Origin of the sequence: Pseudomonas sp. NY15374 (assembly GCF_048068255.1) — a bacterium.
GTDB lineage: Bacteria > Pseudomonadota > Gammaproteobacteria > Pseudomonadales > Pseudomonadaceae > Aquipseudomonas > Aquipseudomonas machongensis.
The window spans coordinates 1-114833 of sequence record NZ_JBLUPZ010000002.1; the positions used below are offsets into that span (position 1 = coordinate 1).

The following is a 114833-nucleotide window of genomic DNA, read 5'->3' on the forward strand; positions in this document are numbered from 1 at the left end:
TCTCGCATGGCCACTTGTGATGCTGATAATCTTGGCGACTATCAGTCCGTACTCACAAGCACCCACACGAATTGCTTGATTCGATTTGTTAAAGAGCGTTTGGTTAAGAGCCTTTCGTCTCAACCGAGGCGCGCATTCTACGCTTTCCTCATTGGCTGTCAAGCGTTTATTTTGAAGTTTTTTCCGAGAAACTCGTTTAGCTTCAAACACTTGACTCGCTGCGATCTCTCGTAGCGGGAGGCGAATCATACAGCACTCGAAGATGCTGTCAACTGCCTTTTTCACCGCTGCCGATCAGGTGATCGAAGCACTTCACACCTCACCGAACTCGCTTAACTCGTTGATTAGCAAGAAGTTTTGCGTTCCGTTTGCTGCGGAAGTGGGGCGCATTATAAGGGGATCTGAGAGGGCGTCAACCTTTTATTTCATAAAATCTTAATCGAAATGAAGGGCTTAGCCCGCGCATTGCTCAAGAGCAGTTGCACCTGCCACTGGGATTTGCGCACTATATTGCGCAGCTCGCCCCTTCTACTTATTTAGGACTGCCCCACCCAAATGAACACCCAGCCCCGCAGCCTGGCCGCCACGCTGTTCCCTATCGGCCTGCTGTTGATTGCCATGGCTTCCATCCAGTCTGGAGCGTCACTGGCCAAGAGCATGTTTCCAGTTGTCGGCGCTCAGGGCACCACAACGCTGCGCCTGATCTTCGCCAGCATCATCATGCTTGCATTGCTACGCCCGTGGCGCGCCAGGTTCAATGCCAGCACCCTGCGCAGCGTCATCATCTATGGGCTGGCCCTGGGCGGCATGAATTTCCTTTTCTATATGTCGTTGCGCACCGTTCCGCTGGGCATCGCCGTGGCGCTGGAGTTTACCGGCCCGCTGGCGGTAGCGATCTTCGCTTCGCGCCGCGCCCTGGACTTTCTCTGGATCGCGCTCGCCATCGTCGGCCTGCTACTGCTCATCCCGACAGGGCAGACGGGGGCCTCCCTCGACCTGACCGGCGCGGCCTACGCCTTGGGTGCCGGCGTCTGCTGGGCGCTCTACATTTTATATGGCCAGCGAGCAGGCGCGGAAAACGGTATCCAGACCGCGGCATTGGGCGTATTGATCGCGGCGCTGTTCGTGGCTCCCATCGGTATCGCCCACGCCGGTAGTGCCTTGCTCACTCCAGCACTGATTCCGGTCGCACTTGCCGTGGCGATCCTGTCTACCGCCCTCCCCTACAGCCTGGAAATGGTCGCACTGACACGAATGCCCGCGCGAACCTTCGGCACACTGATGAGTATCGAACCCGCATTCGGTGCACTGTCGGGGCTTCTATTCCTTGGAGAGGTTCTCAGCTTGACCCAGTGGTTGGCGATCCTGGCAATCATTACCGCCTCGGTCGGGGCCACACTGTCGATGCGCAAGGAAAGCAGCCCTCCCGTAGCGGCTGACTGATTTGAGAAATAGTTTCATTTGAACAGCTTCAGCCTTGTACCCGCCTATAAGGCTGTTTAAGCTGTCACAGCATCATCACCTTCAGACGATCTACTGAGCCGGGCACGGAAGCAGGGGAGTTTCAGGCAGAACGCAGTCATCACTACAAGGGCGGACAATGCTCACCGCCCAGATAAGGACAGGAATGAAACGTATTTTTCTCATCCTGGCCATCTTGGCCATTGCTGGGTGTGCCGCTACAGCCAAGACCGAGGTGAAGCGAGGGAAGAAGGGCTTGCACATCAACTGCTCCGGGCTTTCATCATCTTGGGACAAGTGCTACGCCAATGCGCAAGCGTCATGCGGCAGCAAAGGCTACAAGGTAATCGCGCGCTCCAGCGACAGCGACGAAGAGCCGGGCGACTACGTGTTCGGAATCAACCCAGCCGGCTATACCAGCCGCAGCATGATCGTCATCTGCAAATAAACGAAAGGGCAGCCTCAGGCTGCCCTTTCTCGTTCCAGTCGATCAGACCGGCTGCGTACGCAGTCTCAACCAGGCCAGTGCGTCGCCTTGCAACAGGGGCGCTAATCGCTCATACACGGTCTGGTGATAACGGTTGAGCCATTGGCGCTCCGAAACATCGAGCAACTCGGGCAGCAAGCATCGGGTGTCGATCGGGCAAAGCGTCAGGGTTTCAAAGGCCAGGAAGTCGCCAAAAGCGCTGTTGCCCACCTCCCGATTAACCACCAGATTCTCGATACGCACGCCCCAGGCTCCAGGTCTGTAGGTGCCCGGCTCGATCGAACTGATCATCCCGGCCTGCATGGCTGTCTGCGGCGTAGTTGCCGCCTGATAGGCAATGACCTGCGGCCCCTCGTGCACATTCATGAAGTAGCCTACGCCATGCCCAGTGCCATGGCCGTAGTCGACTTGATCGGCCCAGATAGGCGCCCGGGCGATGGCATCGAGCAGCGGCGAAAGAATGCCCCGCGGGAAAGTCGCCCGCGACAACGCGATCACTCCCTTGAGCACCCGCGTGCAGTCCTTCTTCTGCTCCAGGCTGGGTGTACCAATCGGCACCATCCGGGTAATGTCGGTAGTTCCGCCCAGGTACTGGCCGCCCGAATCGATCAGCAGCAGGCCGTTACCCTCGATCACCGCATGCGACTGTTCGGTGGCGCGGTAATGGGGCATCGCGCCATTGGCATTGAAGGCCGCGATGGTCGAGAAGCTCAGCGAGACGAAGTCAGGGCGCCGCGCACGTGCCGCGCTCAGCTGTTCATCGACCGTCAGTTCGGTGATGGTCTCGCGCCCAAGATTGGCCTCGAACCAGGCGAAGAACTCGCACAAGGCTGCACCGTCCTGCTCCATCACCTGACGAATATGAACCAGGTCCGCCTCGCCCTTGCGCGACTTGCTCAGCGTAGTCGGATTGATGCCCTCGACCAACGCGACCCGCTCGTCGAGCTTGTCCAGCAGGCCCTGGGTGACACGCGCCGGATCGACCAGCAGGCGGGTGCCGCCAACGAGGCTCGCAAGTGCATGGCCAACTTCCGCGTAGTCACGCACCTGGATACCGTCGGCCGCCAGTACTTGACGCAGATGAGTATTGATCTTGTCCTGACCGACAAAGAGCGTGGCTTGATCACGACCGATCAAGGCGAAGGAAACGAACACCGGGTTGTACGAAACATCACTACCGCGCAGGTTGAACAGCCAGGCGATGTCGTCCAGAGTTGCGATGAAATGCCAGTCGGCGCCCTTGCTATCCAGGGCCTGACGCAACTCACCGAGTTTCTGCGCACGACTGACAGTCGCATGGGGGGGCAGGTGCTGATAGACGGGGTTGCCAGGCAAGGCCGGACGATCGCCCCAGACCTCACCCAGCAGGTCTCGGTCAGTCAGCAGTCTTACATTGCGAGCGCTCAGGCGCTCTCCCAATTGACGGGCAAAGGCCAGCGCCATGACCGCACCATCAACCGCCACGGCACCGCCGCTGGCAACCTGCTCACCCAGCCAATCCAATGCCCCCGGCTGACCTGGCAGTAGCTTCATCAGCTCGATGCCACTGCCCGCCAATTCCTTCTCTGCCTGCTCCCAATAGCGGCTGTCGACCCACAGCCCGGCGAATTCCGCGGCCACTACCAGCGTGCCGACCGAGCCCTGGAAGCCAGACAGCCATTGGCGCCCTTGCCAATGGCCGGGCAAGTACTCGGAAAGGTGCGGATCGGCAGAGGGCACCAACAGGGCATCGACACCCTCCCTGGCCATGACATCGCGCACACGCGCCAGGCGTGCCGGTATGGATTCCTTAAGGGGGTTCAGACTGCTCATGCGCTCTCCTGCGATCACATCTTGGACGGTTCCAGGTCGGGATAATGGAACAGGCTGCGAACGCCCGCAATCGGATCGCCCACAAAGAGCCTGCGATAGATTGGAGCGCCTCGGCCGCCAGTCCAACGGGCTGAACTTTCGAGCTGTCTGGAATTTCACAGTTCGTACAGCCCCAGCGGATGAGATCGCACATGGCCCACCCCCACGAGTCGAAAATCGCCGTCGTACTCCTCGACACCCGCGAACGCACCCCGGACCATGAATATGCCACTCACCAGAAGCTCGCCGAGATCCTGGCGCAATTGCTTGGCATACCCGTCTTCAACCCTGGACCACCGGCCGGCCAGGCCTACCACTATTATTACCTGCCCACGGAAACCTTGATCGGCCAGCAACAGGGCATCCGCTGCGAACAGGACCTGTTCGGCGGCCTGGTAAGCCATCCCTACATGGCGACCAAAGCCATTTCCCACCCACTACCCGCCAATGCAGTCTTTCCGCCGGGCTGGACTGACGCCTTCGCGCAACAGGCCAGCGGTGCCCTGTTGCGCGGCTACACGGTCTTTTCCAAGGACGACGCTCGACGAGCAGCCGACTTGCTATTGCGCAGCGGCCCCGTTCGGGTCAAACCCGTATTGGCCCGTGCCGGTCGCGGCCAGCAGGTAATCGATACCCTTGACGCACTTGCCCCCTTGCTCGCGACCTTGGACGACAAGGCACTTGGCCTTTGGGGACTGGTGCTGGAGGAAGACCTGCATGAAGTAGAAACCTTCAGTGTTGGCCAAGTGCGTGTCGCTGGCCTCACCTGCAGCTACTACGGTACCCAGCAACTCACCCAGGATCATCAGGGCCAACAGGTCTACGGTGGCTCAGATCTGATGGTAGTACGCGGCGACTACCAGGCGCTGCTGCAGCGCCCGCTGGAAGATTATCTGCGCCTGGCTATCAATCAGGCCATGACCTACGAGCAAGCGGCGGAGCGACACTTCCCAGGTTTCATCGCCTCACGCCGCAACTACGACATCGCCCGTGGCCTCGACGCACGTGGCCACCTGCGCAGCGGCGTCCTGGAGCAATCGTGGCGCCAGGGCGGCGCCAGCAGCGCAGAGCTCCTTGCCGTGCGCGCCTTCGCCGACGATCCGACGCTGCAGCAGGTACGCGCATCCACCCACGAGGTGTTCGGCACGCCTGAACTTCCGGCCGACGCCACACTTTTCTATGAGGGGGACGACAGTGAACTCGGACAATTCTGCAAATTTGCACGGATTCGCGAGCATGGCCATTCAGAGTGAACAGGTCGAGCTACAGGTCGAGGGCGAAAGTATCGCCGGTACTTTGGTCAGTCCTGGCAGCAAGATGCCCGGCATTCTCTTCGTCCACGGCTGGGGCGGCAGCCAGCAGCGAGACCTGGCCCGCGCCCGACAGATTACCGGGTTGGGTTGCGTGTGCATGACCTTCGACTTGCGCGGACACGAAAAGACCGAAAGCCAGCGATTGACGGTGACCCGTGAGCAGAACCTCACCGACCTGCTGGCCGCCTACGATCGGCTGGCCTCGCACCCTGCCGTCGATCCCGGCGCCATTGCGCTGATTGGCAGCAGCTATGGCGGTTATCTGGCCACCCTGCTGACCGCATATAGACCCGTGAAATGGCTGGCGATGCGGGTACCTGCATTGTACTGGGACGATGAATGGGACACTCCAAAGCAAGCACTCGACCGCCAGCGCCTGAATCACTATCGCCAACGCATTCTGGGGCCGGCCGACAATCGTGCCTTGGCCGCCTGCGCCGAGTTCGCTGGCGATGTCCTGCTGGTGGAGTCCGAGCACGATGACTATGTGCCGCACAACACCCTGATGAGCTATCGCTCCGCGTTCGTCGGCGCCCATTCACTGACCCACCGCATCGTCGACGGGGCCGACCATGCACTGTCCAGCGAGGAAAGCCAGAAAGCCTACAGTTCGATCCTGGGTACATGGATCGGAGAAATGGTCATCGGCGCACGCCTAGACCGCTACCCGCACTACGCTCCCTGGTACGCCTGAGGCTCACCGACCTCGCAATGCAAGCCGCCGTCGGTGCCTCGCACCAGGCTGCGCAAGGTCTGGTAGGCCGTGAAATTGACACCGCGCGCCTGGTGACGCTGCAACAGGTCGAGGAACGGCTCCTCGACGAAACAGGGCGCGGCAGCCGCCCACTCCTGGCGCGATTGCCACCGCAGGTATTGCAACACCCGACTGCCATCGACACTGGCCTGAATGCTGACGCCCAGCAGACCATCGCAACGGCTGGCGATCTCCTCCGCCCGCAGGACCAACGCCTCGGCCAGGGCCTGTTGCCGAATCGCCGGCACTTCGTACTCGATCATCTGGGTAAACCATAGGGAATGAGGGGTGGCCACCATGAACAGTCTCCTTGCTCGGGGTACTTGCAGCGTGATGGCGAGCAGGGTAAAACCTCGAGTTAAGTCAAGGTCAAGGAATATTTCGACATGCCCAGCAAGGACGTGACGGCGCCGGAACGCCTGCTCAGCGTAGGCCAGTTGGCAGCGCGCAGCGGCGTCGCGGTGACCGCGCTGCACTTCTATGAAAGCAAGGGACTGATCCACAGCACCCGCAACAACGGCAACCAGCGCCGCTTCGAGCGAGCCATGCTACGCCGGGTGGCAGTGATAAAGATGGCGCAGCGCCTGGGAGTACCGCTGGCGCAAGTCGCCGAAGCGCTCGATACCCTGCCCAAAGGGCACACGCCGACCGCTGAAGACTGGCAGCGTTTTTCCGCACGATGGCGAGAAGACCTGACCCAGCGCATCGAAGAATTGATGATGCTGCGCGACCAGTTGGATGGCTGCATTGGCTGCGGCTGCATGTCGTTGAAGGAATGTCCGCTGCGCAACCATCGCGATCGCCTCGCCGACGAAGGCCCTGGGCCTCACCCGCCAGGCCCAGACGCTCAGGCAACCACGGCGAAACGTCGCCGGTAGTCACTGGGTGTCAGGCCGGTGACGCGCTGGAACACCTTACGAAAGGCACTGGGGTCCTGATAGCCCACGCCCCAGGCAATCTGGTCGACGCTGCGCCGGGTGAACTCCAGCAGGCGGCAGGCACGTCCTACCCGGACCTGCTGGCAGTATTGGGTAGGACGCAATCCGGTCGCCGCGCGAAAACGCCGCAGAAACGTACGCTCTTCGAGCCCGGCACATCCAGCCATGTTTGCCAGATTGGCCTCTCGCGCACCACTCCCCTGCAGCCAGTGCTGCACCTTCAGCACGGCTTCATTGCCGTGATCCAGCCTCGGTGTGAACAACGCACCGGGCAGCGGGGTCGGCACCGGATCGACCGCCAGGTAGCGGGCGGTCTCGCGCGCCAGGGTGGTACCCAGGAAACGCTCAAGCAGACGCAGCCCGAGCTCGGTCCAGGCCATCAGCCCGGCCGACGTCATGATGTCGCCATCGTCCAGTACCGCTACGCTGGCATCGGCGCGTACTTGCGGGTAGCGCTCGGCCAAGGTCTGGGCGTAATTCCAGTGGGTACTCGCCGAACGCCCGTCCAGCAGGCCACTGGCAGCAATGAAGAACACGCCGATGCACACCGAAGCGAGCACAGTGCCGCGTGCATGCCACTGGCACAAGTGCGCGCGGTGTCGCTCAAGCAGCGCAGGTGCAGGTGCCGGGCCAAGGCTGGGCGGCACCACCAGCACCTTGAGGTCATGGCGCGCGCCCGGCAGGCTGTCGTACACCTCGCAGAGTTCACCGGCCTGATCGAGTTGCCAGTGGCTGATACGGATCGGCAGCAGCTTCCCATCACCGAGTTCACAGGCGACCTGATTGGCGACCGTGAACAGGTCGGTCAGCCCATGTACAGCGGCACGCTGCGCATCGGGATAGACCAGCACACCGATTTCCAAGCCTGCACCCATGTCAGTTTTTGCCCTCATTGTGTCGATCGCGCCAATCCCCATGTCGGTCGTTCAAGCCTATAACTATCGCTACACCACGACCACGCCCAAGGAGGCGCGCAACATGAGCAAGCAGGCCCTGATTCTCATCGATATCCAGAACGATTACTTCCCCGGTGGCAAATGGACCCTCGACGGCGCCGATGCGGCGGCCGACAACGCCGCCCGCCTGCTCGCCGCTGCCCGCGAGCGCGGCGACCTGGTCGTGCATGTGCGCCACGAGTTCGAATCAGCCGATGCGCCGTTTTTTGCCCCTGGCTCGCCAGGCGCCGAGATCCACGCCAAGGTACTGCCGATCAGCAGCGAGCCGGTGGTGCTCAAGCATCAAGTCAACGCGTTTCGCGACACCGAGCTCAAATCGCTCCTCGACAAGCATGAGGTAAAAAACCTGACCATCGTCGGCGCCATGAGCCACATGTGCATCGATTCGGCAACCCGCGCTGCCGCAGACTTCGGCTACCAGGTCTCGGTGGCGCACGACGCCTGCGCCACGCTGGCCCTGGAGTTCAATGGACAGACGGTGCCCGCATCGCACGTGCACGACTCGGCCATGGCGGCGCTAGCTTTCGCCTTTGCCGCCGTCGAGAGTACCGATACGTTGCTGGCCAAGTAGGCTGGGTGGATCAGATCACCACATTGCGCACGAATCGCGTGGGCTGGTGGCCGTCGTTGCGGTACGCGTAGCGGCAGTCGCTGGGGAAGATGTGGAACTCCCCAGCGCGCAGGCGCAGTTCACCGCTTTCGATCAGCAGCGTCAGACAGCCCTCGGTCACATAGATCTGCTCGCTCCAACCCTCGGCATCAGCCTCACTGGCATAGTGCTCGCCCGGTGCCAGGGTCCACTCCCAGAGCTCGACCTCGCGCCGCGCGGGGCTACTACCCAGCAGTACCGCGCGGCTGTCCGGCTGCTCACCGGCCCAGGCCAGCTCATTGATGCGTGCAGGATCGCGTTGCTCGGGCGCCTGGATCAGCGTACTGAACGCCACACCCAGCGCTTCGGCGATCAGGTCGAGGGTGGTGAGGCTGACGTTCTTCTCGCCTGCCTCGATGGCAACCAGCATGCGCCGACTGACACCAGAGCTTTCGGCCAAGGCGGTCTGGCTCAGCCCCCTGTCGTTACGCAGGCGGCGGATGTTCTGACTGACGTGCTGCAGCACCGAAGCGCGGTGCGAGGAATCTTTGTGCACTATATTGCTCACTGGTAGGGATTGCGCAGTATACTGCCCACTTTGCGGCGATTGTGCGCCGCCCCTTCCGAGTGCGCAAGACCATGACCCACACCAGCAGCAGCCCGCGGCCGTCCGTATCCTTTCGCCTGAGCAAAGCCGAATGGGTGCTGGTGTTCATCACCATGCTCTGGGGCGGCACCTTCCTGATCGTGCACAACGTCATGAGCGTGAGCGGACCGATGTTCTTCGTCGGCCTGCGATTCGCGGCAGCGGCACTGTTCGTCGGGCTGGTATCGGCGCGAGCGCTGTCGGGCCTGACGTTCACCGAACTCAAGGCCGGCGTACTGATCGGTGTATCGATCATGCTCGGCTACGGCTTGCAGACCATGGGCCTGCAAACCATCAGCAGCAGCCAGTCGGCCTTCATCACGGCCCTCTACGTACCCTTCGTGCCGCTGCTGCAATGGTTGGTGCTGGGACGCCGGCCCGGCCTGATGCCAAGCATCGGTATCTGCCTGGCCTTTGTCGGGCTGATGCTGTTGGCCGGCCCTGAGGGTGGTGCGCTGAATTTCAGCGAAGGCGAAATCGTGACCTTGGTCAGCGCCGTGGCCATCGCCGGCGAGATCATCCTGATCAGCCGTTATGCCGGAAAGGTCGATGTGCGCCGGGTCACCGTGGTGCAACTGGCAACTGCCTCGGCACTATCATTCCTGATGATCGTTCCGACCCAGGAGCGCATCCCGGATTTCTCCTGGCTGCTGTTGGCCAGCGCCCTTGGCCTGGGCGCCATGAGCGCGGTAATCCAGGTGGCGATGAACTGGGCGCAGAAATCTGTCTCGCCAACCCGTGCCACGCTGATCTATGCCGGCGAACCGGTCTGGGCCGGCATCGTTGGTCGTATCGCAGGGGACCGCTTGCCAGGCGTGGCGCTTATTGGTGGCCTGCTGATCGTGATCGCCGTGGTCGTCAGCGAACTGAAGATTCGCCGCGATCGCGATCCCCTTCCAGAGCCGCAAGGCCTGACGCCAAGCGAAAGCGAGACAGGGCGTTGAACTCCTGATCAGCGGCTATGCTCTGAAAAAAACTGTTATAAAAAAACAGCTTGTCACAGCGCTTTTGTAGGATTCTGCCACAGCTTGCGTGTTGGTGATCACCAGCGTGGCACGTATGATCCATGGCAAACCTCCGTAGATTAGAACGCTATGTCTTTGATAGTGCTATTGCTTCTGCCCTTCATCGGCAGTTGCCTGGCAGCCGTGCTGCCGCACAATGCGCGTAACGCCGAGTCCATTCTCGCCGGGCTCGTGGCCTTGGTCGGCACTGTCCAGGTAGCGCTGCTGTACCCGCAGATCGCCCATGGCGGCGTGATCCGCGAAGAATTCCTCTGGCTGCCCAGCCTCGGGCTCAACTTCGTGCTGCGCATGGATGGCTTCGCCTGGCTGTTCTCGTTGCTGGTGCTGGGCATCGGCACATTGGTGTCGCTGTATGCGCGCTACTACATGTCACCCCAAGACCCCGTGCCACGATTCTTTGCCTTCTTCCTGGCATTCATGGGCGCAATGCTCGGGCTGGTGATTTCCGGCAACCTGATTCAGCTGGTGTTCTTCTGGGAGCTGACCAGCCTGTTCTCCTTCCTCCTCATCGGCTACTGGCACCACCGCAGCGATGCCCGCCGCGGCGCTTACATGGCGCTGATGGTCACGGGTGCAGGTGGTTTGTGCCTGCTGGTCGGCGCCTTGCTGCTGGGCCATGTGGTCGGCAGCTATGACCTGGACAAGGTCCTGGCCGCTGGCGAAACCGTCCGCCAGCACGCGCTCTATCCTGTGTTGCTGCCGCTGATCCTGATTGGCGCCCTTAGCAAGAGCGCGCAGTTCCCCTTCCAGTTCTGGCTACCGCATGCCATGGCTGCCCCCACGCCGGTCTCGGCCTATCTGCATTCGGCGACCATGGTCAAGGCCGGGGTGTTCCTGCTGGCACGCCTATGGCCAACGCTGTCGGGCACCGAGGAGTGGTTCTGGATCGTCGGCGGGGCAGGCGCCTGTACCCTCCTGCTGGGGGCCTTCGCGGCGATGTTCCAGAATGACCTCAAGGGGCTGCTGGCCTATTCGACCATCAGCCACCTGGGCCTGATCACCCTGCTGCTGGGCCTGAACAGCCCGCTGGCCGCTGTCGCGGCAGTGTTCCACATCCTCAACCACGCCACCTTCAAGGCCTCGCTGTTCATGGCCGCCGGCATCATCGACCATGAAAGCGGCACCCGCGACATTCGCCGTCTCAGCGGCCTGATACGCCTGGTACCCTATACCGCCACCCTGGCCATGGTCGCCAGTGCGTCCATGGCCGGCGTACCTCTGATGAACGGCTTCCTCTCCAAGGAAATGTTCTTCGCCGAAACCGTATTCATCAGCTCCAGCGCCTGGGTCGAGGCCGCCTTGCCGGTGATCGCCACCCTTGCAGGCACGTTCAGCGTTGCCTACGCCCTGCGTTTCACGGTCGACGTGTTCTTTGGCCCGACCGCCCAGGACCTTCCGCATACCCCCCACGAACCCCCGCGCTGGATGCGCGCGCCGGTCGAACTGCTGGTCCTGACCTGCCTGGTAGTCGGCATCTTCCCTGCCCAGTCGGTGGGCCCGCTGCTCGCCGCCGCAGCGTTGCCGGTGGTGGGCGGCACCCTGCCGGAATACAGCCTGGCCATCTGGCATGGCTGGAACGCCCCCCTGATCATGAGCCTGATCGCCATGTGCGGCGGCGTGGTGCTCTACCTGTTGCTGCGCAAACAGTTGCGCCTGGGCCGCTTCCCCTACCCGCCACTGATCGAACGCTTCAATGGCAAGCGGCTGTTCGAGCACGGACTGGTACGTCTGATGCTGCTGGCCCGGCACCTCGAAGGACTGTTGACCAGCCGCCGTCTGCAGACCCAGCTGTTCATGCTGGTGGTCGCCGCCTTCCTCGCCGGCCTCACCCCCATGCTGTACAGCGGCATCAGCTGGGGGGACCGCCCCAAGATTCCGGGGTCCGGCGTATTCGTCGCCATGTGGCTGATTGCAATTGCCTGTGCCATCGGCGCAGCCTGGCAGGCCAAATACCACCGTCTGGCTGCGCTGATCATGGTCAGCGTCTGCGGCCTGATGACGTGCATCACCTTCGTCTGGTTCTCTGCCCCTGACCTTGCACTCACGCAACTGGTGGTCGAAGTCGTCACCACAGTGTTGATCCTGCTGGGCCTGCGCTGGCTGCCGCGCCGAATCGAAGGCGTCTCTCCCCTGCCAGGCAGCCAGGAGCGTGCACGCTTGCGACGCCTGCGCGACCTGCTGCTGGCAGTGCTGGTCGGCGGCGGTATGGCCCTGCTGTCGTACGCCATGTTGACCCGTCCTACACCCAACGACATCTCATCGTTCTACCTGAGCCGTGCACTCCCCGAGGGTGGCGGTACCAATGTGGTCAACGTGATGCTGGTGGACTTCCGCGGCTTCGATACATTGGGTGAAATCACTGTACTGGTCGCCGTGGCGCTGACGGTCTTCGCCCTGCTGCGCCGCTTCCGCCCACCGAAAGAGAGCATGCAGCTGCCGACGCAACAGCGCCAGCTGGCGCCAGACGTGATCACCGACCTGGTCAACCCACGGCATGTCACCGATACCGCGCTGGGCTTCATGATGGTGCCTGCGGTGCTGGTACGCCTGCTGCTGCCGATCGCCCTGCTGGTCTCGATGTACCTGTTCATGCGCGGCCACAACCAACCAGGCGGCGGCTTCGTCGCCGGGCTGGTGATGTCGGTGGCGTTCATCCTCCAGTACATGGTCGCAGGCACTCAGTGGGTCGAGGCCCAGATGAGCCTGCGGCCGCTGCGCTGGATGGGCACCGGCCTGCTGTGCGCCACGCTTACCGGCATAGGTGCCATGTTGCTGGGTTATCCGTTCCTCACCACCCACACTGCGCACCTGCATCTGCCGTTGCTCGGTGACATCCATGTCGCCAGCGCCTTGTTCTTCGATATCGGCGTGTACACCGTGGTTGTCGGCTCCACGCTCTTGATCCTGACCGCCCTGGCACACCAATCGGTGCGTGCCTATCGCCCGGGCCATCCGAAATCCAGCCAGACAGGAGCCGCCTGATGGAAGAAGTCATCGCAGTCGCCATCGGCGTACTGGCCGCCTCCGGAGTCTGGCTGGTACTGCGCCCACGGACCTACCAGGTCATCATGGGCCTGTGCCTGCTCTCCTACGGCGTCAATTTGTTCATCTTCAGCATGGGCAGCCTGTTCATCGGCAAGGAGCCGATCATCAAGGAGGGCGTCCCACAGGACCTGCTGAACTACACCGACCCACTACCCCAGGCGCTGGTGTTGACCGCCATCGTCATCAGCTTCGCCATGACCGCCCTGTTCCTGGTGGTCCTGCTGGCCTCGCGCGGCCTGACCGGCACCGACCATGTCGATGGCCGGGAGCGTGAGGAATGAGCTGGATGAATCAACTGATTGTCGCCCCGATCCTGCTACCGCTGGTAACCGCTGCGATCATGCTGCTGATCGGTGAAAAGCACCGCCAGTTCAAGGCCCGCCTGAACCTGCTGTCGAGCATGATCGGCTTGGGCGTCGCCGTGACGCTGTTGATGTGGGTACGCGGCCAGGGTCAGGCCGAGTCCATTGGTGTCTACCTGCCAGGCAACTGGCCGGCGCCGTTCGGTATCGTGCTGGTACTCGATCACCTTTCCGCACTGCTGCTTACCCTGACCGGTGTAATCGGCGTCAGCGCCCTGCTGTTCGCCCGCGCCCGCTGGGACGGCGCCGGCGCCAGCTTCCACGCGCTGTTCCAGATTCAGCTGATGGGCCTTTACGGCGCGTTCCTGACCGCCGATCTCTTCAACCTGTTCGTGTTCTTCGAAGTGCTGCTGGCGGCGTCCTATGGCCTGCTGCTGCACGGTTCGGGACGCGCGCGGGTCAGGGCCGGGCTGCACTACATCGCCATCAACCTGTTCGCCTCTTCGCTGTTCCTGGTTGGCGCCGCCATGCTCTATGGCGTGACGGGCACGCTGAACATGGCCGACCTGGCGCTGAAGATCCCGTTGGTCGCAGAAGCCGATCGAGGCTTGCTGCACGCCGGAGCGGCGATCCTGGCCATGGCGTTCCTGGTCAAGGCCGGGGTCTGGCCGCTGAACTTCTGGCTGGTGCCGGCCTACTCCTCGGCCAGCGCACCGGTCGCAGCCCTGTTCGCCATCATGACCAAGGTCGGTCTGTATGCAGTGCTGCGGCTGTGGACACTTTTGTTCTCGGGCCAGGCAGGCGCTTCGGCGAATTTCGGTGGGGAATGGCTGGTGTATGGCGGCCTCGTCACCCTCGCGGTGGCTGCCGTCTCGATTCTCGCCGCACAGCGCCTGGAGCGTCTCGCCGCGCTGAGCATTTTGGTCTCGGCTGGCACCTTGCTGGCCTCGGTCGGCTTCGGTCAGGCGGCCCTCACCGGCGCTGCACTGTTCTACCTCACCAGCTCCACCCTGGCCTTGTGCGCCTTGTTCCTGCTGGCAGAACTTATCGAGCGTTCGCGCTCGGCCAACGAAGTGCCCCTGGACGACGAAGAGGACGCCATCCCGCCGCCGCTCGAATCCCTGCATCCACCCAAGGGCATCAACCTCGACGACGAACAGAAGGCAGTGATCGGTCAGATCATCCCCTGGACCATGGCATTCCTCGGCTTGAGCTTCATCGCCTGCGCCCTGCTGATCATTGGCATGCCGCCGCTGTCCGGCTTCATCGGCAAGCTCAACCTGATCAGCGCCCTGTTCAACCCGCAAGGCCTGGGCATGGCGGCCGAGCAGCCTCTGTCAGCCGCCGGCTGGTGCCTGGTAGCCCTGTTGCTGCTATCGGGCATGGCATCGTTGATCGCCTTTGGCCGGGTGGGCATCCAGCGCTTCTGGAAGCCTGAGGAGAGGCCCTCGCCATTGCTGCGTCGCTATGAATGCATACCGATCGTGGTACTGCTGGGGCTGTGTATCGTCCTCAGCATCCAGGCCGAGCCGCTGCTGCGCTACACCCAGGACACCGCCGCCGGCCTGCAGGCACCCGACGCCTATATTCAGGCGGTCCTGTCAACCCGCCCCGTGCCTGGGCCGACCACCATGACGCAGGTGCAACCATGAACCGGCTGTTCCCCGCCCCGCTGCTGTCGCTGGCGCTGTTCGTGCTGTGGCTGGTGCTGAACCTTTCCGTCAGCCCAGGCAATCTGCTGCTTGGCGCCGCCCTCGGCATCCTCGCACCCGTGCTCATGGCACCATTGCGCCCGCAGCATGCCCATATCCGCCGCCCGCTGGTGATTGCTCGCTTGATCGGCCGTGTGGGCCTGGATGTGATCCTCTCGAACCTGCAAGTTGCCCGGGGCGTGCTGCGAGCCGGCGGCCATCCACCGCGCTCTGCCTTCGTGCACATCCCCCTGTCACTGCGCGACGCCCATGGCCTGGCCGCCCTGTCGATGATCACCACGGTGGTACCCGGCACGGTCTGGTCGGAGCTGGCCCTGGATCGCAGCATCCTGCTGCTGCATGTGTTCGACCTGGACGACGAAGCCACCTTCATCGAACACTTCAAGCACACCTACGAACGCCCGCTGATGGAGATCTTCGAATGACAGGCCTGCTCGCCAACGCCATTCTCGCCAGCCTGTTCATCTTCATCATCGCCATGGCCCTGGCGCTGGTCAGGGTGTTCCGCGGCCCTTCGGCGCAGGACCGGGTCCTGGCGCTGGACTACTTGTACATCCTGGCCATGCTGATGATGCTGGTGCTAGGCATCCGCTATGCCAGTGATACCTATTTCGAAGGCGCGATGCTGATCGCCCTGTTCGGCTTCGTCGGCTCCTTTGCCCTGGCCAAGTTCCTGCTGCGCGGGGAGGTGATCGAATGATGCAGACCGTCGAACTCCCGTTCTGGCTGGAGCTGGCCACGGCCGCGCTCCTGCTGATCGGCAGCCTGTTCGCCTTGATCGGCGCAATCGGGTTGGTGCGCCTGAAGGACTACTTCCAGCGCATGCATCCGCCTGCACTGGCCTCGACTATTGGCGCGTGGTGCGTCAGCCTCGCCTCGATCCTGTACTTCTCCGGTCTCAAGCAAGGGCCAGTGCTGCATGCCTGGCTGATACCGATCCTGCTGTCGATTACCGTACCGGTCACGACGCTTCTGCTCGCGCGGGCCGCCTTGTTCCGCAAACGCATGTCGGGAGAACAGGTGCCGGATGAGGTCAGCAGCGGTGGCGATCGGGGCAACTGAGCGCCCGCTGAAGCCGCCTGGCAAATGCTGTCAGTGCTGGGTAAGGCGCTGCAGCTCGCGCCGAACCATGGCCACATAAGGAGGCGGGCCGAGCCGATAGAGCTCCCCCGCCACCCAGGCCAGCCAACCATCCTTCAACTGTGCTCGATGGGCAATCAGGCGCTCGGCGTCCAGGATTGCTTGCGCCTTGTGGCGCTGGTGAAACTCGGCGCGCCCCGCAGGCAGCTCATCGTCGCCACTCATTCACTGGCCTTGAAGGTGGTCAGCTCGCCCTTGCGCCATTTGGCGACCTTGCCGGTCACCGCCTTGAGCAGTTTGCCCAGGCCTTCCGCCACCTGGGACTGGGCAGCGAACACGAGCATCACGCCCTGCCCGTCACGGAAGACAATGCCATCGCCCTCGGGTACCGAGACGAACGCATAGTCACCCACGCCATAGACGTTGAACTTGATGTCGCGAAAGCGCAGCTCGAGCTTGCCACCCTCGCGGCTCGGCAGGACCGCGGCCCGGAAGTGATCCCCGACCTTCAGTTCCAGACGTTGCTTGTCATCGACGACCATCGCGTTGTCGGTATCGATCTCGGCCATGTACAGGCCATCGGGGTTCTGCTCGGTGACGTAGATGAAACGGCCCTGAAAAAGCTTGACCAACTTGGCCCGCAAATCGCCCAGGGCGAACAGGGCGTGGGTATCCAGAGTACTGACTGCCAATGAAGTGATCCTCGAACCGGTTGTTTCCCGCCGCCACACGAAGTCGTGAAAGCGTGACGCGGCGGCCATTTCAAAGCGAAGTCTGAAAGGTTAGTGACATGATGCGTGAAACGTCTGCGGGGCTCGTCGATACGGCAGGCAGGATCTTTTACCCTCGCACGCCAGCCAAAACCCCAAGAGAACGCTCAGCATAGATCCCACAGGGGGAACAATATTGTCTGACAACAATGCCGCCAGAAAAGATGCAATAGATAGAGCCAGGCCCCTCGGCAGAATGGGTCCGGTATTCATCCATGCATTACAGGGGAAAGAATATGCACGAAAACACCGAAATCCGTCGAGAGGTCTCGAACATTTCTTACATCCGACCTGTGCGCAACATCGCGCGTTTCGTGGTCATTCCCGCCGGCGTCGCGTTCTTCCACATCACCGAGCGTGCCACTGGCCGAGTCATGGGCTTTCGCCGCAGCCACCTGGCAGCCTGCGAACTGGCGCTAAGCCTGGATATCTAAGCCGCCTATCCCTTCGCCAGTTGCTGCAGCCAGGCAGCCTGACACTCCAGCGCTTCAGCCCGGCTGGCGAAGGCAGTACCGCGACGCTCGCCATCGACCAACACTACCCAGCATGCCCGCTGTCCCTGTGCCTGCAGCATCGCAGGTACACCAGAGCCTATCATCACTGCCACATTGACCCGGGATTGCATGACCCTCTCCACTTAATTAGCAAGCTAACTACATGGATAGGATACGACCCGCCAAGGCCGGGAAAAAGCGCTTGCCGGTAGAGCTGTATTGCATCAATCGCAACAAATCGAAATGCTTTCTGCTCCTGCGGAAACGCGAAAGGCCCCACGGATTGCTCCGCAGGGCCTTGCGCCGAGTGTGTCCGGTCAGATCTGCCGCTGATGGCGGTCGAGCTGCTCGTGACGCTCCTGGGCTTCGATGCAGTATTTGGTGGTCGGGCTGATCAGCAAGCGTTGCAGACCGATCGGCTCGCCGCTGTCGTCGCACCAGCCAAAGCTCTCGTCAGCGATACGGCCCAGGGCCATCTCCAGCTGCGGCAGCAGGCGCTGGTCGCGCTCGATGGCGTTGACCAGCCAATGACGCTCTTCCTCGACCGAAGCCACATCGGCCGGGTCAGAGGGCGTATCCAGGCTTTCGATGGTGGCGCGGCTCAGCTCGATGCGCTCATGGGTCTCGACTTTCATCGCTTGCAGCAGCGCGGTGAAGAACCCGAGCTGATCGGCATTCATGTAGTCATCGGCCGACATGGCCAGCAACTGTTCCTTGGTCATCGATTTCTCTATGAAAAAATGTGCATTTGGGCGATTCGGGTGCCGCCGGGGATGGCTCGCAGGCAGCGGAATTCTTCAAGCGCCAATCGGCACTCTTTTACAGGGGGCGGCAGTCTAAGGTGCCCGGCCCCGTGGGGCAACAGAAATGACAGAGGAATCTGCCGAATCGGACGGATTGCCCCGGGATCGTAACCGGTGATGGACACCGGCACGGAGAGCGGCGCAGGCCCAATAACGTAGCTCGGTCTCGTTGAACGACGCAAAGCAGTACGTTCTCACGAACTGAAACAGCGGGGCAGCGCCCTGGCGCTGCCCCTCAACCTCAACGGTCCTTGAACTGCGCCTCGCGCTTGGCGATGAACGCTGCCATGCCTTCCTTCTGATCTTCCGTGGAAAACGCCGCGTGGAACACGCGACGTTCGAAACGCACACCCTCGCTCAGGCTCACCTCGAAAGCACGATTGACGCTTTCCTTGACCATCATGCTCACCGGAATCGACTTGCTGGCGATGGTCGCCGCCACCTTCAGCGCCTCTTCCAGCAGCTCGGCCTGGGGCACCACGCGCGCCACCAGCCCTGCCCGCTCGGCCTCCTCTGCGCCCATCAGGCGGCCAGTCAGGCACAGTTCCATGGCCTTGGCCTTGCCCACGGCACGGGTCAGGCGCTGGGTGCCGCCCATACCCGGCAGCACGCCGAGGTTGATTTCCGGCTGGCCGAACCTGGCGTTGTCAGCGGCGAGAATGAAGTCGCACATCATCGCCAGTTCGCAGCCGCCGCCCAGGGCGAACCCCGACACCGCGGCGATGATCGGTTTGCGCCGATTGGCGATGCGGTCGGCGTCGCTGAACAGGTCGTCAACGTAGATCTGCGGATACTTGAGCTCGGCCATCTCCTTGATGTCGGCACCTGCGGCGAAGGCCTTGGCAGAGCCAGTCAGGACCACGCAACCGATGTTCGGATCACGCTCGAGCTGGTCCAGGGCCTGATTGATCTCGGCCACGATCTGCGCGTTCAAGGCATTGAGCGCCTGGGGACGGTTGAGGGTGATCAGGCCGACCTTGCCGTGGGTGTCCAGCAGGATTGTTTCGAATGCCATGCAAGCTGCTCCTTCAAAGATTGCGCGCAATGACCATGCGCTGAATGTCACTGGTGCCTTCGTAGATCTGGCAAACCCGCACATCGCGATAGATGCGCTCCAGCGGGAAGTCCTTCAGATAGCCATATCCGCCGAGCGTCTGCAAGGCATCCGAACAGACCTTTTCGGCCATTTCCGAGGCGAAAAGCTTGGCCATCGACGCCTCCACCAGCGCCGGGCGCCCGGCATCGCGCAGGGCGGCGGCATGCAGCACCATCTGCCTGGCCACGGCGATGCGCGTGGCCATGTCGGCCAGACGGAAAGCCACGGCCTGGTGCTCGACCAGCGCCTTGCCGAAGCTCTGGCGCTCCTTGGCGTAGTCGCGCGCGACCTCGAACGCCGCACGGGCCATGCCGACGGCCTGCGAAGCGATGCCGATACGTCCGCCCTCGAGGTTGGCCAGAGCGATCTTGTAGCCCTGCCCCTCTTCGCCCAGGCGATTGTCCACCGGCACCCGCACGTCATCGAAAACGATCTGGCAGGTGTCGGAGGCGTGCTGCCCAAGCTTTTCTTCAACCCGCACCACCTGATAGCCCGGCGAGTCGGTGGGCACGATGAACGCACTGATCCCACGCTTGCCCGCTTCAGGATCGGTGACAGCGAAGACGATCACCACGCCGGCGCTCTGACCGGATGTGATGAACTGCTTGCTGCCATTAAGCACATAGTGATCGCCATCCAGACGCGCACGCGTTTTCAGGCTGCTGGCGTCGGAGCCCGCCTGAGGCTCGGTGAGGGCGAAGGCGCCGATCATCGCACCGCTGGCCAGCGGCACCAGGTAACGCTGTTTCTGCTGCTCGGTTCCGAACTTCAGGATCGGCACGCAGCCCACCGAGTTATGCACGCTCATGATGGTCGAACAGGCGCCGTCGCCGGCGGCGATTTCTTCCAGGGCCATGGCGTAGGCGACATAACCGGTATCGCTGCCACCATACTGCTCCGGCACCAGCATCCCGAACAGGCCAAGCCCGGCCATCTCGTCGATGGCTTCACGCGGGAAGCGATGCTCCTTGTCCCACTGCTCGGCGAACGGTTTGAGGCGCTCCTGAGCGAAGTCCTTTACCGCATCGGCGATCTGTTGTTGCTCGTCAGTTACCAGCATGGTTCACCTCAGTACAGGCATTCGACCGCGATCGCCGTGGCTTCGCCGCCGCCGATGCAGATGGCCGCGATACCGCGGCGCAGGTTGTTCTGGCGCAGCGCCGAAAGCAGCGTCACCAGGATGCGCGCACCGGAAGCGCCAATCGGGTGGCCCAGGGCACAGGCGCCGCCATGAATGTTGACCTTGTCATGGGGCAGGTCCAGGTGCTTCATGGCGGCCAGGGTGACGACGGCAAAGGCTTCGTTGATCTCGAACAGGTCCACCTGGGCAAGATCCCAGCCAGTACGTTTGATCAGCTTGTCGATGGCGCCGATCGGTGCGGTCGGGAACAGCGCAGGCGTATCGGCGAAGGCTGCGTGACCGTGGATCACCGCCAGCGGCTTGAGACCACGCTTGTCGGCTTCACTGCGGCGCATGAGTACCAGGGCCGCGGCGCCGTCGGAGATAGAGCTGGAGTTGGCGGCCGTCACCGTGCCGCCCTCGCGAAATGCCGGCTTGAGCTGGGGGATCTTGTCCAGCCGCGCCTTGGGCGGCTGTTCGTCGTCCATGACGAGCCGTTTCTCCTTGCCCTCGGTGACCTCCACCGGCACGATCTCGGCGCTGAAGCGGCCATTCTTGATCGCGTCCTGGGCACGGGTCAGCGACGCAATGGCGAAGTTATCCTGGGCCTCGCGACTGAAGGCCCCGGCCTGGGCGCAATCTTCAGCGAAGGTGCCCATCAGGCGACCTTTGTCGTAGGCATCCTCGAGGCCATCCATGAACATGTGGTCGATGATCCTGCCATGCCCCATGCGATAGCCGCCGCGGGCCTTGTCCAGCAAATACGGGGCATTGGTCATGCTCTCCATGCCACCCGCCACCACCACATCGGCACTGCCGGCCAGCAACAGGTCATGGGCCATGATCGCCGCCTGCATGCCAGAGCCGCACATCTTGTTCAGGGTGGTGCAAGTGGTGTGCTTGCCCAGGCCCGCCCCGAGGGCGGCCTGGCGCGCCGGCGCCTGGCCAAGCCCGGCGGGCAATACGCAACCGAACAACACCTGCTCGACGCTGGCGGCATCGATGCCGGCACGCTCGACTGCGGCGCGGATCGCTGCGCTGCCCAGCTGCGGTGCAGTGAGGCTTTTCAGGTCGCCCTGCAGGCCACCCATGGGCGTGCGCACGGCACTGACGATGACGATCGGATCATTGACGAGGCTCATGAGCTCTTCTCCTTACTTGGCAGCCATGCGCAGTGCACCGTCGAGGCGGATCACCTCGCCGTTGAGCATGCTGTTCTCGATGATGTGGCGGGCCAGCGCCGCATATTCCTGCGGGCGGCCGAGACGTGGTGGGAATGGCACCCCGGCGGCGAGCGAATCACGCACTTCCTGGGTCATCCCGGCCATCATCGGCGTCTCGAAAATGCCGGGAGCGATGGTCATCACGCGGATACCGAAGCGCGCCAGTTCACGGGCGGTCGGCAGTGTCAGGCTGGCAATCGCGCCCTTGGAGGCGGCATAGGCCGCCTGGCCGATCTGCCCGTCATAGGCAGCGATAGAGGCGGTATTGATGATCACACCCCGCTCACCGCCCTCGTCCGCAGGGCCTTCGGCCATGGCCGCTGCGGCCAGGCGCAGCATGTTGAAGCTGCCAATCAGGTTGACATTGATCACCTTGGCAAAGCTTGCCAGGCCATGCGGCCCCTGTTTGCCCAGGACCTTCTCGGCGCCGACGATCCCCGCGCAATTGACCAACCCGTGCAGGCCATCGAAGGCGCTGACGGCCGCCTCGACCGCTGCCTGGGCGGCCGGCTCGCTGCTGATGTCGGCCACTGCGAAGCGGGCGTTGTCACCCAGCTCCCGCGCCTTGGCTTCGACCGCCTCGGCGTTGAGGTCGACCAGCATCACACGGGCGCCGGCCTCGACCAGCATTTGCGCGGTAGCGGCGCCCAGCCCGGAGGCGGCGCCGGTGACAATGAAACTTTTGCGTTGAACGTTCATGGAGGTCTTCCTTCAGGCGCCAGCAGGGTTGGCCTGCGCAGCGCGTTGCTTGGCGATTTCCTGATTGCGCAGGATGAAGCGTTGCAGCTTGCCGCTCGGGGTCTTGGGCAGCTCGCCGACGAATTCGATTTCACGCGGGTAAGCGTGGGCGTACAGGCGCTGGCGCACATGTTGGCGCAGAGCCTCTTCCAGTTCAGGGCTGGCGCTATGGCCTGCAGCCAGCACCACGAAAGCCTTGATCAGCTCGGTACGCTGGGGGTCAGGCTTGCCCACCACCGCCGCCTCGATCACCGCCGGGTGTTCGATCAGCGCGCTCTCCACATCGAAAGGACCGACGCGGTAGCCGGAGGTAGTGATCACATCGTCGCTGCGGCCGACGAAGCTGATGCTGCCATCGGTGTTGAGCTCGACGGTGTCGCCGGAAAGGTAGTATTTGCCGATGAACGCCTTGGTGGGGACGCCGTGGTAGCCGCCGAACCAGCACAGCGGCGACTGCTCGCGGTCGACTGCCAGTATCCCCGGCTGACCGGCAGGCAGCTCGTTGCCAGCTTCGTCCAGCACCACGATGCGATGCCCGGGGATAGCGAAGCCCGCCGAGCCCAAGTGTACCGGGTGCGCCAGGCCATGGTGGTTGCACAGCACCATGCCCAGCTCGGTCTGGCCATAGTGGTCGTGGATGGTCACGTTCAAGGCGTCGGCGAACCAGCGGATCACTTCGGGATTGAGCGGCTCACCGGCGCTGCTGACCACCCGCAGACGCCCCTTGATCGGTGCCGAGAACGCCTCACCGGCTGCGATCAGCAAGCGATAGGCGGTGGGTGAGCCGGCCAGGTTGCTGATGCCCAGCTTGTCGATGATCCGTGCACAGCTCTCGACGCTGAACGGACCATCGTAGAACGTGGTGGCGTGCCCCAGCGCCAGGGGGCCGGTAACCGCGTAGTACAGGCCATAGGCCCAGCCCGGATCGGCCAGGTTCCAGAAGGTATCGTCAGGGCGCAGGTCGATGGCATCGCGCATGTAGCCCTGGAAGGCGACGATCGCACGCAGCGGGACCTCGAGTGGTTTTGCCGGCCCTGTGGTGCCGGACGTGAACATCAACAGGAAGGGGTCGTCGCCGCTGCGCATTACCGGCTCGCAGTGATCGCTTGCCGCCTCCAACGCCTGCTGGAAATCCAGCTCGTGCGCCGCAGCACCGACCGTGATGATCGCCGGGCAGCCGCTGACATCTTCCAGCTTGGCGCGGTTGTTGCGATCAGTGACCACCACCCGGGCCTGGGACTGCTCCAGACGGTGCTCGATGGCCTTGGGACCGAACGCGGTGAACAACGGCTGGTATACCGCCCCCAGTCGCCAGGTGGCGAGAATCGTCACCAGCAGTTCGACGGTACGTGGCATCAGGCCGGCGACCCGGTCCCCAGGCCCCACGCCCTGATCCTTCAGGACATTGCCCATGCGAGCCGACATGGCCTGCAGCTGCTCGAAACTGTAGCGCGCGCCGTTACCTTCCTGGTCTTCACAGATCAGCGCAGGCAGGTTGCGGCCGACATGCCGGTCGCAGCACTCGACACAGGCGTTAAGTGCTTGCAGGTTGCCATGCAAGGCGTTTGCGGCAACCCGGTCATATTCGAATGCTCGCGCGGCCTCTGCGTAATCACGCATCGTCGGACTCCTGATTTCTTGTTGTTGGAGTTGAACCCTAGGTCCGACGATAGTCGCGCCGCCAGCGCTTGTGGACAATGGCAAAAGCGCTCATCAGGCATGATCGGTTTGGCCACTGTAGCCTCAGCGCCCTGAGCGTTCAGCCAAGCCCCCGCTCCCGGCCAATCAGCATTTGCCGGGTCAGTTCACGTATCATCTCGAGCTCCTCGACGTCCCGCCGACTCTCCAGCGCCTCGATCTCCAGGGCCAGATTCTCGGCCGAAATCTGGTCGGCCCTGGCCTGCAGCGCTGCCAATCGTGTCTGATGGTCTGTTTCGACGCGCTCGAAGACCGCATCATGGCGCTCAAGCATATAGCGCCGCCAGAACGCCTGCCGGCTCAGGCTTTCACCCAGGGCTTCGATCGACTCCGCGGCCCTCACCGCCACCAGCGCTTCCTGGAGCTGGCTGTCAGTCACCTCGGCCGCCGAGGCATAGTCCATGAACCGCGAAGTGAACGGTAGGCTCAGGCGCTCCCTCAGGCTCACTCGGTAGTACAAGCGCACTGCAAGCTGGTCGACACTGTCGCCGGCTTCGATCCGGCGACGGATGTCGGCACGAGCGAACGCGTCCAACTGGTCCAGGCGGAAGAGCCCCTGACCGAGTGTGATCAGCTCACTGCCCCGCTCATGCAAGGTGTTGGCATCGGCACGCGCAATCGCGGCGCAGCGCTGCAAATCACTGAAACGGTCACTGACCGCGTTCAAGCAGGTCAGGTTGTCGTCGGCCAGCGCGTAAATCCGGTTGCGCAGGTCAGTGTCGGCGCTGATGGCATTGAGCACCGACCATACGCGCGTCGACAGCACCGCTGGCACCTGAGCATGGTCCTGCGTGAGCGTCAGCCACCCCAGCAACTGGAAGAACCCATCGCTGTCCGGCATCGCCTGCAGCGTGTCCCATTGGAACAGCCGCGCGTTGTACAAGGCCTCATCGCCTCTGTCCAACCACCAGGTGCGCACCACGTCGACATTCTGCCGGGCCAGTCGCTCGGGAAGGTGCAAGTGCTCCTGGATCACGTCGAGAGCATAGAGCCCTCGCAGCTCAACGCTCGACAAAAGATTGCCTTCGACCATGAAACCGCGGCGGAAGACATTCGGCATCTGGAGGATGGCCGCTGGCACGACACGAATCTGGTTGTCGCGCAGGTCGGCGCGCTCGAGAAATCCGCACTGCTCCAAACCGTCCGGCCAGGCACCCAATCGGCAATGGCGCACACTGATTTCGCGCAGTTGCGGAAGGTGATTGAAGCGCAAGATCAACGCTCCTAACGGATTGTGGCTCAGGTCCAGCTCGCTCAGATGTTGCAGGCCCGTCAGCACCTGGACACCTGCTTCATCCAGGCGAATGTCGTTACGCGCCAGTCGCAGACGACGCAGCTCGACCAGGTGAACGATACCTCGTGGCAAGGCCAGCAGATGATTGCCGCTCAGGTTCAGCTCCCTCAAAGCGCTGAAACAACGCAGGAAATCGGTCGGCACATGATTGAGCGAGGTGTCGCTGATCACCAGCGTGGTAACGTTGGCGAACGTCGTCGGGTGGGCGAACTCGGGCAAGGTCTGCAGTTGTACGCCACTGATCACCAGGGTCTGCTGCCCGTCCTGAAGGCGCCAGGCCTGGCGCATGCGCTCGGCAGCCTGGACGCGGGCAGCGTGGCTACGGCCGCCAAGCCCGGCGCTGAGCCAACCCGTGAGTGCCCCCTCCAGTCGCTCGTAATCGCGTTCAAGCTCGGCCAGCCGCCGGTACACGGACCCAGGCGCTTGCTGCATCTGACTCAGTCGCGCCTCGAGTTGCGCGGGTAAAAGATCAGGATAGATCGCGCGCAGACGGTCCAGTAGCGACTGCCAGGACGAGCCAGGCTGCCCGCGTCCACTGAGCGGATACCCAACACGCCCATCAGCCATGCGCCGTCCAGGGTTGAACCAGGATTGGCGCGGGGTCCAGCCCAGCAGACTTACACGCTCACTGCGTGTGCTCGGTAGTTGCGCACGCAACGCCGTACGCAGCAGCAGACCTGCATGCATACCTGCAAGCCCCAGTGAGGTCCGTACCTCGACCGGTAGTGCGTCGACCAGCGCCTGTGCCATAGACAACGCGGGCTCACCCTGCTTCCGACCGCCATGGTCGTAGCGTTGGAACTGGCAATCCTTATGCACCAGTGTGACTTGCGAGCCAGTGTCGGCAACAGGCCCGACGGCCTTGACCACCCGTCCATCAAGGGCTCCTTCACGCAACACCAGGCGCAACGTCTGCGGCCACCCGGGTAGCCGTGCTGCCAGCGCCAGAACCAGTTCGGCACCTTCGTCGCTGTATACATTGTCCAGGTAAAGCGACTCGCAGGCGCGGTTCAAGCGAGCCAGTTGCAGCAGTGACCGGGCGTCGTTCGCCACCGCCAGCGGTACGCGTGATTCAACCTCGGCGATCGTGCGCAGACGGCTCGACACCTGGGCGGCTGCCTGCACGGCATACCGTGCAGGCAACCCGGGAAAGTCACGCTGCAACAGCGCACACAGCGGGTCTGCAGGCGGGTTTTCGGTCACCAGATACTGGAAAAGATCGCGGCGCAGCACCGGCTCCTGCGCCAGCAAGGCAACACGCAGCGCGGCACTGTCCGCCTTGTGCGAGCCTAGCAACGCCAGGCACCACGCCTCGATACGTGCATCGTCCACAGGTAGCTGGTCCTCGGCCAACGCCTTGAAGAACGCCGATACCTGTCGGTCCGCATCGAAGCGCCGCAACGTCTCGCGCAGGTTGGCCGGAACCTCACGGCTGTCCACCAGCAAGCCACGCAACTCTTCGACATCGATGTCCGCCATGTCGAGAACGGCCAAGGCATCGGTGCGGGTCAACGCCGGGTCCAGGGGCCATAGGCTCTGCAGCATCCGAGCCTCGTCCGACCACTCCAGCGGTCGCTCCAGGCGCAGCCGCCAGCCACGCTCGCCGACGGTTTCCAGCGCAGGACCGTAGGCAGCCACACGACGCGGGTGACGCACGCGCCAGCCACCTTGAGCCGACGGTTGGTGCACGGCAAAGAAACGCTTGCCAACCCGCAGCCAGCGCGAGTCGGCAGTGCGATAGAGCCCGTCATCCTGCAAGCGCGGCTGTAGCGGCTCGGTAACATAAGTATCCAGCGCGCTTGACCAAAGACGCGTGCCAACGCCTTGCACGTCGACAGGCTCCAGACCATCAACATAGCTGCTGCGGGCGAACCCCCGTGCAACCACCGCAGCCCCTCCAGCCACCGCCGCCGTGACCGCAACGGTCTCGGCCACACCGAGCAGATGCTCAAGGGCTTCATGTTGATGACCACGGGTCCAGTCCGCAGCCCCTTCGAACACCTGCGAGAGCGTCTGCTCCACCAACTGGCCAAACAAAATCGCACCGATCGCAGGAATGAACAGCCCTGCCAGATTGGCCAAGCCAAGCCCGATCGACTGCCACGTCTGCAGGCGTGACTGGGTCGCAGCATGATCCGCGTCAGCGGTCGGCACCAGCACGTACCGTGCGTCGGACTTCACCCGCTGCACCTGCTGCGCCACCAGCTCCGCGAACAACTCGCCCTGCACTGTCTTGCCTTCGATCTGTAGATCCGGGCTGGCATCGGCCAGACGTTTGCCCAGTGTCTGCAGGAACGTCGGCCGCTGTTCAAGCGCAACCAGACCACTGAAGAACTCAAGGTAAGCCTTGTCCTCAAGCGCGGTGACCATAGCCGCACTCAGGTCTTCCCACGAGTCATAACGCCGCAGAGCAAGCTGCGGGTCACTGGGCAGGTACAGGATGACACCCTTGCTCACACCTGCAGCGTCGCGCAGCGCGATGGTCAGGCCATCAGTGATACTGCAACCCAGCACCGTCAGCATGCCGGAATAGCCTCGCAACAGCGTCTCATGCTGCTCGGGCACACCTTGGACGATATCCTGCAAAGCAATCTGCTCAAGCGCCGATATCTCTCCCTTGAGCGCTGCGATCTCGATCACAAGGCTCAGGCTCGAGCGCTTGTCCTCGGCCAGCAGCGCGCAGTTCGATGCACTGAAAACCTGCGCTAGCTGGGCCTGGTAAAGGCTGCCGACGTTTTTCTTGCGACAGTCGCGTGCCAGATCGTTCGCCGGACCTGACAACACAACATCAGCCCCCGGATGCACCAGCCCACTGCCCTCGAGTGCGGCGTCGTCGGCGTGAAAGTTCTGCATCAGTCGCAGCAACCCTGGCTGTCGCACGTAACCCGGTCGATAGAACGGCCAATGCACTCCCGGAACCAGGCCGAACTCGCGCCTGACATCCAGCCACTGCAACTGATCGAGCTTACAGTCCTTGGGCAACCGGTCGCCGAGCAGCGCTGTGAATTGCTCAAGTACGAAGGTGTGCAGCGGGATCAGGTCGAGCGTTGCCGCACGCACCTTGTCCTGGCTGGCCCGGCTGCTCTTGAAGCGATCGCGCAGACGGTTGATCTGGGCAGGTGAGGCACGCTTGAGCCATTCGGGCAACCCGGTGCGGATAAAGTCATCGACTGCATCGGCAACACTGGGCTTACCGACGGTCGAGGGAGGGATAGATGTCATGGGAGAGGCTCCTTTCGCAAATCGCGTCATGCACTCTCGCTGGACCGTCCGGGCCATGGCAGGAGGAATGAACTCCCGTCATGGGCTGCGAATGATCGGATTAGCGACCTGCGCCCAGCTCATCGCTGGCCTCGGCTTCACGTACACAGGCATCACTCGGCATTCAGCCGGAGTTCTTGTCTTGTACCTGCGTGCCACCCAATACGAAGGCCCGATACCCCCCTGGGTTGCAGCCAAACCACTTGCGAAACGCGCGATAGAACGAACTGGCGTCGGCAAACCCCAGGCGTTCGGCGATATCGCTCATCGGCAGCGAACCCTCGCTCAGCCAGTCGATCGCCAGCTGTCGGCGTACGCTATCCTTGAGCCCCTGGTAGGTCTGCCCTTCCTCTGCCAAGCGACGGCGCAAGGTCGATAACGACAGGCACAGGTCGCGGGCCAGACGTTCGGCGTCGGGCCACTGGCCGGGGTCAAGCTTCCCCAGGATGCGACGCACACGTCGGGCGAGGCTGTCTGGATCTCGGTATTTGACCAGGATGTTGCCCGGAGCCTCGGCGAGAAACTTCTGCAACTCCTCGGGCGTGCGCCTGAGGGGCAGGTCAAGGCAATCGGCGGCGATGATCATGCGCGTACGCGGGCGTTCGAACTGCAGGTTCTCGGAGAACATCACCCGGTAATCGTCACAAAACGGCGGCTCGGCACAACGCAGGTCAATGGCGAGGATGGGAATGCGTCGGCCCGCCAGCCAGCAGGCGACGCCATGGACAATCATCCAGAACGTAAAATAGGTGAAGGCACGCCTGGGCTCATCGCGCGGTTCGTTGATGGTGATCTCGGCCAGGCTCTGCTGGCGCACCAGCCCGGGCTGCAGGTCTTCGAGCATCAACGAGAGAAACCCCAACGCAGTCTCCAACCCTGCGCCAAGCGTGGGCTGCGCCATGCTTGCCTGGCACATGAACGAGAGGCTGCCGCTACGCAGACCGCGCGGGTCCATCGCGAAGAATTCGTCGTTGCATCGACGTGCCAGCAAGCGCCAGAGACGCGCGTAGGCATCGGCACCAACGCGCGCATCAGCTTGCTCGAAGCTGCGTTCATCGATTCCCGCCCGCCGCAGCAGCGCTGCGTCAGCCTTGCCCTGCGGGCAGGTCTGCAGCAGCGCTTCGCGCACCAATTGCATGGAAATCGTATCTTTCTCGCTCATCGGCTATCCAGATTGCCCAATGCAGGCCATCTTAGGGCCATGACGAAAAAAGGCCAGCTCCTGAACAATTCATGGACCGGGTCTGCTGACCCTCACTCGGTCTGACGTGCCAGTGCCTGGCGGGTCAGCTCGAGTGCCTTGGCATCTACTGCCGACTCGCACTCCGCAACGATCGCTCTGCCCTGAGCGTCGTACTCGGCATCCGTGAGGCTGTGACGACGGGCATACACAGCCTCCATTCGCGTTACGAACGGTTCGCGTATCAACCCGAAGGCTGCTTCGTGCGATCTTTGCAAACGATCAAGCCAAAAGCTTCTATGGCTGATGTCAACCGCCAGCGCATCACTGGCCTCTGCCTCGAGCACGGCGGCCTGCGCCGCCTGAAGATCTTGCCGACTCACCCCGGCGATGGTCTCGAACTGCATCGTACGCGGTTGGCCTGGCAAGTCGAGGGCTTGCGCCAACCCTACCCTGTAGGCCAGGCTCACCTCCACCTCATCGACGCCTCGCCCACCGGCGCGGCGCTGCCTGACGTCCTCTCGGGCGTAGGCTTCCACTTGGTCGAGACGGAAGAACCTCCGTGCCAGGTCCAGCAATTGCGTCTCGGCCTCGTCCGCTGAGCCGCTCTCGACCGCAGTACTGAGCATCTTGACTTCCAGCAGGCCGAAGGTCGAAATCACACTGTCCACGCAGGTGCGTGGCTCGCTCGCAAGCGCAAACAACTGTTCACGCACAGCCGTATTCCGTTCGACCATGTCGAACATGGCCCATACCCTGGCCTCCAGGTGCGCCCGCGCCAAGCGAAAATCGCTGGTGTCCGCCAGTGCGTGAATCAAGCCAAAGAAATCGGCGCTTCCCGGTTCCGCCTGCAGGCGGTCCCATTGCGCGGCGCGGGTGACCCGGGACGCATCGTCGAGCCGCTCCAGCCAGCGCGTGCCATCGTGTACGTCGCTCTCGGCCTCGTTCTCGGCCTCGCTCTCAGACGTCCAGCTCGGGTCGATCCACAGGTCACGGTACTGCTCGGGTAGCGGATTCCCCACCAGCGCGAGCCTTCGCCGCCACTGCCCAGCCCGGTTGCGCAGGCTCAGCGGCAAGGCGGTGATTTGGTTGTCGCGCAGATCGACATAGTCCAGGGAGACCCCCAGTGCCAGATGTCGCGGGACCTCGGTCAGACCAACATTGCGCAGACCCAACTGACGCAGACGCGGCATTTGATCCAGCGCCAGCCCGAACATCCCGAGCGGGTTTTCGCTCAAGTCCAGCATACGCAGTTGGCGCATCTGCCCGAGTAAGGCAAGGCCTGCTGCATCGATTTGGAGCTCGTTTCGCGAAAGCGTCAGCTCACGTAGATGCGGCAATGCAGAAAGCGCCTGGGGGACTACGGCCAACCTGTTACTGTCCAGATTCAGGGTCAGCAAACTGCCAAATGGCTGTAGAAAGCCCGTGGGAAGATCGCGCAGTTGCATGTGCGACAGGGTCATCTCACTGACGTGACTGAACCCCTCATGCCCGGAGAGATCCGGCAGCTCGGCCGCATCCAGACCGGACAGTACCAGCACCATACCAGGGTCGCCGTTGCTATGCGCCCTGCCAGCCAATCCTTGAAAACGCCAGCAGCGACGGATTTCATCAGCCACCTGACGTCGCTGTCGACGCGTCGCTACACCGTCTTCATCCTCGGCCCAGCTCTGCAGGTCACGGTCAAGTTGCGCATAGATTTGCTCCTGCGCGAGCAAGGCCGTGAAGGAAGACCCCGGCTGCTCATCGAGAACCTGAAGATAGCTCTCTAGTTGCCTTTCGCTGAACCCTGGATAGAGGCTGCGCACCCGATCCTCCAGCGTGCGTTCGGCCGCATGACTGCCGCGCCCACCACGGCCACTCATCAAATAGCCGAAACGCCTGTCCGGAAGGCGGACCGGTGGGCGGAACGTCGGCTTGGGCGGCTGAACATTCAGCAGTTCGAGCACCTGGGTCCGGCTGTTCGGTAGACCGCGCCGGAGGTCGGCACGCATTGCTTCGAAGGCTGCCTGGCCTGTCCATCCCAGCCGCTGGCGGTCTGCCTCGGGCAGATAGTGCCACAAGCACTCCAGCAGCCCACCCGCGCCCTCGGTTTCGACGAGCAGACGCCTGCCATCCTCGAACACGTGCATCTGCCCTGCGCGCCATACCAGTACCTTGGGCTTACCCCCTGTATCAGCCGGGTACAAGCTTGTGATGAGCCGTCCGTCGACAGTGCCTTGGCGTACCTCGAAGTTGATTTCGCGGGGCCAGGCCGGCTCCCTGCGCAGCAACGCGAAGACCAGGCTCGGCAGCTCTTGCTGGTAGGCGTTGTTGAGGTACAACCCTTGCAATAATCGGCAAATCCGCGCCTCGTGCAACGCCAGACGCGCGCGCTCCGCCAATGCCAGGTCCAAACGTCCGCTGCTTCGCAAGCGCTGTTGCTGGACGGGGCTTACACGATCAAGCAGATCGGCGGCATACACATCAGGCAAGCCGGGGAAATCACGCTGTATCAAGGCAGTGTCCGTGCGCCCGCCCGGCTGCTCAGTCAAATGTGCCATGAGCTCCTCACGCAACATGGCAGCGTCATCAAGCATGGCTTGTACACGAGCCTGAGACGTCATTTGCTCAAGCTTGAGGCGATTGCTGCAAAAACGCATCAAGTCCACCTCAGCAGTTTGCGGGCTATGATGCAACGCGAGAAAGAACTGGTCGATTCTTCCATCAGCGGCGAACCGGTTGAGGGTGTCACGCAGCCCAGCAGGAAGCGCTCGTTGCTCGGCGACGAGGCGGCGCAAGGTCGAGTGGTCAATATCGGCGATCGACAAAATCGACTTGATCCGCTGCTCATCGAATTCGGAGGCCAGCGGCCACAAGTGTCCGAGCAAAGACGACTCGCCCTGCCATTCCTGCGGGCGCTGCCAGGCCAGGCGCCAACCGTATTCACCGTTCCATTGCAACGCTGGAGCAAAGCCCGACTTGCCGTCGCCTCGTTGCAGCCGCCATTGAGCTGCAGCGATATCACGACGAACGCCGTGAAGGTGGCCTTGATGCAACCACCAACGCTCGCCGCCATGTCGGTACAGGCCATCGGGGCCACGTTGCGCGTGCTGCGGCACATTCCTGGCGCGGTAAGGTGCCAGCTCATGGGACCACAATCGTCCTGTACCTTGCCGTGGCTCGACAGGAGCCAATTCCTGAACGAAACCGCTACGTTGGAAACCTCGGGCTACCGCCGCCCCACCAGCAGCCCCCAAGGCATTGACAGCAACCACTTCGGCGACGCCAAGCATGTGTTCCACGGCTTCATGTTGATGGCCGCGCGACCAGTCGACAGCGCCCTCGTAGACCTCGTCAAGCACCTGCACCACCGTTGCCGCGAGAAACAACTGACCCAGCCCTGGCACGAACAGCGATGCCGCTTGTAGCAAGTTCATGCCGACGGACTCGAGTGCCAGCAACCGTTGCCACTTGACCTTGTCATCGACGTCCGCCACTGGCACCAGCAGGTACCGGGCATCATCCTTGATCTGCTTCACCTGCAACTCAGCGAGCTCGGCGAACAGGGCTTTGCCACAGACCCTGCCGAGGACCTCCAGGTCAGGCACCGCATCGCTCAGACGCTTTTTCAACATGGCCTGGAAGCCGATGCGACTGTCGAGGGCAATCAGCGCGAGCAAGGCTTCATGCTCGTGCGGGGTCGCGAGCATCGTGACCAGATGAGTAACGACGCCGTTCAAGTCGGCAAATCGCTGCAGTGGTCGATGAGGCAGAAAAAGCAATATGCCCGCGCTATCGGAAGGTCCCGATGCATGCGCATGCTCCGACAGCTCTATGAGCAAGGCGCCCAATACTGCATGACCCAGCAGATAAAGGTGCTTCACCTTCACACTCGGGAGCGTCGGATTCACTGTCGACACGCTTCCCAGGAGGGGCTCCAGCGCCGCCAGCTCGGCCGCCTCGATGCGACCCTGCACAACCGCAAGCTGAGCCGCCAGCGCCAGGCGCCTGGCTTTCTCCTCGGCCAGCAATGCGGTGACCGAATCATCCAGTACCTGCTCAAGATGCGTTTGGTAATGCGCGCCAGCATCAACTTGGCGACACACCTGTGCCAACCGGGCGGTATCCACGAGCAGCTTTTCGCTGGTCAGAGACGCATGGGGTCCGGCCTTGATCAGACCAGTGCGGTGGTCAAAGTTAAGCCCCGATACGAAGTTCTGCATCAGGTGGTTCATCGCAGGTTCAAAGGTGAAATGATTGACCAGCGTCTCTCCACCTAAAAGGCTGTAATTGTCCCACCGCTGGCGCCATAAGCTATTGCGCAAGTCCAACCGGACCTTCAGCGTGTTTTCCATTGCCGTATTCAGGAGGCTACAGGCGAAGTCTTGGGGAGCCTTCAGCGCCTTGAACGCCGCCTGAAGACGTGCTTCCACCGCACGGTGCTCGTCGAATCGGCGTCGCAAGGTCGTGATTTGCTCGGCCGAAGCGGCATGCAGCCAGACAGGCAGGTTGTCCACGATGAAGCTGTCAGTGTGATCGAGTTTGAGGGTGGTCATAGGAGTTTCCTGGAAGATAACCAGGACTACTCTTGCCAATCACCTCAGCGGGGCACAGCCGGAACTGTTCCCGTCCTCTTCGGACATACTGGCCAACCCCAGGAACGCCTGGATCAAGCGCAACGGGCGACGCCGCTCCAGGCAGCCGATCATGTGCCGGTTGAGCAGCCCTGCGCCCGCCATGGGGCGCGCCACTACCCGTGGATCATGCGCTACCTCCGCCGAAGAGACGATCCCGATGCCAAGCTGCGCGGCCACCGCTTCGGTTACCGCCTCGCGACTGTCCAGCTCCAACACCACTCGGGGTTGCACATGGACCGCAGCGCAGGCCCGGTCGAAGGTCTGCCGGGTGATCGAACTGGGCTCACGCAGCACCATGACCTGCTTGTCCAGAGCCCTCAGCGCCAGCTCCCCAGGCTCTGCGGCCCACGGGTGACCGACCGGCAACAAAGCGCACAGGTGCGACTCGCCCAAACTCTGCAGATACAGGCCCTTGCGCGGTTCCACCTCGGTCAGCACCGCCACATCGGCGTGCTCGGACAGCAGCGCCGCCAAGGTCTCCTGGGCATTGCCCAGGCGCAGGTTGACGGTGATGCCAGGGTAGCGTGCGCGCAGCAGCGCCAGCATCGGCATGACCCGGTGCGGTCCGTCTGCTGCGACCTCCAGACGCCCGGTCAGCAGCTGACGGTTCGCTTCGAGCATCGCCTGGGCCTCTTCGGCCAGCCCGAACATGGCCCGGGTAATGGCCGCCAGACGCGTGCCCTCCTCGGTCAGCTCGACACGCCGCGCAGTGCGGCGCAGCAGGGTGATCTGGTAATGCTCCTCGAGCGCCTTGACGTGTCCGGTCACTGCCGGCTGGCTGATGAACAGGCGCGCCGCGGCACGGGTGAAGCTGCCCTCGCGGGCGACGGCATCGAAGGCACGGAGTTGAAAGAGGTTCATTTATCGGCCTGACTTATGGTTGGCATAACGACAAACAATTTGATTGATGGATGGGCGAATTGCAACCTAGCCCCGTCGTTTCTGCCCACTGCCCCCGAGGAAGTCCCGCAATGACCAGCGCCCCGATTCTGCTGACCCCCGGCCCACTGACCACTTCGATCCGCACCCGCCAGGCCATGCTGGTGGACTGGGGTTCATGGGATCGTGATTTCAATCAGCTGACCGCCAGCGTCTGCGAACAATTGCTGGCGATTCTCGACGCCAGCGCCAGCCACCACTGCGTGCCCCTGCAAGGCAGCGGCACCTTCGCCGTGGAAGCGGCCATCGGCACCCTCGTGCCGCGTGATGGCAAGGTCCTGGTGTTGATCAACGGTGCGTACGGCCAGCGCCTGGCAAAGATTTGCAAGGTGCTGGGCCGCAATTACAGCACCTTCGAAACCGCCGAGGATCAACCGACCACCGCCGCCGATGTCGACCGCCTGCTCGCCGCCGACCCGGCCGTGACCCACGTCGCACTGATCCACTGTGAAACCAGCACCGGTATTCTCAACCCGCTCGCCCAAATCGCCCAGGTCGTCAAGAACCACGGCAGACGCTTGATCATCGATGCCATGAGTTCGTTCGGCGCCCTGCCCATCGATGCGCGTGAGGTGCCGTTCGAAGCCCTGATCGCCGCCTCCGGCAAATGCCTGGAAGGTGTGCCTGGGATGGGCTTCGTGTTCGCCGAGAAAAATGCCCTGGCCGCTGCCGAAGGCAACGCCCACTCACTGGCCATGGACCTTCACGACCAGCACACCTATATGGCCAAGACTGGCCAGTGGCGCTTCACCCCGCCTACCCACGTGGTCGCGGCACTACACGAAGCACTGCAACAGTACGCTGAAGAAGGCGGTCTGCCAGCGCGGCACCAACGCTACGCCAACAACTGCCGGACCCTGCTCGACGGCATGGCCAGAATCGGCCTGCGCAGCTTCCTGCCTACCGACATCCAGGCGCCGATCATCGTCACCTTCCACGCACCCACGGACGCCCGCTACCAGTTCAAGGACTTCTACGAGCGGGTCAAGGCCAAGGGTTTCATTCTCTATCCAGGCAAGCTGACCCAGGTCGAAACCTTCCGCGTCGGCTGCATCGGTGTGGTCGGTTCGGCAGGCATGCAGGCCGCCGTCGATGCCGTGGCCCAGGTGCTGCGAGAAATGGAAGTGCTGGATATCTGACCTCTTTGCCCACCCCATTGATGGAAATCGTGCACATGAACTACAGCAACCCCACCCAACTGCAAGCCGCCATTCTCGATTGGGCCGGTACCGTGGTCGACTTCGGCTCCTTCGCCCCGACCCAGATCTTCGTCGAAGCCTTTGCCGAGTTCGATGTCGCGGTGTCCATCGAGGAGGCCCGCGGCCCGATGGGCATGGGCAAATGGGACCATATCCGCACCCTGTGCGATGTGCCGGAAATCGCCGAGCGTTACCGCAAGGTGTTTGGCCGTACCCCGACCGACAACGACGTCACGGCCATCTACGAGCGTTTCATGCCTCTGCAGATCGAGAAGATCGCCGTGCATTCCGCACTGATTCCCGGTGCACTGGATACCCTCACTGGGCTGCGCAAGGACGGCCTGAAGATCGGCTCGTGCTCGGGCTATCCGAAAGTGGTGATGGACAAGGTGGTAGCGCTGGCAGCACGCAATGGCTATGTCGCCGACCACGTGGTGGCAACCGACGAAACGCCCAATGGTCGCCCATGGCCGGCCCAGGCTCTGGCCAACGTGATTGCCCTGGGCATCGACGATGTCGCCGCATGCGTGAAGGTGGACGATACCGTGCCGGGCATACTGGAAGGTCGTCGTGCAGGGATGTGGACCGTGGCGCTGGTGTGCTCGGGCAATGCCCTGGGGCTGACCTGGGAGCAATACCAGGCGCTGGGTGCCGAAAGACTGGAGGAGGAACGCAAGCGGATCCATGCGCTGTTCGAGGGCTCGCGACCGCATTACTTGATCGACACCATCAACGAGCTGCCGGAGGTGGTTGCCGATATCAATCGGCGACTGGCCAAGGGGGAGATGCCGCAGGGGGTCTGATGGCCTGGCGGTGACTCACTGGCGGGCAATTCGCAGCGGCTCGCCGCTGCGAATTGCCCGCGAAAAGGACAGCGAGCGCTATCACACCGCCCTATTGAGCTTCACCCACGCGGCAAACCGATCAATGAATGCCTGCAGGAACGGCCGAGTCTTGTCACTGAGCTTGCCCGCCTCGTCGAACAGTGTCGCCGCGCCTCCGATGTAGGCTTCGGGCATCTGCATGCAGGGCATGTCGAGAAAGACCAGCGATTGGCGAAGCGCATGGTTGGCACCAAAGCCACCGATCGCCCCCGGCGACACACTGGCCACCGCCGTCGGCTTGCCGCCCCAGGCACTCTGCCCGTAAGGTCGCGAGCCAACATCGATGGCGTTCTTCAACGCCCCCGGGACCGAGCGGTTGTACTCCGGAGTGACGAACAGCACCGCATCGCTGCGGCGGATCTCGTCGCGAAAACGCTGCCAAGGCGCCGGTACACCCGCGGCCTCGACATCCTCGTTGTACAACGGCAGATCACCGATCTCGATGATTTTCAACGCAAGGCTGGACGGCGCCAGCTCCGAAAGGGCGCGAGCCACCTTGCGGTTGTAGGAGTCCTTGCGCAAGCTGCCGACAACGACCGCTACCGAATAGACCTGGCTCATGGCGATTTGCATCCTCTGCTGGGGAAGGGGAACTGTGTAGTTATAGATGACCCTGCTTCACCCTCGAGGTTTTTTTCCGTAACAAGAAAACTTCCCGCCCCCTTCGCTGGTCTATGACTGCAGATATTTCTCCATATTTCAGAGGTTTCAACCTACATGGCAGCAGTACTGGTCGGCCAATTCCACGCCCGCGACGCCGAAGGCCGCATCTACCCGGTGCATGAGTTCCAGGAGTCGACCTTGCAGGCGGACGGCAGCACCCTTGGCGCGCCGATCACCACCTATCGCCTGGCCATCGGCGACCGGGTCAATTACCTGGGTGAAGACCGCTTCGAACTGGCCCAGAGCGGCGTCGAGATCATTCGCATTCCGTGACGCAATCCACCGTGTAAGGCCCATCGCCTTCATGCTGCAGGCCATGGACATCGGCAACGAAGCCGGGAAAGCCCCTGTCGAAGGCTCGAGCGAAGGCCAGGTAGTCGAGGATCGAACGGGTCGCCTCGGTGAAGCGTTCGCCCGGCATGATCAACGGAATACCTGGCGGGTAAGGCACCAGCATCACCGCTGAGATACGCCCGAGCAGTTGCTCGATCGGCACCGCCTCGACCTCTCCCTTCACCATTCGGTCGTAAGCCTGCCCTGGGCTCATGGCCACTTCCGGCAAGCGTGTGAACAGGCGTTTGAGCTGTTTGGCCGTAGCGTTGGCACGGTAGCAGTCGTGCAATTGCTCGCACAGGTCGCGCAGGCCCAGCCCCTGATAACGCAACGGTGCGACGGTCACAACGCTGGGCAGGCACAGCTGCAGGACGGTATTGGCATCATAGTGGCGCTTGAACTCGAGCAACTCGGTCAGCAGCGTGCTCCACTTGCCCTTGGTGATCCCCATGGAGAACAGCACCAGGAAACTGTACAGCCCGGTCTTCTCTACCACCAATCCACGTTCCCAGAGGAACTTGCTCACCACCGCCGCTGGAATCCCATGCTCGCCGAGCACGCCCTCGGCGGTCAGCCCCGGCATCACCAGGGTCACCTTGAGCGGATCGAGCAGCACGTAGTCGTGCGCCACCTCGCCAAAACCGTGCCACTGGGCGCCGGGCTCCAGCAGCCAGTCCTGCGCGGCCAGGCGCTGGATACCTTCGGCCGTCGGTGGCTGCCAGATGCTGAACCACCAGTCATCGGTCGCGATGTGCGCACGCAGGTTGGCCAGCGCACGACGAAAGCTCAGGGCCTCGTCGAACATCTCCTGCAGCAGTGATCGCCCGGCCGGGCCTTCCATCATGGTCGAGGCAACATCGAGCGATGCCAGGATGCTGTACTGAGGCGAGGTCGATATATGCATCATGAACGCCTCGTTGAAGCGATCGCGATCAAGCTGGCGAAGGGCGCCATCCTTCACATGGATCATCGAGGCCTGACTGAAAGCAGCCAGTAGCTTGTGGGTAGAGTGCGTGCTGAACAGCAGCGGGCTGTCGACCTCGCGGGCGGTGCCCATGGCATAACGCCCACTGAAGAAGTCGTGGAACGCGGCGTAGGCAAACCAGGCCTCGTCGAAATGCAGTATCTCGACACTCGCGCCCAGAGCTTGCTTGATCTGGCCGGCGTGGTAGCACAGACCGTCATAGGTGGAGTTGGTCACCACCGCCAGGCGAATGCGCGGCGCGCGGCCACGGGTCAGTGGATTGGCCTGGATCTTGGCCTCGATCGACTCACGGCTGAACTCGTTGAGCGGGATCGGCCCTATGATGCCCAGTTCGTTGCGCTCCGGGCACAGGTACAACGGGATGGCCCCGGTCATGATGATCGCATGCACCACCGACTTGTGGCAGTTGCGGTCCACCAGCACCAGGTCATCACGCGCGACCATGGCGTGCCAGACGATCTTGTTGGCGGTCGAGGTGCCATTGATGACGAAGAACGTATGATCGGCACCAAAATTGCGCGCAGCCCTGGCCTCGGCCTCGGCCAGCGGCCCGGTGTGATCGAGCAACGACCCCAGCTCCGGCACCGAGACCGAGAGGTCCGAGCGCAGGGTGTTCTCACCGAAGAACTGGTGAAAGGCCTGACCCACCGGGCTCTTGCGATATGCCACGCCACCACCGTGGCCAGGCGTGTGCCAGGAATAGTTCGATTGCGCAGTGTGCTGCACCAACGCCTTGAAGAAGGGAGGCAGCAGGCCGTCGAGATAATTGTGCGCAGCCCTCGCCACCTGCCGGGCCAGGAAAGGCACAGTGTCTTCGAACAGGTAGAGGATGCCACGCAACTGGTTCAGCTCGCTCATCGCCTCGGCAGGGGCATTTTCGAGGGTAACCTGCTCACCCAAGGCAAAGATCGGCAGATCCGGTGCACGCAGCCGCGCCAGGTGGATCAGCTCGGCCATGTTCTGCAGCAGATGGATATTGTCACCGACGCCTTCGGCGGCGATCAGCATGCAGGCCAGGCCGTGGTGGGTCGCGGCGACCAGACGCGCTTCGGCATGGTCGGCGGCGGCGAGGATGGCGAAGCCATCCTGCTTGAGCTCCTCGGCGATACCCCGTATGCGCTCACCGGCGACGCTGTCGGCCTTGATCGCACGGTGGACAATGAGGATGGGAAACTTCAGGTCCTTGTACATCAGGCCGCTACCTCCAAAGGACGCGTGTCCATTTCAGGGTAGTCGAGCCTCAGGGCAACTGTATGGGCGGTGTCAGCCTGCTGGCGTTTCGGTCAGTGCCTGCCACATTGCCGGTGCCCCCGCCGACTTGGCGATCGCCGCCAGACGCTCGGCATGTGCCTCGAGCTCCTCTTCGCTGGCCATGATCACCCGCCCCGGCTGACGCCCGACGATACGGCGGATCTCGCTACCATTGCCGCCTTGCCCTTCGTTGTCTTCAGCGCCCTGGCCGGCCAGCGACAGGCTGGTCTGGCCACCGGTCATCGCCAGATAGACGTCGGCAAGCAGTTCCGAGTCGAGCAGCGCGCCGTGCAGGTCACGGCCAGAGTTGTCGATGCCGTAGCGCTTGCACAACGCATCGAGGCTGTTGCGCTGGCCCGGATGGCGCGAGCGCGCCATCATCAGGGTGTCGAGGATGGTGCAGTGCTGGGAGATGTCGGCGCGGTCCTGGCGGCCCATCAAGGCGAATTCGTTGTTGATGAAGCCAACGTCGAACGCCGCGTTGTGGATGACCAGTTGCGCGCCCTGGATGTACTCGAAGAACTCATCGGCCACATCGGCGAAACGCGGCTTGCCGACCAGGAACGCGTCGGTGATGCCGTGAACGCCAATGGCGCCCTCGTCACTCTCGCGGTCTGGCTGCAGGTAGACGTGGAAGTTGCGCCCGGTCAGGCGTCGGCCGATGACCTCGACGCAACCGATCTCGATGATCCGGTGGCCTTCGCTGACCGGCATACCAGTGGTTTCGGTATCGAGGACGATCAGTCGGGTGTTCTGCTGCTCCACGCGGGGGCTCCAAGCGACTTCTGGGAAAGGGGGCGAGTATACATCAAACAGGCCACTGGCTTTGCAGCCGCCTCAACGCTTGGCGCGAAGCTCATCCACCCCGCGGTTGGCCAGCATGTCGGCCCGCTCGTTACCCGGATGGCCGATATGTCCGCGCACCCACTTCCAGGTCACCTTGTGCCGGTTGACCTGCTCATCGAGCAACTGCCAGAGGTCGGCATTCTTCACCGGCTCTTTGGCTGCGGTCTTCCAGCCGCGCTTTTTCCAGTTGGCCATCCACTCGGTGATGCCCTTCATCACATACTGCGAGTCGGTGGTCAGCACCACTTCGCATTCGCGCTTGAGCGCCATCAGCGCGCAGATCGCAGCCATGAGTTCCATGCGGTTGTTGGTGGTGTCGCGCTCGCCGCCCCACAGCTCCTTCTCGACGCCCTTGTAGACGATCAGGGCGCCCCAGCCACCCAGGCCAGGATTGCCCTTGCAGGCACCATCGGTGTAGATCTCGACGCTATCGCTCATGTACCGCCTTCGTTCGCTTGCAGGTTATCGACCATGGACGGCGCGGTCAGGGCTCGCTGTGACGACGATTGACCTTGGCCAGCGGCAGGGGCAACAGCTTGCCCATCGGCTCGCGGCGCTCCATGGGCAGCGGTCGCAGGCCAACCACCATCTTGCGCGCCACCAGCAGGTAAACACCCCCGCCCGCGGTCTGCCATCCCCCGGCCATCCGCTCCCACCCCGCCAAGCGTTGTTGCCAGACCGGGGAGGAAAGCGGCGGACGATAGCACCCGAAGCGGCGTTTCTCCAGCGCGAAGCCCAGCAGGTTGAGCCAATCGCCGACCCGCGACGGCGAGATGCAGCGCGCCTTGCGCAGCGCCCCGCGGCCGAAAAAGTGCCGCGCCCCCCAGGCGCTCCAGGGATTGATGCCAACGATCAACAGGTGCCCGCCCGGACGCACCGCGCTGGCAGCCTGGCGCAACAGACCGTGGGGCGAAAGGCTGAAATCCAGGCCATGCTGCAGCACCACCACATCAGCCGCATGCTCGGACAACGGCCAGGCCTGTTCCTCGCAGACGATCTCCACACCCGGCAATGGCGCGCCGAGGCGCACCGTGCGTTGCACCTGCGGCGCGCTGGGCGGTGTCTCGGCGCTCGGCCCATAGTGCACGAGAAAACCGCCGAAGAAGCGGCCCAGCTCATCCTCGAGCAGTTTTTCTTCCTCCTTGAGCATCAGTTGCCCGATGGGCCCGGCGAACCAGTCACGGGCCAGGCTGATCAGCTCCACCCACTCGGGGTCGGCCTGGGCAAAGGCTTGGTCGGTCATTGCATTCTCCCTCGAAGGTTTCTTCAGCCACGCCATCGCAGCTAAGATGCCTTCATGTCCCACGCCAGATGATTCGGATCCGCGCCATGATACAGATCGATGCCCTTCCCGCTTTCTCCGACAACTACATCTGGTTGTTACAGGATACTGCCAAACGCCAGTGCGCGGTGGTCGACCCCGGCGACGCCAAACCGGTGCTGCAGTGGCTGCAGGCACACACCGACTGGACGCTCACCGACATCCTCATCACCCACCACCACAACGACCATGTCGGCGGTGTGGAACAACTCAAGCAGGCGACCGGTGCCAAGGTCTACGGCCCGGCCAACGAACGCATTCCGAGCCGCGACGTGGCGCTGGACGACGGCGACACCGTGACGGCGCTGGGCGTGACCTTCGAGGTGCTTGCCGTACCTGGCCACACCCTCGGCCATATTGCTTATTACAGTGCAAAAACACCGACCCCGCTGCTGTTCAGCGGGGACACCCTGTTCGCCGCCGGTTGCGGGCGAATGTTCGAAGGCACACCCGAACAGATGCAACCGGCCCTGCAGCGCCTGGCCGCGCTACCCGAAGCCACCGCCGTCTACTGCGCCCACGAATACACCCTGAGCAACCTGCGCTTTGCCAAGGCTGTGGAGCCGGATAACCCGCATGTTATCCAACGCTTCGAAGCGGTTACCCGCCTGCGCGCCGACAATCGCATCACCCTGCCCTCGACCATCGGGCTGGAGCGCTTGACCAATCCGTTTCTTCGCACAACTGAAACATCCGTTAAACAAAAAGCAGACGAATGGAAGGGACATTCAAACGAATCCCAACCCGCTGTTTTTGCTGCCTTGAGGTCTTGGAAAGACGGCTTCTGATAACCTCACGATATATCGCAGCATGACATCCAAGGTTGACCCGACTGGATGCGGTTTCTAGAATCGCCGAAATTTTTTGCCCGGAAAACCGTGTCCGCCGATGTCTTCCCGTAGCCGCCGCACCGCTCATTCCGCCGCCCTGACGCGCCTGGCCCAGGTCAGCGCACTCGCTTTGGCCGCCACCCTCGTGGGCTGCCAGAGCACTCGTCAGGTCGACGAATCCGACAGCGTTCGCGCACACAACTACCAGGCCCGGATCAAGCACAAACCAGCGCCGCTGATGATCAAGCCGGCCGAGCAAAAAGCGCCCGAGGATGTCTGGGAGCGCATGCGCCAGGGCTTCGCCCTGCAAGACAGCATCGACGTCAACCCGCGTATCGAGCAACAGCGCCTGTGGTTCGCCAGCAACCCGAGCTTCCTCGAGAACGCCGGCGAGCGTGGCAGCCTCTACCTGCACTACATCGTCGAGCGCCTCGAAGAACGCGACATGCCTCTTGAGCTGGCGCTGCTGCCGGCCATCGAAAGCGCCTACAACCCGATGGCCTACTCCCGCGCCCACGCGGCAGGCATGTGGCAATTCATCCCGTCCACCGGGCGCCACTTCAACCTGCGCCAGACCAACTTCTACGACGGTCGTCGCGACATCACCGCTTCCACCAACGCCGCGCTGGACTACCTGACCCGCCTGCACGACATGTTCAATGGCGACTGGCTGCTGGCCCTGGCCGCCTACAACGCTGGTGAAGGCACTGTCAGCCGGGCGATCGAACGCAACGAGCGCCTCGGCCTGCCCACCGACTACTGGAACCTGCCGCTGCCTCAGGAGACCCGCGACTACGTGCCCAAGCTGCTGGCGCTGTCGCAGGTGGTCCTGACACCACAGGCCTATGGCGTCAACCTCAGCCCCATCGCCAACGAGCCCTACTTCGAAGCCGTCGCCATCAACGAGCGCCTCGACCTGACCCGCGTCGCCGCCTTCGCCAATATCGACGAAGACGAACTGATCCAGCTCAACCCCGCGTTCAAGAAACGCATGACGGTCGATGGCCCGCAGCAACTGCTCGTTCCTACCGCCAAGGCGCAACTGCTGACCAGCAGCCTGTCCAACCTCAAGCCCGAGCAACTGGTCAGCCTGCAACCGAACAAGGCCGTGTTCCAGGCCGCCCTCGCCGAGGCCAAGGCACCGGCCGCAACCAGCAGTTACCGAGTCAAGCGCGGCGACAACCTGGGCGCCATCGCCAAGGCCAACCGTGTGTCGGTCAAGGACATCCAGCGCTGGAATCGCCTGTCGGGCAGCAACCTGAAAGTCGGCCAGGTTCTGGCCCTGCGTGGCGGTAACGCGCCAAGCGCCTCAGCCAACCGCGTCGCGGCAGCCAAGCAGCGCTCCACCCAGTACAAGGTACGCAAGGGCGACTCGTACTATCTGGTGGCCAAACGGTTCAACGTCGAGATGAAACACCTCAAGCGCTGGAACCCGCGCAGCGGCCAGGCACTCAAGCCCGGCCAGACCCTCACCGTCTACCTGACGCGCTGACTGCGTAGGCGCGGGCTTGTCAGGACGGCGAGCCGGCGCCATGCACCGCGGTGCACTTTTCGCGGGCAAGCCCGCTCCCACAACAGCCCCCGCCATACCCTTTTTCCATTCCAGACAAGCTGTTACTGTACGCCGGACCAAGCCCAACGCCGCCTTGACCGGATTCCAGACTTGATAAGACCCCTCCTCCTGTCACTGAGCCTGGCCTTGAGCTTCCCCGCAGTCGCGACCGTGACCGAAAGCCACGGGTATGCGCAGTTCGGCACGCTCAAGTACCCGGCCACGTTCACCCATTTCGACTGGGTCAATCCGCAGGCGCCTAAAGGCGGAACCTTGCGGGCCATGGCATTCGGTACCTTCGACACGCTAAACCCCTACACCTTCAAGGGCACCAGCCCCGTTTCGACGCCGAATTTCCAGCAGTACGGCGTCAACGAGCTGAACGAGACCTTGATGGTCGGCACCGGCCAATACGACCCTTCCGGCGACGAACCGACCTCCAGCTACGGCCTGATCGCCCGCTCGGTGGAGTACAGCGAAGACCGCAGTTGGGTGGTGTTCAACCTGCGTCCCGAGGCGCGTTTCCATGACGGGCACCCCATCACCTCGGCCGACGTGGCGTTCTCCTACCGCACCCTGCTCAAGGAAGGCCATCCGCTGTACCGCACCAACCTGCAGGAAGTGCAGCGCGTCGACATCCTGGGGCCGTTGCGTATCCGCTTCGTCTTCAAGCGCGCCGGCAACCCGCTGCTGATCCTGCGCTTGGGCGAAATGCCAGTGCTGCCGAAGCACTACTGGCAAGATCGAGACTTCAAGGCCACCACCTTCGAGCCTCCGCTGGGCAGCGGTCCGTACCGCATCACCGAGGTGCAGCCCGGTCGGCGACTGGTGTTCAGCCGGGTGAAGAACTACTGGGGCAAGGATTTGCCGGTCAACCGCGGCAAGTACAACTTCAACCGCGTGGAGTTCGAGTTCTATCGCGACGCGACCGTGGCCTTCGAAGCGTTCAAGGCAGGCGAGTTCGATATCTACATCGAACACCAGGCCAAGAACTGGGCCAACGGCTACAACTTCCCGGCGATCCGCCGTGGCGATGTGATCAAGGCACAGATCCCGCACCGGATCCCGACCCAGACCCAGGGTCTGTTCATGAACACCCGCCGCGACGCCTTCGCCGACCCCAAGGTACGCCAGGCGCTGGGGCTGATGCTCGATTTCGAGTGGACCAACCGTGCCCTGTTCAGCAGTGCCTACCGTCGCTCGACCAGTTACTACCCCAACAGTGAATTCACCGCCAGCGGGCTGCCCACCGGCAAGGAATGGCTGCTGCTCTCACCGTTTCGCGAACAGTTACCCGCCAAGCTCTTCACCGAGCCCTACCAGGTCAGCCAGACCGACGGGCGTGGCATCGACCGCCAGACCTTGCGCACGGCCCTGGGCCTGCTCGGCGAAGCCGGCTGGAAGCTCGACGGGCAGCGCCTGGTCGACGCCAAAGGCCGCCAGTTGCGCCTGGAGTTGCTGCTGGTAAACCCGAATCTGGAACGCATCCTGCAACCTTATGTCGAAAATCTGTCCAGCATCGGCATCGACGCGCGCTTGCGCACGGTAGACCGAGCCCAGTACAAACAACGGCTGGACCAATTCGACTTCGACATGATCCTGATGACCCTGAACCAGACCCTCAGCCCCGGCCTTGAGCAGTGGCAGTACTTCCACTCAAGCCAGGCCACCGTCAAGGGCAGCAAGAACTACGCGGGCATCAAGGACCCTGTGGTCGATCACCTGCTCGACACGCTCATGGCCGCCCGCACCCGCGACGATCAGGTCGCCGCTGCGCGCGCACTGGACCGGGTGCTGTCGTGGCACTACTACATGATTCCCAACTGGTACCTGGACAACCATCGCCTGGCCTACCGCAACCGGTTCGCCTTCGTCACCACGCCGCCCTACACCCTGGGCTTGAACAGCTGGTGGCTCAAGACTTCGGAGAAAGCCAAATGATGCCGACGCCTCGCCTGCGCCTGGCCTGCAGCCTGTTGCTCGCCTGCCTGAGCCTACCCGCGCTGGCCGCCCCGCAACACGCCCTGACGCTCTACGACGAACCGCCCAAGTACCCCGCCGACTTCAAGCATTTCGACTACGTCAATCCCGATGCCCCCAAGGGCGGGACCTTCCGCCAGTCCAGCTTCGGCGGTTTCGACAGCCTCAACCCCTTCATCAACAAGGGCGTATCGGCCGACAACATCAGCATCATCTACGACACCCTGATGCGCCAGAGCCTGGACGAGCCCTTCACCGAGTACGGGCTAGTCGCCGGCAAGATCGAAAAGGCCCCTGACAACAGCTGGGTACGCTTCTACCTGCGACCTGAAGCACGCTTCCATGACGGCCACCCCATCCGCGCCGAAGACGTCGTGTTCAGCTTCAACGCCCTCACCCAGCAGGGTGCGCCGTTGTACCGCCAGTACTACGGTGATGTCTCCGAGGTGATCGTCGAAGACCCGCTGCGCGTCTTGTTCAAGTTCAAGCACAGCAACAACCGCGAACTGCCGCTGATCCTGGGCCAGTTGCCAGTGCTGCCCAAGCATTGGTACGAGACTCGCGACTTCACCCGCGGCAACCTCGAGATCCCGCTGGGCAGCGGCCCGTACAAGGTCGCCGAGGTCAAGGCCGGACGCTCGATCCGTTACGAGCGGGTCAAGGACTACTGGGCCAAGGACCTGCCGATCAACCGCGGCATGTTCAACTTCGACGCCATGACCTTCGACTCCTACCGCGACACTGCCGTCGCCCTCGAGGCGCTCAAGGCCGGGCAGTTCGACTATGCCCTGGAAGTCAGCGCGAAGAACTGGGCCACCGCCTACAATGTCCCTGCGGTGCGCGACGGGCGTCTGATCAAGGAAGAGTTGCCCAACGGCAATCCGGTCGGCATGCAGGGCTTCATCTTCAACCTGCGCAAGCCCGTGTTCCAGGACATCCGCGTGCGCCAGGCGCTGAGCCTGCTGCTCGATTACGAATGGACCAACAAGCAGCTGTTCAACGGTGCCTATACCCGCACCGGCAGCTACTTCGAAAACTCCGAGATGGCCGCTACGGGTCTCCCCTCCGCCGACGAGTTGAAGATTCTCGAGCCGCTGCGCGGCAAGATCCCCGAGCAGGTCTTCAGCGAGGCGTTCCACAATCCCGTCACCGACGGCAGCGGCATGATTCGCGAGCAGCAACGCAAGGCTTACCAGCTGTTGATGGACGCCGGTTGGAAGATCGAGAACGACAAGATGGTCGACGCCCAGGGCAAGCCGGTGTCGATCGAGTTTCTCCTGGCACAGACCGAGTTCGAACGCATCCTGCTGCCGTTCAAGCGCAACCTCGCCGACCTGGGCATCGACCTGACCATCCGCCGCGTCGACGTCTCGCAATACATCACGCGCCTGCGCTCGCGCGACTTCGACATGATCGTCGGCGGCTTCCCGCAATCCAACTCGCCGGGCAACGAACAGCGTGAGTACTGGACCAGCGCCGCCGCCGACCGCTCGGGCAGCCGCAACACCATCGGCCTGCGCGACCCGGCCATCGACCAACTGGTCGAAGACCTGATCAATGCCGACTCGCGCCAGAGCCTGGTCGCCCACACCCGCGCGCTGGACCGTGTACTGCTGTGGGGCTACTACGTCATTCCCAACTGGCACATCAAGACCTGGCGGGTCGCCTACTGGAACCACCTCGGCCATCCGAAGGTGTCACCCAAATACGATATCGGCATCGACACCTGGTGGATCAAGCCTGACGTGACCCCGGCCGTCAGCGAAGCGCGCGTGCCACTCGTGGACGAGGCGAACTGACATGCTTGCCTACATTCTGCGCCGCCTGCTGCTGATCATCCCGACCCTGTTCGGCATCCTCATCATCAACTTCATCATCGTCCAGGCCGCCCCCGGTGGCCCGGTCGAGCAGATGATCGCCAAGCTCGAAGGCTTCGATGGCGCCACCAGCCGCATTGCCGGCGGCGGTGCCGAAGTATCGGTAGCCGGCTCCAACTACCGCGGCGCCCAAGGCCTGGACCCGGCGCTGGTCGCTGAAATCGAACGCATGTACGGCTTCGACAAGTCAGCCCCAGAGCGGTTGTGGATCATGGTCAAGAACTACGCCCAGCTCGACTTCGGCGACAGCTTCTTCCGCGATGCCAAGGTCATCGACCTGATCGCCGAGAAGATGCCCGTGTCGATCTCGCTGGGGTTGTGGAGCACACTGATCATGTACCTGGTGTCGATCCCGCTAGGGATTGCCAAGGCGGTGCGCCATGGCAGCCACTTCGACGTCTGGACCAGCTCGGCGATCATCGTCGGCTACGCCATCCCCGCGTTCCTCTTCGCCATCCTGCTGATCGTGCTGTTCGCCGGTGGCAGCTATTTCGACTGGTTCCCGCTCCGGGGCCTGACCTCGAACAACTTCGACGAGCTGTCCACCACCGGCAAGGTGATGGACTACTTCTGGCACCTGGTGCTGCCGATCACCGCGCTGGTGATCGGCAACTTCGCCACCATGACCCTGCTGACCAAGAACAGCTTCCTCGACGAGATCAACAAGCAGTACGTGATCACCGCCAAGGCCAAGGGCCTGAGCCGCAACCGCGTGCTCTACGGCCATGTATTCCGCAACGCCATGCTGCTGGTGATCGCAGGCTTTCCGTCGGCGTTCATCGGTATCTTCTTCACCGGCTCCCTGCTGATCGAGGTGATTTTCTCTCTCGACGGCCTGGGCCTGATGAGTTTCGAAGCGGCCATCAACCGCGACTACCCGGTGGTGTTCGGCACCCTGTTCATCTTCACCCTGCTGGGGCTGGTGGTGAAACTGATCGGCGACCTCACCTACACCCTGGTCGATCCGCGCATCGACTTCGCCAGCCGGGAGCACTGACATGGCCCTCTCTCCCCTGAACCGCCGGCGCTTCGAGCGCTTCAAGGCCAACCGTCGCGGCTGGTGGTCGCTGTGGCTGTTCCTGATCCTGTTCGGCCTGAGCCTGGGTGCCGAGCTGATCGCCAACGACAAGCCCATCGCCGTGCGCTACGACGGCGAGTGGTACTTCCCGGCGTTCAAGCGCTACCCGGAAACCACCTTCGGCGGCGAATTCCCGCTGGAAGCCAACTACAAGAGCCCCTATATCCGCGAACTGCTGGAAAAAAAGGACAGCTTCGTGCTGTGGGCGCCGATCCCGTTCAGCTACCAGAGCATCAACTACGACCTGAAGGTCCCTGCCCCCGCGCCGCCTTCGGCCGACAACCTGCTCGGCACCGACGACCAGGGGCGCGACGTGCTCGCCCGGGTGATCTACGGATTCCGCGTCTCGGTGCTGTTCGCCCTGACGCTGACCATCGCCAGCTCCATCGTCGGCGTCATCGCCGGTGCCCTGCAGGGCTTCTATGGCGGCTGGGTGGACCTGGCTGGCCAGCGTTTCCTGGAAATCTGGTCGGGCCTGCCGGTGCTCTACCTGTTGATCATCCTCGCAAGCTTCGTGCAGCCCAACTTCTGGTGGTTGCTCGGCATCATGCTGCTGTTCTCATGGATGAGTCTGGTGGATGTCGTGCGCGCCGAGTTCCTGCGCGGACGCAACCTCGAGTACGTGCGCGCCGCCCGCGCCCTGGGTATGCGCAACGGCCCGATCATGTTCCGCCACATCCTGCCCAACGCCATGATCTCGACCATGACCTTCATGCCATTCATCCTCACCGGCGCCATCGGCACCCTCACCGCCCTCGACTTCCTCGGCTTCGGCTTGCCCGCCGGCTCGCCGTCGCTGGGCGAACTGGTCGCCCAGGGCAAGTCCAACCTGCAGGCGCCGTGGCTGGGCATCAGCGCCTTCGCCGTGCTGGCCGTCATGCTGAGCCTGCTGGTGTTCATCGGCGAATCCGCCCGCGATGCCTTCGACCCGAGGAAATGACATGAGCCAAGACACCCTGATCGAAGTGCGCGACCTGGCGGTGGAGTTCGTCACCGGCGAGCAGGTCAACCGCGTCGTCGATGGCATCAGTTTCGACATCCGCAAGGGCGAGACCCTCGCCCTGGTCGGCGAGAGCGGCTCAGGCAAATCAGTCACCGCCCACTCGATCCTGCGCCTGCTGCCCTACCCGCTTGCACGCCACCCCAGCGGCACCATCCACTACGACGGCAAGGACCTCCTGCACCTGGGCGAGAAGCCCATGCAGCGCATCCGCGGCAATCGCATCGCGATGATTTTCCAGGAGCCGATGACCTCGCTGAACCCACTGCATTGCATCGAGAAGCAGATCAACGAGATCCTCCTGCTGCACAAAGGCCTCACCGGCAAGCAGGCCACCGCGCGCACCCTGGAGCTGCTCGAACTGGTCGGCATCCCCGACCCGAAGAAGCGCCTCAAGGCCCTGCCCCATGAGCTCTCCGGCGGCCAGCGCCAGCGCGTGATGATCGCCATGGCCCTGGCCAACGAACCCGAACTGCTGATCGCCGACGAGCCCACCACCGCGCTCGACGTCACCGTGCAGCTCAAGATTCTCGATTTGCTCAAGTCCCTGCAGGCGCGCCTGGGCATGGCGCTGCTGCTGATCAGCCACGACCTCAACCTGGTGCGGCGTATCGCCCACCGCGTGTGCGTGATGCAGTGCGGCAAGATCGTCGAACAGGCCGACTGCGAGACACTGTTCAAGGCCCCGCAGCACCCCTATACGCAGATGCTGATCAATGCCGAACCCAGCGGTGGCCCGGCGACGAACGCGATCGGCAAGCCGCTGCTGGAAGTCAACGACCTGAAGGTGTGGTTCCCGATCAAGAAGGGCCTGCTGCGCCGCACTGTCGATCATGTGAAAGCCGTCGACGGGATCAATTTCAGCCTCCCGCAGGGGCAAACCCTGGGGATCGTTGGTGAGAGCGGATCGGGCAAATCGACATTGGGGCTGGCGATCCTGCGCTTGATCGCAAGCCAGGGTGGGATTCGCTTCCACGGGCAGTCGCTGGAAGGGCTGAAGCAGCAGGAAGTGCGGCCGCTGCGCCGCGAAATGCAGGTGGTGTTCCAGGACCCGTTCGGCAGCCTGAGCCCGCGCATGTGCGTGGCCGATATCGTTGGCGAGGGCTTGCGGATTCACAAGATCGGCACCCCCGCCGAGCAGGAAGCCGCGATCGTTGCGGCGCTGGAGGAAGTGGGGCTGGACCCGCGCACACGGCACCGGTATCCGCACGAGTTCTCTGGCGGGCAGCGACAGCGGATCGCGATCGCCCGGGCACTGGTTTTGAAGCCGGCATTGATCCTGCTGGACGAACCGACCTCGGCGCTGGACCGCACCGTACAGCGCCAGGTCGTGGAGCTGCTGCGCAACCTGCAGTTGAAGTACAACCTGACGTACCTGTTCATCAGCCATGACCTGGCGGTGGTCAAGGCGTTGAGTCACCAATTGATGGTGATCAAGCACGGGCACGTGGTGGAGCAAGGCGATGCGCAGGAGATCTTCCATGCGCCGCAGCATCCGTATACGCGTCAGTTGCTGGAGGCGGCGTTTCTGGAGACGGCGAACAGTTGATCCCTTTGTGCAATGACAAAGAGCGACTAACTCGTTCAAAACCCAAGAGCCTGCTCAGCCCTGATAGGAGTGAGCAGGCTCAAGTCGGCTAGCGCTCAGGCTTCGGCGGCGCGGGCAGTCACTGCCTCGCCTTCGAGCACCATCCCCTCGCGCATCTTCTGCGCATCACGCACAAAGCAACGCGACGCCGCCAGCAGAAACACCAGGGTCAGCAGCAGCGCCACCGGGATCAGGTACATCGCGTCATGCAGCCCCTGGGCCTTGAACGCCTCGCTCATCACCAGCTGTCCCGCCGCCTCCATGGCCGACACGGCAAAATGATCCGACAGCCCGCCGACCACCACCGGCCCCAGGCCGCCGCCGAGCAGGTACAGCCCGGCGAAGTACAGGGCCATGGCGGTAGCACGCAGGCGCGGTTGCACCACATCCTGAATCGCCGTGTACACGCAGGTATAGAAGTTGTACGAGAACAGCCAGCCGACGCCGAACACCGCGACGAACAGCCCCAGCTCGATACGCCCGGCATGCAGTGCCCAGGCGGTGGCGAGAGTGGCCACCAACATGCTCAGCGCGGCGAACAACAGACGCCCATTGGCAAAACGCTGGTGCACCTTGTCGGCCACCCAGCCCCCTAGCGTGAGCCCCACCAGGCCGCTCAGACCGACGATCATCCCCGTTGCCACGGCCGCATCGTGCAAGGGCAAGGCGAAGTAGCGCTGCAGCATCGGCACCATGAACGAGTTGCAGGCATAGGAAGCGAAGTTGAAGGTCAGCCCCGCCAGTACCAGCCAGGCGAACGTGGGCACGCTCAGCACCCGACGCAGCGGGCGATCGATCGGCGCGAGGGAGATGGCAACGGTTTCCGCAGCGCCCCGGGCAGGTTCGCGGATCAGGAAGATGAACAGCGCCAACACCAGGCCGGGTACCGCAGCGATGAAGAACGGCGCACGCCAGCTGCCAAACGCCTGGACCATGGCGCCGATGGTGAAGAACGCCAGCAACAGGCCTAGCGGCAGGCCAAGCATGAAGATGCCCATCGCCCGCGACCGTCGCTCGGCCGGGAACAGATCGCCGATCAGCGAGTTGGCGGCCGGCGCATAGCTGGCTTCACCGATGCCCACGCCCATGCGCACCAGCAGAAAACTCCAGAAGCTGCCGACCATGCCGTTGACCGCCGTCAGCCCGCTCCAGGCCGCCAGGCCCCAGCCCATCAGCTTGGCCCGCGAGCCGGTATCGGCCATGCGCGCTAGCGGCAGGCCAGCGATGGCGTATACCAAGGTGAAGGCGGTGCCGATCAGGCCGATCTGGAAGTCGCTCAGGTGCCATTCCAGGCGGATCGGTTCGATGATGATCGCGGGTATGGTGCGGTCGAAGAAGTTGAACAGGTTGGCCAGAAACAGCAGGAACAAGATGCGCCAGGCGTTGGACGCTTGGGGGGCGGTGGTCATGGTCGGGTCCCTCGTTATCGTTATTCAGGGCTTCCAGCACGCCTGACGAAATCTAGAGGGTAAGGTGCGAAACGTCTGCCACCATTGACCGGGCTTATATCGCGCGATGGGCTGGAGCCTGACGGACCGCCCGCAGCCTTCAGACCGATGGCGGCGCCACCAACCGATAGCCCACACCCGCCTCGGTGATGATGTACCGCGGAGCGGTCGGATCGTCGCCCAGCTTGTGCCGCAGATGCCCCACCACGATGCGCAGGTAGTGGGTGTCGTCGACATGGGTCGGGCCCCAGATATCCTTGAGCAGTTGCTGTTGGGTGATCACCCGCCCCGGATGCCCGGCCAGTTGCGCCAGCAGCGCGTACTCCTTGCGTGTCAGTGCCACCTCGACGCCGTCGAGCGTGACCTTGCGATAGGCGAAGTCGACCACCAGCGCACCGAAGCTGGCACTGGCCGCTTGCCCGGAGCCCGCCTGGGGTTTGTGCCGCAACAGCGCGCGCACCCGGGCAAGGAACTCCTGGATACCGAACGGCTTGGTCACGTAGTCGTTGGCACCGCCATCCAGCGCATCGACCTTCTGCACCTCGCTGGCTCGCACCGACAGCACCATCACCGGCACGGCGCTCCACTCGCGCAGTTCGCGCAACACCTGCTGGCCGTCCATATCCGGCAAGCCGAGATCGAGCACCACCAGATCAGGCTTGCTCAGCGCCGCCTGAGCCAGGCCTTCGCCGCCGGTCGCAGCCTCGATCACCTTGTAGCCCTGGGACACGAGGCTGATGCGCAGGAACTTGCGGATCTGCGGTTCGTCGTCGATGACCAGAAGGGTGGCGGCTTGGCTCATGGGGCTTCACTGTCGCTGTCGGGTTGAAGAGGCAACGGCAAGCATAGAGTGATGCAGGTGCCCTGGCCATCGATGCCCTCGCCGACCAGTATGTTGCCGCCATGGGCGCCGATCATGCCCTGGCAGATCGCAAGCCCCAGGCCTGTGCCCTGCCCGCCGCGGTCGCCGCGGGCAGCGGTGTAGAACATGTCGAAGATCTTCTCGCGCTCGGCCACCGGAATGCCCGGGCCCTGATCCGCGACCGCGAAGCACAGGTGCTCGTCCTGCACCTCCACCCGCAGCGCCAGGCGACCATTGACCGGCGAGAAACGTGCGGCATTCTCCAGTACGTTGACCAGCGCCTGCTCGATCAGCGCTGCATGCACGAACAGCAGGGGCAGCTCTGCAGGTACCTCGGTGTCTACGCGCAACGGTGCCAGCACCGCGCGCAGACGGTTCAGAGCGCTGCCAACGATATCGCCGGGCGACACCCAGTCACGCGCAAGCTTCAAGCCGCCATGGCCCAGCCGGGTCATGTCGAGCAGGTTCTGGATGTAACGATCCAGGCGCTCGGCTTCGTTGCGTGTCCCTTCGAGCAGCTCACGGCGATCGTCCGGAGGGATCGCATCACCCAGTGCCAGCAAGCTGTCGATGCTACCGCGCATGGCGGTCAGCGGGGTGCGCAGATCATGGGACACCGAGGCAAGCAAGGCGCTGCGCAACTGCTCGGTTTCGCCATGCAGGCGCGCGGCTTCGAGCTGCTCGCCCAGGCGCGCGCGGGCCAGAGCCTGGGCCAGCGGCTCGGCCAGCGCCGTCAGCAAGCGACGGCGCTGTGCGCTCAACGGCTCGCCCGAGGCCGGCTGCACACCCAGCAAGGCCAAGGGAGTCTCGTCGACCGCCAGCGGCCACCACCACCAGCGGCCATGGGGCAAGGTATCGCTGCCATGCCCTGCTGCCTGGCCATGTTGCCAGGCCCATTCGGCAGCGGCGCGCTCGTTATCGGTAAAGACCTGCGGCCCGCCGCTGGCCACCTGCAACAAGCCTTCGGCATCGCGCTCGAGCAGACAGATCTGGATGCCCTGCCAATCGTTCAGGTGCTGCCCGGCGGCACTGAAAACCGCCTGGCGATCCGTGGCCACGGTCAGGCGACGCGACAGGTCGAGCAGTTGCCGGGTCTCGCCCTGGGTTTCGCGCAGCGCCTGCAACTGACGGCGCTGACGAGCGGCGAGATTGCCGGTCAGGGCCGCCATGAGCAGGAAGAACACCAGGGTCAGCACATCCTCTTCGCGCTGGATGCTGAACGAAAAGCTCGGCGGGATGAACAGGAAGTCGTAGGTCAGGAACGACAGCGCCGCACAGGCCAGCGCAGGCCCCAGGCTGCTGCGCACCGCGACCAGCAGCACCGCGGCGAGGAACACCAGCGAAATGTTCGGCAACGCCAGCACGCTGGACACGGCCCAGGCCAGACCTGCAGCCAGCATGGTGGCCAGCAGCGCCAGCCAATAGTGGCGCCAGACCCACACTCGATTGACCACCGCCCGTGTCGGTACAGGTTGAGCGTCGCGGTCGAGCACATTGATCTCCAACCCCCGGCTGTCGCGCAGCAAGCGTGCAGCGACGCCCGCACCGAGCACGCGGCGGCGCAGACGGTCGCGGGACTGGCCGACCAGCACCAGGCTCGCCCGTCGTTCCAGCGCATGCTGGATGAGCGTGCGCGCCACCTCCCCGGCCCTGAGCACCACGACTTCGCCGCCCAGGCGCTCGGCCAGTTGCTGCGCGGCCTGCAGGCGCTGACGAGCGCCCTCGTCACGCAGCTTGCCGTTGTCGACATGCACCAGACTCCACGGCAAATGCCGACGCTGGGCGACGCGGCTGGCATGGCGCACCAGACGCTCGGCCCGCTCATCGCCATCGATCCCGACCAGCAGGCGCCCTCGCAAGGTCGGCGCCTGCTCGCCGCGCTGGCGGTAGCCATGGGCAAGGTCGGCATCGACCTGGGCTGCAGCGGTCTGCATGGCCAGTTCGCGCAAGGCGGTGAGGTTGGTCTGGGAGAAGAACGCATCGATCGCTGCCCGTGCCTGCTCAGGCACGTAGACCTTGCCTTCGCGCAAGCGCTCGAGCAGTTCACGTGGCGGCAGGTCGATCAGCACCAGCTCGAAGGCTTCCTGCAGCACCCAGTCGGGCAGGGTTTCGCGCACCTGAACGCCCGTGATGTCGCGAACCTTGTCGTTGAGGCTTTCCAAGTGCTGGACATTGACCGTGGTATACACATCGATACCGGCAGCGAGCAGTTCCTGAACATCCTGCCAGCGCTTGGCGTGACGGCTGCCCGGGGCGTTGGTATGAGCCAGCTCGTCGACCAGCGCCAGCGGTGGTGAAGCCTTGAGCAGGCCATCGAGGTCCATTTCTTCCAGGATGACGCCGCGGTACTCGCTGCGCAGCAAGGGCTGCTGCGCCAAGCCACCGAGCAGCGCCTCGGTTTCGGCCCGGCCATGGGTCTCCACCACCGCCGCCAGCACCTTTACCCCCTGGCGCTGCTGGGCATGGGCGGCCTGGAGCATGGCGAACGTCTTGCCCACGCCGGGAGCTGCGCCCAGAAATACTTTAAGCCTGCCGCGACCGTTGCGGGGCAGGCTCGCCAACAGCGCATCGGCGCGGGCGGAATCACTCATGCTTGATCCTTTGGTAAGGGGGCCAGGGGCCTGCTTCGCAGGCCATCATGGGGCAAGCCACAGGTCCTGCGCCGTTCTTGTGAACGCCGGTGAACCTGGGGGAGCGGGCTTGCCCCGCGATGGCCGCGACACGGTCTGGATTATCAGCGATCAGTAACAGGCGCCAACCGCTCCAACGCATGGTTCAACGCCAACACATTGACCACCGGCGGGCCGACCAATGGCCGCAGAGTGGCCTCATCCACCAGCGCTTGCAAGCGCTCGATGGGGATCTGCCGCGCCGCCGCAACGCGCGGCAACTGGTAGGCGATCGCCTCGGGCGGCAATTGCGGGTCGAGTCCGCTGCCGGAGGTGGTCAACAGGGCCTGCGGCACCGGCCCAAGCTCAGGCTGGTACAGGGCGGCGGCATCACTCTTGACCCGCTCCGCCAGCGCCGGATTGCTCGGTGCCAGGTTGCTCGCGCTGCTGGACACCGTCGCGAAGGCGCCGGCCGAAGGGCGCGACTGGAACCAGCCGTCGCCCTTGAATTCCTGGGCGATCAACGCCGAGCCGCGAACCTGCCCCTGCTCATCGCGCACCAGGCTGCCATTGGCCTGTTCGGGGAAGGCGACCTGGGCGATACCGGTCACCGCCAGCGGGTACAACGCGCCGGTGACCAGGGTCATCAGCAGGACCAGGCTCACGGCCGGGCGTACGTAGGTGCTCATGTTCGTCTCTCCTTCAGACCAGGTGCAGTGCAGTGAGCAGCATGTCGATCAGCTTGATCCCGGCGAACGGCACGAGGATGCCGCCTACGCCGTAGATCAGCAGATTGCGCCGCAGCAGGTGCGCGGCACTTGCCGCCTGCACGCGCACACCGCGCAAGGCCAGGGGGATCAGCACGATGATGATCAGCGCGTTGAAGACGATCGCCGAAAGGATCGCGCTTTGCGGGCTGCTCAGGCGCATCAGGTTGAGCACACCCAGTTGAGGGTAGATCGAAGCGAACAGCGCAGGCAGGATGGCGAAGTACTTGGCCACGTCGTTGGCGATGGAGAACGTGGTCAGTGCACCACGGGTCACCAGCAGTTCCTTGCCGACCTGGACCACATCCAGCAGCTTGGTCGGATCGCTGTCCAGGTCGACCATGTTGGCCGCCTCGCGCGCCGCCTGGGTACCGTCGTTCATGGCCATGCCGACATCCGCCTGGGCCAAGGCCGGGGCATCGTTGGCACCGTCACCGCACATGGCGACCAGGCGGCCGTCATTCTGCTCCTGGCGAATGCGCGCCAGCTTCTTCTCAGGGGTGGCCTCGGCAAGCACGTCATCGACACCGGCCTCGGCGGCGATGGCCGCAGCGGTCAGCGGATTGTCGCCGGTCACCATCACGGTGCGGATACCCAGTTTGCGCAACTCGGCGAAACGCTCACGGATACCGGGCTTGACCACGTCCTTGAGGTGAATCACCCCCAGCAGGTGGCGGTCGACGCATACCAGCAAGGGGGTGCCGCCGCTCTGGGCGATGCGTTCGACTTCACGGGCCAGCGAAGCCGGCATTTCCAGGCGTTGCAGGCCGACGAACGCCAGCACCGCGTCCACCGCGCCCTTGCGGTAGTGACGCTGCCCGAAGTCGATACCCGAAAGGCGCGTCTCGGCGCTGAAGGCGATGGCGCTGTACTGCGCGGCAGCCGGTTCGTCGAAGTCGTGCAACTGGCGCAGGTAGTCGACGATGGACTTGCCCTCGGCCGTGTCGTCGGCCAGCGAGGCAAGCAAGGCTCCCTCCCCCAGTTCTTTGGCGGTAACACCGGGCGCGGCGTGCAGGGCACTGCAGCGGCGGTTGCCGAAGGTGATGGTGCCGGTCTTGTCGAGCATCAACGTGTGCACGTCGCCCGCAGCCTCCACCGCACGCCCGGAGCGGGCGATGACGTTAAGGCGCACCAGGCGATCCATACCCGCGATACCGATGGCCGACAGCAGGCCACCAATGGTCGTCGGGATCAGCGTCACCAGTAACGCGGCGAGGAAGATCAGCGGCAGGCTACCGCCCACGAAATGGGCGAACGGCTGCAAGGTCACCACCACGATCAGGAAAATCAGGGTCAGGCCGATCAGCAGGATATCCAGGGCAATCTCGTTGGGGGTCTTCTGGCGCTTGGCGCCTTCGACCAGGGCGATCATGCGGTCCAGGGTCGACTCACCGGGGTTGCTGGTGATGCGTATCAGCAACCAGTCGGAAACCAGCCGGGTATTGCCGGTCACGGCCGAACGATCACCACCGGATTCGCGGATCACCGGCGCAGACTCGCCGGTGATCGCCGCCTCGTTGACGGCGGCGATGCCTTCGAGCACCTCGCCATCACCCGGGATCAGCTCACCGGCCACCACGCGCACCACATCGTCCTTGCGCAATGCGGTGGCAGCGACGGTTTCGAAGCTGCCATTGGCCAGACGGCGCTGAGCGGTCAGGCCCTGGCTGCCGGCCTTGAGGCTATCGGCACGGGCCTTGCCCCGGCCTTCCGCCAAGGCTTCGGCAAAATTGGCAAAGAGTACGGTGAACCACAGCCACAGGGCGATCTGCACCGCCACGCCGGTGCTCACACCGCTGCCGGGCACCAGGCACAGGACCGTGGTCAGCACAGCCGTCAGGGCGACCACCAGCATTACCGGCGAGCGCTTGAGCTGGCGCGGATCGAGCTTGACGAAGGCCTGCACCAGGGCCAGGCGCCAGAGCGCGGCGAAGCGGGTCTGGTCGACGGCGCGGGTAGCTTTCACTTCAGAAATGGGCATGTTCATGTTCGGATCCTCAGAAACCCAGGCTCAGCTGTTCGGCGATCGGCCCCAGGGCCAGGGTCGGCAGGAAGGTCAGTCCACCGACCAGCAGGATGGTCACCAACAGCAGGCCGGCGAACAGCGGGCCATGGGTGGGGAAGCTGTTCTGGCCCTGCGGCGCGCTTTTCTTGGCGGCCAGGCTGCCTGCAAGGGCCAGCACTGGCAGGATGTAGCCGAAGCGCCCGATCAGCATGGCCAGGCCGATCATCAGGTTGTGGAACACCGTGTTGGCACTGAAGCCGCCGAAAGCCGAGCCGTTGTTGGCGGTGCCGGAGGTGTAGGCATACAGCAGCTGGCTGAAGCCATGCGGCCCCGGATTGCTCACCGCACCTGCCGACCCCGGCAGGCTGGCGGCGATGGCGCCGAGCACCAGCACGCCAACCGGCATCACCAGCAGCGTCGCCACCAACAGTTGCACTTCACGGGCCTGCAACTTCTTGCCCAGGTATTCCGGTGTGCGACCGATCATCAACCCGGCCAGGAATACCGCGATCAGCACGAACAGCAGCATGCCGTAGAGGCCCGCACCGACGCCGCCGAAGATCACCTCGCCGACCATCATGTTGACCATCGCCACCATGCCTGTCAGCGGATTGAGGCTGTCGTGCATGGCGTTGACCGAGCCGTTGGAGGCGGAGGTCGTCGTCACGGCCCACAGCACGCTCGCGGTGGTGCCGAAGCGGCTTTCCTTGCCTTCCATCGGCGCGCTTTGCTGCACCTGAGCGCTGTCCAGGGCCGGGTTGGGCTGGTACTCGGCCCACAGGCCGACCGCACCGCCGATCAGGAACAGGCCCAACATGCAGGCCAGGATCGCCCGGCTCTGACGCAGGTCCTTGACGTAGTGGCCGAAGGTGAACACCAGTGCCACCGGAATCAGAATGATCGAAGCCACCTCGAGCAGGTTGCTCCAGGCTGTCGGGTTCTCGAACGGATGCGCCGAGTTGACGCCGAAGAAGCCGCCGCCGTTGGTGCCCAGTTGCTTGATCGCGATCTGGCTGGCCGCAGGGCCCAGCGGGAGCCTCTGGTCGGCACCTTGCAGGGTGACGGCATGGGCGTAGTCGGCGAAGGTCTGTGGCACACCCTGCCACACCAGCAGCAACGCCAGCACGATGCACAGTGGCAGCAGGCCATAGAGGGTGGCACGGGTCATGTCGACCCAGAAGTTACCCAGGTTGTGAGTGGAGCGCCGGCCGATACCACGGCACAGGGCGACCAGCACGGCAAGGCCGGTGGCAGCGCTGACGAAGTTCTGCACGGTCAGGCCGATCATCTGGCTCAAGTAGCTGAGCGAGGCCTCACCGCTGTAGGCCTGCCAGTTGGTGTTGGTCATGAAGCTGACAGCGGTGTTGAATGCCAGCGACCATTCCTGGCCCGGCAGATGCTGCGGGTTGAGCGGCAGCGAGCCCTGCAGCAGGAGCACGGCGAACAGCACCAGGAAGCCCACCAGGTTGAAGGCCAGCAGCGCCAGGGTGTATTGCTTCCAGTTCTGCTCCTGCTCGGCGCGCACCCCGGACAACCGGTAGCAACCCTGCTCTACCGGGCCGAGGATCGGCGACAGCCAGGTACGCTGACCCTCCATGACCTTGTAGTAGAACCGCCCAAGCCAGGGTGCTGGTAGCAGCACAAGGGCCAGAAACGCCAGCAGCAATGCGAAGTCGTAGCTGTGCATGGCCGCTCCCTAGCTGCGATCGGCGCGCAGCAGCGCAACCAGCAGGTAAATGGCCAACGCCACTGCCAGCAGCAGTGACACTCCGTCGAGCATGTTCATCGGTGGATCTCCCCGTCTTGCGGCGTCGGCCGCTTTGGGGGAATTGTCGGGGCGGGGGGCGTAAAGGGACGAGATCGGGGGGGCGGGATGGGAATAAAGAATGCGTAAAGTTTGGTTTCTGGATCATCAATACCGGCCTTTTCGCGGGCAAGCCGGCTCCCACAGGGATTGGGCTGGTCTTTAAATTTTGAGCAAGACAGAATCTCCTACAGCAGATCGCGGTGCCTGTAGGAGCGGGCTTGCCCGCGAAGAGAACGCTGCAGGTCAGCGCTGAACCTGCCCCGAATGCCGGCTCCAGTCCAGCAGCAGGCTGTAGCCGACGGCAAGCAGGGTCGGCCCGATGAACAGGCCGATGAAGCCAAACGCGATCAACCCGCCAAACACGCCGAGCAGCACGATCACCAGCGGCAGGTTGCCGCCTCGGCTGATCAGATACGGCTTGAGCACGTTATCCACGCCGCTGATGATGAAGGTGCCCCATATCCCGAGGAACACCGCCATCCCGTACTCGCCCTTCCACACCAGCCAGCCGGTAGCAGGAATCCAGGCCAGTGGCGGCCCCATCGGGATCAGGCTGAGCATGAAGGTCACCAGGCCCAGCACGATCGCACCGGGCACGCCGGCGATCATGAAGCCGATCAGCGCCAGCAGCCCTTGCGCTGCGGCGGTACCGATCACACCGTTGACCACCCGCTGTACGGTACCGGCCACCAGGTCGATGTAGTACTCGGCGCGCTCTCCCACCAGGCGCTGCAGCAAGCGTTGCACGAACGCGGCCAGGCGTGGGCCGTCGCGGTAGAAGAAGAACACGAAGACGATACTGAGCGTGAGCTCCAGCACGCCGCTGCCGATCTGGGCGCTACGCGCCAGGAACCAATTGCCGACCTGGCCGAGGTACGGTTTGGCCGAGGCGATCAGAGCCGCACCCTGCTGGTCGAGGGACTCCCACCAGTTGACCAGGCGCTCGCCGATGAAGGGAATGCCACGCACCCACTCCGGCGCATCCGGCAAACCCTCCAACTGCACGTCACGCACGAAGTTGGTGGCGTCACGCACATGGTCGGCCAGGTTGAAGCCCAGCCACACCAGCGGCAGGGCGACCACCAGGATCCACACCGTCGTGAGGATGCTGGCCGCGAGGGTTTCGCGCCCACCCAGCAGGCGCGTCAACAAGCGCATCAGCGGCCAGCTGGCAAAGGCCAGAATCGCCCCCCAGAGTAGCGCCGAGATGAACGGCGCCATGACCCACAAGGCGGCGCCCAACAGCGCCAGCAACAGAATCTGGACCAGCAGACGGTCATTGTTGGCCATGATGGCCCTCGTTCAACGAATCAGTTCCAGATGCAGGCCATCGGTAGGCGCCGTACCCACTTCGAGACGGGCACTGCGTACACCGGCCTTGACCAGTTGCTCGCGCCAGGCTTCGGCCGCCTGGCCGCTGAGGCTGGCACGCAGGGTGCTGTCCAGGTTCAGGCTGCGGGCCAGCAGCGAAACCCACGCAGGCTGTGGTGCGCTCAGGTCAGGGTAGTCGAGCTTGCCGGTATCGCGCATCTCACGCAGCACCGTGGCGGGTGTCGGCAGCACTTCGCCCAGCGGGCTGTCAGCGACGAATTCCTCGACATGCAGGTAGGCGCGGCGATTGCCGCGAGTGACGCTGTACAGGGCGACCAGCGTGTCGGCCTCTTCGGCCGAGCGGCGCAAAAGAATGAAGGCCTGCTGCTCGTCGCCACCATTGAGACGGGCGTTGTTGAACACATCGTTGGCCCAGATGCTGGCCTCGCCGCAGTCACGGCCCTGGCACCAGAACAGCGGATAGCCACCGTCGCGCTGCAGCGCCTCACGTGCGCTGGTAAAGGCCTCGCGGGCAGTGCGCTCCACCGGCAGTTCGTAGGTGACCGAGCTGACCTGGCCACGGCTCTCGACCTTGCCCTCGACGCGCAGGCGACCGCTGATCTTGCGTACCGGGCCCATGGGGTAGACCCTCTCCCCCTCCACGACCGGACGCTGGTCGACCACCTTGGCATCGGCCGGCACCGGCAGGCTCCCGGCCCACAGCAGCGGGCTGGCGAGTGTGAGGCAGGCGGCGATGGCACTGCGAACGAGGAACGGCGCGCTCATCGGCCGTCCTTGCGGCGTCGGGCGCCGTGGCGAAGATCGTGAATGTCTGGCATGTATGGTTGTCTCCCTGTTCAACCCGCCAAGCCTCGACACTTGTCCAGTGCAAGTCAAGCAAAGCCAAAGAAGCGATTGAAACAGTCTGCGACAAGGGCCGCGCCCTGCGCATCGTTCAAGTGCAGATGATGACCACCGGGCAAGGCCACCTGCTCGAAGGGTAGCTGCTCCAGCAGAGTTGTGTGGCGCGCCAGCATGCCGTCCTCGGCGATCACCAGGCAGGTCGGGCAGTTCACCCGGCGCACAAAGGCCATGGCTTGCGCCTCGTTCAGGCGCACGGGCGACGGCAAGGTCAGGCGACTGTCGCTGCGCCAACTGTAACCGCCAGGCACCGGCATGAGCCCACGCTGGGCGAGCAGCTCGGCAGCTTCGCGGCTGACTGCGACCATGCCCTTCATCCGCGCCTGCACGCCCTCTTCCAGGCTCGGGTACACCGACTTGCGCTTGCCTTCCAGGCGCAGTTGCGCCTGCAGTGCCATACCCAGGCGCTCGGCGGCATCCTGCTCGGCGACCGTAGGCGGGATGACGCCATCGATCAACGCCAGATGGCTGATCCGTTCAGGCAGCGCGCCCGCCAGCTGCACCGAGATGATCGCCCCCAGCGAATGCCCGAGCAGGCCAAAGCGCTCCCAGCCCAGTTGCTCGGCTACCCGCAGCACGTCATGGGCATAATCGGCCAGGTTGTAGCTCGCCCCGGCCGGACGATGCTGTGAATAGCCGTGCCCGGCCAGGTCGAGCGCGACAATGCGCAGGCCTTTCAGGCGCGGGGCCAGATGGGCGAAGCTGTTGGCGTTGTCGAGCCAGCCGTGCAGAGCGATCACCGGCAGGCCGTCGGCAGGACCGAACAGGTGTGCGGCCAGTTCGATATGCCCCAGGCTCAGGCGAATCTCCTCGACCTGCGCACTCATGCCTGGCTCCAGCGATCGAACAGGCCCTTGATCAGGCTGGCAGTATCGGTGGGCCGCTCCAGTGGAAACATGTGCCCGCCCGGAACGCTGTGATACTCCCCCTGCGGCATCGCACGTACCGCCATGGCGTGGTGCTTGCGGATCACCCGACTGCGATCGCCACGCACCATGGCCAGTGGCACCTGCAGTTGACGCGCAGGGGCCGGGCTGACATGGGGAATGCTGCGGTAGATGCGCATCTCGGTGCTGGGGTCGAAGCGCAGACGCACGCCCTCCTCCACCGTTTGCAACCCGTGCTCGAGATAGGCTTCGAGGCAATCGGGATCGAACTGGCGGAACAGCGTCTTGCTGGCGAAATAACTGCGCGCGCTGTCGCGATCAGGAAACGCCTCGCGCCGTCCTTCGGTTCGCCCGGCTGGCGTGATGCGATCGATGAAACCGAAGCGCTTGGCGGTGCGGATCAGCCACTGGTCGGCGCGGGTCAGCACCGGCGAATCGAGCATCACCACACCGCGGTAGAGCTCGGGTCGGCGCAGGGCGGCGTGCAGGTGCAGCACACCACCGAGGGAATGACCGACACCCCAGACCGGTGCCGCCTGCTGCGCCAGATGGTGCAGCAGTTCGTCGACCAGGTTCTGCCAGTTGTCATCCACTGGAAAGCGCGGGTCGTGGGCATGCTGCTCCAGGTGACAGACCTGGTAGTCCGGGGCCAGGGCCGCGAACAGCTTGCCGTAGGTGGCTGAGGGGAAACCGTTGGCATGGGCGAAGAAGATCTGCTGCGACATGACCGCCTGGTCCGACTGGAGAGTGATAGCCCATTGTCAGCAACCTGCCGGTTGGCGGCAACGTTCTGAAAGGTCATCGGCAAGGGCTATCAGGTCATGGAGGGCCGTCGAGGCGAAACAACGCATGCGGCCGGCGGTGCTCGGCGACGTGCGTGCAGATGCGTGCCTGGTATCAGGCCGAGGCGTGAAGCCCACGCAGCGTAAGCAAACCCGCCAGCGGCCAATCCCCTTCCAGCTCGGCCAGGCTCGCAGTGCTCATCGGCGCTGGCTGCTGCAGATGCCCATGCTCCAGCATTCCCACCAACGCCCCCACCAGCGGCTGGTGACTGACCAGCAGCACATGTTCCAGCCCCAGACGCTCGATTTCGCCGATCACCTGCCGGACGTCACTCTCAGGGGTCAACCACGGCACGGTGCGCACCGGTTCGGCGAAACCAAGGGTGTCGTGCACGAGGGCGGCGGTCTGCTGCGCGCGCACATAAGGGCTGGCGACGATCGCCTGCAGTGGCTGGCCAAGCAGCCGTGCGGCGCTGTGCAGCACCTGCTCACGACCATTGGCGGTCAGGCGGCGTTCAGCGTCGGTGTTGGCCCGTGGCTCTGCCTCGCCATGGCGCAGGATCCACAGCTTCACAGTTTTGGCTCCTCATCACGCACCGGGTGCGGCGCCGGAGCCACTGCGTGGGGCGCTTCGCCCTCAGGCGCACGGGCCGTCGGCCAGTCGGCGAACGGCCAGGGTTTCTGGTCGGTGTGGAAGGTGCCGAAGCGACCGATCTGCGCCAGATACTGGCTGAGGCTGTCGCCGAAGTTCATCAGGCTGGCACTCGGCGCGCCATACACCAGGCGGTAGATCAGTTGCACCAGCACCAGCCCGCCAAGCAGCAGCTCGGCCAGTTGCCAGACCACCAGGAACACCAGCATCCACAGCACCCGCAGGATGATCGACTCGCGCTGGGCGCGCTCGGGCGTATCGTTCATGTGTCGCTCCTTGCTCTGATTTGGAGCCGCTGACGGCTCAGTTGAAACCGCTGGTGGAAATGAAATCGACGTCGGTCTTGGGCTCGGCACGCATCAGGTGCTCGATCACCTGGGCCAGGGTTCGCCCCTCGAACAGAATCGCGTGCAGCCCGGCCACCAGCGGCATGTAGACCTGCACTTCCTGAGCCTTGGCCTTGAGCACTTTCAAGGTATTCACCCCTTCGGCCACTTCGCCCAGGCGGCTGACTGCCTCTTCCAGGCTCAACCCCTGCCCCAGGGCATGTCCGACCTGGTAATTGCGGCTCTTGGGCGAGGAGCAGGTGACGATCAGGTCACCCACCCCTGCCAGCCCCAGGAAGGTCATGGGGTTGGCGCCCTGGCTCACGGCGAAGCGGGTCATTTCGGCCAGCGCCCGGGTGATCAGCATGCTCTTGGTGTTCTCGCCCATCTCCAGCGCCACGGCCATGCCGGCGATGATCGCGTAGACGTTCTTCAGCGCGCCCCCAAGCTCCACACCGAAGCGGTCGGCGCTGGCATAGACGCGGAAGGTGCGCCCGTGCAGGACATCCTGCACGCGCTGGCACAGCGCCTCGTCCTCACTGGCAACCACAGTGGCGGTCAAGGCATGCTCGGCGATCTCACGGGCCAGGTTCGGCCCGGACAGCACGCCGATACGCGCCTGGGGGGCGATCTCTTCGAGAATCTGGCTCATCAGCTTGAAGGTCTGCGCCTCGATGCCCTTGGTCAGGCTGACCAGGCACTTGCCGCGCAGCAGCTCGGCATGTGGCGCGAGTACGCTGCGCAAGGCGCTCGACGGCAGCGCGACGAACACCAGGTCGCTCGATTGCAGGGTCGCCAGCAGGTCATTGACCGGCTCGACGCCGTCATGCAGGCGAATGCCTTTGAGGTAACGAGGATTCTCGCGGTTGGCGCGCATGGCCTCGGCCTGCTCCGGGTCGCGCATCCATTGACGCACCGGATTGCCGTTTTCCGCCAGCAGGTTCGCCACGGCGGTACCGAAGCTCCCGCCTCCCAGAACTGCAACAGGTTGCTGTTCAGTCATATTCAATCCGTTAAAGCCATTAAGTTGAGTGGCGACGCGGGCATTATACGGCTCGTCTGCTACAGAACCAGTGTCAGCACCGGCCTCTTCACAGGCAAAGCCGCCGGCACGGCGCGCGGACGCATGCCACGCCAGAGGGCATTTATCCGAAAGAGGATGGCAAATCCAGCGCAGATCACTGGAAAAACCCCCACGGTCGGTTACCATGCCTGGTTTATCCCGCACACAAGGCCGTCACGTGTTCCCAGGCACGCCTCCTGCCCCTCGCCTGCTGTTGCTGACCGCCCTGCTCGGGGGTTCGGCCATGGCCGATGACCTGTTCATCGACAACCAGGACCTGCCGCAGGTTCTGACCGCCACACGCCTGAAACAATCCCCGGCGGCAGTGCCCGGCAGCATGACCGTGCTCGACAGCGAACTGATCCGCGCCAGCGGTGCACGAGACATCCCCGAGCTCTTGCGCCTGGTGCCCGGCATGATGATCGGCTACGGCGCCGGTAACCAGCCGACCGTCAACTACCATGGCAGCAACGTCAACGACGCCCGGCGCATGCAGGTGCTGATCGACGGCCGTTCGGTGTACCGCGCAGGCCTCGCCACCGTGGACTGGAGCGACATCCCGCTGGCGATCGAGGATATCGAACGCATCGAAGTGTTCCGCGGCCCCAATACCGTCAGCTATGGCGCCAACGCTCTGATGGCCGTGGTCAACATCCTCACCCGCAGCCCCGCCGACAGCCACGGCACGCGACTGAAGATCACCCAGGGCCAGGATGGCATCAACGATTTCTATGCCAGCCAGGGCTTTGGCTGGGAAGGCGGCGATCTGCGCCTGTCGATGTCCGGCATGCAGGACGATGGCTTCGACAAGAACCAGTACGGCCAGGACTACCGCGACAGCCGCCGGCTGACCCGCTTCAACCTCAGCGCCAGCCACACCCTGGCGCCCGACCAGACCCTCGAATGGCAACTGGCGGCCAAGGAAGGCAGCAACCAACGCCCCTATACCTATACCCCGGTGTTCCCCTTCATCACCGGGCGTGGCGACAACGCCGACCTCAACGCCAAGGATTACGCGGGCTCGGTGCGCTGGAACATCGACTTCAGCCCCGAGCACAGCCTGTACGTACAGGGCTCGGCGCAGCAGTTCGACCGCCAGCAGGTATGGCGTGCCTGCGATGCGACGCTGGCCTTCAGCCCCGAGTTGACCCGGCTGTGGCAACTCAATCCAGACTACGCCGAACAAGTGGCGCGCAACGCCAACAACCCGCCCAACAACAACGACCCGGTATTGCAGAGCCTGCGCAACCAGATCAAGAGCCAGTGGGACAACGGCGGTAACCGTGAAGTCTGCGGTGATGTCGACCAGAGCACCCGCGAAACCCGCTACGACCTGGAAATCCAGGATACCCTGAGCCTCACCGACACCCTGCGCCTGCTCAGCGGCTTCAACTACCGCTATGACCGTGCCGACTCGCAGACCTACTTCAACGGCAGCCTCGACGACCGCACCTGGCGCTTGTTCGGACAGCTCGAATGGCGCGCCGACGAACACTGGATCCTCCAGGGCGGGGCCATGTTCGAGGACAGCGAGTTGTCCGGCAGCTCGCTGACTCCGCGCGTCGCGGTCAACTACCTGATCACCCCGCGCCACGGCCTGCGTGCGGTGTACTCCGAGGCCGTGCGTTCGCCGGACATGTTCGAGAACAACGTCAACTGGAGCTACACGGTCAAGAACCTCACGCCCAACGCGCTGGGTTTGCAGAACGGTGAATACTTCGTCAAGACCCGTGGCCCGGGCAACCTCGACCAGGAGCGCATGCGCTCGCGCGAGCTGGGCTACAACGGCTACTTCGCGGACATCGACCTGAGCCTGGACGTCAAGCTGTTCTACGACGAAATCACCGGGATGATCAGCGAGCCACTGAAGAACAACCAGTACATCGCCAGCAATGCCAACAAGTCCCGCTTCAGCGGCACCGAGACACAACTGGACTGGCGCCTGAGCATGCGCGACCGTCTGCGCCTGACCTATGCCTACGTCGACGCCTGGGCCAGCAACCCCGACGACCGCCGCCTCAGCGCACGCAACAGCGGCTCGGCCGGCTGGATGCGCGACTGGGGCCAGGGATGGTCGAGTGCCCTCTTCTATTATGGTGACGACGCCCTCAACCAATACCGCTACGAGCGTATAGACCTGCGCGTGGCCAAGCGCCTGCGGGTGTATGGCAGCTCGCTGGAGCTCGCCGCGCTGTGGCAGCAGCGGCTGGACGACCAGCCCACCACCATCGAGCAGAACCGCTACGACAGCCGCCATCGCCTGAGTTTCAGCGCGGAGCTGGAGTTCTGATGCTGCGCTTGCTGCGCCTGTTGCTGCTATGCCTGTGGCCGATGGGCGCGCTTTCGGCCAGCGAAATCCTGCTGGTGGGCGGCGAAGACCAGCCCGGTGTGCGCAGCTTCGTCACCGCACTGGAGGCACGCCGCCCTCACGACCACGTGCGCTTCCAGACCGTGGCGCAACTGCCCCGCCCAGCGTTGCTCAAACCCGAGACCCGCTTGATCCTGCTGGACAACGCCGCACTCGACTGGCGCATGGGCGAAACCGCAGGTCCGGCGGCGCTGGCCCTGCGGGTCAGCCGCGTGCAGGCCGAACAGCGCCTGGGAAAGTCGCGGCCCTCCTACCTGAGCCTGCTGTGGAGCGACCCGCCACTGCCACGACAACTGCGCCTGACCCGCTACCTGCTACCGCAAGCGCGACGCATTGGCGTACTGTACGGCCCCGGCAGCCGCTTTCTGATCGATGAGCTGCGCCAGGCTGCGCGTGGCCTGGGTCTGGAGATCGTCGCCCAGGACTGGGCCGACCTGCGTGACAGCCGCCCGTTGCAGCACCTGCTGGGCAACAGCGACGTTCTGTTGGGAATCGACGATCCCGAGTTGTACAACTCCAAGACCGCCAAGAACGTCCTGCTCAGCAGCTATGGCCGACAGATGGCGCTGATCGGCCCCAACGCCGGCTTCGTTCGCGCTGGCGCCCTGGCGAGCACCTACAGCGACCAGGACGACTGGCTGGCGGTACTCGACGACTTGCTCGACCAGCCGCCGGCACACTGGCCCCGTAGCCTCTACCCCGAACACTACGGGGTCAGCGGCAACCAGCAGGTCGCCCGCGCCCTGGGCCTGGAACCCATCGATCCGAACGCCGCCGCCCTGGCCCTGGCCGAAGGAGAACCCACCCCATGACCAAGCGCCTGAGCTGGGACATCCACACACGCACCCAGATCATCAGCCTGGGGCCCGCGCTGCTGCTGACCCTGCTGTTGATCAGCTTCTTTACCTTCGTGCGTATCCAGGACTTGCGGCAGGAGCTCAACCACACCGGTCAACTGATCGCCAACCAACTGGCGCCAGCCTCCGAATACGGGGTGATCTCAGGCAACAACGAGGTGCTCGAAAGCTTGATGCGGGCGACCCTGAGCATCCCTCACGTGCGTTTTCTCGAGGTGCAGGACAGCCGAAACCACATCCTGGTCTACGTCGAGCAGTCGGGTGAAAGCGTCAGCCGCGCCCAGCGCGTCGAGGTGTTCCAGGCGCCCATTCGCCTGCAACAGATCCGCCTGGACAACGACTTCCTGCAGGAAGGCAAGACGCCCCCCAGCATTGGCGACGATTACCTGGGGCGAGTGATCGTCGGCATGTCCGACGACGCCTTCAGCGAACGCCAGCAGGAGATCGTGATCAAGGCCGGCATTCTCGCGCTGTTCGCCTTGCTGTTCACCTTTCTTCTCGCCCGGCGCCTGGCCAGGAGCCTGTCTAAGCCGATCAGTGACATGGGGCATGCGGTCGAGGCCATCCAGCAGGGAGAGTTCAACGCCCCGCTACCGGTGGTCGACGATAGCGAACTGGGCCACCTGGCACGCCACATCAACAACCTTGCCAGCGCCCTGGACCAGGCCAGCCACGAGCAGAACCAGGCCATTGCCCAGTTGACCCAGGCGCGCGAGGAAGCCGAGCAGGCCAACCGCGCCAAGTCCGACTTCCTGGCGATGATGAGCCACGAGCTGCGGACCCCGATGAACGGCGTACTCGGCATGCTGCAGTTGCTGGAAACTACCCCGCTGACCGGTGAGCAAGCCGAATACACGGCCGTGGCCAGCGAGTCTACCGGCCACCTGCTCAAGGTGATCAACGACATCCTCGACTTCTCGCGCATCGAACGCACCAGCCTGGAACTGGAGCACATCGATTTCAACCTTGGCGAGCTGATTGCCAGCAGCGTGCAATCGTTCCAGCACAGCGCCCAACAGCGCAACCTGGCCCTGCGCCTGCACCTGCCGCCGGGCATGGACCGCCTGCAAGTGATCGGCGATCCGACACGCATCCGCCAGATCCTGTTGAACCTGGTCGGCAATGCGTTGAAGTTCACCGAGCGCGGCGAAGTGGAGATCGAGGCCCGCTGGCAAATGCTCGACCGTCAGTTGCTCTGGCTGACCTGCGCGGTCCGCGATACCGGCATCGGCATCGACAGCGATCGCCTGGAAACGATGTTCGTCGCCTTCCAGCAAGCCGACAGTTCTATTTCAAGGCGTTACGGCGGCACCGGCTTGGGCCTGTCCATCGCCCGTACCCTGGCCGAGCGCATGGGCGGCAAGTTGCGCGGCGAAAGCCGCGAGGGCATGGGTTCGACCTTCACCCTGGAAGTCCCTTTGATGCTGTCGAGCAAGCCTGCAGCGCGCCTGCTCGGGCACGAGCATGACGCACTGCTGGGTGGCGACGGCCAGCGCGTCCTGCTGGTGGAAGACAATCCGGTCAACCAGAGCGTCATCGAAGCCATGCTGCGCAGCCTGGGCTTCGAGGTCAGCGTGGCACTGGACGGCGCGCAAGCGGTGGAAATGGCGGGCCAGCAAAGTTTTGCGGCGATCCTGATGGACTGTCGCCTGCCCCAAATGGACGGCTACGAAGCCACACGCCGCATCCGCCAGCACGGCGCGCAACTGCCGATCATCGCCTTGACCGCCAATGCCCTGCAGGGCGATCGTGAACGCTGCCTGGCTGCAGGAATGAACGATTACCTGAGCAAACCGTTCAAACGTACCGATCTGCAACGCATTCTGCAGCGCTGGTTGCCCGGCCGGACAGCCGCGACTGGCGATTAATGATAAAGTGCGGCAGTCTTAAAGACTGGACAGGGCCGTCGTTGGCCCTGAAAATAAAACTTTCAGTGCACACCTGTACTTCTTTTGCCAGGTGCGCTGTGACTTTCACCACAACGCAATAGTCTACCTGTAGGCTGCCGCCCGGACTCTCTAGGATTTCGGGTCGGCCGGGAAGATTCATCCCCTGCCACAGGGGGTTATTGAGGAGCTCGCATGACCAAACAACACGCCTTTACTCGGGAAGACCTGCTGCGCTGCAGTCGCGGTGAGCTGTTCGGCCCCGGTAATGCGCAACTGCCCGCCCCGAACATGCTGATGGTAGACCGCATCACCCACATCAGTGAGGAAGGCGGCAAGTTCGGCAAAGGTGAATTGGTCGCCGAGCTGGATATCACTCCAGACCTGTGGTTCTTCGCCTGCCACTTCGAAGGCGATCCGGTGATGCCGGGCTGCCTGGGCCTCGACGCCATGTGGCAGCTGGTTGGCTTTTTCCTCGGCTGGCAGGGCCTGCCGGGCCGCGGTCGCGCACTGGGTTCGGGCGAAGTGAAGTTCTTCGGCCAGGTGCTGCCTACCGCCAAGAAAGTCACCTACAACATCCATATCAAGCGCGTCCTGAAAGGTAAGCTGAACATGGCCATCGCCGATGGCTCGGTCAGCGTCGACGGTCGCGAGATCTACACCGCCGAAGGCCTGCGGGTCGGCGTGTTCACCTCCACTGACAATTTCTAAGGGTTATTCGCATGCGCCGCGTCGTTATCACTGGTCTGGGCATCGTTTCGTGCCTGGGCAATGACAAAGCTACCGTCACCGAAAACCTGCGCAACAGCCGTCCGGGTATCCGTTACAACCCGGAATACAAGGAAATGGGGCTGCGTAGCCAGGTTTCCGGCTCTATCGACCTGAACCTTGAAGAGCTGATCGACCGCAAGGTCTATCGCTTCGTTGGTCACGCCGCCGCCTACGCCTACCTGGCGATGCAGGACGCGATCAAGGACGCAGGCCTGACCGAAGAGCAGGTGTCGAGCCCACGCACCGGCCTGGTTGCAGGTTCCGGCGGCGCTTCGACCCTGAACCAGATGGAAGCACTGGACACCCTGCGCGAGAAAGGCGTCAAGCGTGTCGGCCCGTACCGTGTCACCCGTACCATGGGCAGCACCGTATCGGCGTGCCTGGCTACCCCGTTCAAGATCAAGGGCATCAACTACTCGATCTCGTCGGCCTGTGCCACCTCCGCACACTGCATCGGCACCGCGCTGGAGCAGATCCAGTGGGGCAAACAAGACATCGTCTTCGCCGGCGGCGGTGAAGAAGAGCACTGGAGCCAGTCGTTCCTGTTCGATGCCATGGGCGCCCTGTCGACCAAGCGCAACGAAACCCCTGAGCTGGCCTCGCGCGCCTACGACGCTGACCGTGATGGCTTTGTCATCGCTGGCGGTGGCGGCATGGTGGTGGTCGAGGAGCTGGAACACGCCCTGGCCCGTGGCGCCAAGATCTACGCGGAAATCGTCGGCTACGGCGCGACTTCCGATGGTTACGACATGGTTGCCCCAAGTGGCGAAGGCGCGATCCGCTGCATGCAGCAGGCGCTGTCCACCGTCGACACCCCGATCGACTACCTGAACACCCACGGCACCTCGACGCCGGTCGGCGACGTCGCTGAAATGAAAGGCGTGCGCGAAGTGTTCGGCGACAAGGCACCCAAGATCAGCTCGACCAAGAGCCTGTCCGGCCACTCGCTGGGCGCCGCTGGCGTGCACGAGGCGATCTACTGCTTGCTGATGATGGAAAACAACTTCATCGCCGGCTCCGCCAACATCGACGAACTGGACCCAGAGGTCGCCGACCTGCCGGTACTGCGTCAAACCGAAGAAAACGCCAAGATCGACACGGTCATGAGCAACAGCTTCGGCTTCGGCGGCACCAACGCCACCCTGGTACTCAAGCGCTGGACTGGCAAGTAAGACGCTGCTGCGACAACGAAAACGCCCCGACTGGTTCGGGGCGTTTTCATTTGTGTTGCCTTAGAAGGGGTCGGCAGTTCAACGCTGCCTGGGCAGCACCGCAAGGAAATTATCCCTCGCCACCTTGCGCGCCACGGCCTCAGGCAACGCATCCAGAAATGGCTCGAATCCGTGCATCTGCTCACCGACGCTGCCGAACTTGCCCACCACATCCGAACCCAGCATGAATCGATCGGGGAAACGCTCGACCAGCGCCAGCCACGCCTTGCGGGGCTGGCCCTGCTCATCCAGCAGATAGGGCTTCAGTACACTCCACGACAGGTCGATGTACAGATTCGGATAAGCCTCGAGCATGCGCGCAAGCGTTGGCAGGATGAAGTCCATCTGCGTCTGGTGACGATGGATCTCCATACTGGTACCGGCATGGGCCCAGATGAAACGCGTATGTGGGTGATTGCGCAGCGGCTCCTCGATCTCCGCCAGGTACAACGGGTTACGCTCACGCTTGGAGGTGATGTTCGAATGCACCAGCACCGGCAAGTCACGCTCGGCTGCCAGGTGATAGATGCGGGTCATCGCTTCGTTGTTGGCTCTCGGCGTGTCACCGCTGGTCAGTGCAGTGAGGTCATCATGCCGGGTGAACACCTCTCCGATGCCCTGCCAGAACCCCGGGTACAATTCGAGCATGCGCTCGATGTGGCTGACCGCGTTCTTGTCCACCGGGTTGAAACCCGACAGGAATGGATGAAAGCGTTTCTGTTGCTCGGCCGGCAACTTCTGCACCGCTGCCACTACATGGATATCGGTAGCACTGAACCAGTAGGCATCAGCGTCGTCACCCGCGTAATAGCGTGGGCGCTTGGGTTCATCCTCATGCCATTTCTTCGCCACCGGGATACCGGAAATCATCGCGTGTTCGACGCCGGCCTCGTCCATGGCTTTCAGCAGTGCAGGCATGCCTTCGGTTTCCTGGAAGAAGTCGACGTAATGCAGATGGGCGTCACTGTAGCGATAGTCGCGCGCTTGCGCCGCCTGGCACAGGCACCCGGATAACACAATGCAGGCCAGCACTCTGGCAATCATGGAGCAGCTTCCTTGTTCCAGTCAGGAACAGGGTAGACCCGCGCGCCTGCAAGACGGTTCAGCACGCCGCCGCGACCCGCTATGCTAGGCGCACCCCCTGCCCGTCCGGAGCCCGACCATGAGCAGCCCCCTGATCATCCGCCCACGTGCCGAATCGGTGGAGGGCCAACCGATTCTGCGTCCGCTGCCATCGGCTCAGTGCCGCAGCGTCGGCCCCTTCGTGTTCTTCGACCACATGCTGGAAACCGACTATGCACCCGGCAACGGCATGGACATCCGCCAGCACCCGCATATCGGCCTGTCGACCCTGACCTACCTGTTCGAAGGAGAGATCCTGCACAAGGACAGCCTGGGCTCGAACCAGCGCGTGCTGCCAGGTGACGTCAGCTGGATGACTGCCGGACGCGGCGTGGCACATGTGGAACGTACGCCGGCACAAGCCTTCGCCGAGGGCTCGCGGCTGCACGGCCTACAGGTGTGGCTGGCATCGCCCAAGACGCACGAACAGGGGGATCCGAGCTACAGCCACCACCCCGCAAGCAGCTTGCCGGTGAGTGACAACCTGGGAGTACGCATCCGCCTGATCGCCGGCACCGGATTCTGTCTGGAGTCGCCAGTACCGGTGCTCTCTCCTACCCTCTACGCCCAGGTGCAGATGCAGGCGGCAACCCCGCTGATCGTGCCGAACGAGCACGCACAACGGGCACTGTACCTGCTCGATGGCGAGCTGGTGCTAAACGGCGACGAGGTGGAGGCGTGCAGCCTGGTGGTGCTGCCAGAGGGCGAAGCAGTGGAGCTGTATGCCGAAGGCGAGTGCCAGTTGGTGCTGATAGGCGGCGCGCCGCTGGACGGACCGCGGCGGATGAACTGGAATTTCGTTGCCAGTGGTCCGCAGTTGATCGAACAGGCCCGGGCACGCTGGGCGGCAGGTGACTGGCCACAGGTGCCGGGGGAGACCTCCCGGATCGAGCTACCTCGCTAGGTTCGGCCGCTTTGCGGCCGTTCGCGGGCAAGCCCGCTCCCACAGGTGCAGCGCTGCTTGTCAGGGTTGCTCCATTCTTGTGGGAGCGGGCTTGCCCGCGAAGGGCTGCATAGCAGCCCCAATACACCGTCAGTGTGAAAACACTTCTTCCAGCAGATTGTGCATCGCGCGGAAGGCCCGCTCCGAGGTGCGACGGTCATACTGCATCTTGCCCGGCACGTTGGCATTCGGGTCGGTAAACGAATGTACCGCACCGCCATAGCTCAACAGTTGCCAATCGACCTTGGCAGCGTTCATTTCAGCCTCGAACGCCGGCAGTTGCTCCTGGGGCACCAGCGGGTCGGAAGCACCGTGGAGCACCAGCACCGAGCCCTTGATGCGCTTGGCATCTTCAGGGTTCGGCGTGTCCAGGGTGCCGTGGAACGACACCGCCGCTTTCAGATCAGCGCCGGTACGTGCCAGCTCCAGGGCGCAGCAGCCGCCGAAGCAGAAACCAAAGGTACCTACCTTGCCCGGCGCCAGCAGCGCCTTGGACTGCCCGAGCAATTGCGCCAGGGCTTCCTGCATGCGCTTGCGCAGCTCGGCGCGGTCGTTCTTCAACGGCATCATCGCCGCACCGGCCTCATCGGCGTTCGACGGGCGCACGCCCTGGCCATACAGGTCGGCGATCAACACCACATAGCCCTTCTCGGCCACTTCCTTGGCAATTCGCTCGGCACCTTCGCCGATGCCCATCCAATTCGGCGCCATCACCAGCCCTGGTCGCCCCAACGCCCCCGGCTCGTAAACCAGACGGCTTTCATAGCCTCTGCCGGAGACGTGATAGACCAGCGACTCGACGATTACCTTGCTCATCAAACTCCTCCTGAACCTGGAACTGTTCCGTATCACAATCCTAGTGTGTATGGACCCCGGTGCAAAAGGCTAGCCGATGCTGACGATCTTCATGATTGCAAAGGCACCGGTGTTGCGCCGAGCAAGCGCCAGGCGACCACCAACGCCAAGCCCACGCACACCGCACCCGCCAGATACACCGACGCCACGCCCCAGGTACTGGCCAGCACTCCAGCCAGGGGGCTGGCGATGCCCAGCGCGATATCGAGAAATGCCACATAGGCGCCCATGGCCAGGCTACGAGTATGCGGGGGCGCGCGACGCACCGCCTCCACGCCGAACGCTGGAAACGCCAGCGAGTAGCCAAAGCCGGTCAAGGCCGCCCCCAGGTAGGCAACCGCTTCGCTCGCCGCGCCCCAGATGAGCAATTGCCCGATCAGCTCGACTGCCACGCTCACCAGCGCGACGCGCGCGCCACCGATCTTGTCCGGAAGATGGCCGAAGAGGATCCGCGCAACGATGAACGCGACGCCGAAGGCAGTGAATGCCAGCGACGCATCGCCCCAGTCGCGGGCAGCGAACAAGAGAGCGATGAAGGCCGTTATCAAGCCGAAACCGACACTGGACAAGGCAAGGCCAAGACCCGGCGTCAGCACCGCCCCCAGCACCTGGTAGAAGGGTGTACGACGGGTCGCAGTCGGCGCCACACCGCGTACACCCATGACGCCAGCAAGTGCAAGCAGCGGGATGGCGATGGTCGCCAGGCTGATCCCAAGGAACCCCCACTGCGCCGCGATCATGACCCCTATCGGAGCGCCCAGCGCATAAGCCGCGAAGATCGCGATACCGACCCAGACCATCACATTGCCGGCATTCTGTGGCCCTACCCGCCCGACCGACCAGCCCAACGCCCCGGTCACGATCAGGCTTTCGCCGAGAGCCAGCAGGATGCGACCGAGCAGCAGCAGCCATACAGACGCCTGCGCACTGCTCAGAAACAGCAGCGAGGCCAGGTACGCCAAGCCCGATGCTGCGGCAAACAGCAATCCGAGGAGCACCGCCCGCTTGGCGCCGCGCACATCGGCAAAATTGCCGGCCCAGGCCCTGGAAAGCAGGGCGGCGATGAACTGGCTGCCCACCACCAGCCCGATCACGACCGTGCCCATGCCGAGCCGGTCATGCAAGTGCAAGGGCAATACCGGCATTTGCACGCCGATGGTGAGGAAGCCGATGAAGACGGCCAGGGTGATCGGCAGCAGCGTCAGAAATACACTGCCTGCCGCTGATGGCGAGGAACGCAAGGATTGTTGATTCATTGGGATGATCTTCGTCATGGAATACTGCGGGCACCTTTGCGGTCCCCGGGTTGGTAGGGCTCAGTCGGCGTGATAACCGGGTTGATCGAGCTCGGTGAGCAGGTCGGGCCAGCCGGGTTGCCAGCCCAACAGCCAGCGAGTGCGGGCGCTGGAGGCCGCCATATCGGCACCGGCCATCATGGCGAACCAGCCAAAGTGTTCTGCGGGGCGCGGTTCCACCGGCACACCCAACTGGCGCCCGATCACCTGGGCTATCGCTTTGAACGGCACGGCCTCGTCTGCCACGGCGTGGTACACCGGTTGGCTGACGCCTTCCTCCAGGGCCAGGCGGTACAGACGCGCAGCATCCTGGCGGCGCACACCCGACCAGCAATTGCGTCCCTCACCGATGTACGCCGAAACTCCGCTCTGGCGTGCCAACTTCGCCAGGATAGGCACGAAGCCGTGGTCACCCAGACCATGCACCGAGGGCGGCAGGCGCACGGTGGCAGCACGCACACCGCGCTCGGCCAAGGCTCGTGCCGCCGCTTCGGATTGGCGCAGCCCGCCGGAAACCGGCCTGTCCGCTTCGACCGCATGACGCGGCAGGCCGGAAAGGCCCGAGGTCACCAGCAAAGGCCGTTGCGAGCCCTGCAATGCACTGCCCAGCACGTCTATCACCTGACGGTCCTGCTCACAGTTTGCGGCGAACCGGGAAAAGTCGTGGTTGAACGCGGTATGGATCACCGCATCGGCCGAAGCTGCTGCCTGGCGCAGGGCATCGTGGTCATCGAGGGTCGCGCAGAGTACGCCTGCCCCCGTGGAAGCCAGGGCGGCGGCCTTCTCGCTGGAGCGGGCAAGCCCGGTGACGCGATGACCGGCCTCGATCAAATCACGGGTTACCGCCGAGCCCAGCCAGCCCGTGGCACCGGTTACGAATACATGCATGAGCTACTCCTGAAGCGATGGTAAACCTGACTGATTCGTCGTATCAGGAGCAAATGGTACGGCCGATGTTCCAGGTTGGATAATCGCCAGGAGAGTCGCATTAGCCATGCAAAACAACCCATTGATAAATATCGATTCATGGGCAGAAATCGACATTCGGGATCGCATTTGCAGTCGCATTTGCGACCAGGCATCGGGTTGAATCAGGCGAACCCGCCCACCTAAGATGCGCACAAATCATCACATCAGCGCCATGGACATGACCCGCAAACGCCCACAGATCACCTCGCGCAAGCACCCTCAGCAGGCCCGCTCGACCGAGCTGGTCTCTGCGATCCTGCAGGCCGCCACGCAGGTGCTGGCCGATGAAGGCGTCACCCGCTTCACCACGGCGCGGGTAGCGGAAAGAGCCGGCGTGAGCGTGGGATCGCTGTACCAGTACTTTCCAAACAAGGCAGCGATCCTGTTCCGACTGCAGGTCGAAGAATGGCGCGAAACCAGCGAGATGCTCAGCAGCATTCTCGAGGATGTCGGCAAACCCGTATTCGAGCGTCTGCGCATGCTGGTGCAGGCGTTCATTCGCTCGGAGTGCGAGGAGGCGTCGATGCGCGTGGCACTGAACGATGCAGCCCCCCTTTATCGCGATGCGCCGGAGATCCAGCAAGCGCGCGCGGCGGCAGACCTGACCTTCGAGCGTTTCATCGAGGAAGTGCTGCCCCAGGCCAGTGCTCAGACCCGGGCGCTGGCAGGCGAGCTGATCGTCAGCACCTTCGCCAGCGCTGGCAAAAGTTTCTCGGAACAGCCGCGCACCGAGGCGCAGATCAAGGCCTACGCCGATGCGATGGCCGATATGTTCTGCGCATACCTGACAAGCTTGCGCTAGCGCTCGGCGGGCACAAAAAAACCCGCCGAAGCGGGTTTTTTCATGAAGCTCGAACTCAGGCCGACAGCTCGACCAGCAGCTTGTTCAAGCGACGTACATAGGCCGCCGGATCCTTGAGGCTGTCACCGGCAGCCAGGGCCGCCTGGTCGAACAGGATGTGCGACAGCTCCGAGAAGCGATCCTCGCTCTGCTCGTTGTCGAGCTTCTCGATCAGCGGGTGAGTCGGGTTGAACTCGAAGATCGGCTTGGAATCCGGCACCTTCTGCCCGCTGGCCTCAAGGATCTGGCGCATCTGCAAGCCCAGGTCCTGCTCGCCAATGGCCAGGATCGCCGGCGAGTCGGTCAGGCGGTGGGAAACGCGGACTTCAGCCACGCTGTCACCCAGCGCACTCTTCAGACGCTCGACCAGCCCTTCCTTGTCCTTGGCGACTTCTTCCTGGGCCTTCTTGTCCTCTTCGGAATCCAGCTTGCCCAGGTCCAGATCGCCACGCGCGACGTCAACAAAGCCCTTGCCTTCGAACTCGCTCAGGTAGCTCATCAGCCACTCGTCGATGCGATCGGTCAGCAGCAGCACTTCGATGCCTTTCTTGCGGAAGACTTCCAGGTGCGGGCTGTTCTTCACCTGCGCATACGACTCACCGGTGAGGTAGTAGATCTTGTCCTGGCCTTCCTTGGCGCGGGCCAGGTAGTCCGCCAGGCTGACGCTCTGTTCGCCGCTGTCGTCGTGGGTGGAGGCAAAGCGCAGCAGGCCTGCGATCTTCTCCTTGTTGGCGAAGTCTTCCGCCGGGCCTTCCTTCAGCACCTGGCCGAAGTTCTTCCAGAAGCCTTTGTACTGCTCGGGCTCGTTCTTGGCCAGCTTGTCCAGCATGTCCAATACGCGCTTGGTCAGGGCCGACTTCATCGAGTCGATGATCGGGTCTTTCTGCAGGATTTCACGCGACACGTTCAGCGACAGGTCGTTGGAGTCGACCACACCCTTGATGAAGCGCAGGTACAGCGGCAGGAACGACTCGGCCTGGTCCATGATGAACACGCGCTGCACATACAGCTTCAAGCCGCGCGGCGCTTCGCGCTGGTACAGGTCGAAGGGGGCGCGGGCCGGTACGTACAGCAGCGAGTTGTACTCGAGCTTGCCTTCGACCTTGTTGTGGCTCCAGGCCAGCGGGTTCTCGAAGTCATGGCCGATGTGCTTGTAGAACTCCTGGTATTCCTCGTCCTTGATCTCGGTACGCGAACGGGTCCACAGGGCGCTGGCGCGGTTGACGGTTTCCCATTCCTCGGCCGGCTGCTCTTCGCCTTCGGCGGCAGCAGCCTGCTCCTTGGGCAACTGGATCGGCAGGGCAATGTGGTCGGAGTACTTCTTGACCACGTTGCGCAGACGCCAGCCGTCGGCGAACTCCTGCTCGTCCTTCTTCAAGTGCAGGACGATGCGGGTGCCGCGCTGCGGCTTGTCGATGGTGGCGACTTCAAAGTCGCCCTCGCCTTTGGATGACCAATGCACGCCTTCGGCTGCAGGTGCGCCGGCACGACGGCTGAAGACATCGACCTTGTCGGCGACGATGAAGGCAGAGTAGAAGCCCACACCGAACTGACCGATCAGGTGCGAGTCCTTCTTCTGGTCGCCGGTGAGGTTCTTCATGAAGTCGGCGGTGCCGGACTTGGCGATGGTACCCAGGTGCGCGATGACATCGGCGCGGCTCATGCCGATACCGTTGTCTTCCAGCGTCACGGTGCCAGCGTCCTTGTCGAAGCTGACGCGAATCTTCAGATCGGCATCGCCCTCGAGCAGCTCAGGCTTGGCCAAGGCTTCGAAACGCAGCTTGTCGGCAGCGTCAGAGGCGTTGGAGATCAGCTCGCGCAGGAAGATCTCCTTGTTCGAGTACAGCGAATGGATCATGAGGTGCAGCAGTTGCTTGACCTCGGTCTGGAAGCCCAGGGTTTCTTTTTGAGTCTCCACACTCATCGTCTTCAAACTCCGATCTGTTGGTCATTGCACCCGACGGCAATTGCGCATGGCCGGGCAGATGTTCAGCAGATGGGGGCATGTCCGACTATTTCAAGGGCTTATGCGGTTCGATCTTGAAATGCGCCCGGGCAGTGGCGATAGGCGAGTCGCGATCGCCTTGCCAGGCGGTGATCGCCACGTTGGTCACTCGACGGCCCTGGCGCCAGAGCTGGCACTGGGCATAAGTGTCGCGGTAGTGCCCGGCGCGCAGGTAGTCGATGGAGAAGTCGATGATCTTGGGAATGCTCAGGCTCTCGCTGAAAATCAGCAGATAGAGCGCTGCCGAAAGCTCCATGAAACCCGCAATGACACCCCCATGGATGGCCGGCAGCAAAGGGTTGCCGATGTTGTCCTGATTGGCCGGCAGGCGGAACAGCAGATCATCGCCCTGGCGCTCGCATTCGATGCCGATCAGCCCGGCATAGGGAATCAGCGCCAGCAACGGCGCATAGTCGCCGCGGGCGTGGGCCTGAGTCAGCTGCTTGCGAACTTCCTCGGGAATCATGCCCTGCCCTCCTTGAGGCCGCTGCCGAAACGGATACCACCACGGGCCTCCTGCCCAAGACGCATGAAGGTGCCGACCACCTGACAGATCGGCTGAGCAGGGTCGTCCTGATAGGCCGTGCCGCGGGTGAAGATCACATCACGGGTGACGCGATAACACTGGGCATGGCCATGGATGTCCTTGCCAGGCTGCGCAGGATGCATATAGTCGATACGCAGGTCCAGGGTCGGGCAGACTTCGAACTGCGGCAGTACACAAAGGGTGGCCATGCCGCAGGTGGTGTCCATCAGCGTGGTCAGTACGCCGCCATGGACGGCGCCAGTCTGTGGATTGCCAACGATCGCTGCCGACCAAGGCAGTATCAGGGTCATGCCCTCGGCATCAGCGTGATGGACACGCATCTGCAACACCTGGCAATGCCTGAGGGCTGAAAGAAAACGTCCAGCCATCGCCATCAAGGCCGTCTCACTCATGGTCCGCATACTCCTTGCCGACTCGACATTTCACAAATCAACGGAAAAGTCGATATAGAACGGGGTGTTATATATCTGCAACCTGCGTTGAACTTATGGCTGGCGGATGGACTCGAAGGTTTCAAGTAAGTTATTCCACCAAGGAGAAACACCCCATGCGTAAACCTTTTGCTTTTGCTCTGATGCTGGCCGCTGCCATGGGCCTGGCTGCTTGCGACAAGGCGAGCGAAGACAAAGCCCAGGACGCACAGCAACATGCCGAGCAAGCCCAGGAGAAGATGGGCGAGGCTCAGGATAAAGTGAACGAGGCCGCCAAGGAAAACGCCGAAGCCGCCAAAGATCAGGCCGAAGCGCAGCAGAAAGCCGCCGAGGAAGCCCAGCCTTCCACTCCGGCACCTTCCACTGCTCCGGCCGAACCTGCCAAGCAGTAATTATGCTGAACGGAAAAACCCGACTTGCGTCGGGTTTTTTTGTGCCTGCAACTAACTGATGAAACGCTTCAGTCAGCGTCTATCAATTCATATGTACCGAAGTGTCCTTGCCCGCTTCGCTGTGCACACTTTCAGTGGGTGTGAAGACCATCACTTCCAGTACATGGGAGTGGAACTCCCGTCGGTACAGAATGAATACGACTCCGATACTCAGCACCATGAACATCCAGGGACTGACGAACCAACTGAGCATGGCCATGCCGAAGTAATACGAGCGCAGCCCCAGGTTGAACTGGTTGGCCGCCAGCGAAAGCACCCTCGCCGCGCGTGAAGCGAAGGCTTTGCGCTCCAGCTCGCTGACCTGCCGCTCACCGATCATCGGCGCCGAACCCACCAACACCGCAGCGAAATTGTATTGGCGCATGCACCAGCTGAAGGTGAAGAAGGCATAGACGAACACCATCGCCAGGCACAGCAGCTTGATCTCCGACATCCCCTGCGAGGCCTGCTGCACCAGCGGCAGGTCGGCCAGCAGCGACAGCGCGCGATCGGAGGCGCCGAGCACGGTGAGGATACCTGCCAGGATGATCAGGGTGCTCGAGGCAAAAAACGAGGCATTGCGCTCCAGGTTGCCGATCACGCTGGCGTCGGCGATGCGGTTGTCGCGCAGCAGCATACGGCGCATCCAGTCTTCCCGGTAGAGATGCAGGACGCTGGCCAGGCACGCTGTGTCGCGCCCCTTCCATGTGGCGTAGCGGGTGTAGCCGCCCCAGCACAGCGCAAACCAGGCGATGGCCAGCAGGTTGTGGAGATTGCTTTGGATGAAGGTCATGCCGGGTTCCAGAGGCCAGGTGCATAGAAAGGTTAGAATCCGAATTCGACGTTGGCTATCGGCGAAAGACACATGCGGGCTCTGAAAACCTCGTTGCCAACAAAAAGCCCCGCATCCTTTCGGATACGGGGCTTCGGGTTCAAACACCCAGCAAGTGCCAATGGGCTTGTGGCCAGCACTGCTGCAGGCTTCAACCCATCAGGCCAGCGCCTCGCGTGGCTTGCCGAGCAGACGATCACAGACCACCGCGGCGGCCAGGGCGATCACCGAAGGCACCAGCCAGGCCAAGCCCTGCTCGCTCAGCGGCAAGTGCGCCACCGCGTCCGGCAGGATGTGCGCCAGGCTGCTGCCCTTGATCGCATCGACCATGCCGAACAGCAGCGAAACGAGCATGACCGGCGCGAGAATGCGTACCGGCGAGTTCCACAGGTCCTTCACGAAGCTCAGGCCCACGACCACGATGCATGGCGGGTAGATGGCGGTCAGCACCGGGATCGAGAACATGATCAGCTTGGTCAGGCCCAGGTTCGAGATCAGCAGCGAGAAGCCCGCCAGGATCACCACCAGGGCACGGTACGACAGCGGCAGGATCTGGCTGAAGTACTCGGCACAGGCGCAGGTCAGGCCCACGGCAGTGACCAGGCAGGCCAGCGCGATCAGCACGGCCAGGAAACCACTGCCCAGCGAGCCGAAGGTGTGCTGCACGTAGGCATGCAGAACCGCAGCACCGTTGCTCGCGTTCGCAGCGATCTCATGGCTGCCGGCGCCGAGGCGGAACAGGCTGATGTAGACCAGGGCCAGGCCGACACCGGCGATCAGGCCGGCGATGATGGCGTAGCGAGTGATCAGCTTGGGCGACTCCACACCGCGCGAGCGAATGGCGTTGACGATGACGATGCCGAACACCAGGGCACCGAGGGTATCCATGGTCAGGTAGCCATTGATGAAGCCTTGGGAGAACGGAGCTGCGACGTAAGCTGGCTGCGCGTCACCAATCGAGCCCGCTGGCAGCGCAAAGGCAGCAATGCCGAGCACCGCCAGGGCGATGATCTTCAACGGTGCCAGGAAGCGACCGACGGTATCGAGCAGCTTGCCCGGATACATCGACACGGCCAGCACCACAGCGAAGTACACCAGGCTGTAGATGAACAGCGCCAGCGGGCTTTCACCGGTCAGTGGCGCCACACCCACCTCGAACGAAACGGTCGCGGTGCGCGGGGTAGCGAACAGCGGGCCGACCGAGAGGTAGCAGACTGCCGCCAACAGGCCGCCGAAGAACTTGCCGATCGGGCTGCTCAGGGCATCCATCCCGCCACCGACCTTCGCCAGGGCAACCACGGTAATGACTGGCAGACCCACGGCGGTGACCAGGAAGCCCAGCGCCGCCATCCACACGTGCGGACCGGACTGCAGACCAACGATAGGCGGGAAGATGATATTGCCCGCACCGACGAAAAGCGCGAACGTCATAAAGCCAAGCGCCAGGATGTCCTGGCCTTTTAACACTTTCATTTAAGGAAGTACCACACTGCTGAAATCGGGATTCGAGAAGGGATTTCCACATGGATGAGGGAAATGCTGCCCGGCTTGATGAGCCAGACCCGTTTAGCGTGTCGTTCCCTTTTGGGGTACGGGCACAGAGTGAACGCGTAGGTTACAGAATTTGCCGGGCAAACGCACTGCAATGGTGCTGGTTGTCCGATGTGCGTATGTGTTTGTCGTCTGCGTGACCGAGGATGGCTGGATTATCCTCGGATTGAAACCATCGTCTGCTGGAAAAATCCTATGGGCCCGATCGAATAATCTGAGTTGTCATTTCCGGGCCCATCGCGGGACGACCCAGAACGACAAAGGCCACCCGAAGGTGGCCTCTGTGCGCGTGGGGGGTATAGCGTGTTACTTACTTCTTGGCTTCCCAGCCAGTCAGCTCGGCCAGGGCCTTGCCGATGTCAGCCAGGGAACGCACGGTCTTCACGCCAGCGTCCTGCAGTGCAGCGAATTTCTCGTCTGCAGTGCCTTTGCCGCCGGAGATGATGGCGCCAGCGTGGCCCATACGCTTGCCCGCAGGTGCGGTAACGCCAGCGATGTAGGAAACGACAGGCTTGGTGACGTTGGCCTTGATGTAGGCAGCAGCTTCTTCTTCAGCCGAACCGCCGATCTCACCGATCATGACGATCGCTTCGGTCTTCGGGTCTTCCTGGAACAGCTTCAGGATGTCGATGAAGTTGGAGCCTGGGATCGGGTCACCGCCGATGCCGACGCAGGTCGACTGGCCGAAGCCGGCGTCGGTGGTCTGCTTGACCGCTTCGTAGGTCAGGGTGCCGGAACGGGAAACGATACCGACCTTGCCTGGCAAGTGAATGTGACCTGGCATGATGCCGATCTTGCACTCGCCCGGAGTGATGACGCCTGGGCAGTTAGGGCCGATCAGGGTGACACCCAGCTCGTCGCACTTGACCTTGGCGTCCAACATGTCGAGGGTAGGAATACCTTCGGTGATGCAGACGATCAGCTTGATGCCGCCAAAGGCCGCTTCCAGGATCGAGTCCTTGCAGAACGGAGCCGGAACGTAGATGACCGAAGCGTCAGCGCCGGTTGCTTCCACAGCTTCCTTGACGGTGTTGAACACCGGCAGGCCCAGGTGGGTGGTGCCACCCTTGCCTGGGGTGACGCCGCCGACCATCTTGGTGCCGTAGGCGATGGCTTGTTCGGAGTGGAAAGTACCCTGCGAGCCGGTGAAGCCCTGGCAGATGACTTTGGTGTCTTTATTGATCAGGACGCTCATTACTTGCCCTCCGCAGCTTTGACAACTTGTTGAGCAGCGTCGGTCAGGCTGGTTGCCGCAATGATGTTCAAACCGCTTTCTGCCAGTACTTTAGCGCCCAGTTCGGCGTTGTTGCCTTCGAGGCGGACAACGACCGGTACTTTCACGCCGACTTCTTTCACTGCACCGATGATGCCTTCGGCAATCATGTCGCAACGAACGATACCACCGAAGATGTTGACCAGAACGGCCGCGACATTGCTGTCGGACAGGATGATCTTGAACGCTTCGGTAACGCGTTCCTTGGTAGCGCCGCCGCCAACGTCGAGGAAGTTGGCTGGCTTGCCGCCGTGCAGGTTGACGATGTCCATGGTACCCATGGCCAGACCGGCACCGTTGACCATGCAGCCGATGTTGCCTTCCAGCGCTACGTAGTTCAGTTCGAACTTGGCAGCGTGGGCTTCACGGGCGTCGTCCTGGGACGGGTCGTGGAAGGTCTTCAGCTTAGGCTGACGGTACATGGCGTTGGCATCGATGTTGATCTTGGCATCGAGGCAGTGCAGGTCGCCGTCGGCCTTGATCACCAGCGGGTTCACTTCCAGCAGGGCCAGGTCGTGATCCTTGAACAGCTTGGCCAGACCTACGAAGATCTTGGCGAACTGTTGTACTTGCTTGCCTTCCAGGCCCAGCTGGAATGCCAGCTCGCGACCCTGGAACGGCTGAGCGCCGACCAGCGGGTCGATGGTAGCCTTGAGGATCTTCTCAGGAGTTTCGTGAGCGACTTTCTCGATGTCCACGCCACCTTCGGTGGAAGCCATGAACACGATACGACGGCTCGAACGATCCACTACAGCGCCCAGGTACAGCTCTTTGGCGATGTCAGTGCAGGATTCGACCAGGATCTTGGAGACTGGCTGACCGTTGGCGTCAGTCTGGTAGGTAACCAGATTCTTGCCCAACCACTGCGCAGCGAACGCCTTGGCGTCTTCCTTGCTGCGAACCAGCTTGACGCCGCCCGCTTTACCGCGACCACCAGCGTGGACCTGGGCTTTGACAACCCACTCGGAACCGCCGATCTTGTCGCAGGCTTCTGCGGCTTGCTCAGGGGTATCTACAGCGAAACCCTTGGAAACTGGCAGGCCGTACTCAGCGAACAGCTGTTTACCCTGATACTCGTGAAGATTCATGCTTTTTACCGTCTTCGTTAGGTACTGCGCTTCGGCGCTGCGCTGTTTCCAGAGCCGCGCCACCTGTGACCGTTAACCCCGGATTTTTCCGGTGGCCCGGTCCGGCGGACATTCCGCGGTGGATCTTGCACGCAAGACCCACGACGGGCAGCCCGCCGTGGTTTTTATAATTAACGCTTCTTACGGTTGGCCACGTGAATGGCACCGCCATTCACAGCCAGCGCTGCTTCATGCAACGCTTCGGACAGGGTCGGATGGCTGAAGACCATCATGCCCAGGTCCTCGGCACTGGTGCCGAATTCCATTGCGATCGCGCCTTGCTGAACCAGCTCGGCAGCCGATGGGCCGATCACGTGAACACCCAGGACGCGGTCGGTCTTGGCATCGGCGATGACCTTGACGAAGCCACCGGTGTCGTTGGCAGCCATCGCACGGCCGCTGGCCGCGAACGGGAAGGTGCCCACGTTAACCTCAACGCCTTCGGCTTTCAATGCTTGTTCGGTCTTGCCGACCCACGCGATTTCCGGGTGGGTGTAGATAACCGAAGGGATCAGGTCGTAGTTCATCTGAGCCTTGTGGCCCTTGATGCGCTCGACGACCATGATGCCCTCTTCCGAGGCCTTGTGTGCCAGCATCATGCCGCGAACCACGTCGCCGATGGCGTAGACGCCCGGCACGCTGGTGGCGCAGTAGTCGTCGACGAAGATGTAGCCACGCTCGTCGATGTTCACACCGCTGTCGGCAGCCAGCAGATCGGTAGTCACAGGACGACGGCCGACCGCAACGATCAGCTTGTCGAAGACGATCTTCTGCTCGCCTTCGGCGTTGGTGTAGGTGACTTCGACTTCGTCGCCGTTGACTTTGGAGCCAGTGACGCGCGCGCCCAGCTTGATGTCCAGGCCTTGCTTGGTCAGGGTCTTCTGAGCTTCTTTCGAGACGGCGGTGTCGGCAGCCATCAGGAAGGTGTCCAGCGCTTCCAGCACGGTCACTTCAGCACCCAGGCGAGCCCAGACCGAGCCCAGCTCCAGGCCGATGACGCCGGCGCCGATCACGCCCAGGCGCTTGGGTACCGATTGGAATTCCAGGGCGCCGGTGGAGTCGACGATGACGTTCTGGTCGACCGGAGCCGGCGGAATGTCGATCGGACGCGAGCCGGAGGCCAGGATCACGTTCTCGGCTTCGATGACTTCGGTAGTGCCGTCAGCCTTGGTGACTTCGACTTTCTTGCCAGCCAGCAGCTTGCCGTGGCCCTGGATCGAAGTAACGCCGTTGGCCTTGAACAGGGTGGCAACGCCACCGGTCAGGTTCTTGACGATACCAGCCTTGCGGCCAACCATCGCGGCGACGTCCATCTTCACTTCGCCAGTGGAGATGCCGTGGACGTTGAAGCTTTCTTTTGCTTCCTTGTATTTCCAGGAGCTGTCCAGCAGCGCCTTGGAAGGAATGCAACCTACGTTCAGGCAGGTGCCGCCCAGGGCCAGCTTGCCCTCGGCGTCGGTGTACTTCTCGATACAGGCAGTCTTCAGACCAAGTTGGGCAGCCTTGATGGCAGCAACATAGCCGCCAGGACCCGCACCAATCACCACTACGTCGAATTTCTGGGTCATAAAAGATTCCTTATCAGCTTCAAGCTACAAGCCGCACGCGGCAAGGCGACCTGCTCCGGTCGGGAGCCTGTCGCCTGCAGCGTGCAGCTGCGTGATTAGATGTCCAGCAGCAGACGGGACGGATCTTCCAGCAGGTTCTTGATGGTCACCAGGAAGGTTACCGCTTCCTTGCCGTCGATCAGGCGGTGGTCATAGGACAGCGCCAGGTACATCATCGGGCGAATGACCACTTGGCCATTGATCGCCATCGGACGCTGGATGATGTTGTGCATACCCAGGATCGCGGCCTGCGGCGGGTTGACGATCGGGGTCGACATCATCGAACCGAAGGTACCACCGTTGGTGATGGTGAAGGTACCGCCGGTCATCTCTTCGATCGACAGCTTGCCGTCACGGGCCTTCTTGCCGAAGGTGGCGATGCCGTTCTCGATCTCGGCCAGCGACATCGACTCGGCATTGCGCAGCACCGGTACCACCAGGCCACGGTCGCTGGAGACGGCAACGCCGACGTCCGCGTAGCCATGGTAGACGATGTCGTTGCCATCGATCGAAGCGTTGACTGCCGGGAAGCGCTTCAGCGCCTCGGTGGCGGCCTTGACGAAGAACGACATGAAGCCCAGGCGTACGCCGTTGTGGGTCTTCTCGAACAGGTCCTTGTACTTCGAACGCAGGGCCATGACTTCGGTCATGTCGACTTCGTTGAAGGTGGTCAGCATGGCCATGCTCGACTGGGCTTCGACCAGACGCTCGGCGATCTTGGCGCGCAGGCGGGTCATCGGCACGCGCTTCTCGGTGCGATCGCCAGCAGCGACGACAACCGGAGCAGCGGCAGCAGCAGCCGGCTTGGCAGCAGGTGCGGCAGGGGCCGACTTCTTGTTGGCGACTGCAGCCACCACGTCTTCCTTGGTGATGCGACCGCCTTTACCGGTACCGGAAACGGTCGCCAGGTCGATGCCGTTCTCTTCGGCCAGCTTGCGCGCGGCAGGGGCGGCAACCGGGTCGTCTTCGCCAGCGTCGGCGCCAGCAGCGGCCGGAGCGGCAGCAGGAGCAGCGGCGGCGGCAGGTGCTGCAGCAGCAGCGCCACCTTCAACGATCGAACCCAGGACTTCGTCGGACAGGACGGTGTCGCCCTCGCCCTTGACGATGTCGCCCAGCACGCCATCGGCGGTGGCCAGGACTTCCAGGACGACCTTGTCGGTCTCGATGTCGACGATCAGCTCGTCACGCTTGACGGCTTCGCCCGGCTTCTTGTGCCAGGTGGCAACGGTGCCATCGGCAACCGATTCCGGGAAGGTTGGGGCTTTGATCTCGATAGCCATTATCAGTGTTTCCTTAAATTCGGTTTCAGGTGCGCGAAGGCATTAGACAGTGAACGCGTCTTGCAGCAGCTTTTCCTGCTGTTCGGCGTGCTTCGATGCGTAACCACAGGCTGGCGCGGCAGAAGCGTCGCGACCGGCGTACTCCAGGACCAGCGCCTTGTTGTGGCGGCCCAGGATACGGCGCATGTGATGCTGGCTGCTGTACCAGGCGCCCTGGTTCATCGGCTCTTCCTGACACCACACTGCATGCTTGAGGTTGGTGTAAGGCGCCAGGATCTCGACCAGGTCGTCCTCAGGGAACGGATACAGCTGCTCGATACGCACGATGGCGATGTCTTCGCGGCCTTCGGCACGGCGTTTTTCCAGCAGGTCGTAGTAGACCTTGCCGCTGCACAGCACCAGGCGCTCGACCTTGGCCGGATCGATGGCATCGATTTCCGGGATCACGGTCTGGAACGAGCCTTCTGCCAGATCTTCCAGCGTCGAGATGGCCAGCTTGTGGCGCAGCAGCGACTTTGGCGTCAGCACGATCAGCGGCTTGCGCAGCGGACGGATGACCTGACGACGCAGCAGGTGGTAGATCTGCGCCGGCGTGGTCGGTACGCACACCTGAATGTTGTGCTCGGCGCACAGCTGCAGGTAGCGCTCCAGACGCGCCGAGGAGTGCTCGGGGCCCTGGCCTTCGTAGCCGTGTGGCAGCAGCATGGTCAGGCCGCACAGACGACCCCACTTGTGCTCGCCGCTGGTGATGAACTGGTCGATCACCACCTGCGCACCGTTGGCGAAGTCACCGAACTGAGCTTCCCAGATCACCAGCGCGTTCGGCGTGGTGGTGGAGTAGCCGTATTCGAAGGCCAGTACAGCTTCTTCCGAGAGGTAGGAGTCGTACAGTTCGAACTTCGGCTGGCCCGGGAACAGGTTCTTCAGCGGAACGTAGGTGCTGGCGTCCTTCTGGTTGTGCAGCACCGCGTGACGGTGCGAGAAGGTGCCACGGCCGATGTCCTGGCCGGTCATGCGGATCGGGTGACCTTCGAACTGCAGAGTGGCGTAGGCCATGGTCTCTGCGTAACCCCAGTTGATCGGCAAGCCACCGGCCTGCATCTTCTGGCGATCTTCGTAGATCTTGGCGACCTGGCGCTGAACGACAAAACCTTCCGGCAGCTCGAGCAGCTTGGCCGACAGCTCCTGCAGGGTCTTGAGGTCGAAGCGCGTGTCGTGACGCGCGGTCCAGGCATGGCCCAGGTACGGACGCCAGTCGACGAACAGCTCGCGGTTAGGCTCCTTGACCAGGCTCTTGACCACGTGCAGGCCGTTGTCCAGCGCGTTGCGGTACTCGTCGATCTTGGCCTGAGCGCGCTCGGCGTCGATGCGACCGGCTTGAATCAGCGCGTCGGCGTACAGCTCACGGGTGGTGCGCTGCTTGGTGATCTGCTGGTACATCAGCGGCTGGGTGCCGTTCGGCTCGTCGGCCTCGTTGTGGCCGCGACGACGGTAGCAGACCAGGTCAATCACCACGTCACGCTTGAACTGCATGCGGTAGTCGATGGCCAGTTGCGTCACGAACAGCACAGCTTCCGGATCGTCGCCGTTCACGTGCAGGATCGGCGCCTGGATCATCTTGGCCACGTCGGTGGCGTACTCGGTGGAGCGCGCATCCAGCGGGTTGCTGATGGTGAAACCGACCTGGTTGTTGATCACGATGTGCACGGTACCGCCGGTCTTGAAACCGCGGGTCTGCGACATCTGGAAGGTTTCCATGACCACGCCCTGGCCTGCGAAAGCCGCGTCGCCGTGGATCGAGATCGGCAGGACCTTGTCGCCGACAGTGTCGTTGCGGCGGTCCTGGCGGGCACGAACCGAACCCTCTACCACTGGCGAGACGATTTCCAGGTGGGACGGGTTGAACGCCATTGCCAGGTGGACTTCACCACCAGGGGTCATGACGTTGCTGGAGAAGCCCTGGTGATACTTCACGTCACCGGAGCCCAGCTCGTTCATCTTCTTGCCTTCGAACTCGTCGAACAGCTCGCGCGGGTTCTTGCCGAAGGTGTTGACGAGCACGTTCAGACGGCCACGGTGGGCCATGCCGATCACGACTTCCTTGGTGCCGTAGGAGCCGGAACGCTGGATCATTTCGTCCAGCATCGGAATCAGGCTTTCGCCGCCTTCCAGACCGAAGCGCTTGGTACCCGGGTACTTGGTGCCCAGGTATTTCTCCAGGCCTTCACCCGCGGTAACGCGCTCGAGCAGGTGAGTCTGCACGTCAACGGAGAAATCAGGACGGCCACGAACGCTTTCGAGGCGCTGCTGGAACCAGCTGCGTTGCTCGGAATCGACGATGTGGGTGAACTCGGCGCCAATGGTGCGACAATATGTCTTCTGCAGCGCCTCGAAGATTTCGCGTAGGCTCGCTTCCTCTTTGCCGATGAACAGGTCGCCGGCACGGAAGGTCGTATCAAGGTCGGCATTGGTCAAGCCGTAGTGATTGATCGACAGGTCTACAGGCGCAGGGCGCTGCCACAACCCCAACGGGTCGAGCTTGGCAGCCTGATGGCCGCGCATACGATAGGCCTGGATCAGTCGCAGCACTTCAACCTGCTTCTTCTCGTGTTCACTGCTCACGCTCCCGGCGGAAACCGGTTGGGCGCGGCGCTGGTTCTTTGCCAGCAGTACGAAATGGTCGCGGATCGTAGAGTGCGATACGTCGGTAGCGGTGCTGCCGTCGGCGGGCAACTTCTGGAAGTAGGTGCGCCACTCTTCTGGCACAGCGTTAGGGTCGTGCAGGTAGAGCTCGTAGAGCTCTTCCACATATGCAGCGTTACCACCTGAAAGGTGGGCGCTTTCCCACATGCGCTGCATCACGCTTTCTTGCATGCTTGGTCACCCTCGGTTAGGGGACGGATCGGCAAGAACCACGCAAACCTGGAAAAGTCCGAACACAGCGACTAACCACGCCACCTGGATCCTGCAGATTTTCCGGGTACCAGCCCGGAAGCCCCTGCTGGTCTCATATCTTCATAGGTAATGAGCGCGGGCTTTTTGGGCCCTTGCTCGGGTTTTACCTCGGCGCGGGCTCACCACCCGCGCTTCGGCTTACTGCTGGTGCAACATTTTTGAATCAGGTGCCGCTCTGCAGCAGCATGTTACGTACGTGGCCGATCGCCTTGGTCGGGTTCAGACCCTTCGGGCAGACGTTCACGCAGTTCATGATCCCGCGGCAGCGGAACACGCTGAACGGGTCATCCAGCGACGCCAGACGCTCCTGCGTCTTGGTGTCACGGCTGTCGGCCAGGAAACGATAGGCCTGCAGCAACGCGGCGGGGCCCAGGAACTTGTCCGGGTTCCACCAGAACGATGGGCAGGAGGTCGAGCAGCAAGCGCACAGGATGCACTCGTACAGACCGTCCAGCTTGTCGCGATCTTCCGGCGACTGCAGACGCTCGATGGCCGGAGCCGGAGTGTCGTTCTGCAGGAATGGCTTCACCTTCTCGTACTGCTTGTAGAAGATGCTCATATCGACGACCAGGTCACGAATGACCGGCAAACCTGGCAGCGGGCGCAGGACCAGCTTGTTGCCCTTGACCACACCCGACAGCGGGGTGATGCAGGCCAGGCCGTTCTTGCCGTTCATGTTCATGCCATCGGAACCGCAAACGCCTTCACGGCAGGAGCGACGGTACGAGAAGCCCTCGTCCTTCTCCTTGATCAGCGCCAGTACGTCCAGCACCATCAGGTCCTTGCCACCGGTATCGACGTCGAACGACTCCATCTTGGGCGCCGAGTCGGTGTCCGGGTTGTAACGATAAACTTCGACTTTCAACATAGCGGCCACCCTTAGTAAGTCCGGACTTTTGGTTCGAAGGCAGGAACTGTCTTCGGCGCAAAGTTGACGCCACGCTTGGCGACGCGCTTCTCACCCGGGTAGTACAGGGTGTGGCACAGCCAGTTCTCGTCGTCACGGTCTTCGAAGTCTTCACGGGCGTGCGCGCCGCGGGACTCTTTACGGGCTTCGGCTGCGATGGCGGTCGCTTCGGCAACTTCCAGCAGGTTCTGCAGCTCCAGCGCTTCGATACGCGCGGTGTTGAAGGCCTGGGACTTGTCGTTGATCTTGACGTTGGCAATGCGGTCACGCAGGCCGGCCAACTGCTCGATACCCTTCTGCATGTATTCGCCAGTACGGAATACACCGAAGTAGTTCTGCATGCAGCTCTGCAGCTCGCGCTTGAGGCTTGCGACATCTTCGCCAGTGGTGCGCTCGTTGAGCTTGTTCAGGCGGTTCAGGGCAACGTCGACATCGGTGTCGCTCGCGTCGCGGTACTCGACGCCGTCGCTCAGTGCTTTTTCCAGGTGCAGGCCGGCTGCGCGACCGAATACCACCAGGTCGAGCAGCGAGTTGCCGCCCAGGCGGTTGGCACCGTGAACCGATACGCACGCCACTTCACCCACAGCGAACAGGCCTGGGATGATCTGGTCCTTGCCTTCGGCGTCCATGGTGATGGCCTGGCCATGAATGTTGGTGGCAACGCCGCCCATCATGTAGTGGCAGGTCGGCACGACCGGAACCGGCGCGACCACCGGGTCGACGTGGGCGAAGGTCTTGGACAGCTCGCAGATGCCTGGCAGGCGGCTGTGCAGCACTTCCTCGCCCAGGTGGTCCAGCTTCAACAGTACGTGGTCCTTGTTCGGGCCCACGCCGTTGCCGGCGATGATTTCCTTGACCATGGAACGGGCGACCACGTCGCGGCCAGCCAGGTCCTTCGCGTTCGGCGCGTAACGCTCCATGAAGCGCTCGCCGTGGGCGTTGATCAGGTAGCCACCCTCACCGCGGCAACCTTCGGTGACCAGTACACCGGCGCCGGCGATACCGGTCGGGTGGAACTGCCACATCTCGATGTCCTGCACCGGCACGCCTGCACGCAGGGCCATGCCGATACCGTCGCCGGTGTTGATCAGGGCGTTGGTGGTGGAGGCGTAGATACGACCTGCACCGCCGGTGGCCAGAACGGTGGCCTTGGACTTGATGTACATGGTTTCGCCGGTTTCGATGCAGATCGCGATCACACCGACGAACGCGCCGTCCTGGTTCTTGACCAGGTCAACGGCGTAGTACTCGTTGAGGAAGGTGGTGCCCGCCTTCAGGTTGCCCTGATAGAGGGTGTGCAGCAGGGCGTGACCGGTACGGTCGGACGCGGCGCAAGTACGCGCAGCCTGGCCGCCCTTGCCGAAGTCCTTGGACTGGCCACCGAACGGACGCTGGTAGATACGGCCGGTTTCGGTACGCGAGAACGGCAGGCCCATGTGGTCCAGCTCGAAAACCGCAGCCGGGCCTTCCTGACACATGTATTCGATAGCGTCCTGGTCACCGATGTAGTCGGAACCCTTGACGGTATCGTACATGTGCCAGCGCCAGTCGTCGTTCGGGTCGGCCGAAGCGATGGCGCAGGTGATGCCGCCCTGGGCGGATACAGTGTGCGAACGGGTCGGGAACACCTTGGTGACTACTGCGGTCTTGTGGCCGCCTTGAGCCAGCTGCAGTGCTGCGCGCATGCCCGCACCGCCGCCACCGATGATGATGGCGTCGAACGAAATGGTTGGAATGTTAGCCATGAATCAGATACCCCAGAGAATCTGCACACCCCAGACGAAGTAAGCGAACATCGCAACGCCGCATACCGCCTGGAACAGGAAACGAATCGCAGTCGCCGACTTGCCGAACGACATCGGCGTCAGGTAGTCGGTGGCAATGGTCCACATGCCGACCCAGGCGTGAGCGCCCAGGGCAACGAGTGCCAGCAGACTGAAGATCCGCATCGCGTTGTTGGAGAACAGAGCGTGCCACTGGGCATAGTCGATGCCCGGGTGGATCGCGAGGTAGCCGATCAGGAAAATGAAGTAAGCCGCGAGAACGACCGCCGAGACGCGCTGCGCCATCCAGTCATAGAGGCCCGAACGCGACAGGTTCGTGACATTAGTTACCATACCCAAACTCCCGCCAGAACGATCAGCACCACGGAGATGACGATCACGATTTTCGAGCCCAGCTTGCCGCCTTCCAGCGTCTCACCGACACCCATGTCCATGATCAGGTGGCGAACACCTGCGACGAGGTGATACAGCAGGCCGGACAGCAGGCCCCAGGTCACCAGTTTGGCCAGCGGACTGGTCAGACACGCCTTCACCTCGGCAAAGCCCTCCTCGGAACCCAGCGACTTGCCCAATGCGTACAGCATGATGGCAAGGCCGAGGAACAGGATGACGCCGGAAATACGGTGAAGAATGGACGTGTACGCGGTGATCGGGAGTTTGATGGTCCTTAGGTCTAGGTTTACAGGTCGTTGGCTTTTCACGGCTTTTTTCACACTGAAGAGCCCCTAGCGAACAGGGCAAAGTTGTTGGTAAGTGTACTGGTCAGGTACCCACCACCGAAGAGAACACGACACCCAGCAGGGCGGGCTGGAAAGCCCCTGGGAGTCGGCTGCCGAGTATAGACAGTTAGGCTGCTTATGACAACGTAAGGGGCTAGCCCGAATAGCGCATTGCCTTTAGCGAGCAAAAGGCGTAAACGGGCGGCAATTTCGTGAAAATCATGGGCTTGGAGGGTGTTTCAACCAGCCTTTAGGCAAATTGACATTCGAATTTATCCCTCTATAGTGGTGCGGGCCCTGCGTGGGGGGTCTGTCTGATGATTTCAAGCATTAATAGGAGGCCACATGGCTGACAAAAAAGCGCAGTTGGTCATCGAGGGCGCAGCCCCCGTAGAGCTGCCCATTTTAACCGGCACCGTTGGTCCCGATGTTATCGACGTCCGCGGGTTGGGGGCATCCGGTCACTTCACCTTCGACCCCGGTTTCATGGCGACCGCCTCGTGCGAGTCGAAGATCACCTACATCGACGGCGACAAGGGCGTGCTGCTGCACCGCGGCTACCCGATCGAACAGCTCGCCGAGCAATCGGACTACCTGGAAACCTGCTACCTGCTGCTCAACGGCGAACTGCCGAACGCAGAGCAGAAGGCCCAGTTCGTCAGCACCGTGAAGAACCACACCATGGTCCACGAGCAGCTGAAATCCTTCTTCAACGGTTTCCGCCGCGACGCCCACCCGATGGCCGTCATGTGCGGCGTGGTCGGCGCCCTCTCGGCGTTCTATCACGACTCGCTGGACATCAATAATCCGCAGCACCGCGAAATCTCCGCCGTGCGCCTGGTCGCCAAGATGCCGACGCTTGCAGCGATGGTGTACAAGTACTCCATGGGCCAACCCATGATGTACCCGCGCAACGACCTGTCGTATGCAGAGAACTTCCTGCACATGATGTTCAACACCCCGTGCGAGATCAAACCGATCAGCCCGGTGCTGGCCAAGGCGATGGACCGGATCTTCATCCTCCACGCCGACCACGAGCAGAACGCCTCCACCTCCACCGTGCGCCTGGCCGGGTCTTCGGGTGCCAACCCGTTCGCCTGTATCGCCGCCGGTATCGCCGCACTGTGGGGCCCTGCCCACGGCGGTGCGAACGAAGCGGTCCTGACCATGCTCGATGAAATCGGCGATGTCTCGAACATCGACAAGTTCATCGCCAAGGCCAAGGACAAGAACGATCCGTTCAAACTGATGGGCTTCGGTCACCGCGTCTACAAGAACCGCGACCCGCGCGCCACCGTGATGAAGCAGACCTGCGACGAAGTCCTGCGCGAGCTGGGCATCAAGGACGATCCGCAGCTGGAACTGGCGATGCGCCTGGAAGAGATCGCCCTGACCGATCCGTACTTCATCGAGCGCTCGCTGTACCCGAACGTCGACTTCTACTCGGGGATCATCCTCAAGGCGATCGGCATTCCAACCAGCATGTTCACCGTGATCTTCGCCCTGGCACGTACCGTGGGCTGGATCTCGCACTGGAAGGAAATGCTCTCCGGCCCGTACAAGATTGGCCGTCCGCGCCAGCTGTACACCGGCGAGCCGCAGCGCGACATCACCGCACTGAAAGACCGCAAGTAAGCCGCCCAGGCTGAACGCAAGAAGGCTGCCCTCGGGCAGCCTTTTTCATTGGGCCATTCGACGAAAGAACCTCAGTTCTTCTCGGCCCGCTCACGCAAGCCTTTCAGCGTATTGAACGGCGCATCCACCACGAACTTGTTGGCCAACCACGAAGGCACGCTACCACCTGGCTCGGTGTGCACCTGATAAGTCACCTCGGTGCTGTCGCCCTTGGGCACCAGCTTCCAGAAGCCCTCGACCTGCGCCACGCGCACGAAGCCCTTCTCCTCCGGCAGGTACTTCGGATCGCCCTCGAGCTTGCGGGTCAGGCTGCCGTCGGCTTCCTGCACCGTGGTCACGTGCAGGATCGAATCGCGCGGCGTCACCGGCCAGGGCGTATTGAACTGGGTGTAGGTCCAGCTCTGGTCGCCCTCATGCTTGAGCAGCTTTTGCGACTTGCACTCATGCACCCAGGCGCAGGCACCGGCTACATCCTCCTGCAGCGCCTTGACCTTGGCCAACGGCGCCTTGATGACGGTCACCCCACGGTAGGCCTTGTACTTGGAACCCGACACCTCGCTGAGGGACACCTTGATGCCCTCCTCGTCCTTGGCCACCTGCCAGCTCTCGGCCCAGGCCGCCGGCGCCAGCAAGACACCCATGCCACACAGCAGTACAACGCGCTTGATCGATCTCATCATCTTGTTCCTTTTGTCGAAGATCCAAACGTCACGCCGCCGTCATCTGCTCCAGCCAGCCAATGATCCTGATCGCATCGTCGCGATCACTGCCGCAGACATCCACCTCGGCCTTGAACCCGCCACAGACCTTTGGCCGTTCGGGCTTGCCGAACAAGGCGCAGAGATAGTCCACGGACAGGTGCAGGCAACGCTCGCCCGCCGGCTTGCCCTGAGGCATACCGGGGATCGGCGAACTGATGGACGGGGCAATGCAGCAGGCACCGCAGCCCTCACGGCATTTCATGACAACTGGACTCCCTGGAACTGGACGGGACGGACATCCCTGGATACTAACCGCTCAAACATATGTTTGAAATTACCGAACCGATGAAATCCGTAGTGACTCGGCAGTCAGTTGCGAAATTCGAAATCGATGGCGGCACCCTCGACATCACGGCGACTGTCGTTGCGCAACTGCAACTGCATTTCGTTGCTGATGAGCCGGCCGTTGAGCTGGAACGGGCTGTCATCGGACGCGGGCTTTTCGGGGAACATCGATGGCAGCAGGGGTTTGCGCGTCGACGAGGCATTGCCGACATCCGGCTTGAGGTTCTTCACCATCTCGGTCGGCAGGCTCAGATCGAGCTTGGGATTGGGCAGTGGCTTGCTCGCCGCCTTGCTGACCGGCTTGCTCTTCGGCTTTGGCTTAGGCTTGCTTGCGGGTTTACTGGCCGTCTTCGCCGGGGTCTTGACCGCCGGTTTGGCGGTCTTGCTCTGGGAGACTTCGCTCTTGGCCTGCACCTGCGCAGCCCGCACCGACGCCCCCGGCAACCAGGGCAGCGCAAGACACAGGATCAGGGCAATAGGGCGAAACGCATTCATGGGCATCAAGAGCATGGCATCAAAATGCCTATGCTCCCTGTTCCCTGCCCTTATGACAAGCTACAAAATCGAGACAGCAGACTCTCGACACAATTGTTGGGCCAGCAGCCCCAAGGTCATCACCGCCCGCTCTGCCTCCTTGCTCCAGGGAATCCCGCAATTGAGGCGGATGCAGTGGTTGAATTGCTCGGTGTTGCTGAAGATCAGGCCAGGCGCGATGCTGATGCCCTGCTCCAGCGCCCGCACATGCAACTCCTGGGTATTGACTCGCCCCGGCAGGCTGACCCAGAGAATGAACCCACCCGTGGGCCGGGTCATCTGCGTGCCGTCCGGGAAGTGCTGCTGCACCGCCAGCTGATAGGCACTGAGATTTTTGCGGTACTCCTGGCGAATGAAACGCAGGTGGCGGTCGTAGCCGCCATTCTCGAGATAGGCCGCCACACCCATCTGGGTGACACTGCAGGCCGAATGCGTGGTGAAGGTCTGCAGGCGCTGGATCTCGTCCTGGTAGCGCCCAGGAATCATCCAGCCGACCCGAACCCCTGGCGACAGCGTCTTGGAGAAGCTCGAACAGTAAATCACTCGATCCAGCCGGTCGAACGCCTTCAGCGCCTTGGTTCGCCCCTGCTCGAACATCAGTTCGCCATAGATGTCGTCCTCGACGATCTGGATATCGAAGTCTGACGCCAGGCGCAGCAACTGTTTCTGCCGCTCTTCCGGAATGGTCCCGCCCAGAGGGTTGCTCAGGCGCGCCGTCAGCACCAGGGCCTTGATCGACCACTGGTTGGCCGCCAGTTGCAGCGCCTCGAGGCTGATGCCGGTGGACGGGTCGCTGGGAATCTCGATCACCTTCAGGCCCAGCAAGTCCGCCAACTGAAGCAGCCCATAGTAGGTCGGCGACTCGGCGGCGATCAGGTCGCCAGGACGCGTCAACACGCGCAGCGCCATTTGCAGGGCATCGACACAGCCATGGGTGACAATCACCTCGCGCGGGTCGACCAGCACGCCAGCGTCACGCATGCGAATGGCGATCTGCCGGCGCAGCGGCTCGAACCCCGGGCTGAACATGTAGCTGAAGGCACGCGGGCTGTGGAACCGCGTCACCTTGGCGATCTGCTGGTGCAGGGCCCGAACCGGCAGATAGTCCACATGGGGAACAGCAGCGCCAAACGGGAACACGCCATCGCGGCGCGCTTCAGTGAGCACTTGCTGGATGATACTGGCCCGGGTGACCAACCCAGGGCGCTCGACCCGGGCGATATCCGGCGTCTGCGCGGTCAGGGCGGGCGTCTGGTGGACATAGTAGCCAGACTGCGGACGGGCACGGATCAGCCCCTGATCCTCGAGGTTGGCGTAGGCCTGCAGAACCGTGGCATGGCTGACATTGAGCTGGGCGCTCATCTTGCGCACGGACGGCACGCGCTCGCCTGGCTGGTAGACACCGCGACGGATGTCATCGGCCAGTTGCTGGGCAATGCGCTGGTACAACAGCAGGTTGGTCATGGTGATTCTCGAAGCGCGGACGGGTTCGTTGTTCTTGTACGACTCACAGTCGAGACAGAATACCGTAACAGTTGCAAAGTGTACTGGGACAGTTCCGAGAATAGTCGACATTACACTTGCTTGACAGCGGCGAACAGACGAACCGTCAGCGCGGGTGCCAGGCAGCACCCGAAAAGCACTCAGCGCGGCGGCGCGAGCTTGCCCTTCTCATCGGAGAACACGATCTCCACACGGCGGTTCTGCGCCCTGCCCCGCTCCGAGGCGTTGACCTCGACCGGGTACTGATCGCCATACCCCTCGACCTCGATGCGCTTTTCATCGATGCCCAGGTCGACCAGCATGTCCGCCACCGACTGCGCACGGTCACGGGACAGCTTCAGGTTGTCTTCGGACGCCCCGGTGCTGTCGGTGTAGCCCTCGATCCGCACCACGCGGCGCGGATTGAGCTGCAGGAACTGCACCAGCTTGAGCACCGTGCGACTGGCGGAGTTCTTGAGCTCCGCCTCGCCGGTGTCGAACAGCACGTCCCCCAGCGTCATCACAAGGCCGCGATCGGCCTGCTCCGATGCCAGGGCGGCGATCTGCGATTCGACCCACTTGCCCTGCTGCTGCACGCTGGCCAGCTTCGCCTCACGCAGCGCCAGTTGCAGACGCTGGCGCTCCAGATCGAGCTTGGCCAGGCGCTCCTGGTTCAGTGCCAGATTGGCGTGCTCGCGGGCGATCTCGCTGTAGCGCTGGCTGAGGTAGGCATAGTGACGTACATCGGTGCCGCTGCCGACATAGCTGGCCAGGCGCTCTGCACGCGCCAGCGACTCACCGGCACGGATCACATCGCGCGGTGCACTGCGCAGCACGTCGGAGTTGTCCTTGACCTTCTGGAACGCAGCCGTGGCATCGTCCAACGCCGACTCGCTGCGCTGGCTCGCGCAACCCTGCAGACCGGCAGCCAACGCCAGCACGACCAGGGCAGCACCGGGCTTGAATGTTCGGCTCATGGCTGCACCTCCAGCTGCTTGCGCAGGCGCTTGATACGCGACTCGGTCACCTTCAACTGTTCTTCACTTTTCTGGGTCAACACCTGAGCCTCGGCCAGGCGTGCATCCAGCTCGGCCTGCTCAGCGCGCATGCGCGCATCACGAAAGTCTTCGCTGACCATGTTGGTCTTGGCTCGGGCGAACTTGTCTTCGGCCAGCTTGAACGCCTCGACCTGCTCGGTCGCGCCGACAGCCTTGGCCTGCTCCAGCGCCTGCTCGGACAGGCGCATCTGCTCATGAGGAGCCGGATCGTTGGCACAACCGGCCAGGGCTGCAACAGCCAGGACCAGGATCAGTGGTTGGATTCTCACGCATTCTTCCTACTGTTTGGGGGCGTCCCCGGTCATCTGCATCTGCGCTTTCCAGCGCTCCACATTCCGCTGCAGCACCGCCTCGGAGGCGCCAGAGATCGGCAATTCTGTCAGCTTTTTCGCCAGTTGCCCACGCAGCCAGGCATCGTTACAGGCCGAATTGTGTGACACCGCCAGGTACAGCCCCGGACGATCCACCGGCAGGCCGCGTGCGACGAGGTCGTTGCTCATGCCCAGGCTCTGGGTCATGGCCATCCCCGAATAGCGCCCCGCCAATACGTAGTCGACCTGCCCCAGCACCAGCTTCTGGAAGGCCTGGGTGAGATTCTGCGCAGGCACCAGCTTGAGCTGGGACTTGGCGAACGCCTCGAACGCCGGGGTCAGCCGGGCCTTCTCCGAAAGGCTGCCCTGATAGCGGGCCAGATCCGCCGGACCGTCGAAATCCAATGCCGAATCATGGCGAGTCCAGACCAGGTATTCGTTGAGCTGCAAGGGGGGATGGATGTAGTCCAGCGCGGTCAACTGACCGATTTGCATCGGCGTGTCCAGCAACAGGTCCATGCGCCCGCTGCGCACCTCCTCCAGCGCCTGCTCGCGGCGCCCGGCATGCAGCACCTCGACCCTCACCCCCAACTCGCCCGCCACCTGGCGCAACAGGTCGACATTGGCACCGATCAGGTGCCGGGGGTCTTGCGGGTCCTGCCAAGAGTACGGCGGTGCATCCGGGCTGCCAGTGGCCACCAGCTTTTCACACTTGCCGGCGGCCATCGCCTGCGAGGATAACAAGGCCACCATGCAGGTCAGCAAGCGACCCGTTCTGCCAAACGCCATTACCTTACTCCTTGCCAGCCATGCAAAAAAAAGCCCGACCCCTGTCATGAGGGTCGGGCTTCTTTATAAGTGAAGCGCTCGGATCAGACCAGCTTTTCCAGCTCCGGCACCGCCTCGAAGAGGTCGGCAACCAGGCCGTAGTCGGCCACCTGGAAGATCGGGGCTTCTTCATCCTTGTTGATCGCGACGATCACCTTGGAGTCCTTCATGCCCGCCAGGTGCTGGATCGCGCCGGAGATACCGACGGCGATGTACAGTTGCGGTGCGACGATCTTGCCGGTCTGGCCGACCTGCATGTCGTTCGGCACGAAGCCTGCGTCGACCGCAGCGCGCGAAGCGCCGACAGCGGCGCCGAGCTTGTCGGCCAGGGCGTACAGGTGCTTGAAGTTGTCACCGTTGCCCATGCCACGGCCGCCGGAGACGACGATCTTGGCAGCGGTCAGCTCGGGACGGTCGGACTTGGCCAACTCTTCGTTGACGAAGGCCGACTTCCCGGCGTCGTGGGCGGCAGCAACGGCTTCCACCGCAGCCGAACCACCTTCGGCGGCCACGGCGTCGAAGCCGGTGGTGCGCACGGTGATGACCTTGACCGCAGCGCTCGATTGCACGGTGGCAATGGCGTTACCGGCATAGATCGGACGCTTGAAGGTATCGGCGGATTCGACCGAGACGATCTCGGAGATCTGGTCGACGTCCAGCAGCGCGGCGACGCGCGGCAGGATGTTCTTGCCGTTGGTGGTGGCCGGAGCCAGCACGTGGCTGTAGCCCTTGGCCAGCTCGACGATCAGTGGCGCGACGTTTTCCGGCAGGGCGTGGGCATAGGCCGCATTGTCAGCGACCAGCACCTTGGCAACGCCAGCGATCTTGGCCGCAGCCTCGGCTACGCCGCCGACGTTCTGGCCTGCGACCAGCACGTGGACGTCGCCACCGATCTTGGCGGCAGCAGCGACAGTGTTCAGGGTGGCCGGGGCTACGGCACCGTTCTCGTGTTCAGCGACAACCAGGATAGTCATTTAGATTACCTTCGCTTCGTTCTTCAGCTTCTCGACCAGTTCGGCCACCGACTTGACCTTGATACCGGCGCTGCGTGCAGCAGGCGCTTCGACTTTGATGGTCTTGGTGGTGGAGGCGGTGGATACGCCCAGCGCATCTGGAGTCACGGTCTCCAGCGGCTTCTTCTTGGCCTTCATGATGTTCGGCAGCGACGCATAGCGCGGCTCGTTCAGACGCAGGTCGGTGGTGACGATCGCCGGCAGGTTCAGCGCGACGGTCTGCAGGCCGCCATCGATCTCACGGGTGACGTTCAGCTTGTCGCCAGCCACTTCGACCTTGGAGGCGAAGGTACCCTGGGCGTAGCCGGTCAGCGCAGCCAGCATCTGGCCGGTCTGGTTGTTGTCACTGTCGATGGCCTGCTTGCCGAGGATGACCAGCTGCGGCTGCTCTTTATCGACGATGGCCTTCAGCGCCTTGGCCACGGCCAGGGAATTCAGCTCCTCGCTGGTCTCGACCAGAACGGCACGATCGGCACCCAGTGCCAGGGCGGTACGCAGTTGCTCCTGGGCGGCGGTCGGGCCGACGGCAACGGCGACGATCTCGGTCGCAACGCCCTTCTCTTTCAGGCGTACGGCTTCTTCCACGGCGATTTCGCAGAAGGGGTTCATGGACATCTTGACGTTTGCAAGGTCGACGCCGGAGTTGTCCGCCTTGACGCGAACCTTGACGTTGTAGTCGACCACTCGTTTGACAGCTACAAGAACCTTCATGGATTCCTCGTTACTCTCCGGTGAAAAGAATGTCGCCTGGGGCGTGCCCGGCGAATGCGCGTGGGTACAAGGACACCTCTGAAAACGTTCCGGGTCGAGCGAAATTTGCCATGACCGATCAGTCCTGTGCGGACTGGCGGGGCAAAACCCGCGGGTCATTTCCTGTCGTGGCGTGTAGACTCCACTACAAAAAGGGTTTCAGCCTGTATTCCCTGCTCTACGCCTGGTTTTTAGAGGTGCACCTGCGCCCGACGGTCAGCCTACGGCGAGCGTAAAACCGCTCGTATCTTGACCGTAACACCCAATCCGGTCAATACGGCAAATTGGCCAGCCTCCAGCCGCCCTCCTGTGATTTTACTGGGCTGCGGCAAATTCAAACAAACGTTTGTATTGGACCCGCCAAGTGGTGTAGATATAATGCGCGGCCAAGACAAAACGGTGTAGTCCGCCACCGGCACGGCTACAGCTGCCCCGACCGTGAGCGGGCATCCGACACCCATAAGACAAGCAACGCGATGAGCCTTGAGTAGGAGAGAACCTGTGGAACGCGAATACATGGAATTCGACGTGGTCATCGTCGGCGCAGGCCCGGCGGGCCTGTCTGCCGCCTGCCGCCTGAAGCAGAAGGCCGCCGAAGCCGGTAACGAGATCAGCGTCTGCGTGGTCGAGAAAGGCTCCGAGGTCGGCGCCCACATCCTCTCCGGCGCGGTCTTCGAACCCCGCGCGCTGAACGAGCTGTTCCCCGACTGGAAAGAACTCGGCGCCCCGCTGAACACCGAGGTCAAGCGCGACGACATCTATGTGCTCAAGGACCAGGGCAGTTCGGTCAAGGTGCCGGACCTGTTCGTGCCCAAGACCATGCACAACCAGGGCAACTACATCATCTCGCTGGGTAACCTGTGCCGCTGGCTGGCCCAGCAGGCCGAGAACCTGGGCGTGGAAATCTACCCGGGCTTCGCCGCCCAGGAAGCGCTGTTCGACGAGAACGGCGTAGTCCGTGGCATCGTCACCGGCGACCTGGGTGTCGACCGCGAAGGTCAGCCCAAGGACGGCCTGTACACCCCCGGCATGGAGCTGCGCGCCAAGTACACCCTGTTCGCCGAAGGTTGCCGCGGCCACATCGGCAAGCAGCTGATCAAGCGCTTCGACCTGGACAGCGAAGCCGACGTGCAGCACTACGGCATCGGCATCAAGGAAATCTGGGAGATCGACCCGAGCAAGCACGAGCAAGGCCTGGTGGTGCACACCGCCGGCTGGCCGCTGGATGTGGTGAGCGCCGAGAACACCGGCGGCTCGTTCCTCTACCACCTGGAGAACAACCAGGTAGTAGTTGGCTTGATCGTCGACCTGTCCTACGCCAATCCCTACCTGTCGCCGTTCGACGAGTTCCAGCGCCTGAAGCACCACCCGGTGATCAGCCAGTACCTGGAAGGCGGCAAGCGCATCAGCTACGGCGCCCGCGCCATCTGCAAGGGCGGCCTGAACTCGCTGCCGAAGATGGTGTTCAACGGCGGCGCGCTGATCGGCTGCGACCTGGGCACCCTGAACTTCGCCAAGATCAAGGGCAGCCACACGGCGATGAAATCCGGCATGCTGGCCGCCGATGCAGTGGCCGATGCCCTGTTCGCCGGCAGCGAAGGTGGCGACGCCCTCAACAGCTATGTCGAGGCGTTCAAGGCCAGCTGGCTGTATGAAGAGCTGTACGCCAGCCGCAACTTCGGCCCGGCCATGCACAAGTTCGGGCCACTGTTCGGCGCTGCGTTCAACTATGTCGACCAGAACTGGTTCGGCGGCAAGCTGCCGTTCACCCTGCACGACACCAAGCCCGACTACGCCTGCATGAAGCTGGCTGCCGACGCGAAAAAGATCGACTACCCAAAGCCCGACGGCAAGCTCAGCTTCGACAAGCTCAGCTCGGTGTTCCTCTCCAGCACCAACCATGAAGAGGAACAACCCTGCCACCTGAAGCTGACCGATCCGAACGTGCCGATCGCCACCAACCTGCCACTGTACGACGAGCCGGCCCAGCGTTACTGCCCGGCCGGGGTCTACGAAGTGGTCACCCAGGAAGACGGCAGCAAGCGCTTCCAGATCAACGCGCAGAACTGCGTGCACTGCAAGACCTGCGACATCAAGGATCCGTCGCAGAACATCACCTGGGTCACCCCAGAAGGTGCCGGCGGCCCTAACTACCCCAACATGTAAGGCCCGCGCCGCATGTAAAAAAGCCCCCTGGCAGCGATGCCAGGGGGCTTTTTCATCTGCTGCCGATACTCAGGACAGCACCACCGCGTCCTGCTCGAACAACGCCCAACCACCCTTGCCATCGACCTCCAGCCGGTGGCTGTGAAAGCCAGCCAGCGTGCTGCGGTGCCCGACACTCACCAGCAAGGTTTCCGGCATTTCGTTGCGTAGCAGCGAATACAAGGCATGTTCCAAACCTTCATCCATCGCCGAAGTGGACTCATCGAGAAACACCACATGCGGCTGGTTGAACAATACCCGGGCAAACGCCAGGCGCTGCTGCTCGCCGATCGACAGGATGCGCGTCCAGTCGCGGCTTTCCTCCAGGCGCTCGGCCAGATGCGCCAGGTTCACTTGCCGCAATGCCTGCTGCATCCGTGCATCCTGCTCCTGGCCGACCTGGGCCGGGTAGGCGATGGCGGTGCGCAGATCCCCCAACGGCAGGTAAGGCCGCTGCGACAGGAACAGCGCCTGCTCCCCCAAAGGCCTCGCGACCGCCCCTTCTGCATAAGGCCACAATCCCGCCAGGGCTCGAAGCAGCGTGGTCTTGCCGCTGCCCGAAGGCCCCTTGATCAGCAATGCCTGCCCGGCCTGCAGGTTCAGGCTCAGGTCGGCAATCAACCGATGGCCATCCGGGCGCAGCACCTGCAAACCCGCGATATCCAGGGCCCGCGGCAGCTCGCGGGTTGCCACGTGCGGCAGCTCGCTGGCCTGGTGGTTGGCATCGAGAAAACCGGTGAGACGATCGAGGGTCGCGCGGTAGCTGGCAAAGGTGTCGTAGGACTCCCGGAAAAACGATAACGAATCCTGCACCTGCCCGAACGCCTGCGACGTCTGCATCACATCACCCAGCTTGATCGCTCCGCTGAAAAAGCGCGGCGCCTGCAGGATGAACGGGAACACCACCGCCACCTGGCTGACACCCAGGTTGAAACCGTTGAACTTCAGGCTCCGCCAGACCAGTGCCCAGACATTGCCGATCAAGGCGAAGAAACGCCCGAGCAACGTGCCCCGCTCGACCTGCGCGCCCTGGTAGAAGGCAATGTTCTCGGCGTTCTCGCGCAAGCGCATCAGTGCGTAGCGAAAGTTCGCCGTGAGCTTTTCGTTGAGGAAGTTCAGGCGAATCAACGGCCGCCCGAGGCGGAAAGCGATCCAGGTGGCGATGAGCACATAGACGTACACCGCAAACACCATCGCCCGCGGCACCTCGACTCCAGCCACTGTCAGCGGCGCCGACAGCCCCCAGAGAATACCGGTGAAGGCAACCAGCGAGACCAACGCACTCACTGCCCCGAGGGCCAGCGACACCGAGCCGGTAACGAAGGCGTTGACGTCCAGTTCGATACGTTGGTCCGGGTTGTCCACCGGTTCTTCGAGGAACTGCCCGCGGTAGTAGGCATCGCCATGCATCCAGTCGGCGGTCAGGCGCTCGGTCAGCCAAACCCGCCAATGGATGTTGAACGACTGGGTGACGTAGTAGTTGAACAGAGAACGCAGCACATGAATGGTCGCCAGTACCGCGAACACCCCGAGCAGGTACCAGAACGCGGTCTGGTCCAGGCCCTGCAGGGCGCTATAGAAACCGTTGTACCAGAACGAGAACAGCACGTTCATGCGCACCGAGAACAGCGCCAGGAACAGCAGCAGGGCAAACACCAACAGCGGACGCCAACTGCGCCTGAAGCTGAAGTAATCGCCTGCCAGTTGCCAGAACTGCTGGCCCCAGCGAGTAAAGCGCACCGCCAGAAAAGCGGCGGCGGTGAAGCCGACAAGGGTGATCAATGAAGCGACTGCAAGCCAGCTCAGGCTCTCTTGCAGGGCCTGGTGCCAGTTCATTTCCATGGTGGGGTTTCCGTGGCGAGTATTTACTCGAGCCTAGCACCGGCCGGGGCTGGCGAAGATGACGGAGGTTTCATGTTGGGCGTGCCGGCTCGATCGCACATGCAACGAATCCGACTCGATCCGTGTAGGGACAACTGTCTTGTTCAGGATCTAAAGTCCAGCCCAATCCCTGTGCGAGCGGGCAAGCCCGCTCCCACAGGCACCACCGCGCACGTTACCCCAACGCCTCCCGCACCTTCGAATCGAGCCCCTCCCCCGCATGGGCCTCGCTCCATTCGCTCAACTGCCGGCGCATCGCTGGGGTCCAGAAACTCTGCAAGTGCTGCCTCACCCCCTGCACCGCCAGCGCCCGGTCCGGCTCGCTGTCGAAGTAGTGGGCGATCTGGTTGGCCATCCTGACCAGGTTGTCACTGCTCATCGGCGGACCTCGACTTTTTCCTGTCCTTCGACCTGGCGTCGCTCCTTGAGCAAGCGCTGCTGTTCGTCACTGAAATGCTGATAGCGCTTCTGCCATTCCGAGGGCTGGAACACCCGCACCACCTCGACGGCCGTGACTTTGTACTCTGGGCAGTTGGTGGCCCAGTCGGAGTTGTCGGTGGTGATCACGTTGGCACCGGACTCGGGGAAGTGGAAGGTGGTGTACACCACGCCCGGCGCCACCCGCGCACTGACCCGCGCACGCAATACGCTCTGCCCCGCACGGCTGCCCACCCCAACCCAGTCGCCGTCGCGGATGCCGCGGCTTTCGGCATCGCTGGCGTGGATCTCCAGGCGATCCTCATCATGCCAGGCAACGTTGTGGGTGCGACGGGTCTGGGCGCCGACGTTGTATTGGCTGAGGATGCGGCCGGTGGTCAGCAACAACGGATAACGGGCATTGACCTTCTCGTCGGTGGGCACATAACCGGTGAGCATGAATCGCCCCTTGCCGCGCACGAACTGGTCGATGTGCATGGTCGGGGTGCCGTCGGGCGCGGCTTCGTTGCACGGCCATTGCAGGCTGCCATGGCGGTCGATCTCGGCATAGCTGACGCGGTGGAAGCTCGGCGTCAGGCGGGCGATCTCGTCCATGATCTCGGACGGATGCCGGTAGTCCATGCGATAGCCCAAGGCATTGGCCAGGGCCACGGTCGCCTCCCAGTCGGCCTTGCCGGCCAGCGGCTCCATCACCTTGCGCACCCGCGAGATGCGGCGTTCGGCGTTGGTGAAGGTACCGTCCTTTTCCAGGAACGAGCTGCCTGGCAGGAACACATGGGCGAACTTGGCGGTTTCGTTGAGGAAGATGTCCTGCACTACCACGCACTCCATGGCCATCAGTGCCGCAGTGACGTGCTGGGTGTTCGGGTCACTCTGGGCGATATCCTCGCCCTGGCAGTACAGCGCCTTGAAGCTGCCATCGAGCGCGGCCTCGAACATATTGGGAATGCGCAGACCAGGATCAGGCTGCAAGGTCACGCCCCAGGCCTGCTCGAATTCACTGCGCACGGTCTCGTTGGAGATATGCCGGTAGCCCGGCAATTCGTGGGGGAAGGAGCCCATGTCGCACGAGCCCTGGACGTTGTTCTGACCACGCAACGGATTGACGCCCACGCCTTCGCGACCGATGTTGCCGGTTGCCATGGCCAGGTTGGCGATGCCCATCACCGCCGTGCTGCCCTGGCTGTGTTCGGTGACGCCCAGGCCATAGTAGATCGCCGCATTGCCAGCGCCCGCATACAACCGTGCCGCCTCGCGGATCTGCTCGGCAGGCACGCCGCAGATCGGCCCAAGCGCCTCGGGTGAGTTCTCGGCCAGGCTGACGAACTCACGCCAACGCGTGAACTCGGCACTCTCGCAGCGCGCGTCGATGAAGGCCTGGTCGAGCAGCCCTTCATCGACGATCACATGGGCCAAGGCATTGAGCATGGCGACGTTGGTGCCCGGACGCAGCTGCAGGTGCAGCTCGGCGCGGGCGTGGGGCGAGTCGACCAGGTCGATGCGGCGCGGGTCGATGACGATCAGCCGCGCGCCCTGGCGCAGGCGGCGCTTGAGCTGCGAGCCGAACACCGGGTGAGCGTCGGTCGGGTTGGCGCCGATCACCAGGATCACGTCGGCCTGCATGACCGAGTCGAAGCTCTGGGTGCCGGCCGATTCGCCCAGGGTCTGCTTCAAGCCATAACCGGTCGGCGAATGGCAGACCCGCGCGCAGGTGTCGACGTTGTTGTTGCCGAAGGCGGCACGCACCAGCTTCTGCACCAGATAGGCTTCTTCGTTGGTGCAACGGCTGGAGGTGATACCGCCGATCGAGTCGCGTCCGTACTTGAGCTGGATGCGTCGGAACTCACTGGCGGCATAGGCCAGCGCCTCATCCCAACTGACTTCCTGCCATGGGTCTTCAAGGCGCTTGCGGATCATCGGCGTGGTGATGCGATCCGGGTGAGTGGCGTAGCCCCAGGCGAAGCGCCCCTTGACGCAGGCGTGACCGTGGTTGGCGCCGCCGTTCTTGTCCGGGACCATGCGCACCAGTTGATCGCCCTTCATCTCGGCGCGGAACGAGCAGCCCACCCCGCAATAGGCGCAGGTGGTGATCACCGCACGCTCCGGCTGGCCGAGCTGGACCAAACTCTTCTCAGTCAGGGTCGCTGTCGGGCAGGCCTGCACGCAGGCGCCGCACGACACGCACTCGGAGGCGAGGAAATTCTCGCCACCGGCCGCTGCCACCCGCGACTCGAAGCCTCGACCACTGATGGTCAGGGCGAAGGTGCCCTGAATGTCTTCGCAGGCACGCACACAGCGGCTGCAGACGATGCACTTGCTGGGCTCGTAGTCGAAGTACGGGTTGGAGACGTCCTTGGCCTCGTCAAGATGGTTGGCGCCGTCATAGCCATAGCGCACCTCGCGCAGGCCCACCTGGCCGGCGACCGTTTGCAACTCGCAGCTGCCATTGGCAGAGCAGGTCAGGCAGTCCAGCGGGTGATCGGAGATGTACAGCTCCATGACATTGCGCCGCAGGTCGGCCAGGCGCGGCGTCTGGGTGCGCACCACCATGCCTTCGCTGACCGGCGTGGTGCATGAAGCTGGGTAGCCGCGCATACCGTCGATCTCGACCATGCACATGCGGCACGAGCCGAAGGCTTCGAGGCTGTCGGTGGCGCACAGCTTGGGAATGCTGGTGCCCAGCAGCGCGGCGGCGCGCATCACCGAGGTGCCTGCGGGGACACTGATCGCACGGCCGTCGATGTTCAGGCTGACCTGCAGCTCACTGTCGCGGGCAGGCGTGCCCAGGTCGATGTCGCTGTTGGCGGGGTCGAAATAGTTGATCATTGTGCGGCCTCCGAGCTGGCCAGACCGAAATCGGCGGG

102 protein-coding genes (1 of these 102 running past the window's edge) are annotated in these 114833 nt (G+C 63.0%); 34 read left to right on the forward strand and 68 right to left on the reverse strand.

The features are described 5' to 3' along the window. A partial coding sequence (locus ACNFHO_RS04360) for a hypothetical protein (RefSeq protein ID WP_416765417.1) occupies positions 1-249 on the reverse strand: 249 nt, incomplete at its 3' end. Positions 250-555: 306 nt separating this feature from the next. Between ACNFHO_RS04360 and rhtA the strand changes: the two genes are divergently transcribed. Next, positions 556-1443, forward strand: a complete 888-nt coding sequence (gene rhtA / locus ACNFHO_RS04365) for a threonine/homoserine exporter RhtA (protein ID WP_054894308.1) — start codon at positions 556-558, stop codon at positions 1441-1443. Positions 1444-1627: 184 nt separating this feature from the next. Beyond that, the gene (locus ACNFHO_RS04370) at positions 1628-1909 is read left to right on the forward strand and encodes a hypothetical protein (protein WP_054894309.1); all 282 of its coding nucleotides are present in this window, start codon (positions 1628-1630) and stop codon (positions 1907-1909) included. A gap of 42 nt (positions 1910-1951) precedes the next feature. Here ACNFHO_RS04370 and ACNFHO_RS04375 read toward each other — a convergent pair whose 3' ends face one another. Then, the gene (locus ACNFHO_RS04375; RefSeq protein ID WP_416765420.1) at positions 1952-3760 is read right to left on the reverse strand and encodes an aminopeptidase P family protein; all 1809 of its coding nucleotides are present in this window, start codon (positions 3758-3760) and stop codon (positions 1952-1954) included. A gap of 191 nt (positions 3761-3951) precedes the next feature. Between ACNFHO_RS04375 and ACNFHO_RS04380 the strand changes: the two genes are divergently transcribed. Then, positions 3952-5052, forward strand: coding sequence for a DUF3182 family protein (locus ACNFHO_RS04380; RefSeq protein ID WP_416765422.1), 1101 nt, complete (start codon positions 3952-3954; stop codon positions 5050-5052). After that, complete coding sequence (locus ACNFHO_RS04385) at positions 5036-5806, forward strand: alpha/beta hydrolase family protein (protein WP_065861935.1); 771 nt, start codon at positions 5036-5038, stop codon at positions 5804-5806. Before ACNFHO_RS04380 ends, ACNFHO_RS04385 begins: the two co-directional genes overlap by 17 nt. Here the strand turns inward: ACNFHO_RS04385 and ACNFHO_RS04390 are convergent. Next, positions 5785-6165 carry an antibiotic biosynthesis monooxygenase gene (locus tag ACNFHO_RS04390; protein ID WP_125929415.1) on the reverse strand — a complete coding sequence of 127 codons (381 nt, stop codon included), beginning with the start codon at positions 6163-6165 and terminating at the stop codon, positions 5785-5787. The genes ACNFHO_RS04385 and ACNFHO_RS04390 overlap by 22 nt on opposite strands. Positions 6166-6252: 87 nt before the next feature. Between ACNFHO_RS04390 and soxR the strand changes: the two genes are divergently transcribed. Next, positions 6253-6744, forward strand: coding sequence for a redox-sensitive transcriptional activator SoxR (gene soxR, locus ACNFHO_RS04395; protein ID WP_112898727.1), 492 nt, complete (start codon positions 6253-6255; stop codon positions 6742-6744). On the opposite strand, the gene ACNFHO_RS04400 is transcribed toward soxR, so the two are convergent. Further along, the gene (locus tag ACNFHO_RS04400) at positions 6714-7697 is read right to left on the reverse strand and encodes a GlxA family transcriptional regulator (RefSeq protein ID WP_416765425.1); all 984 of its coding nucleotides are present in this window, start codon (positions 7695-7697) and stop codon (positions 6714-6716) included. The two genes, soxR and ACNFHO_RS04400, sit on opposite strands and share 31 nt — an antisense overlap. Before the next feature lie 85 nt (positions 7698-7782). On the opposite strand from ACNFHO_RS04400, the gene ACNFHO_RS04405 reads away from it, so the two are divergent. Further along, on the forward strand, positions 7783-8331 hold the full coding sequence (locus tag ACNFHO_RS04405; RefSeq protein ID WP_153774808.1) for a cysteine hydrolase family protein: 549 nt from the start codon (positions 7783-7785) through the stop codon (positions 8329-8331). Between the two features lie 10 nt (positions 8332-8341). Here ACNFHO_RS04405 and ACNFHO_RS04410 read toward each other — a convergent pair whose 3' ends face one another. Then, the gene (locus tag ACNFHO_RS04410; RefSeq protein ID WP_416765426.1) at positions 8342-8905 is read right to left on the reverse strand and encodes a helix-turn-helix domain-containing protein; all 564 of its coding nucleotides are present in this window, start codon (positions 8903-8905) and stop codon (positions 8342-8344) included. A gap of 83 nt (positions 8906-8988) precedes the next feature. Here ACNFHO_RS04410 and ACNFHO_RS04415 point away from each other — a divergent pair, with 83 nt between their 5' ends. The 7 genes from ACNFHO_RS04415 to ACNFHO_RS04445 all read left to right on the forward strand — a co-directional run bounded on the left by ACNFHO_RS04415 (position 8989) and on the right by ACNFHO_RS04445 (position 16141). After that, the gene (locus tag ACNFHO_RS04415; RefSeq protein ID WP_054894317.1) at positions 8989-9939 is read left to right on the forward strand and encodes a DMT family transporter; all 951 of its coding nucleotides are present in this window, start codon (positions 8989-8991) and stop codon (positions 9937-9939) included. A 150-nt stretch (positions 9940-10089) separates the two neighbouring features. Beyond that, positions 10090-13002 carry a monovalent cation/H+ antiporter subunit A gene (locus tag ACNFHO_RS04420; protein WP_416765427.1) on the forward strand — a complete coding sequence of 971 codons (2913 nt, stop codon included), beginning with the start codon at positions 10090-10092 and terminating at the stop codon, positions 13000-13002. Then, positions 13002-13346, forward strand: coding sequence for a Na+/H+ antiporter subunit C (locus ACNFHO_RS04425; protein WP_054894319.1), 345 nt, complete (start codon positions 13002-13004; stop codon positions 13344-13346). The genes ACNFHO_RS04420 and ACNFHO_RS04425 overlap by 1 nt, the downstream gene beginning before the upstream one ends. Further along, the gene (locus ACNFHO_RS04430) at positions 13343-15019 is read left to right on the forward strand and encodes a monovalent cation/H+ antiporter subunit D (RefSeq protein ID WP_416765429.1); all 1677 of its coding nucleotides are present in this window, start codon (positions 13343-13345) and stop codon (positions 15017-15019) included. The genes ACNFHO_RS04425 and ACNFHO_RS04430 overlap by 4 nt, the downstream gene beginning before the upstream one ends. Next, the gene (locus ACNFHO_RS04435) at positions 15016-15504 is read left to right on the forward strand and encodes a Na+/H+ antiporter subunit E (protein WP_054894321.1); all 489 of its coding nucleotides are present in this window, start codon (positions 15016-15018) and stop codon (positions 15502-15504) included. The genes ACNFHO_RS04430 and ACNFHO_RS04435 overlap by 4 nt, the downstream gene beginning before the upstream one ends. After that, the gene (locus tag ACNFHO_RS04440; protein ID WP_054894322.1) at positions 15501-15779 is read left to right on the forward strand and encodes a K+/H+ antiporter subunit F; all 279 of its coding nucleotides are present in this window, start codon (positions 15501-15503) and stop codon (positions 15777-15779) included. The genes ACNFHO_RS04435 and ACNFHO_RS04440 overlap by 4 nt, the downstream gene beginning before the upstream one ends. Continuing rightward, positions 15776-16141, forward strand: coding sequence for a Na+/H+ antiporter subunit G (locus tag ACNFHO_RS04445; RefSeq protein WP_063545547.1), 366 nt, complete (start codon positions 15776-15778; stop codon positions 16139-16141). The genes ACNFHO_RS04440 and ACNFHO_RS04445 overlap by 4 nt, the downstream gene beginning before the upstream one ends. Before the next feature lie 30 nt (positions 16142-16171). Here the strand turns inward: ACNFHO_RS04445 and ACNFHO_RS04450 are convergent, their stop codons facing one another. Next, positions 16172-16384, reverse strand: a complete 213-nt coding sequence (locus ACNFHO_RS04450) for a hypothetical protein (RefSeq protein ID WP_054894324.1) — start codon at positions 16382-16384, stop codon at positions 16172-16174. Beyond that, positions 16381-16851 (reverse strand): hypothetical protein, encoded by a 471-nt coding sequence (locus tag ACNFHO_RS04455; RefSeq protein ID WP_054894325.1) that lies wholly within the window; start codon positions 16849-16851, stop codon positions 16381-16383. The genes ACNFHO_RS04450 and ACNFHO_RS04455 overlap by 4 nt, the downstream gene beginning before the upstream one ends. Positions 16852-17165: 314 nt before the next feature. On the opposite strand from ACNFHO_RS04455, the gene ACNFHO_RS04460 reads away from it, so the two are divergent. Then, positions 17166-17363: a hypothetical protein gene (locus ACNFHO_RS04460; RefSeq protein WP_063545549.1), complete on the forward strand. Its 198-nt coding sequence runs from the start codon at positions 17166-17168 to the stop codon at positions 17361-17363. A gap of 5 nt (positions 17364-17368) precedes the next feature. Here ACNFHO_RS04460 and ACNFHO_RS04465 read toward each other — a convergent pair whose 3' ends face one another. The 11 genes from ACNFHO_RS04465 to ACNFHO_RS04515 form a co-directional block, all read right to left on the reverse strand. After that, the gene (locus tag ACNFHO_RS04465; RefSeq protein ID WP_153774797.1) at positions 17369-17554 is read right to left on the reverse strand and encodes a hypothetical protein; all 186 of its coding nucleotides are present in this window, start codon (positions 17552-17554) and stop codon (positions 17369-17371) included. A gap of 186 nt (positions 17555-17740) precedes the next feature. Further along, positions 17741-18145 (reverse strand): TraR/DksA family transcriptional regulator, encoded by a 405-nt coding sequence (locus ACNFHO_RS04470; RefSeq protein WP_054894328.1) that lies wholly within the window; start codon positions 18143-18145, stop codon positions 17741-17743. A 322-nt stretch (positions 18146-18467) separates the two neighbouring features. Then, the gene (locus tag ACNFHO_RS04475; RefSeq protein WP_416765433.1) at positions 18468-19241 is read right to left on the reverse strand and encodes an enoyl-CoA hydratase; all 774 of its coding nucleotides are present in this window, start codon (positions 19239-19241) and stop codon (positions 18468-18470) included. Between the two features lie 13 nt (positions 19242-19254). After that, positions 19255-20382: an acyl-CoA dehydrogenase gene (locus tag ACNFHO_RS04480; protein ID WP_416765435.1), complete on the reverse strand. Its 1128-nt coding sequence runs from the start codon at positions 20380-20382 to the stop codon at positions 19255-19257. 8 nt (positions 20383-20390) lie between these two features. Beyond that, positions 20391-21584, reverse strand: a complete 1194-nt coding sequence (locus ACNFHO_RS04485) for an acetyl-CoA C-acyltransferase (RefSeq protein WP_416765437.1) — start codon at positions 21582-21584, stop codon at positions 20391-20393. A 12-nt stretch (positions 21585-21596) separates the two neighbouring features. Next, the gene (locus tag ACNFHO_RS04490) at positions 21597-22364 is read right to left on the reverse strand and encodes an SDR family NAD(P)-dependent oxidoreductase (protein WP_063545554.1); all 768 of its coding nucleotides are present in this window, start codon (positions 22362-22364) and stop codon (positions 21597-21599) included. A 12-nt stretch (positions 22365-22376) separates the two neighbouring features. Further along, on the reverse strand, positions 22377-24023 hold the full coding sequence (locus tag ACNFHO_RS04495) for an acyl-CoA synthetase (protein ID WP_416765439.1): 1647 nt from the start codon (positions 24021-24023) through the stop codon (positions 22377-22379). A gap of 139 nt (positions 24024-24162) precedes the next feature. After that, on the reverse strand, positions 24163-28617 hold the full coding sequence (locus ACNFHO_RS04500; RefSeq protein ID WP_416765440.1) for an NEL-type E3 ubiquitin ligase domain-containing protein: 4455 nt from the start codon (positions 28615-28617) through the stop codon (positions 24163-24165). 163 nt (positions 28618-28780) lie between these two features. Beyond that, positions 28781-29818, reverse strand: coding sequence for an AraC family transcriptional regulator (locus ACNFHO_RS04505; RefSeq protein ID WP_416765441.1), 1038 nt, complete (start codon positions 29816-29818; stop codon positions 28781-28783). Between the two features lie 92 nt (positions 29819-29910). Beyond that, positions 29911-34374, reverse strand: coding sequence for an NEL-type E3 ubiquitin ligase domain-containing protein (locus ACNFHO_RS04510; RefSeq protein ID WP_416765443.1), 4464 nt, complete (start codon positions 34372-34374; stop codon positions 29911-29913). Between the two features lie 39 nt (positions 34375-34413). Further along, the gene (locus tag ACNFHO_RS04515) at positions 34414-35316 is read right to left on the reverse strand and encodes a LysR substrate-binding domain-containing protein (RefSeq protein WP_054894337.1); all 903 of its coding nucleotides are present in this window, start codon (positions 35314-35316) and stop codon (positions 34414-34416) included. Positions 35317-35426: 110 nt separating this feature from the next. On the opposite strand from ACNFHO_RS04515, the gene ACNFHO_RS04520 reads away from it, so the two are divergent. Both ACNFHO_RS04520 and phnX read left to right on the forward strand, forming a co-directional pair. Continuing rightward, a complete protein-coding gene (locus ACNFHO_RS04520) occupies positions 35427-36533 on the forward strand; it encodes a 2-aminoethylphosphonate--pyruvate transaminase (protein WP_054894338.1) in 1107 nt (368 codons plus the stop codon). A 35-nt stretch (positions 36534-36568) separates the two neighbouring features. Further along, positions 36569-37396, forward strand: coding sequence for a phosphonoacetaldehyde hydrolase (gene phnX, locus ACNFHO_RS04525; protein ID WP_063545561.1), 828 nt, complete (start codon positions 36569-36571; stop codon positions 37394-37396). Between the two features lie 81 nt (positions 37397-37477). Here the strand turns inward: phnX and ACNFHO_RS04530 are convergent, their stop codons facing one another. Next, on the reverse strand, positions 37478-38038 hold the full coding sequence (locus ACNFHO_RS04530; protein WP_054894340.1) for an NADPH-dependent FMN reductase: 561 nt from the start codon (positions 38036-38038) through the stop codon (positions 37478-37480). A gap of 156 nt (positions 38039-38194) precedes the next feature. Here ACNFHO_RS04530 and ACNFHO_RS04535 point away from each other — a divergent pair, with 156 nt between their 5' ends. Then, positions 38195-38413 (forward strand): hypothetical protein, encoded by a 219-nt coding sequence (locus ACNFHO_RS04535; protein ID WP_054894341.1) that lies wholly within the window; start codon positions 38195-38197, stop codon positions 38411-38413. On the opposite strand, the gene ACNFHO_RS04540 is transcribed toward ACNFHO_RS04535, so the two are convergent. The 4 genes from ACNFHO_RS04540 to ACNFHO_RS04555 form a co-directional block, all read right to left on the reverse strand. Then, positions 38397-40649: an Orn/Lys/Arg decarboxylase N-terminal domain-containing protein gene (locus ACNFHO_RS04540; RefSeq protein ID WP_112898737.1), complete on the reverse strand. Its 2253-nt coding sequence runs from the start codon at positions 40647-40649 to the stop codon at positions 38397-38399. The two genes, ACNFHO_RS04535 and ACNFHO_RS04540, sit on opposite strands and share 17 nt — an antisense overlap. A 72-nt stretch (positions 40650-40721) precedes the next feature. After that, entirely contained in the window at positions 40722-41474 is a 753-nt protein-coding gene (dnaQ, locus tag ACNFHO_RS04545; RefSeq protein WP_226938339.1) for a DNA polymerase III subunit epsilon, read from the reverse strand. Positions 41475-41546: 72 nt separating this feature from the next. Continuing rightward, a complete protein-coding gene (gene rnhA, locus ACNFHO_RS04550; RefSeq protein WP_054894343.1) occupies positions 41547-41993 on the reverse strand; it encodes a ribonuclease HI in 447 nt (148 codons plus the stop codon). A gap of 46 nt (positions 41994-42039) precedes the next feature. Then, entirely contained in the window at positions 42040-42798 is a 759-nt protein-coding gene (locus ACNFHO_RS04555) for an SAM-dependent methyltransferase (protein WP_125929400.1), read from the reverse strand. An 86-nt stretch (positions 42799-42884) separates the two neighbouring features. Here ACNFHO_RS04555 and gloB point away from each other — a divergent pair, with 86 nt between their 5' ends. The 7 genes from gloB (at position 42885) to ACNFHO_RS04590 (ending at position 52742) form a co-directional block, all read left to right on the forward strand. After that, positions 42885-43664, forward strand: a complete 780-nt coding sequence (gene gloB, locus ACNFHO_RS04560; RefSeq protein WP_063545564.1) for a hydroxyacylglutathione hydrolase — start codon at positions 42885-42887, stop codon at positions 43662-43664. 100 nt (positions 43665-43764) lie between these two features. Further along, complete coding sequence (locus ACNFHO_RS04565) at positions 43765-45198, forward strand: lytic transglycosylase domain-containing protein (RefSeq protein ID WP_054894346.1); 1434 nt, start codon at positions 43765-43767, stop codon at positions 45196-45198. A gap of 171 nt (positions 45199-45369) precedes the next feature. Continuing rightward, the gene (locus ACNFHO_RS04570; RefSeq protein WP_112898738.1) at positions 45370-47199 is read left to right on the forward strand and encodes an extracellular solute-binding protein; all 1830 of its coding nucleotides are present in this window, start codon (positions 45370-45372) and stop codon (positions 47197-47199) included. Then, entirely contained in the window at positions 47196-49037 is a 1842-nt protein-coding gene (locus ACNFHO_RS04575) for an extracellular solute-binding protein (protein ID WP_054894347.1), read from the forward strand. The genes ACNFHO_RS04570 and ACNFHO_RS04575 overlap by 4 nt, the downstream gene beginning before the upstream one ends. Position 49038: 1 nt before the next feature. Further along, positions 49039-50112, forward strand: coding sequence for a microcin C ABC transporter permease YejB (locus tag ACNFHO_RS04580; RefSeq protein ID WP_054894348.1), 1074 nt, complete (start codon positions 49039-49041; stop codon positions 50110-50112). Between the two features lies 1 nt (position 50113). Next, positions 50114-51133 (forward strand): ABC transporter permease, encoded by a 1020-nt coding sequence (locus tag ACNFHO_RS04585; RefSeq protein ID WP_054894349.1) that lies wholly within the window; start codon positions 50114-50116, stop codon positions 51131-51133. Position 51134: 1 nt separating this feature from the next. Beyond that, positions 51135-52742, forward strand: a complete 1608-nt coding sequence (locus ACNFHO_RS04590) for an ABC transporter ATP-binding protein (RefSeq protein ID WP_416765447.1) — start codon at positions 51135-51137, stop codon at positions 52740-52742. 95 nt (positions 52743-52837) lie between these two features. On the opposite strand, the gene ACNFHO_RS04595 is transcribed toward ACNFHO_RS04590, so the two are convergent. The 14 genes from ACNFHO_RS04595 to ACNFHO_RS04660 form a co-directional block, all read right to left on the reverse strand. Beyond that, positions 52838-54190, reverse strand: a complete 1353-nt coding sequence (locus ACNFHO_RS04595) for a spinster family MFS transporter (RefSeq protein WP_416765448.1) — start codon at positions 54188-54190, stop codon at positions 52838-52840. Positions 54191-54329: 139 nt separating this feature from the next. Next, complete coding sequence (locus ACNFHO_RS04600) at positions 54330-55031, reverse strand: response regulator (protein ID WP_054894352.1); 702 nt, start codon at positions 55029-55031, stop codon at positions 54330-54332. Then, on the reverse strand, positions 55028-57682 hold the full coding sequence (locus tag ACNFHO_RS04605; RefSeq protein WP_416765449.1) for a DUF4118 domain-containing protein: 2655 nt from the start codon (positions 57680-57682) through the stop codon (positions 55028-55030). Before ACNFHO_RS04605 ends, ACNFHO_RS04600 begins: the two co-directional genes overlap by 4 nt. A gap of 143 nt (positions 57683-57825) precedes the next feature. Further along, entirely contained in the window at positions 57826-58389 is a 564-nt protein-coding gene (gene kdpC / locus ACNFHO_RS04610) for a potassium-transporting ATPase subunit KdpC (RefSeq protein ID WP_416765450.1), read from the reverse strand. Between the two features lie 13 nt (positions 58390-58402). Further along, positions 58403-60454, reverse strand: coding sequence for a potassium-transporting ATPase subunit KdpB (gene kdpB / locus ACNFHO_RS04615; RefSeq protein WP_416765451.1), 2052 nt, complete (start codon positions 60452-60454; stop codon positions 58403-58405). A 10-nt stretch (positions 60455-60464) separates the two neighbouring features. Next, entirely contained in the window at positions 60465-62159 is a 1695-nt protein-coding gene (kdpA, locus tag ACNFHO_RS04620) for a potassium-transporting ATPase subunit KdpA (RefSeq protein WP_416765453.1), read from the reverse strand. A gap of 9 nt (positions 62160-62168) precedes the next feature. After that, on the reverse strand, positions 62169-62258 hold the full coding sequence (gene kdpF / locus ACNFHO_RS04625) for a K(+)-transporting ATPase subunit F (RefSeq protein WP_063545570.1): 90 nt from the start codon (positions 62256-62258) through the stop codon (positions 62169-62171). 264 nt (positions 62259-62522) lie between these two features. Further along, entirely contained in the window at positions 62523-63569 is a 1047-nt protein-coding gene (locus ACNFHO_RS04630; protein ID WP_200602834.1) for an AI-2E family transporter, read from the reverse strand. Between the two features lie 12 nt (positions 63570-63581). Next, positions 63582-64376, reverse strand: coding sequence for a DUF4892 domain-containing protein (locus ACNFHO_RS04635; protein ID WP_063545571.1), 795 nt, complete (start codon positions 64374-64376; stop codon positions 63582-63584). Between the two features lie 107 nt (positions 64377-64483). Then, entirely contained in the window at positions 64484-65338 is an 855-nt protein-coding gene (locus tag ACNFHO_RS04640; protein ID WP_416765455.1) for an alpha/beta fold hydrolase, read from the reverse strand. Beyond that, positions 65335-66123: an alpha/beta fold hydrolase gene (locus ACNFHO_RS04645; RefSeq protein ID WP_125929386.1), complete on the reverse strand. Its 789-nt coding sequence runs from the start codon at positions 66121-66123 to the stop codon at positions 65335-65337. The genes ACNFHO_RS04640 and ACNFHO_RS04645 overlap by 4 nt, the downstream gene beginning before the upstream one ends. A gap of 172 nt (positions 66124-66295) precedes the next feature. Beyond that, entirely contained in the window at positions 66296-66754 is a 459-nt protein-coding gene (sixA, locus tag ACNFHO_RS04650; RefSeq protein WP_416765457.1) for a phosphohistidine phosphatase SixA, read from the reverse strand. After that, a complete protein-coding gene (locus tag ACNFHO_RS04655) occupies positions 66751-67098 on the reverse strand; it encodes a DUF4389 domain-containing protein (protein WP_065861945.1) in 348 nt (115 codons plus the stop codon). Before ACNFHO_RS04655 ends, sixA begins: the two co-directional genes overlap by 4 nt. A 37-nt stretch (positions 67099-67135) precedes the next feature. Next, positions 67136-68161 carry an NAD(P)H-dependent glycerol-3-phosphate dehydrogenase gene (locus tag ACNFHO_RS04660; RefSeq protein WP_112898747.1) on the reverse strand — a complete coding sequence of 342 codons (1026 nt, stop codon included), beginning with the start codon at positions 68159-68161 and terminating at the stop codon, positions 67136-67138. 238 nt (positions 68162-68399) lie between these two features. Here ACNFHO_RS04660 and ACNFHO_RS04665 point away from each other — a divergent pair, with 238 nt between their 5' ends. The 5 genes from ACNFHO_RS04665 (at position 68400) to fabB (ending at position 75275) form a co-directional block, all read left to right on the forward strand. Next, complete coding sequence (locus ACNFHO_RS04665; RefSeq protein WP_153774979.1) at positions 68400-70511, forward strand: TonB-dependent receptor plug domain-containing protein; 2112 nt, start codon at positions 68400-68402, stop codon at positions 70509-70511. Next, positions 70511-71401: an ABC transporter substrate-binding protein gene (locus tag ACNFHO_RS04670; protein ID WP_416765459.1), complete on the forward strand. Its 891-nt coding sequence runs from the start codon at positions 70511-70513 to the stop codon at positions 71399-71401. The genes ACNFHO_RS04665 and ACNFHO_RS04670 overlap by 1 nt, the downstream gene beginning before the upstream one ends. Then, entirely contained in the window at positions 71398-73314 is a 1917-nt protein-coding gene (locus ACNFHO_RS04675) for a response regulator (RefSeq protein WP_416765461.1), read from the forward strand. Before ACNFHO_RS04670 ends, ACNFHO_RS04675 begins: the two co-directional genes overlap by 4 nt. A gap of 213 nt (positions 73315-73527) precedes the next feature. After that, positions 73528-74043 (forward strand): 3-hydroxyacyl-[acyl-carrier-protein] dehydratase FabA, encoded by a 516-nt coding sequence (fabA, locus tag ACNFHO_RS04680; protein WP_054894238.1) that lies wholly within the window; start codon positions 73528-73530, stop codon positions 74041-74043. Positions 74044-74054: 11 nt separating this feature from the next. Further along, positions 74055-75275 (forward strand): beta-ketoacyl-ACP synthase I, encoded by a 1221-nt coding sequence (gene fabB / locus ACNFHO_RS04685; RefSeq protein WP_054894239.1) that lies wholly within the window; start codon positions 74055-74057, stop codon positions 75273-75275. Positions 75276-75353: 78 nt separating this feature from the next. Here fabB and ACNFHO_RS04690 read toward each other — a convergent pair whose 3' ends face one another. Then, positions 75354-76358: an amidohydrolase family protein gene (locus ACNFHO_RS04690; protein WP_416765464.1), complete on the reverse strand. Its 1005-nt coding sequence runs from the start codon at positions 76356-76358 to the stop codon at positions 75354-75356. Between the two features lie 118 nt (positions 76359-76476). On the opposite strand from ACNFHO_RS04690, the gene ACNFHO_RS04695 reads away from it, so the two are divergent. Continuing rightward, positions 76477-77340: a pirin family protein gene (locus tag ACNFHO_RS04695; RefSeq protein WP_416765465.1), complete on the forward strand. Its 864-nt coding sequence runs from the start codon at positions 76477-76479 to the stop codon at positions 77338-77340. A 129-nt stretch (positions 77341-77469) separates the two neighbouring features. Here the strand turns inward: ACNFHO_RS04695 and ACNFHO_RS04700 are convergent, their stop codons facing one another. The 3 genes from ACNFHO_RS04700 to ACNFHO_RS04710 all read right to left on the reverse strand — a co-directional run bounded on the left by ACNFHO_RS04700 (position 77470) and on the right by ACNFHO_RS04710 (position 80417). Further along, positions 77470-78195 (reverse strand): dienelactone hydrolase family protein, encoded by a 726-nt coding sequence (locus ACNFHO_RS04700; RefSeq protein WP_063545582.1) that lies wholly within the window; start codon positions 78193-78195, stop codon positions 77470-77472. 89 nt (positions 78196-78284) lie between these two features. Continuing rightward, a complete protein-coding gene (locus tag ACNFHO_RS04705; protein ID WP_416765467.1) occupies positions 78285-79490 on the reverse strand; it encodes an arabinose transporter in 1206 nt (401 codons plus the stop codon). 60 nt (positions 79491-79550) lie between these two features. Next, a complete protein-coding gene (locus tag ACNFHO_RS04710; protein WP_416765469.1) occupies positions 79551-80417 on the reverse strand; it encodes an SDR family oxidoreductase in 867 nt (288 codons plus the stop codon). A gap of 226 nt (positions 80418-80643) precedes the next feature. On the opposite strand from ACNFHO_RS04710, the gene ACNFHO_RS04715 reads away from it, so the two are divergent. Next, positions 80644-81300 carry a TetR family transcriptional regulator gene (locus ACNFHO_RS04715; RefSeq protein ID WP_371105606.1) on the forward strand — a complete coding sequence of 219 codons (657 nt, stop codon included), beginning with the start codon at positions 80644-80646 and terminating at the stop codon, positions 81298-81300. Positions 81301-81355: 55 nt separating this feature from the next. Here ACNFHO_RS04715 and htpG read toward each other — a convergent pair whose 3' ends face one another. From htpG to ACNFHO_RS04730, 3 genes are all read right to left on the reverse strand, one after another. Then, the gene (gene htpG / locus ACNFHO_RS04720) at positions 81356-83263 is read right to left on the reverse strand and encodes a molecular chaperone HtpG (protein WP_416765470.1); all 1908 of its coding nucleotides are present in this window, start codon (positions 83261-83263) and stop codon (positions 81356-81358) included. An 88-nt stretch (positions 83264-83351) separates the two neighbouring features. Next, the gene (locus tag ACNFHO_RS04725) at positions 83352-83810 is read right to left on the reverse strand and encodes a PaaI family thioesterase (protein WP_054894246.1); all 459 of its coding nucleotides are present in this window, start codon (positions 83808-83810) and stop codon (positions 83352-83354) included. Further along, on the reverse strand, positions 83807-84283 hold the full coding sequence (locus ACNFHO_RS04730) for a PaaI family thioesterase (RefSeq protein WP_054894247.1): 477 nt from the start codon (positions 84281-84283) through the stop codon (positions 83807-83809). Before ACNFHO_RS04730 ends, ACNFHO_RS04725 begins: the two co-directional genes overlap by 4 nt. 155 nt (positions 84284-84438) lie before the next feature. Here ACNFHO_RS04730 and ACNFHO_RS04735 point away from each other — a divergent pair, with 155 nt between their 5' ends. After that, on the forward strand, positions 84439-84714 hold the full coding sequence (locus ACNFHO_RS04735; RefSeq protein ID WP_054894248.1) for a hypothetical protein: 276 nt from the start codon (positions 84439-84441) through the stop codon (positions 84712-84714). An 82-nt stretch (positions 84715-84796) separates the two neighbouring features. Here ACNFHO_RS04735 and ACNFHO_RS04740 read toward each other — a convergent pair whose 3' ends face one another. The 11 genes from ACNFHO_RS04740 to sdhC all read right to left on the reverse strand — a co-directional run bounded on the left by ACNFHO_RS04740 (position 84797) and on the right by sdhC (position 98782). Then, positions 84797-85546: a DUF599 domain-containing protein gene (locus ACNFHO_RS04740; protein ID WP_063545584.1), complete on the reverse strand. Its 750-nt coding sequence runs from the start codon at positions 85544-85546 to the stop codon at positions 84797-84799. Between the two features lie 198 nt (positions 85547-85744). Continuing rightward, positions 85745-87058, reverse strand: a complete 1314-nt coding sequence (gene brnQ, locus ACNFHO_RS04745; protein WP_054894250.1) for a branched-chain amino acid transport system II carrier protein — start codon at positions 87056-87058, stop codon at positions 85745-85747. Between the two features lie 388 nt (positions 87059-87446). Next, positions 87447-88331, reverse strand: coding sequence for a succinate--CoA ligase subunit alpha (sucD, locus tag ACNFHO_RS04750; protein WP_016393102.1), 885 nt, complete (start codon positions 88329-88331; stop codon positions 87447-87449). Continuing rightward, positions 88331-89497: an ADP-forming succinate--CoA ligase subunit beta gene (gene sucC / locus ACNFHO_RS04755; RefSeq protein WP_011534748.1), complete on the reverse strand. Its 1167-nt coding sequence runs from the start codon at positions 89495-89497 to the stop codon at positions 88331-88333. Before sucC ends, sucD begins: the two co-directional genes overlap by 1 nt. 170 nt (positions 89498-89667) lie before the next feature. Then, entirely contained in the window at positions 89668-91104 is a 1437-nt protein-coding gene (lpdA, locus tag ACNFHO_RS04760) for a dihydrolipoyl dehydrogenase (protein WP_054894251.1), read from the reverse strand. Positions 91105-91199: 95 nt separating this feature from the next. After that, entirely contained in the window at positions 91200-92423 is a 1224-nt protein-coding gene (gene odhB / locus ACNFHO_RS04765) for a 2-oxoglutarate dehydrogenase complex dihydrolipoyllysine-residue succinyltransferase (RefSeq protein ID WP_112898754.1), read from the reverse strand. Between the two features lie 42 nt (positions 92424-92465). Further along, complete coding sequence (locus ACNFHO_RS04770; RefSeq protein ID WP_063545586.1) at positions 92466-95297, reverse strand: 2-oxoglutarate dehydrogenase E1 component; 2832 nt, start codon at positions 95295-95297, stop codon at positions 92466-92468. A 244-nt stretch (positions 95298-95541) separates the two neighbouring features. Then, the gene (locus ACNFHO_RS04775) at positions 95542-96246 is read right to left on the reverse strand and encodes a succinate dehydrogenase iron-sulfur subunit (RefSeq protein ID WP_012315348.1); all 705 of its coding nucleotides are present in this window, start codon (positions 96244-96246) and stop codon (positions 95542-95544) included. A gap of 11 nt (positions 96247-96257) precedes the next feature. Continuing rightward, on the reverse strand, positions 96258-98030 hold the full coding sequence (gene sdhA / locus ACNFHO_RS04780; protein ID WP_054894254.1) for a succinate dehydrogenase flavoprotein subunit: 1773 nt from the start codon (positions 98028-98030) through the stop codon (positions 96258-96260). A 3-nt stretch (positions 98031-98033) separates the two neighbouring features. Further along, positions 98034-98402 (reverse strand): succinate dehydrogenase, hydrophobic membrane anchor protein, encoded by a 369-nt coding sequence (gene sdhD, locus ACNFHO_RS04785; protein WP_054894255.1) that lies wholly within the window; start codon positions 98400-98402, stop codon positions 98034-98036. Next, positions 98396-98782: a succinate dehydrogenase, cytochrome b556 subunit gene (gene sdhC / locus ACNFHO_RS04790; protein ID WP_023628897.1), complete on the reverse strand. Its 387-nt coding sequence runs from the start codon at positions 98780-98782 to the stop codon at positions 98396-98398. The genes sdhD and sdhC overlap by 7 nt, the downstream gene beginning before the upstream one ends. Before the next feature lie 351 nt (positions 98783-99133). Here sdhC and gltA point away from each other — a divergent pair, with 351 nt between their 5' ends. After that, positions 99134-100423: a citrate synthase gene (gltA, locus tag ACNFHO_RS04795; protein WP_054894257.1), complete on the forward strand. Its 1290-nt coding sequence runs from the start codon at positions 99134-99136 to the stop codon at positions 100421-100423. A gap of 71 nt (positions 100424-100494) precedes the next feature. On the opposite strand, the gene ACNFHO_RS04800 is transcribed toward gltA, so the two are convergent. The 9 genes from ACNFHO_RS04800 to ACNFHO_RS04840 all read right to left on the reverse strand — a co-directional run bounded on the left by ACNFHO_RS04800 (position 100495) and on the right by ACNFHO_RS04840 (position 107406). After that, positions 100495-101103: an START domain-containing protein gene (locus ACNFHO_RS04800; RefSeq protein ID WP_372822373.1), complete on the reverse strand. Its 609-nt coding sequence runs from the start codon at positions 101101-101103 to the stop codon at positions 100495-100497. A 28-nt stretch (positions 101104-101131) separates the two neighbouring features. Beyond that, a complete protein-coding gene (locus ACNFHO_RS04805; RefSeq protein WP_054894259.1) occupies positions 101132-101386 on the reverse strand; it encodes a YkgJ family cysteine cluster protein in 255 nt (84 codons plus the stop codon). 107 nt (positions 101387-101493) lie between these two features. Continuing rightward, positions 101494-101964 carry a hypothetical protein gene (locus ACNFHO_RS04810; protein WP_112898755.1) on the reverse strand — a complete coding sequence of 157 codons (471 nt, stop codon included), beginning with the start codon at positions 101962-101964 and terminating at the stop codon, positions 101494-101496. A gap of 60 nt (positions 101965-102024) precedes the next feature. Continuing rightward, positions 102025-103467, reverse strand: a complete 1443-nt coding sequence (locus ACNFHO_RS04815) for a PLP-dependent aminotransferase family protein (protein WP_054894261.1) — start codon at positions 103465-103467, stop codon at positions 102025-102027. Positions 103468-103646: 179 nt separating this feature from the next. Further along, positions 103647-104462 (reverse strand): OmpA family protein, encoded by an 816-nt coding sequence (locus ACNFHO_RS04820; RefSeq protein WP_414154006.1) that lies wholly within the window; start codon positions 104460-104462, stop codon positions 103647-103649. Further along, complete coding sequence (locus ACNFHO_RS04825) at positions 104459-104812, reverse strand: DUF4398 domain-containing protein (RefSeq protein WP_054894263.1); 354 nt, start codon at positions 104810-104812, stop codon at positions 104459-104461. The genes ACNFHO_RS04820 and ACNFHO_RS04825 overlap by 4 nt, the downstream gene beginning before the upstream one ends. A gap of 9 nt (positions 104813-104821) precedes the next feature. After that, on the reverse strand, positions 104822-105643 hold the full coding sequence (locus ACNFHO_RS04830) for a substrate-binding periplasmic protein (RefSeq protein WP_063545591.1): 822 nt from the start codon (positions 105641-105643) through the stop codon (positions 104822-104824). Positions 105644-105726: 83 nt separating this feature from the next. Further along, complete coding sequence (locus tag ACNFHO_RS04835; protein ID WP_063545592.1) at positions 105727-106656, reverse strand: electron transfer flavoprotein subunit alpha/FixB family protein; 930 nt, start codon at positions 106654-106656, stop codon at positions 105727-105729. Continuing rightward, the gene (locus tag ACNFHO_RS04840) at positions 106657-107406 is read right to left on the reverse strand and encodes an electron transfer flavoprotein subunit beta/FixA family protein (protein ID WP_054894266.1); all 750 of its coding nucleotides are present in this window, start codon (positions 107404-107406) and stop codon (positions 106657-106659) included. 540 nt (positions 107407-107946) lie between these two features. On the opposite strand from ACNFHO_RS04840, the gene ACNFHO_RS04845 reads away from it, so the two are divergent. Further along, positions 107947-109611 (forward strand): electron transfer flavoprotein-ubiquinone oxidoreductase, encoded by a 1665-nt coding sequence (locus tag ACNFHO_RS04845; protein WP_063545594.1) that lies wholly within the window; start codon positions 107947-107949, stop codon positions 109609-109611. 69 nt (positions 109612-109680) lie between these two features. Here ACNFHO_RS04845 and ACNFHO_RS04850 read toward each other — a convergent pair whose 3' ends face one another. The 4 genes from ACNFHO_RS04850 to ACNFHO_RS04865 all read right to left on the reverse strand — a co-directional run. Then, positions 109681-111492, reverse strand: a complete 1812-nt coding sequence (locus ACNFHO_RS04850; RefSeq protein ID WP_063545595.1) for an ABC transporter ATP-binding protein/permease — start codon at positions 111490-111492, stop codon at positions 109681-109683. Positions 111493-111706: 214 nt separating this feature from the next. Next, a complete protein-coding gene (locus ACNFHO_RS04855) occupies positions 111707-111910 on the reverse strand; it encodes a formate dehydrogenase subunit delta (protein ID WP_414154008.1) in 204 nt (67 codons plus the stop codon). After that, positions 111907-114795: a formate dehydrogenase subunit alpha gene (gene fdhF, locus ACNFHO_RS04860; protein WP_416765478.1), complete on the reverse strand. Its 2889-nt coding sequence runs from the start codon at positions 114793-114795 to the stop codon at positions 111907-111909. Before fdhF ends, ACNFHO_RS04855 begins: the two co-directional genes overlap by 4 nt. Then, positions 114792-114833, reverse strand: partial view of a formate dehydrogenase beta subunit gene (locus ACNFHO_RS04865; RefSeq protein ID WP_414154010.1) — the 3' portion only. 1509 nt of this gene lie beyond the right edge of the window; the window shows 42 of its 1551 coding nt (coding positions 1510-1551); the start codon falls outside the window, past its right edge — the gene reads right to left on this strand; its stop codon occupies positions 114792-114794. The genes fdhF and ACNFHO_RS04865 overlap by 4 nt, the downstream gene beginning before the upstream one ends.

Bases quoted from the DNA above. Each gene is read 5' to 3' on its own strand.
- ACNFHO_RS04385 (WP_065861935.1), top strand. From the start codon at position 5,036: ATGGCCATTCAGAGTGAACAGGTCGAGCTACAGGTCGAGGGCGAAAGT.
- ACNFHO_RS04640 (WP_416765455.1), bottom strand. From the start codon at position 65,338: ATGAGTGCGCAGGTCGAGGAGATTCGCCTGAGCCTGGGGCATATCGAA.
- ACNFHO_RS04425 (WP_054894319.1), top strand. From the start codon at position 13,002: ATGGAAGAAGTCATCGCAGTCGCCATCGGCGTACTGGCCGCCTCCGGA.
- ACNFHO_RS04740 (WP_063545584.1), bottom strand. From the start codon at position 85,546: ATGACCTTCATCCAAAGCAATCTCCACAACCTGCTGGCCATCGCCTGG.
- ACNFHO_RS04670 (WP_416765459.1), top strand. From the start codon at position 70,511: ATGCTGCGCTTGCTGCGCCTGTTGCTGCTATGCCTGTGGCCGATGGGC.
- ACNFHO_RS04390 (WP_125929415.1), bottom strand. From the start codon at position 6,165: ATGGTGGCCACCCCTCATTCCCTATGGTTTACCCAGATGATCGAGTAC.
- gltA (WP_054894257.1), top strand. From the start codon at position 99,134: ATGGCTGACAAAAAAGCGCAGTTGGTCATCGAGGGCGCAGCCCCCGTA.
- ACNFHO_RS04735 (WP_054894248.1), top strand. From the start codon at position 84,439: ATGCGTAAACCTTTTGCTTTTGCTCTGATGCTGGCCGCTGCCATGGGC.
- kdpA (WP_416765453.1), bottom strand. From the start codon at position 62,159: ATGCACAGCTACGACTTCGCATTGCTGCTGGCGTTTCTGGCCCTTGTG.
- fabB (WP_054894239.1), top strand. From the start codon at position 74,055: ATGCGCCGCGTCGTTATCACTGGTCTGGGCATCGTTTCGTGCCTGGGC.
- ACNFHO_RS04490 (WP_063545554.1), bottom strand. From the start codon at position 22,364: ATGAACGTTCAACGCAAAAGTTTCATTGTCACCGGCGCCGCCTCCGGG.
- ACNFHO_RS04675 (WP_416765461.1), top strand. From the start codon at position 71,398: ATGACCAAGCGCCTGAGCTGGGACATCCACACACGCACCCAGATCATC.
- ACNFHO_RS04535 (WP_054894341.1), top strand. From the start codon at position 38,195: ATGGCAGCAGTACTGGTCGGCCAATTCCACGCCCGCGACGCCGAAGGC.
- sucC (WP_011534748.1), bottom strand. From the start codon at position 89,497: ATGAATCTTCACGAGTATCAGGGTAAACAGCTGTTCGCTGAGTACGGC.
- ACNFHO_RS04445 (WP_063545547.1), top strand. From the start codon at position 15,776: ATGATGCAGACCGTCGAACTCCCGTTCTGGCTGGAGCTGGCCACGGCC.
- ACNFHO_RS04370 (WP_054894309.1), top strand. From the start codon at position 1,628: ATGAAACGTATTTTTCTCATCCTGGCCATCTTGGCCATTGCTGGGTGT.
- rhtA (WP_054894308.1), top strand. From the start codon at position 556: ATGAACACCCAGCCCCGCAGCCTGGCCGCCACGCTGTTCCCTATCGGC.
- sdhD (WP_054894255.1), bottom strand. From the start codon at position 98,402: ATGGTAACTAATGTCACGAACCTGTCGCGTTCGGGCCTCTATGACTGG.
- ACNFHO_RS04830 (WP_063545591.1), bottom strand. From the start codon at position 105,643: ATGGCGTTTGGCAGAACGGGTCGCTTGCTGACCTGCATGGTGGCCTTG.
- ACNFHO_RS04465 (WP_153774797.1), bottom strand. From the start codon at position 17,554: ATGCAATCCCGGGTCAATGTGGCAGTGATGATAGGCTCTGGTGTACCT.
- ACNFHO_RS04520 (WP_054894338.1), top strand. From the start codon at position 35,427: ATGACCAGCGCCCCGATTCTGCTGACCCCCGGCCCACTGACCACTTCG.
- ACNFHO_RS04820 (WP_414154006.1), bottom strand. From the start codon at position 104,462: ATGAGCCGAACATTCAAGCCCGGTGCTGCCCTGGTCGTGCTGGCGTTG.
- ACNFHO_RS04515 (WP_054894337.1), bottom strand. From the start codon at position 35,316: ATGAACCTCTTTCAACTCCGTGCCTTCGATGCCGTCGCCCGCGAGGGC.
- ACNFHO_RS04710 (WP_416765469.1), bottom strand. From the start codon at position 80,417: ATGCATGTATTCGTAACCGGTGCCACGGGCTGGCTGGGCTCGGCGGTA.
- ACNFHO_RS04715 (WP_371105606.1), top strand. From the start codon at position 80,644: ATGCGCACAAATCATCACATCAGCGCCATGGACATGACCCGCAAACGC.
- ACNFHO_RS04565 (WP_054894346.1), top strand. From the start codon at position 43,765: ATGTCTTCCCGTAGCCGCCGCACCGCTCATTCCGCCGCCCTGACGCGC.
- kdpF (WP_063545570.1), bottom strand. From the start codon at position 62,258: ATGAACATGCTCGACGGAGTGTCACTGCTGCTGGCAGTGGCGTTGGCC.
- ACNFHO_RS04415 (WP_054894317.1), top strand. From the start codon at position 8,989: ATGACCCACACCAGCAGCAGCCCGCGGCCGTCCGTATCCTTTCGCCTG.
- ACNFHO_RS04660 (WP_112898747.1), bottom strand. From the start codon at position 68,161: ATGACTGAACAGCAACCTGTTGCAGTTCTGGGAGGCGGGAGCTTCGGT.
- brnQ (WP_054894250.1), bottom strand. From the start codon at position 87,058: ATGAAAGTGTTAAAAGGCCAGGACATCCTGGCGCTTGGCTTTATGACG.
- ACNFHO_RS04595 (WP_416765448.1), bottom strand. From the start codon at position 54,190: ATGACCACCGCCCCCCAAGCGTCCAACGCCTGGCGCATCTTGTTCCTG.
- ACNFHO_RS04585 (WP_054894349.1), top strand. From the start codon at position 50,114: ATGGCCCTCTCTCCCCTGAACCGCCGGCGCTTCGAGCGCTTCAAGGCC.
- ACNFHO_RS04510 (WP_416765443.1), bottom strand. From the start codon at position 34,374: ATGACCACCCTCAAACTCGATCACACTGACAGCTTCATCGTGGACAAC.
- ACNFHO_RS04590 (WP_416765447.1), top strand. From the start codon at position 51,135: ATGAGCCAAGACACCCTGATCGAAGTGCGCGACCTGGCGGTGGAGTTC.
- ACNFHO_RS04435 (WP_054894321.1), top strand. From the start codon at position 15,016: ATGAACCGGCTGTTCCCCGCCCCGCTGCTGTCGCTGGCGCTGTTCGTG.
- ACNFHO_RS04725 (WP_054894246.1), bottom strand. From the start codon at position 83,810: ATGATTCCCGAGGAAGTTCGCAAGCAGCTGACTCAGGCCCACGCCCGC.
- ACNFHO_RS04440 (WP_054894322.1), top strand. From the start codon at position 15,501: ATGACAGGCCTGCTCGCCAACGCCATTCTCGCCAGCCTGTTCATCTTC.
- ACNFHO_RS04730 (WP_054894247.1), bottom strand. From the start codon at position 84,283: ATGAGTGAGACGGCCTTGATGGCGATGGCTGGACGTTTTCTTTCAGCC.
- ACNFHO_RS04505 (WP_416765441.1), bottom strand. From the start codon at position 29,818: ATGAGCGAGAAAGATACGATTTCCATGCAATTGGTGCGCGAAGCGCTG.
- ACNFHO_RS04850 (WP_063545595.1), bottom strand. From the start codon at position 111,492: ATGGAAATGAACTGGCACCAGGCCCTGCAAGAGAGCCTGAGCTGGCTT.
- ACNFHO_RS04655 (WP_065861945.1), bottom strand. From the start codon at position 67,098: ATGAACGATACGCCCGAGCGCGCCCAGCGCGAGTCGATCATCCTGCGG.
- ACNFHO_RS04500 (WP_416765440.1), bottom strand. From the start codon at position 28,617: ATGACATCTATCCCTCCCTCGACCGTCGGTAAGCCCAGTGTTGCCGAT.
- gloB (WP_063545564.1), top strand. From the start codon at position 42,885: ATGATACAGATCGATGCCCTTCCCGCTTTCTCCGACAACTACATCTGG.
- ACNFHO_RS04405 (WP_153774808.1), top strand. From the start codon at position 7,783: ATGAGCAAGCAGGCCCTGATTCTCATCGATATCCAGAACGATTACTTC.
- fabA (WP_054894238.1), top strand. From the start codon at position 73,528: ATGACCAAACAACACGCCTTTACTCGGGAAGACCTGCTGCGCTGCAGT.
- ACNFHO_RS04635 (WP_063545571.1), bottom strand. From the start codon at position 64,376: ATGAGCGCGCCGTTCCTCGTTCGCAGTGCCATCGCCGCCTGCCTCACA.
- rnhA (WP_054894343.1), bottom strand. From the start codon at position 41,993: ATGAGCGATAGCGTCGAGATCTACACCGATGGTGCCTGCAAGGGCAAT.
- ACNFHO_RS04475 (WP_416765433.1), bottom strand. From the start codon at position 19,241: ATGGCATTCGAAACAATCCTGCTGGACACCCACGGCAAGGTCGGCCTG.
- ACNFHO_RS04705 (WP_416765467.1), bottom strand. From the start codon at position 79,490: ATGAATCAACAATCCTTGCGTTCCTCGCCATCAGCGGCAGGCAGTGTA.
- ACNFHO_RS04800 (WP_372822373.1), bottom strand. From the start codon at position 101,103: ATGATGAGATCGATCAAGCGCGTTGTACTGCTGTGTGGCATGGGTGTC.
- ACNFHO_RS04470 (WP_054894328.1), bottom strand. From the start codon at position 18,145: ATGACCAAGGAACAGTTGCTGGCCATGTCGGCCGATGACTACATGAAT.
- ACNFHO_RS04575 (WP_054894347.1), top strand. From the start codon at position 47,196: ATGATGCCGACGCCTCGCCTGCGCCTGGCCTGCAGCCTGTTGCTCGCC.
- ACNFHO_RS04460 (WP_063545549.1), top strand. From the start codon at position 17,166: ATGCACGAAAACACCGAAATCCGTCGAGAGGTCTCGAACATTTCTTAC.
- ACNFHO_RS04600 (WP_054894352.1), bottom strand. From the start codon at position 55,031: ATGAGCCAAGCCGCCACCCTTCTGGTCATCGACGACGAACCGCAGATC.
- odhB (WP_112898754.1), bottom strand. From the start codon at position 92,423: ATGGCTATCGAGATCAAAGCCCCAACCTTCCCGGAATCGGTTGCCGAT.
- ACNFHO_RS04700 (WP_063545582.1), bottom strand. From the start codon at position 78,195: ATGAGCAAGGTAATCGTCGAGTCGCTGGTCTATCACGTCTCCGGCAGA.
- ACNFHO_RS04495 (WP_416765439.1), bottom strand. From the start codon at position 24,023: ATGCGTGATTACGCAGAGGCCGCGCGAGCATTCGAATATGACCGGGTT.
- ACNFHO_RS04555 (WP_125929400.1), bottom strand. From the start codon at position 42,798: ATGACCGACCAAGCCTTTGCCCAGGCCGACCCCGAGTGGGTGGAGCTG.
- kdpC (WP_416765450.1), bottom strand. From the start codon at position 58,389: ATGAGCACCTACGTACGCCCGGCCGTGAGCCTGGTCCTGCTGATGACC.
- ACNFHO_RS04480 (WP_416765435.1), bottom strand. From the start codon at position 20,382: ATGCTGGTAACTGACGAGCAACAACAGATCGCCGATGCGGTAAAGGAC.
- ACNFHO_RS04815 (WP_054894261.1), bottom strand. From the start codon at position 103,467: ATGACCAACCTGCTGTTGTACCAGCGCATTGCCCAGCAACTGGCCGAT.
- ACNFHO_RS04485 (WP_416765437.1), bottom strand. From the start codon at position 21,584: ATGAGCCTCGTCAATGATCCGATCGTCATCGTCAGTGCCGTGCGCACG.
- phnX (WP_063545561.1), top strand. From the start codon at position 36,569: ATGAACTACAGCAACCCCACCCAACTGCAAGCCGCCATTCTCGATTGG.
- ACNFHO_RS04420 (WP_416765427.1), top strand. From the start codon at position 10,090: ATGTCTTTGATAGTGCTATTGCTTCTGCCCTTCATCGGCAGTTGCCTG.
- sucD (WP_016393102.1), bottom strand. From the start codon at position 88,331: ATGAGCGTCCTGATCAATAAAGACACCAAAGTCATCTGCCAGGGCTTC.
- ACNFHO_RS04805 (WP_054894259.1), bottom strand. From the start codon at position 101,386: ATGAAATGCCGTGAGGGCTGCGGTGCCTGCTGCATTGCCCCGTCCATC.
- ACNFHO_RS04840 (WP_054894266.1), bottom strand. From the start codon at position 107,406: ATGAAGGTTCTTGTAGCTGTCAAACGAGTGGTCGACTACAACGTCAAG.
- ACNFHO_RS04775 (WP_012315348.1), bottom strand. From the start codon at position 96,246: ATGTTGAAAGTCGAAGTTTATCGTTACAACCCGGACACCGACTCGGCG.
- ACNFHO_RS04375 (WP_416765420.1), bottom strand. From the start codon at position 3,760: ATGAGCAGTCTGAACCCCCTTAAGGAATCCATACCGGCACGCCTGGCG.
- fdhF (WP_416765478.1), bottom strand. From the start codon at position 114,795: ATGATCAACTATTTCGACCCCGCCAACAGCGACATCGACCTGGGCACG.
- ACNFHO_RS04835 (WP_063545592.1), bottom strand. From the start codon at position 106,656: ATGACTATCCTGGTTGTCGCTGAACACGAGAACGGTGCCGTAGCCCCG.
- ACNFHO_RS04580 (WP_054894348.1), top strand. From the start codon at position 49,039: ATGCTTGCCTACATTCTGCGCCGCCTGCTGCTGATCATCCCGACCCTG.
- ACNFHO_RS04645 (WP_125929386.1), bottom strand. From the start codon at position 66,123: ATGTCGCAGCAGATCTTCTTCGCCCATGCCAACGGTTTCCCCTCAGCC.
- ACNFHO_RS04770 (WP_063545586.1), bottom strand. From the start codon at position 95,297: ATGCAAGAAAGCGTGATGCAGCGCATGTGGGAAAGCGCCCACCTTTCA.
- ACNFHO_RS04450 (WP_054894324.1), bottom strand. From the start codon at position 16,384: ATGAGTGGCGACGATGAGCTGCCTGCGGGGCGCGCCGAGTTTCACCAG.
- ACNFHO_RS04810 (WP_112898755.1), bottom strand. From the start codon at position 101,964: ATGAATGCGTTTCGCCCTATTGCCCTGATCCTGTGTCTTGCGCTGCCC.
- ACNFHO_RS04430 (WP_416765429.1), top strand. From the start codon at position 13,343: ATGAGCTGGATGAATCAACTGATTGTCGCCCCGATCCTGCTACCGCTG.
- ACNFHO_RS04605 (WP_416765449.1), bottom strand. From the start codon at position 57,682: ATGAGTGATTCCGCCCGCGCCGATGCGCTGTTGGCGAGCCTGCCCCGC.
- lpdA (WP_054894251.1), bottom strand. From the start codon at position 91,104: ATGACCCAGAAATTCGACGTAGTGGTGATTGGTGCGGGTCCTGGCGGC.
- sdhA (WP_054894254.1), bottom strand. From the start codon at position 98,030: ATGGCTAACATTCCAACCATTTCGTTCGACGCCATCATCATCGGTGGC.
- kdpB (WP_416765451.1), bottom strand. From the start codon at position 60,454: ATGAACATGCCCATTTCTGAAGTGAAAGCTACCCGCGCCGTCGACCAG.
- htpG (WP_416765470.1), bottom strand. From the start codon at position 83,263: ATGAGTGTGGAGACTCAAAAAGAAACCCTGGGCTTCCAGACCGAGGTC.
- ACNFHO_RS04855 (WP_414154008.1), bottom strand. From the start codon at position 111,910: ATGAGCAGTGACAACCTGGTCAGGATGGCCAACCAGATCGCCCACTAC.
- ACNFHO_RS04400 (WP_416765425.1), bottom strand. From the start codon at position 7,697: ATGAGGGCAAAAACTGACATGGGTGCAGGCTTGGAAATCGGTGTGCTG.
- ACNFHO_RS04690 (WP_416765464.1), bottom strand. From the start codon at position 76,358: ATGATTGCCAGAGTGCTGGCCTGCATTGTGTTATCCGGGTGCCTGTGC.
- ACNFHO_RS04530 (WP_054894340.1), bottom strand. From the start codon at position 38,038: ATGAGCCAGGTCTATTCGGTAGCGGTCGTTGTCGGCAGCTTGCGCAAG.
- ACNFHO_RS04540 (WP_112898737.1), bottom strand. From the start codon at position 40,649: ATGTACAAGGACCTGAAGTTTCCCATCCTCATTGTCCACCGTGCGATC.
- ACNFHO_RS04630 (WP_200602834.1), bottom strand. From the start codon at position 63,569: ATGGCCAACAATGACCGTCTGCTGGTCCAGATTCTGTTGCTGGCGCTG.
- soxR (WP_112898727.1), top strand. From the start codon at position 6,253: ATGCCCAGCAAGGACGTGACGGCGCCGGAACGCCTGCTCAGCGTAGGC.
- ACNFHO_RS04380 (WP_416765422.1), top strand. From the start codon at position 3,952: ATGGCCCACCCCCACGAGTCGAAAATCGCCGTCGTACTCCTCGACACC.
- ACNFHO_RS04695 (WP_416765465.1), top strand. From the start codon at position 76,477: ATGAGCAGCCCCCTGATCATCCGCCCACGTGCCGAATCGGTGGAGGGC.